91 protein-coding genes (2 of these 91 running past the window's edge) are annotated in these 115,343 nt (G+C 71.8%); 52 read left to right on the top strand and 39 right to left on the bottom strand.

All coding sequences use genetic code 11. The features are described from left to right. On the bottom strand, positions 1 to 1,205 hold the 5' portion of the coding sequence (locus ACFQVC_RS10660; RefSeq protein WP_381829295.1) for a lactate utilization protein B. 274 nt of this gene lie to the left of the window's left edge; only the first 1,205 of its 1,479 coding nucleotides appear in the window; the start codon lies at positions 1,203 to 1,205; the stop codon falls past the left edge of the window. 92 nt (positions 1,206 to 1,297) lie between these two features. Continuing rightward, positions 1,298 to 2,074 (bottom strand): (Fe-S)-binding protein, encoded by a 777-nt coding sequence (locus ACFQVC_RS10655; protein ID WP_381829293.1) that lies wholly within the window; start codon positions 2,072 to 2,074, stop codon positions 1,298 to 1,300. A 156-nt stretch (positions 2,075 to 2,230) separates the two neighbouring features. On the opposite strand from ACFQVC_RS10655, the gene ACFQVC_RS10650 reads away from it, so the two are divergent. The 4 genes from ACFQVC_RS10650 (at position 2,231) to ACFQVC_RS10635 (ending at position 6,481) form a co-directional block, all read left to right on the top strand. Further along, positions 2,231 to 3,316, top strand: coding sequence for an S-(hydroxymethyl)mycothiol dehydrogenase (locus ACFQVC_RS10650; RefSeq protein WP_381829291.1), 1,086 nt, complete (start codon positions 2,231 to 2,233; stop codon positions 3,314 to 3,316). A 124-nt stretch (positions 3,317 to 3,440) separates the two neighbouring features. Beyond that, entirely contained in the window at positions 3,441 to 4,742 is a 1,302-nt protein-coding gene (locus ACFQVC_RS10645; protein WP_381829289.1) for an alpha/beta fold hydrolase, read from the top strand. 46 nt (positions 4,743 to 4,788) lie between these two features. Continuing rightward, positions 4,789 to 5,523, top strand: a complete 735-nt coding sequence (locus ACFQVC_RS10640; RefSeq protein WP_381829287.1) for a PIG-L deacetylase family protein — start codon at positions 4,789 to 4,791, stop codon at positions 5,521 to 5,523. Positions 5,524 to 5,647: 124 nt separating this feature from the next. After that, on the top strand, positions 5,648 to 6,481 hold the full coding sequence (locus tag ACFQVC_RS10635; RefSeq protein WP_381829285.1) for an enoyl-CoA hydratase/isomerase family protein: 834 nt from the start codon (positions 5,648 to 5,650) through the stop codon (positions 6,479 to 6,481). A gap of 45 nt (positions 6,482 to 6,526) precedes the next feature. On the opposite strand, the gene ACFQVC_RS10630 is transcribed toward ACFQVC_RS10635, so the two are convergent. Then, the gene (locus tag ACFQVC_RS10630; protein WP_381829284.1) at positions 6,527 to 7,426 is read right to left on the bottom strand and encodes an SDR family oxidoreductase; all 900 of its coding nucleotides are present in this window, start codon (positions 7,424 to 7,426) and stop codon (positions 6,527 to 6,529) included. Positions 7,427 to 7,622: 196 nt separating this feature from the next. On the opposite strand from ACFQVC_RS10630, the gene ACFQVC_RS10625 reads away from it, so the two are divergent. The 8 genes from ACFQVC_RS10625 (at position 7,623) to ACFQVC_RS10590 (ending at position 20,157) form a co-directional block, all read left to right on the top strand. Further along, entirely contained in the window at positions 7,623 to 10,295 is a 2,673-nt protein-coding gene (locus tag ACFQVC_RS10625) for a beta-N-acetylglucosaminidase domain-containing protein (protein ID WP_381829282.1), read from the top strand. 115 nt (positions 10,296 to 10,410) lie between these two features. After that, positions 10,411 to 10,758, top strand: a complete 348-nt coding sequence (locus tag ACFQVC_RS10620; RefSeq protein ID WP_381829280.1) for a hypothetical protein — start codon at positions 10,411 to 10,413, stop codon at positions 10,756 to 10,758. A gap of 130 nt (positions 10,759 to 10,888) precedes the next feature. Further along, positions 10,889 to 11,491 carry a helix-turn-helix domain-containing protein gene (locus ACFQVC_RS10615; protein WP_381829558.1) on the top strand — a complete coding sequence of 201 codons (603 nt, stop codon included), beginning with the start codon at positions 10,889 to 10,891 and terminating at the stop codon, positions 11,489 to 11,491. Between the two features lie 171 nt (positions 11,492 to 11,662). Next, positions 11,663 to 12,631: an NADPH:quinone oxidoreductase family protein gene (locus tag ACFQVC_RS10610; RefSeq protein WP_381829278.1), complete on the top strand. Its 969-nt coding sequence runs from the start codon at positions 11,663 to 11,665 to the stop codon at positions 12,629 to 12,631. A gap of 20 nt (positions 12,632 to 12,651) precedes the next feature. Next, positions 12,652 to 13,833: an acyl-CoA dehydrogenase family protein gene (locus ACFQVC_RS10605; protein WP_381829556.1), complete on the top strand. Its 1,182-nt coding sequence runs from the start codon at positions 12,652 to 12,654 to the stop codon at positions 13,831 to 13,833. Then, positions 13,830 to 14,981 carry an acyl-CoA dehydrogenase family protein gene (locus ACFQVC_RS10600; protein WP_381829276.1) on the top strand — a complete coding sequence of 384 codons (1,152 nt, stop codon included), beginning with the start codon at positions 13,830 to 13,832 and terminating at the stop codon, positions 14,979 to 14,981. The genes ACFQVC_RS10605 and ACFQVC_RS10600 overlap by 4 nt, the downstream gene beginning before the upstream one ends. Positions 14,982 to 15,011: 30 nt before the next feature. Continuing rightward, positions 15,012 to 17,843: an AAA family ATPase gene (locus tag ACFQVC_RS10595; protein WP_381829274.1), complete on the top strand. Its 2,832-nt coding sequence runs from the start codon at positions 15,012 to 15,014 to the stop codon at positions 17,841 to 17,843. Positions 17,844 to 18,378: 535 nt separating this feature from the next. Then, complete coding sequence (locus ACFQVC_RS10590; RefSeq protein WP_381829272.1) at positions 18,379 to 20,157, top strand: putative Ig domain-containing protein; 1,779 nt, start codon at positions 18,379 to 18,381, stop codon at positions 20,155 to 20,157. 150 nt (positions 20,158 to 20,307) lie between these two features. Here the strand turns inward: ACFQVC_RS10590 and ACFQVC_RS10585 are convergent, their stop codons facing one another. After that, a complete protein-coding gene (locus tag ACFQVC_RS10585; RefSeq protein ID WP_381829270.1) occupies positions 20,308 to 20,886 on the bottom strand; it encodes a TetR/AcrR family transcriptional regulator in 579 nt (192 codons plus the stop codon). A 91-nt stretch (positions 20,887 to 20,977) separates the two neighbouring features. On the opposite strand from ACFQVC_RS10585, the gene ACFQVC_RS10580 reads away from it, so the two are divergent. Next, positions 20,978 to 21,424, top strand: a complete 447-nt coding sequence (locus ACFQVC_RS10580; RefSeq protein WP_381829268.1) for an anthrone oxygenase family protein — start codon at positions 20,978 to 20,980, stop codon at positions 21,422 to 21,424. Positions 21,425 to 21,522: 98 nt separating this feature from the next. Here ACFQVC_RS10580 and abc-f read toward each other — a convergent pair whose 3' ends face one another. Beyond that, positions 21,523 to 23,178 carry a ribosomal protection-like ABC-F family protein gene (gene abc-f, locus ACFQVC_RS10575; RefSeq protein WP_381829266.1) on the bottom strand — a complete coding sequence of 552 codons (1,656 nt, stop codon included), beginning with the start codon at positions 23,176 to 23,178 and terminating at the stop codon, positions 21,523 to 21,525. A gap of 282 nt (positions 23,179 to 23,460) precedes the next feature. Here abc-f and ACFQVC_RS10570 point away from each other — a divergent pair, with 282 nt between their 5' ends. The 6 genes from ACFQVC_RS10570 (at position 23,461) to asnB (ending at position 31,075) form a co-directional block, all read left to right on the top strand. Then, positions 23,461 to 25,062 (top strand): ABC transporter substrate-binding protein, encoded by a 1,602-nt coding sequence (locus ACFQVC_RS10570; protein WP_381829264.1) that lies wholly within the window; start codon positions 23,461 to 23,463, stop codon positions 25,060 to 25,062. Between the two features lie 32 nt (positions 25,063 to 25,094). Beyond that, positions 25,095 to 26,060, top strand: a complete 966-nt coding sequence (locus ACFQVC_RS10565; protein ID WP_381829262.1) for an ABC transporter permease — start codon at positions 25,095 to 25,097, stop codon at positions 26,058 to 26,060. Continuing rightward, the gene (locus ACFQVC_RS10560) at positions 26,053 to 26,919 is read left to right on the top strand and encodes an ABC transporter permease (RefSeq protein WP_381829260.1); all 867 of its coding nucleotides are present in this window, start codon (positions 26,053 to 26,055) and stop codon (positions 26,917 to 26,919) included. Before ACFQVC_RS10565 ends, ACFQVC_RS10560 begins: the two co-directional genes overlap by 8 nt. 164 nt (positions 26,920 to 27,083) lie before the next feature. Then, complete coding sequence (locus ACFQVC_RS10555; protein WP_381829554.1) at positions 27,084 to 28,007, top strand: ABC transporter ATP-binding protein; 924 nt, start codon at positions 27,084 to 27,086, stop codon at positions 28,005 to 28,007. Beyond that, entirely contained in the window at positions 28,000 to 28,677 is a 678-nt protein-coding gene (locus tag ACFQVC_RS10550; RefSeq protein ID WP_381829258.1) for an ABC transporter ATP-binding protein, read from the top strand. Before ACFQVC_RS10555 ends, ACFQVC_RS10550 begins: the two co-directional genes overlap by 8 nt. A gap of 556 nt (positions 28,678 to 29,233) precedes the next feature. After that, positions 29,234 to 31,075, top strand: a complete 1,842-nt coding sequence (gene asnB / locus ACFQVC_RS10545) for an asparagine synthase (glutamine-hydrolyzing) (RefSeq protein ID WP_381829256.1) — start codon at positions 29,234 to 29,236, stop codon at positions 31,073 to 31,075. Positions 31,076 to 31,099: 24 nt separating this feature from the next. Here the strand turns inward: asnB and ACFQVC_RS10540 are convergent, their stop codons facing one another. After that, positions 31,100 to 31,888 carry a DeoR/GlpR family DNA-binding transcription regulator gene (locus ACFQVC_RS10540; protein WP_381829254.1) on the bottom strand — a complete coding sequence of 263 codons (789 nt, stop codon included), beginning with the start codon at positions 31,886 to 31,888 and terminating at the stop codon, positions 31,100 to 31,102. A 270-nt stretch (positions 31,889 to 32,158) separates the two neighbouring features. On the opposite strand from ACFQVC_RS10540, the gene ACFQVC_RS10535 reads away from it, so the two are divergent. The 8 genes from ACFQVC_RS10535 to ACFQVC_RS10500 all read left to right on the top strand — a co-directional run bounded on the left by ACFQVC_RS10535 (position 32,159) and on the right by ACFQVC_RS10500 (position 41,258). Further along, on the top strand, positions 32,159 to 33,520 hold the full coding sequence (locus tag ACFQVC_RS10535) for an MFS transporter (RefSeq protein ID WP_381829252.1): 1,362 nt from the start codon (positions 32,159 to 32,161) through the stop codon (positions 33,518 to 33,520). Positions 33,521 to 33,525: 5 nt separating this feature from the next. Next, the gene (locus ACFQVC_RS10530) at positions 33,526 to 35,073 is read left to right on the top strand and encodes an FGGY family carbohydrate kinase (RefSeq protein ID WP_381829250.1); all 1,548 of its coding nucleotides are present in this window, start codon (positions 33,526 to 33,528) and stop codon (positions 35,071 to 35,073) included. Continuing rightward, positions 35,066 to 36,661 carry an FGGY-family carbohydrate kinase gene (locus tag ACFQVC_RS10525; protein ID WP_381829248.1) on the top strand — a complete coding sequence of 532 codons (1,596 nt, stop codon included), beginning with the start codon at positions 35,066 to 35,068 and terminating at the stop codon, positions 36,659 to 36,661. Before ACFQVC_RS10530 ends, ACFQVC_RS10525 begins: the two co-directional genes overlap by 8 nt. A gap of 28 nt (positions 36,662 to 36,689) precedes the next feature. After that, positions 36,690 to 37,316, top strand: a complete 627-nt coding sequence (locus ACFQVC_RS10520) for a histidine phosphatase family protein (protein WP_381829246.1) — start codon at positions 36,690 to 36,692, stop codon at positions 37,314 to 37,316. A gap of 62 nt (positions 37,317 to 37,378) precedes the next feature. After that, positions 37,379 to 38,437 (top strand): 2-hydroxyacid dehydrogenase, encoded by a 1,059-nt coding sequence (locus tag ACFQVC_RS10515; protein ID WP_381829244.1) that lies wholly within the window; start codon positions 37,379 to 37,381, stop codon positions 38,435 to 38,437. Positions 38,438 to 38,475: 38 nt separating this feature from the next. Continuing rightward, entirely contained in the window at positions 38,476 to 39,855 is a 1,380-nt protein-coding gene (locus tag ACFQVC_RS10510) for a ribulose-bisphosphate carboxylase (protein ID WP_381829242.1), read from the top strand. A gap of 217 nt (positions 39,856 to 40,072) precedes the next feature. Then, on the top strand, positions 40,073 to 40,927 hold the full coding sequence (locus ACFQVC_RS10505) for a phosphatidylinositol-specific phospholipase C/glycerophosphodiester phosphodiesterase family protein (protein ID WP_381829240.1): 855 nt from the start codon (positions 40,073 to 40,075) through the stop codon (positions 40,925 to 40,927). A 136-nt stretch (positions 40,928 to 41,063) separates the two neighbouring features. Beyond that, entirely contained in the window at positions 41,064 to 41,258 is a 195-nt protein-coding gene (locus ACFQVC_RS10500) for a hypothetical protein (protein ID WP_381829238.1), read from the top strand. Positions 41,259 to 41,292: 34 nt separating this feature from the next. Here ACFQVC_RS10500 and ACFQVC_RS10495 read toward each other — a convergent pair whose 3' ends face one another. Further along, complete coding sequence (locus tag ACFQVC_RS10495) at positions 41,293 to 42,480, bottom strand: phosphodiester glycosidase family protein (protein WP_381829552.1); 1,188 nt, start codon at positions 42,478 to 42,480, stop codon at positions 41,293 to 41,295. Between the two features lie 166 nt (positions 42,481 to 42,646). After that, the gene (locus ACFQVC_RS10490) at positions 42,647 to 43,009 is read right to left on the bottom strand and encodes a DUF779 domain-containing protein (RefSeq protein ID WP_381829236.1); all 363 of its coding nucleotides are present in this window, start codon (positions 43,007 to 43,009) and stop codon (positions 42,647 to 42,649) included. A 160-nt stretch (positions 43,010 to 43,169) separates the two neighbouring features. Between ACFQVC_RS10490 and ACFQVC_RS10485 the strand changes: the two genes are divergently transcribed. Both ACFQVC_RS10485 and ACFQVC_RS10480 read left to right on the top strand, forming a co-directional pair. Then, positions 43,170 to 43,970 carry an alpha/beta fold hydrolase gene (locus tag ACFQVC_RS10485; protein WP_381829234.1) on the top strand — a complete coding sequence of 267 codons (801 nt, stop codon included), beginning with the start codon at positions 43,170 to 43,172 and terminating at the stop codon, positions 43,968 to 43,970. Positions 43,971 to 44,051: 81 nt separating this feature from the next. Continuing rightward, positions 44,052 to 45,497, top strand: coding sequence for a glyceraldehyde-3-phosphate dehydrogenase (locus ACFQVC_RS10480; protein WP_381829232.1), 1,446 nt, complete (start codon positions 44,052 to 44,054; stop codon positions 45,495 to 45,497). A gap of 69 nt (positions 45,498 to 45,566) precedes the next feature. On the opposite strand, the gene ACFQVC_RS10475 is transcribed toward ACFQVC_RS10480, so the two are convergent. The 7 genes from ACFQVC_RS10475 to ACFQVC_RS10445 form a co-directional block, all read right to left on the bottom strand. Then, complete coding sequence (locus ACFQVC_RS10475) at positions 45,567 to 46,616, bottom strand: tetratricopeptide repeat protein (protein ID WP_381829231.1); 1,050 nt, start codon at positions 46,614 to 46,616, stop codon at positions 45,567 to 45,569. 125 nt (positions 46,617 to 46,741) lie between these two features. Next, positions 46,742 to 47,746, bottom strand: coding sequence for a fumarylacetoacetate hydrolase family protein (locus ACFQVC_RS10470; protein WP_381829229.1), 1,005 nt, complete (start codon positions 47,744 to 47,746; stop codon positions 46,742 to 46,744). Between the two features lie 34 nt (positions 47,747 to 47,780). Continuing rightward, complete coding sequence (locus ACFQVC_RS10465) at positions 47,781 to 48,719, bottom strand: VOC family protein (protein ID WP_381829227.1); 939 nt, start codon at positions 48,717 to 48,719, stop codon at positions 47,781 to 47,783. A 4-nt stretch (positions 48,720 to 48,723) separates the two neighbouring features. Beyond that, positions 48,724 to 49,734 carry an amidohydrolase family protein gene (locus ACFQVC_RS10460; RefSeq protein WP_381829225.1) on the bottom strand — a complete coding sequence of 337 codons (1,011 nt, stop codon included), beginning with the start codon at positions 49,732 to 49,734 and terminating at the stop codon, positions 48,724 to 48,726. Next, positions 49,731 to 50,861, bottom strand: a complete 1,131-nt coding sequence (locus ACFQVC_RS10455) for an FAD-dependent oxidoreductase (RefSeq protein WP_381829223.1) — start codon at positions 50,859 to 50,861, stop codon at positions 49,731 to 49,733. Before ACFQVC_RS10455 ends, ACFQVC_RS10460 begins: the two co-directional genes overlap by 4 nt. Positions 50,862 to 50,937: 76 nt before the next feature. Further along, positions 50,938 to 51,900 carry a cyclase family protein gene (locus tag ACFQVC_RS10450; RefSeq protein WP_381829221.1) on the bottom strand — a complete coding sequence of 321 codons (963 nt, stop codon included), beginning with the start codon at positions 51,898 to 51,900 and terminating at the stop codon, positions 50,938 to 50,940. Further along, positions 51,897 to 52,916 carry a fumarylacetoacetate hydrolase family protein gene (locus ACFQVC_RS10445; RefSeq protein ID WP_381829219.1) on the bottom strand — a complete coding sequence of 340 codons (1,020 nt, stop codon included), beginning with the start codon at positions 52,914 to 52,916 and terminating at the stop codon, positions 51,897 to 51,899. Before ACFQVC_RS10445 ends, ACFQVC_RS10450 begins: the two co-directional genes overlap by 4 nt. 158 nt (positions 52,917 to 53,074) lie before the next feature. Here ACFQVC_RS10445 and ACFQVC_RS10440 point away from each other — a divergent pair, with 158 nt between their 5' ends. From ACFQVC_RS10440 to xdhC, 5 genes are all read left to right on the top strand, one after another. After that, a complete protein-coding gene (locus tag ACFQVC_RS10440; protein WP_381829217.1) occupies positions 53,075 to 53,992 on the top strand; it encodes a LysR family transcriptional regulator in 918 nt (305 codons plus the stop codon). 104 nt (positions 53,993 to 54,096) lie between these two features. Further along, a complete protein-coding gene (locus tag ACFQVC_RS10435) occupies positions 54,097 to 55,533 on the top strand; it encodes a DEAD/DEAH box helicase (protein WP_381829215.1) in 1,437 nt (478 codons plus the stop codon). A gap of 442 nt (positions 55,534 to 55,975) precedes the next feature. Then, a complete protein-coding gene (locus ACFQVC_RS10430) occupies positions 55,976 to 57,457 on the top strand; it encodes a xanthine dehydrogenase small subunit (RefSeq protein WP_381829213.1) in 1,482 nt (493 codons plus the stop codon). Continuing rightward, positions 57,454 to 59,895 (top strand): xanthine dehydrogenase molybdopterin binding subunit, encoded by a 2,442-nt coding sequence (gene xdhB / locus ACFQVC_RS10425; RefSeq protein WP_381829211.1) that lies wholly within the window; start codon positions 57,454 to 57,456, stop codon positions 59,893 to 59,895. The genes ACFQVC_RS10430 and xdhB overlap by 4 nt, the downstream gene beginning before the upstream one ends. A 1-nt stretch (position 59,896) precedes the next feature. After that, a complete protein-coding gene (gene xdhC, locus ACFQVC_RS10420) occupies positions 59,897 to 60,706 on the top strand; it encodes a xanthine dehydrogenase accessory protein XdhC (RefSeq protein ID WP_381829209.1) in 810 nt (269 codons plus the stop codon). Between the two features lie 169 nt (positions 60,707 to 60,875). On the opposite strand, the gene ACFQVC_RS10415 is transcribed toward xdhC, so the two are convergent. The 10 genes from ACFQVC_RS10415 to xylB form a co-directional block, all read right to left on the bottom strand. Beyond that, positions 60,876 to 63,761 (bottom strand): NHLP bacteriocin export ABC transporter permease/ATPase subunit, encoded by a 2,886-nt coding sequence (locus tag ACFQVC_RS10415; RefSeq protein WP_381829207.1) that lies wholly within the window; start codon positions 63,759 to 63,761, stop codon positions 60,876 to 60,878. Between the two features lies 1 nt (position 63,762). Then, the gene (locus tag ACFQVC_RS10410) at positions 63,763 to 66,045 is read right to left on the bottom strand and encodes an NHLP family bacteriocin export ABC transporter peptidase/permease/ATPase subunit (protein WP_381829205.1); all 2,283 of its coding nucleotides are present in this window, start codon (positions 66,043 to 66,045) and stop codon (positions 63,763 to 63,765) included. Next, the gene (locus ACFQVC_RS10405; protein WP_381829203.1) at positions 66,042 to 66,848 is read right to left on the bottom strand and encodes an HlyD family efflux transporter periplasmic adaptor subunit; all 807 of its coding nucleotides are present in this window, start codon (positions 66,846 to 66,848) and stop codon (positions 66,042 to 66,044) included. Before ACFQVC_RS10405 ends, ACFQVC_RS10410 begins: the two co-directional genes overlap by 4 nt. A gap of 108 nt (positions 66,849 to 66,956) precedes the next feature. Next, positions 66,957 to 67,184, bottom strand: a complete 228-nt coding sequence (locus ACFQVC_RS10400; protein WP_381829201.1) for a type A2 lantipeptide — start codon at positions 67,182 to 67,184, stop codon at positions 66,957 to 66,959. A gap of 469 nt (positions 67,185 to 67,653) precedes the next feature. Further along, positions 67,654 to 69,177 (bottom strand): acetaldehyde dehydrogenase ExaC, encoded by a 1,524-nt coding sequence (gene exaC / locus ACFQVC_RS10395; RefSeq protein ID WP_381829199.1) that lies wholly within the window; start codon positions 69,175 to 69,177, stop codon positions 67,654 to 67,656. 137 nt (positions 69,178 to 69,314) lie between these two features. Beyond that, on the bottom strand, positions 69,315 to 70,589 hold the full coding sequence (locus ACFQVC_RS10390; protein ID WP_381829197.1) for a GAF domain-containing protein: 1,275 nt from the start codon (positions 70,587 to 70,589) through the stop codon (positions 69,315 to 69,317). Between the two features lie 200 nt (positions 70,590 to 70,789). Beyond that, entirely contained in the window at positions 70,790 to 71,401 is a 612-nt protein-coding gene (locus tag ACFQVC_RS10385) for an N-acetylmuramoyl-L-alanine amidase (protein ID WP_381829195.1), read from the bottom strand. A 126-nt stretch (positions 71,402 to 71,527) separates the two neighbouring features. Then, positions 71,528 to 72,559, bottom strand: a complete 1,032-nt coding sequence (locus ACFQVC_RS10380; protein ID WP_381829193.1) for an acetamidase/formamidase family protein — start codon at positions 72,557 to 72,559, stop codon at positions 71,528 to 71,530. A gap of 220 nt (positions 72,560 to 72,779) precedes the next feature. Beyond that, on the bottom strand, positions 72,780 to 74,060 hold the full coding sequence (locus ACFQVC_RS10375; protein ID WP_381829191.1) for an ROK family transcriptional regulator: 1,281 nt from the start codon (positions 74,058 to 74,060) through the stop codon (positions 72,780 to 72,782). 8 nt (positions 74,061 to 74,068) lie between these two features. Then, the gene (gene xylB, locus ACFQVC_RS10370) at positions 74,069 to 75,634 is read right to left on the bottom strand and encodes a xylulokinase (RefSeq protein ID WP_381829189.1); all 1,566 of its coding nucleotides are present in this window, start codon (positions 75,632 to 75,634) and stop codon (positions 74,069 to 74,071) included. Between the two features lie 221 nt (positions 75,635 to 75,855). Here xylB and xylA point away from each other — a divergent pair, with 221 nt between their 5' ends. The 4 genes from xylA to ACFQVC_RS10350 all read left to right on the top strand — a co-directional run bounded on the left by xylA (position 75,856) and on the right by ACFQVC_RS10350 (position 79,843). After that, positions 75,856 to 77,022 carry a xylose isomerase gene (xylA, locus tag ACFQVC_RS10365; protein ID WP_381829187.1) on the top strand — a complete coding sequence of 389 codons (1,167 nt, stop codon included), beginning with the start codon at positions 75,856 to 75,858 and terminating at the stop codon, positions 77,020 to 77,022. Between the two features lie 378 nt (positions 77,023 to 77,400). Next, positions 77,401 to 77,994 (top strand): hypothetical protein, encoded by a 594-nt coding sequence (locus ACFQVC_RS10360; protein ID WP_381829185.1) that lies wholly within the window; start codon positions 77,401 to 77,403, stop codon positions 77,992 to 77,994. Between the two features lie 137 nt (positions 77,995 to 78,131). After that, entirely contained in the window at positions 78,132 to 78,539 is a 408-nt protein-coding gene (locus ACFQVC_RS10355) for a YciI family protein (protein ID WP_381829550.1), read from the top strand. Positions 78,540 to 78,703: 164 nt separating this feature from the next. Beyond that, positions 78,704 to 79,843, top strand: a complete 1,140-nt coding sequence (locus ACFQVC_RS10350; RefSeq protein ID WP_381829548.1) for an RNA polymerase sigma factor — start codon at positions 78,704 to 78,706, stop codon at positions 79,841 to 79,843. A gap of 156 nt (positions 79,844 to 79,999) precedes the next feature. Here the strand turns inward: ACFQVC_RS10350 and ACFQVC_RS10345 are convergent, their stop codons facing one another. The 3 genes from ACFQVC_RS10345 to ACFQVC_RS10335 form a co-directional block, all read right to left on the bottom strand. Next, positions 80,000 to 81,388 carry an esterase-like activity of phytase family protein gene (locus ACFQVC_RS10345; protein WP_381829183.1) on the bottom strand — a complete coding sequence of 463 codons (1,389 nt, stop codon included), beginning with the start codon at positions 81,386 to 81,388 and terminating at the stop codon, positions 80,000 to 80,002. A 325-nt stretch (positions 81,389 to 81,713) separates the two neighbouring features. Next, positions 81,714 to 83,210, bottom strand: a complete 1,497-nt coding sequence (locus ACFQVC_RS10340) for an SWIM zinc finger family protein (protein WP_381829181.1) — start codon at positions 83,208 to 83,210, stop codon at positions 81,714 to 81,716. Further along, on the bottom strand, positions 83,207 to 86,170 hold the full coding sequence (locus ACFQVC_RS10335) for an SNF2-related protein (RefSeq protein WP_381829179.1): 2,964 nt from the start codon (positions 86,168 to 86,170) through the stop codon (positions 83,207 to 83,209). Before ACFQVC_RS10335 ends, ACFQVC_RS10340 begins: the two co-directional genes overlap by 4 nt. A 264-nt stretch (positions 86,171 to 86,434) precedes the next feature. On the opposite strand from ACFQVC_RS10335, the gene ACFQVC_RS10330 reads away from it, so the two are divergent. Both ACFQVC_RS10330 and ACFQVC_RS10325 read left to right on the top strand, forming a co-directional pair. Then, the gene (locus ACFQVC_RS10330; RefSeq protein WP_381829177.1) at positions 86,435 to 87,514 is read left to right on the top strand and encodes a fatty acid desaturase family protein; all 1,080 of its coding nucleotides are present in this window, start codon (positions 86,435 to 86,437) and stop codon (positions 87,512 to 87,514) included. A gap of 113 nt (positions 87,515 to 87,627) precedes the next feature. Beyond that, positions 87,628 to 87,810 carry a hypothetical protein gene (locus ACFQVC_RS10325; protein ID WP_381829175.1) on the top strand — a complete coding sequence of 61 codons (183 nt, stop codon included), beginning with the start codon at positions 87,628 to 87,630 and terminating at the stop codon, positions 87,808 to 87,810. A 159-nt stretch (positions 87,811 to 87,969) separates the two neighbouring features. On the opposite strand, the gene ACFQVC_RS10320 is transcribed toward ACFQVC_RS10325, so the two are convergent. The 3 genes from ACFQVC_RS10320 to ACFQVC_RS10310 form a co-directional block, all read right to left on the bottom strand. Then, positions 87,970 to 89,154 carry a hypothetical protein gene (locus tag ACFQVC_RS10320; RefSeq protein ID WP_381829173.1) on the bottom strand — a complete coding sequence of 395 codons (1,185 nt, stop codon included), beginning with the start codon at positions 89,152 to 89,154 and terminating at the stop codon, positions 87,970 to 87,972. A gap of 348 nt (positions 89,155 to 89,502) precedes the next feature. Beyond that, positions 89,503 to 89,865, bottom strand: a complete 363-nt coding sequence (locus tag ACFQVC_RS10315; protein WP_381829171.1) for a hypothetical protein — start codon at positions 89,863 to 89,865, stop codon at positions 89,503 to 89,505. A 152-nt stretch (positions 89,866 to 90,017) separates the two neighbouring features. Then, positions 90,018 to 90,659 (bottom strand): class I SAM-dependent methyltransferase, encoded by a 642-nt coding sequence (locus tag ACFQVC_RS10310; protein WP_381829169.1) that lies wholly within the window; start codon positions 90,657 to 90,659, stop codon positions 90,018 to 90,020. Positions 90,660 to 90,951: 292 nt separating this feature from the next. Between ACFQVC_RS10310 and ACFQVC_RS10305 the strand changes: the two genes are divergently transcribed. The 5 genes from ACFQVC_RS10305 (at position 90,952) to ACFQVC_RS10285 (ending at position 96,209) form a co-directional block, all read left to right on the top strand. Continuing rightward, positions 90,952 to 91,728 carry an MHYT domain-containing protein gene (locus ACFQVC_RS10305; RefSeq protein WP_381829167.1) on the top strand — a complete coding sequence of 259 codons (777 nt, stop codon included), beginning with the start codon at positions 90,952 to 90,954 and terminating at the stop codon, positions 91,726 to 91,728. Positions 91,729 to 91,796: 68 nt separating this feature from the next. Beyond that, the gene (locus ACFQVC_RS10300; protein WP_381829165.1) at positions 91,797 to 94,493 is read left to right on the top strand and encodes a sensor histidine kinase; all 2,697 of its coding nucleotides are present in this window, start codon (positions 91,797 to 91,799) and stop codon (positions 94,491 to 94,493) included. Beyond that, entirely contained in the window at positions 94,490 to 94,927 is a 438-nt protein-coding gene (locus ACFQVC_RS10295; RefSeq protein WP_381829163.1) for a roadblock/LC7 domain-containing protein, read from the top strand. Before ACFQVC_RS10300 ends, ACFQVC_RS10295 begins: the two co-directional genes overlap by 4 nt. A 22-nt stretch (positions 94,928 to 94,949) precedes the next feature. Beyond that, positions 94,950 to 95,372, top strand: a complete 423-nt coding sequence (locus tag ACFQVC_RS10290) for a DUF742 domain-containing protein (RefSeq protein ID WP_381829161.1) — start codon at positions 94,950 to 94,952, stop codon at positions 95,370 to 95,372. 231 nt (positions 95,373 to 95,603) lie between these two features. Next, the gene (locus tag ACFQVC_RS10285; RefSeq protein ID WP_381829159.1) at positions 95,604 to 96,209 is read left to right on the top strand and encodes a GTP-binding protein; all 606 of its coding nucleotides are present in this window, start codon (positions 95,604 to 95,606) and stop codon (positions 96,207 to 96,209) included. A 46-nt stretch (positions 96,210 to 96,255) separates the two neighbouring features. Here ACFQVC_RS10285 and ACFQVC_RS10280 read toward each other — a convergent pair whose 3' ends face one another. Next, entirely contained in the window at positions 96,256 to 96,687 is a 432-nt protein-coding gene (locus ACFQVC_RS10280) for a PPOX class F420-dependent oxidoreductase (RefSeq protein ID WP_381829157.1), read from the bottom strand. Between the two features lie 76 nt (positions 96,688 to 96,763). Here ACFQVC_RS10280 and ACFQVC_RS10275 point away from each other — a divergent pair, with 76 nt between their 5' ends. Then, positions 96,764 to 97,177 carry a roadblock/LC7 domain-containing protein gene (locus ACFQVC_RS10275; RefSeq protein WP_381829155.1) on the top strand — a complete coding sequence of 138 codons (414 nt, stop codon included), beginning with the start codon at positions 96,764 to 96,766 and terminating at the stop codon, positions 97,175 to 97,177. A 124-nt stretch (positions 97,178 to 97,301) separates the two neighbouring features. Beyond that, positions 97,302 to 98,321 carry a DUF6397 family protein gene (locus ACFQVC_RS10270; RefSeq protein ID WP_381829153.1) on the top strand — a complete coding sequence of 340 codons (1,020 nt, stop codon included), beginning with the start codon at positions 97,302 to 97,304 and terminating at the stop codon, positions 98,319 to 98,321. A gap of 134 nt (positions 98,322 to 98,455) precedes the next feature. On the opposite strand, the gene ACFQVC_RS10265 is transcribed toward ACFQVC_RS10270, so the two are convergent. Further along, entirely contained in the window at positions 98,456 to 98,962 is a 507-nt protein-coding gene (locus ACFQVC_RS10265) for a tetratricopeptide repeat protein (protein WP_381829151.1), read from the bottom strand. 303 nt (positions 98,963 to 99,265) lie between these two features. Here ACFQVC_RS10265 and ACFQVC_RS10260 point away from each other — a divergent pair, with 303 nt between their 5' ends. After that, positions 99,266 to 99,697 carry a hypothetical protein gene (locus ACFQVC_RS10260; RefSeq protein WP_381829149.1) on the top strand — a complete coding sequence of 144 codons (432 nt, stop codon included), beginning with the start codon at positions 99,266 to 99,268 and terminating at the stop codon, positions 99,695 to 99,697. Next, positions 99,694 to 103,500 (top strand): HEAT repeat domain-containing protein, encoded by a 3,807-nt coding sequence (locus ACFQVC_RS10255; protein ID WP_381829147.1) that lies wholly within the window; start codon positions 99,694 to 99,696, stop codon positions 103,498 to 103,500. The genes ACFQVC_RS10260 and ACFQVC_RS10255 overlap by 4 nt, the downstream gene beginning before the upstream one ends. A gap of 145 nt (positions 103,501 to 103,645) precedes the next feature. Here ACFQVC_RS10255 and ACFQVC_RS10250 read toward each other — a convergent pair whose 3' ends face one another. Together ACFQVC_RS10250 and ACFQVC_RS10245 are read right to left on the bottom strand one after the other, a co-directional pair. Then, the gene (locus ACFQVC_RS10250) at positions 103,646 to 104,512 is read right to left on the bottom strand and encodes an acyl-CoA thioesterase (protein ID WP_381829145.1); all 867 of its coding nucleotides are present in this window, start codon (positions 104,510 to 104,512) and stop codon (positions 103,646 to 103,648) included. A 51-nt stretch (positions 104,513 to 104,563) separates the two neighbouring features. Further along, complete coding sequence (locus ACFQVC_RS10245; RefSeq protein ID WP_381829143.1) at positions 104,564 to 107,077, bottom strand: DEAD/DEAH box helicase; 2,514 nt, start codon at positions 107,075 to 107,077, stop codon at positions 104,564 to 104,566. Between the two features lie 144 nt (positions 107,078 to 107,221). On the opposite strand from ACFQVC_RS10245, the gene ACFQVC_RS10240 reads away from it, so the two are divergent. Both ACFQVC_RS10240 and ACFQVC_RS10235 read left to right on the top strand, forming a co-directional pair. Then, a complete protein-coding gene (locus tag ACFQVC_RS10240) occupies positions 107,222 to 108,013 on the top strand; it encodes a metal-dependent hydrolase (protein WP_381829141.1) in 792 nt (263 codons plus the stop codon). 125 nt (positions 108,014 to 108,138) lie between these two features. Beyond that, on the top strand, positions 108,139 to 108,900 hold the full coding sequence (locus tag ACFQVC_RS10235; RefSeq protein ID WP_381829139.1) for a dienelactone hydrolase family protein: 762 nt from the start codon (positions 108,139 to 108,141) through the stop codon (positions 108,898 to 108,900). Between the two features lie 15 nt (positions 108,901 to 108,915). Here ACFQVC_RS10235 and ACFQVC_RS10230 read toward each other — a convergent pair whose 3' ends face one another. From ACFQVC_RS10230 to ACFQVC_RS10220, 3 genes are all read right to left on the bottom strand, one after another. After that, a complete protein-coding gene (locus ACFQVC_RS10230; protein ID WP_381829137.1) occupies positions 108,916 to 109,680 on the bottom strand; it encodes an NAD(P)-binding domain-containing protein in 765 nt (254 codons plus the stop codon). 89 nt (positions 109,681 to 109,769) lie between these two features. Further along, the gene (locus tag ACFQVC_RS10225) at positions 109,770 to 111,551 is read right to left on the bottom strand and encodes an ABC transporter ATP-binding protein (RefSeq protein WP_381829135.1); all 1,782 of its coding nucleotides are present in this window, start codon (positions 111,549 to 111,551) and stop codon (positions 109,770 to 109,772) included. After that, entirely contained in the window at positions 111,548 to 113,425 is a 1,878-nt protein-coding gene (locus ACFQVC_RS10220) for an ABC transporter transmembrane domain-containing protein (protein ID WP_381829133.1), read from the bottom strand. Before ACFQVC_RS10220 ends, ACFQVC_RS10225 begins: the two co-directional genes overlap by 4 nt. A 200-nt stretch (positions 113,426 to 113,625) precedes the next feature. Here ACFQVC_RS10220 and ACFQVC_RS10215 point away from each other — a divergent pair, with 200 nt between their 5' ends. Then, positions 113,626 to 114,372, top strand: coding sequence for a L,D-transpeptidase family protein (locus ACFQVC_RS10215; protein WP_381829546.1), 747 nt, complete (start codon positions 113,626 to 113,628; stop codon positions 114,370 to 114,372). A gap of 128 nt (positions 114,373 to 114,500) precedes the next feature. Here the strand turns inward: ACFQVC_RS10215 and ACFQVC_RS10210 are convergent, their stop codons facing one another. Continuing rightward, positions 114,501 to 115,343, bottom strand: the 3' portion of a protein-coding gene (locus tag ACFQVC_RS10210; protein WP_381829131.1) for a Gfo/Idh/MocA family protein. It continues 648 nt past the right edge of the window; only the last 843 of its 1,491 coding nucleotides appear in the window; the start codon falls outside the window, past its right edge; its stop codon occupies positions 114,501 to 114,503.

Raw genomic sequence — 115,343 nt, 5'->3', positions numbered from 1 at the left:
TCGCCGCCCTGCGCGACCCGCTCCCGCAGATGCACCAGGACCTCGGGGATGTCGATGGCGACCGGGCACACCTCGTAACAGGCCCCGCACAGGGACGAGGCATAGGGCAGCGAGGCGTCGATCTCGCTCTGTGTGCCCCGGAGTTGGGGGCTGAGGATGGCGCCGATCGGCCCCGGGTAGACCGAGCCGTAGGCGTGGCCGCCGGCCCGTTCGTACACCGGGCAGACGTTCAGGCAGGCGGAGCAGCGGATACAGCGCAGGGCCTGGCGGCCGACCTCGTCGGCGAGGGTGTCGGTGCGGCCGTTGTCCAGGAGCACCAGGTGGAAGGTCCGCGGGCCGTCGGAGTCCGTCGTCCCGGTCCACATCGAGGTGTACGGGTTCATGCGCTCGGCCGTGGAGGAGCGCGGCAGGGTCTGCAGGAAGACCTCCAGATCGCGCCAGGTGGGCAGCAGCTTCTCGATGCCGACGACGGAGATCAGGGTCTCGGGCAGCGTCAGGCACATCCGGCCGTTGCCCTCGGACTCGACGACGACGAGGGTGCCCGTCTCGGCGACCATGAAGTTGGCGCCCGAGATGCCGACCTTGGCGCGCAGGAACTTCTCCCGCAGATGCAGCCGGGCGGCCTCGGCGAGTTCGGCCGGGGTGTCGGTGAGGTCGTCGGGGGCGGGGCGGCCCCACTCGCTCATCGTGCGGGCGAAGATATCGCGGATCTCGCCGCGGTTGCGGTGGATCGCGGGGACCAGGATGTGCGAGGGCCGGTCGTCGCCCAACTGCACGATCAGCTCGGCGAGATCGGTCTCGTAGGCCCTGATGCCCTCGGCTTCGAGTGCTTCGTTGAGGCCGATCTCCTGGGTGGCCATCGACTTGACCTTGACGACCTCGCTCTCGCCTGTGGCCTTCACCAGCTCTGCGACGATCCGGTTGGCCTCGTCCGCGTCGGCGGCCCAGTGCACGGTGCCGCCGGCCGCGGTGACCGACTCCTCCAACTGGAGCAGATAGTGGTCGAGTCGGCGCAGCGTGTGGTCCTTGATCTGCTTTCCCGCCTCGCGCAGGCGGGCCCAGTCGTCGAGTTCGGCCACGGCCTTGGCGCGCTTGCCGCGGATGGTGTGCGTGGCGTGCCGCAGATTGCCGCGCAGCGTGTCGTCGCGTACGGCGTCGTGCGCGGCCTCGGGGAATGCGGGCATGCCCAGATATGTGCCGCTCATGGCAGGTGCTCCTCTTCGGTCACCGGGCTCATGCCGGGTGCTCCTCTTCGGTCACCGGGCTCATGCGGGACGCTCCCCTTCCGTCACCGGGCTCATGGCCGGCGCTCCAGGTCCGGCTCCAGCGGTTCCGCCTCCGTGCTCGCCAGGATCTCCGCGATGTGCACCGGGCGCAGCTGTGTGCGCAGGCGCGTCATCGTGCCGCCCAGGTGCATCAGGCAGGAGTTGTCCGCGGCGCACAGCATCTCGGCGCCGGTGGACTCGGCGTTGCGCACCTTGTCCAGGCCCATGGCGGCCGACACGTCGGCGTTCTTCACCGCGAAGGTGCCGCCGAAGCCGCAGCACTCGTCCGCGCCCGGCAGCTCCCGGAGTTCGAGTCCCCGCACGGCGGCGAGGAGCCGGCGCGGCCGCTCGCCCAGGCCGAGGGAGCGCAGACCGTGGCAGGTCGGGTGGTACGTCACCGTGTGCGGGTAGTACGCGCCGACGTCCGTCACACCGAGGACATCGACCAGGAACTCGGTGAGTTCATACGTCTTGGGCACCACCGGCGCGAGGACGGCGGCGAGTTCACCGCCGCGGCCCTCGGCGCGGGCCCGCTCGCCCATGCGCGGATACAGCTCGCGGACCATCGCCCCGCAGGAGCCCGAGGGCGTCACGATCGCGTCGTAGCCGCCGAAGACCTCGGCGAAATGCCGGGCGAGCGGCTCGGCGCGGTGCCGGTAGCCGGTGTTGTAGTGGGCCTGTCCGCAGCAGGTCTGCGCCATCGGGAAGTCGGCCTCGACGCCCAGCCTGGCCAGGAGTTTCACCACGGCTCTGCCGGTGTCCGGGTAGAGCGTGTCGTTGACACAGGTCAGGAAGAGGGCGACACGCATCGCGGGCTCCTTCCTCGGCGATCATCACAATGGCTGCAGACTACGCGTACGCATGCGGTCGCGGGAGTGCTCCGCGCGATCCTTGTTGATACGTTTCAAAATCCCGGCGTCACAGGTCAGGACGGGCCGGGCGGCAGGCGAACGAAGGGGTGGGCCATGGCGCACAACGTACGAGGCGTGATCTCCAGGGCGAAGGGTGAGCCGGTCGAGCTCACCACGGTCGTGGTGCCGGACCCGGGGCCCGGCGAGGCCCTGGTGGCGGTGCGCTCCTGCGGGGTGTGCCACACCGATCTGCACTACCGCGAGGGCGGCATCAACGACGAGTTCCCGTTCCTGCTCGGCCATGAGGCCGCGGGTGTCGTCGAGGCGGTCGGCGAGGATGTCACCGGGGTCGCGCCGGGTGACTTCGTGATCCTCAACTGGCGTGCGGTGTGCGGCGAGTGCAGGGCCTGCCGACGCGGGCGGCCCTGGTACTGCTTCGCCACGCACAACGCCACCCAGCCCATGACCCTGGAGGACGGCACGCCGCTCTCGCCCGCCCTCGGTATCGGTGCCTTCGCCGAGAAGACCCTGGTCGCGGCGGGCCAGTGCACCAAGGTCGACCCGGCGGCCTCGCCCGCGGCGGCCGGACTGCTCGGCTGCGGCGTGATGGCCGGCATCGGCGCCGCGATCAACACCGGCAATGTGGGCCGGGGCGACTCGGTCGCCGTCATCGGCTGCGGCGGCGTCGGCAGCGCGGCCGTCGCGGGCGCCCGGCTCGCCGGCGCGGCCAAGGTCATCGCTGTCGACATGGACGACCGCAAGCTCCAGTGGGCCCGAGGTCTCGGCGCCACGCACACCGTCAACGCCCGCACCGACGACGTGGTGAAGTCGGTGCAGGCCCTCACCGACGGCAACGGCGCCGATGTCGTCATCGAGGCGGTCGGCCGCCCCGAAACGTATGAACAGGCCTTCTACGCCCGTGACCTGGCGGGCACCGTCGTCCTCGTCGGGGTGCCGACCCCGGACATGCGGATCGATCTGCCGCTGCTCGACGTGTTCGGCCGCGGCGGCGCTCTCAAGTCCTCCTGGTACGGCGACTGTCTGCCCGAGCGGGACTTCCCGATGCTGATCGACCTGTACCGGCAGGGCCGCCTCGACCTCGACGCGTTCGTGTCCGAGACCATCGGACTCGGCGATGTGGAGGAGGCGTTCGCGAAGATGGGCCGCGGTGAGGTGCTGCGGTCCGTGGTGGAGTTCTGACCGGGCCGTACGTCCGCGGAGCCCGCCGCGCACAGTTCCCGTCGGGCCGTACGCCCGACGGGTTTTGCGGCGGCTCGGGCACAGGTGGTGAACTGGGGCGAACCAGCACACTTCAGGAGCGTCCTTGACCAGCTACCGCCAGCCCGGCGTCGTCCTCACCGACCGCACCTTCACCGTCCCGCTCGACCATGACCGCCCCGACGGCGAGAGCATCGAGCTGTACGCCCGCGAGGCCGTGGCGAGCGACAAGGCGGGCGAGTCACTGCCCTGGCTGCTGTATCTGGAGGGCGGGCCCGGCTTCGGGGCCCGCCGCTTCATCGGACGGCAGGCCTGGCTCGGCCGGGCCCTCAAGGAGTTCCGGGTACTGCTGCTCGACCAGCGCGGCACCGGCCGCTCCACCCCCGCCAACCGGCAGACCCTGCCCCTGCGCGGCGGCCCCCGCGAACAGGCCGACTATCTGGCGCACTTCCGCGCCGACGCCATCGTCCGCGACTGCGAGACGATCAGGCGCCGGCTCACCGGCGGCGCCCCCTGGACCGTGCTCGGCCAGAGCTTCGGCGGCTTCTGCGTCACGCACTATCTGTGCGCCGCGCCCGAAGGTCTGCGCACCGCCCTGATCACCGGCGGCCTGCCGTCCATCGACGCCCACGCCGACGAGGTGTACCGGGCCGCCTACCCCCGTATCCAGCGCAAGGTCGAGGCGCACTACGCGCGCTATCCGCAGGACGCCGACCGCGCCCGCAGAATCGCCGAACACCTCGTCGCCCGCGGCCCGTTCACGCTCGCCGACGGCTATCGCCTGACCGTCGAGGCGTTCCAGTCCCTGGGCATCCTGCTCGGCGTGGACGACGGCGGCCACCGCCTGCACTACCTCCTGGAGAACGCCTTCGTCCCCACCGCGCAGGGCCCCGAACTCTCCGACGCCTTCCTGGAGGAGGCTCGCGGAATGCTCTCGTACGCGGGCCATCCGCTGTACGCCGTCCTGCACGAGGCGATCTACGCGCAGGACGACAGGCCCACCGGATGGGCCGCCGAGCGGGTGCGCGCGGAGTTCCCGCAGTTCCAGGCCGAGCAGAGCCTCGCCGCGGCGGCGCCGTTCCTCTTCACCGGCGAATCCGTGCACCCCTGGCTCTTCGACGCCGACCCGTGCCTGAGCCCGCTGCGCGAGACCGCCGAACTGCTCGCCCAGCGCACCGACTGGCCCCGGCTCTACGACGCCGAGCGCCTCGCCCGCAACCAGGTCCCGGTGGCAGCGGCGGTCTACCACGACGACATGTACGTGGACACCGCCCACTCGCTCGCCACCGCCCGCCAGATCCGCGGACTGCGCACCTGGGTCACCGACGAGTTCGAACACGACGGCGTACGAGCAGGGGGCCCGCGCGTCCTGGACCGCCTGCTCGGGCTTGCGCGGGGCGAACTCTGAGAGGCGGGGCTTTGGGGCACGGCGGCGTGGACCATAGCCTTCGGGCATGACCGAGCAGCTCAAGCCCATGCCCGAAGACTGGCGGCGCGCCCTCGCCGTCGTCGCCCACCCCGACGACCTCGAATACGGCTGCGCCGCCGCCATCGCCCAATGGACGGACGGCGGCCGCGAGGTGGCGTACCTCCTGGCCAGCCGTGGCGAGGCGGGCATCGACACCATCGCGCCCGCCGAGTGCGCGCCCTTGCGTGAGCGGGAGCAGCGGGCCTCCGCCGCCGTCGTGGGCGTCGGCGCCGTCGACTTCCTCGACCACAAGGACGGAGTGATCGAGTACGGGCTCGGCCTGCGCCGCGACATCGCCGCGGCCATCCGCCGCCACCGGCCCGAGCTCGTCATCACCCTCAACCACCGCCAGACCTGGGGCCATGGCGAGGCCTGGAACACCCCCGACCACGTCGCGGTCGGGTGCGCGACCCTGGACGCCGTCGCCGACGCCGGCAACCGCTGGATCTTCCCCGAACTGACCGAACAGGGCCTCGAACCGTGGAACGGGGTGCGCTGGGTCGCCGTCGCCGGGTCCGACCGGCCCACGCACGCCGTGGACGCCGCCCCCGGATTCGAGCGCGCCGTGCGCTCGCTGCTCGAACACCGGGCGTATATCGAGGCGTTGACGGACGAGGAGCCCGAGACCTACGTGCGCGACTTCCTCACCACGACCACCTCGATGGCATCCGAACACTTCGGGGGCAGGCCCGCGGTGGCGTTCGAGGTCTTCAGCCGCTGAGCGGCACCCCTTACCCTGACGGTCCGTCAGGAAACGGCAGCACGACCGCACGGCAGCACGACTGCACGGCCGCACAGCCGAGTGGCCTAGTCGCGACGTGGCCGTACAAGGCAGGGGGCGCCGCATGATCGACACCATCGGCACGGACATCTCGGAGGGTGAGGAGCGGCTGCGGCTGCAGATCGAGGACGGAGTCGGCGTCCTCACCCTCTGCCGTCCCGGTCAACTCAACGGCTGGAGCTGGGAGTCCACCCGGCAGCTCGGCATCGTCGCCGACCGGATCCGCTTCGACGACACGATCCGCGTGGTGCTCCTGCGGGCAGAGGGCCGGGCCTTCTGCGCCGGCATCGACGTGACCGCGCCCGGCGGTGCGATCGACGGCCGCTCGCCCGCCGAGCGGACCCGCAACTACTACGAGGGCATCCGCTGGGTGCACGAGCGGTTCGCCGTCTTCGCCTCGCTGCCCCAGCCCGTCGTGGCCGCCGTGCAGGGCTACTGCCTGGGCTTCGGCTTCGAGCTGGCCCTGATGGCCGATGTCCGGGTCGCCGCCGACGACGCGGTGTTCGCGCTCCCCGAGGCGCAGCTGGGTGTCGCCGTCGACGCTGGCGGTGATCTGCGCATCGCGCGGGAGGCGGGAGCGGGCTGGGCCAAACTCCTCGCCCTGACCGGACGGCGGATCGACGCGGCCACGGCGGAGCGGCTGCATCTGGTGCAACTGGTCGTGCCGCAGGGGGAGTTGGAAGAGGCCGCCCGGGGCGTCGCCGCGGAGATCGCCGCCAATGCGCCGCTTGCCGTGCAGGGGATCAAGCGGGACATCGACGCGTACGCCGACGCGGGTCTCGCCGACGCGCTCGGGCGTACGGCCATGTCGGCGGCCCTGACGCTGACTTCGCGGGATGTACGGGAGGGGTACTCGGCGAAGGCGGCTCGGAGGCCGCCGAGGTTCGACGGTACGTAGGGTGGGCTTGCGTTACTGGGGCTGGGGCCGGGCTCGGCTCGTGGCTCACCCCGTGAACGGTCCCCGGCCCATCTGCTCCCGTACCGGTACCACCGGAGCCGAGACCAGGTCCCTGCGCTGCCAGTTCGCGCCGTCCACGACCAGGGTGTGGCCGCTGATGAAGCGGGCGTAGGGCGAGGCCAGGAAGGTGGCGGCCCAGCCCAGTTCGCGGGGTGCGCCCACGCGCAGTGCGGGCTGGCGGGTGTCACGGTCGTCGCGTGCCCGCTCCAGGCCCGCCCGGATGTCGGCCGTCATGTCGGCGTGCGGCATCAGTCCCGGCACCAGGCCGTTGATCCGCAGCCCGTACGGTCCCCACTCCACCGCGAGGGTCTCCACCAGGTTCTTCACGCCCGCCTTGGCCGCCGCGCTGTGGGCGAAGCCGGGGCCGCCCGTCCAGGCGTAGGAGGCGCCGACGGCGAGGACCGTGCCCGGGGTGCCCGCCGCCAGGTGGCGGCGGCCGAACTCGCGGGTCATGTAGAACGTGCCGTTGAGCGTGATGTCGACGACGGTGCGCCACGCGTTCGGCGACATGTCCTCCGCGGGCACGGGGAAGTTCGCGGCGGCGTTGTTGACCAGGACGTCCGGAAGGCCGTGTGCCGCCTCGGCCGTGTCGAAGGCGGCGGCGATCGCATCCGGGTCGCGGATATCGCACGGAAGGGCCGTCACCCGGCCTCCCAGCGGGGCGAGTTCGTCCTCGGCGGCCTTGAGGTGTTCGGGTTTCCGGCTGGCGATCACCAGGTCCGCGCCGAGCCGGGCGAACTCGGCCGCGATCGCCTTGCCGAGCCCGGTGCCGCCGCCCGTCACCAGGACCACGGCGCCGTCGTACGTGCCGGGCGGCAGGGCGCTGGCCCCCACCGGGGGAGGGGCGGGCAGGCCGGGGAGCGGGGACAGCGGGGTATCGGTCATGGGGCACAGCGATACCGCTCCGCCGCGCATAGGTCCAGGCCCACCGGCCGACACCCGCGGGCCCACCGGCCGACACCCCGGGCGGCAGTCGATACGCGGCGCACAAAGGTCCATGTCCCGGGCGTGAAAGTGACATTGACGTGACGTCAGATCGCTGATGGATTCGGCAGCGTCGGTCGGGTCCCCTGGAGGACATGTGACACCACGTCTGCCCCGCTCCCGCTCCCCGCTGTTCGGCGCGATACTCGCCGTCCTCGCCCTCTCGCTGGGTGCCCCCGCCCAGGCGGGCGCCGCCCCACCACCGCGCGAGGACCCGGGGACCGCGCCCATCACCCCGGCCCCGCAGTCCCTCACCCCGCGCGCCGACCGTGCCGTGATCACCGGCACCGTCACTCTCGTCACCGGCGCGAAGGCCGACACCGCCGCCCTGGAGGTCACCGAGCGGGCCCTGCGGGACGCGGGCGCGCGGCGGATCGTACGCGGCGCGGGCCCTGTGGAGAACCGGCTCACCGTGTATGTGGGCGGCCCGGCGGAGGACAGCCCGTCCTCGGCCCGAGCCCTCAAGTCCCTCGGCCTGAAAGGGCCGGAAGGGCTGAGGAAGGGCGGCCACGTCCTCGGCGTGGGCGCCGGACGGGTGGTGCTGTCGGGCGTCGACGCCATCGGCACGTACTACGCCGCCCAGTCCCTGCGCCAGCTCCTGCCGCACCGTGCACGACCCGGCGCCCAGGTCGGCGGTGTCGCCGTACGCGACTGGCCCGCCACCGCGCTGCGCGGCGTCATCGAGGGGTTCTACGGCACTCCCTGGTCGCACGGGGCACGCCTGGACCAGCTGGACTTCTACGGCGAGCACAAGATGAACCTCTACGTCTACTCGCCCAAGGACGACCCGTATCTGCGCGAGAAGTGGCGCGAGCCCTACCCGCCCGAACAGCTCGCGCAGATCAAGGAGCTGGTGGACCGGGCCAGGTCGAGGCATGTCGACTTCACCTACGCCCTCTCGCCGGGGCTGTCCGTCTGCTACAGCTCGGACGCCGAGGTGAAGGCGCTCGTCGACAAGTTCCGGACCATCGCGGACATCGGGGTACGCACCTTCGCCGTGCCGCTCGACGACATCAGCTACACCGACTGGAACTGTCCCGAGGACGAGGCGAAGTGGGGCACCGGCGGGGGCGCGGCCGGAGCGGCGCAGGCGCATCTCCTCAACCGCGTCAACCGTGAGTTCATCGCGCGGCACCCCGGCGCCGAGCCGCTGCAGATGGTGCCCACGGAGTACTACGACGTGAAGGCCACCCCGTACAAGAAGGCCCTCGCAGGGCAGCTCGACAAGGACGTCCTCGTCGAGTGGACCGGCAACGGGGTGATCGCGCCGACGATGACGGTCGCCGAGGCACGGCAGGCCCGTGAGGTCTTCGGGCACGCGATCCTCACCTGGGACAACTACCCGGTCAACGACTACGTCCCGAACCGGCTGCTGCTCGGCCCGTTCAACGGCCGGGAGGCGGGCCTCGCCGGGGAGCTGGCCGGTATCACGGCCAATCCGATGATCCAGCCGTACGCGTCGAAGATCGCCCTGTCCACGGTCGCCGACTACACCTGGAACGACCGTGCCTACGACGCCGGGACGTCATGGAACGCGGCGCTCAAGGAGATGGCGGGCGGTGACGCACGGGCCGAGCGGGCCCTGCGGGTCTTCTCCGACGCGAGCTACGGCTCGCTGCTCAACAAACAGCAGGCACCTGAACTGGCCGCGCAGTTCGATGAGTTCTGGAGCGGCGACGGTGACGCGGGGCGGCTCGGCCGGGCCCTGGAGGAGTTCGGTGCCGCCCCCGGAGTGCTGCGTGAACGTCTTCCCGAGCGCGGGTTCCTCGCCGACGCCGAGCCCTGGCTCGACTCCGCGCAGGCCTGGGGCGCGGCGACGCGCACGGCCCTGGACATGGTCGAGGCGGCCCGGGCCGGCCGGGGCGCCGAGGCCTGGGAGCTGCGCCGCAAGCTGCCCGAACTCACCGCCAAGGCAAGGTCGTTCACCACGAAGGCACCCGACGGACGCACGATGGCCGTCCTCGTCGGTGACGGCGTCCTGGACACCTTCATCGAGGACGCGATCGCCGAGCACAACCGTCTGACCGGAGTGCCGGGGCGGCCCGAGGCGAGCAGCAGCCTCGGCACCCACCAGGACAACACCCCCGCGCGCATGGCCGACGGCGACGACACGACGTACTACTGGAGCAGCGCCGCCCCCCAGGCCGGCGACCACGTGGGCCTCGATCTGCGCACGGTGCGCGAACTCGGCGGGATCCGGCTCGCCATGGGCAAGGCGGGCAGTGCTCAGGACTACGTGCACGAGGGTGTCCTGGAATGCTCCGCCGACGGCGAGCAGTGGCAGCGCCTCACCGCCTTCTCCGGGAAGCCCGAGGTGACCTTCACCCCGCCGGACGGCACCAAGGCCCGCTACGTACGCGCCCGTTCGACCGCGGCCCAGGACAACTGGCTCGTGGTCCGTGACTTCAGCGTCACCGGCGCGGGCGTCGACGTCACCGGCGGCCCGCCGCCGGCCGATGGCAGTGCCCTGCGCGCCGCCGCCGACGGCGATCCCGACACCGTGTACCGCGCGGCCCGCGCCCCGCAGAGCGGCGAGAGCCTGACCGTGGGGCTCGGCGGCACCCGCGCGGTGTCGTCGGTGACGGTGCTCGCGGCCACCGCCGGTGCGACGGCGGACGTCCAGGTCCGCAGTGCCGACGGGTGGCGCTCCATCGGCCGCCTTAGCGGCGCCTACACGAAGGTGCCCGGCTCCACTACGGCCGACGCGGTGCGGCTGGTGTGGGGAGCGGACTCCGGGGTCCCGGAGGTGGCCGAAGTGATCGTGCGCTGAACACCGCGCCATCGCCGCGAGATGGTTGACCGTCGTACAACTCCCGGCCCGGGGCGCGCTGTTAGCGTGGCGCTGCCCCGGACCGGGGCGTGTTCGAGGAATGAGGTGCACCCTCATGGACATGCGTGACATGCGCTTCCCCGGCCTTCGCGACATCAGGAGCGGCGCGGGCCGTCGTGCCGTCGCGGCCTGCGCCGTGGCGGGAGCCGCGCTCTCGTTGCTCGCCGTGGCCGTGCCGCAGGCCGCGGCCGATCCGCAGGCCAAGCTGTTCACCGGTGGCGGCCGTGGGCCGACCGCCGCCGTGGCGATCCAGAGCGCGGTCGAGGACGCCGAGACGTCGGCGAGCGCCGAACAGCTCTACACCTGCGTGCTCGTCGGGGAACCCCAGGTGTTCGAGACGCTCGACGACCCGAACTTCGGGCATGTGTTCCGCGCCGAGGCGACCGTCGGCTGTACCCCCTGACCGCACGGGCGCGGCCCGCGGGCCACTGGGCCACCTTGACAACCGCACTTGCCGAAACTGCAATGGCGGCATGACTCCCCAGGGCCCGCGGCGGCACATCCAGGACCGCTCTCCGGACAGCGCGCCGGACATGGGCGCCACCGACGGAATGGAGGGCGTCCTCTCCGAGGTCGGCCCGCGCCTTCGCCGTATCCGCAAGGAGCGCGGCGCCACCCTCGCCGGGCTCTCCGAGGTCACCGGGATCTCGGTGAGCACCCTCTCCCGCCTGGAGTCGGGCCATCGCAAGCCCAGTCTCGAACTGCTCCTGCCGATCGCCCGCGCCCACCAGGTTCCGCTGGACGAGCTGGTCGGCGCCCCGCCCGTGGGTGATCCGCGCGTACCGGCCAAGCCCATCGTCCGCAACGGCCGCACCATGGTGCCGCTCACCCGGCAGCCCGGCGGCCTGCAGGCGTACAAGATCATCATCCCGGAGCTGACGGAGCGGCCCGAGCAGCGCATCCACGAGGGCTATGAGTGGCTGTACGTCCTCGGCGGCCGGCTGCGGCTGCTGCTCGCTGACCACGACGTGGTGCTCGGCGCGGGGGAGGCGGCCGAGTTCGACACCCGCGTCCCGCACTGGTTCGGGCCGACAGGGGAAGGGCCCGTGGAGTTCCTCAGTCTGTTCGGGCCGCAGGGGGAGCGGATGCACGTACGCGCCAAGCCGTCGTCGTCGAGGGGCCGTGCCGACGGCTGAGACCGGGCGGGCCGGGCGAGGGGGGCGGGTGGTCGTGACGACGGGCCGGGCGCGGGAAACCAGATGAACCGGACGTCTGAAACCGGGGTGCCCCGACTGTTCCCCTGAAGGCAAGCGACCGCTTAGTATGCGATCGAGCCTGGTTCTACGACCCCTCCGTGGAGGCCCCGCATGCAGGTATGGCGAGTCCATCAGAACGGCGAGCCCGGTGAGGTGATGCGGCTCGAAGAGACGCCCGCACCCACGCCAGGCGACGGGCAGCTGCTGCTCAAGGTGCGGGCCGCCAACATCAACTTCCCGGACGCGCTGCTCTGCCGCGGCGAGTACCAGGTGCGTCCGCCGCTGCCGTTCACACCCGGCGTGGAGATCTGCGGCGAGACCGAGGACGGCCGCCGGGTCATCGCCAACCCCGCACTGCCGTACGGAGGTTTCGCCGAGTACGCCCTCGCCGACGAGGCCGCCGTACTGCCCGCGCCCGACGCCCTCGACGACGCCGAGGCCGCCGCCCTGCACATCGGCTACCAGACCGGCTGGTTCGGACTGCACCGGCGGGCGCAGCTGCAGGCGGGCGAGACGCTGCTCGTGCACGCCGCGGCCGGCGGTGTCGGCAGCGCCGCCGTCCAGCTCGGCAAGGCCGCGGGCGCCAAGGTGATCGGCGTCGTGGGCGGCGCCGACAAGGTGCGCGTCGCCGAGGAGCTCGGCTGCGACACCGTCATCGACCGGCGCCAGGACGACATCGTCAGTGTCGTGAAGGAAGTCACCGGGGGCCGCGGCGCCGACGTCGTCTACGACCCGGTGGGCGGCGACGCCTACGCCAAGTCCACCAAGTGCGTGGCCTTCGAAGGCCGCATCCTCGTCGTCGGCTTCGCGAGCGGCGCCATCCCCACGCCCGGCCTCAACCACGCCCTGGTGAAGAACTACTCGATCGTCGGCCTCCATTGGGGCCTGTACAACACCAAGGACCCCCGGGCGGTGCGCCACTGCCACGACACGCTCACCGAACTCGCCGCCAAGGGCGCCATCAAGCCGCTGATCAGTGAGCGTGTCGCCCTGAAGGACGCGGCCGCGGCCGTGCAGCGCGTCGCCGACGGCATCACCACCGGCCGGGTGGCCGTCGTACCGGAAGGAGCCACCGCATGACCGCCGCACCGGATGCCGCCGTGCCGGACGCCGACGAACTGCGCGCCCGTACGCAGGAGTTGCTCGCCGCACATCCGCCCGGGACGACCGAACGCGCCGCTTTCCTCGAAGCGCGCTTCGACGCCGGGCTCGCCTGGGTGCACTTCCCCGAAGGACTCGGCGGGCTCGGCCTGCCCCGCTCCCTGCAGTCCGTCGTCGACGCCGAACTCGAGGCCGCGGGCGCGCCGGACAACGATCCGCGGCGCATCGGCATCGGCCTCGGCATGGCCGCGCCCACCGTCCTCGCCTACGGCACCGAGGAGCAGAAGCGGCGCTGGCTCAGGCCGCTGTGGCTGGGCGAAGAAGTCTGGTGCCAGCTGTTCAGCGAGCCGGGCGCCGGCTCCGACCTCGCCGCGCTCGGCACCCGCGCGGTGCGCGACGGCGACGACTGGATCGTCAACGGGCAGAAGGTGTGGACGTCCAACGCCCACAACGCCCGCTGGGCCATCCTCATCACCCGCACCGACCCCGACGCCCCCAAGCACCGCGGCATCACGTACTTCGTGTGCGATATGACCGACCCCGGCGTCGAGGTGCGGCCGCTGCGCCAGATCACCGGCGAGGCCGAGTTCAACGAGGTGTTCCTGTCCGATGTGCGGATCCCCGACGCCCACCGGCTCGGCGGGCCCGGCGAGGGCTGGAAGGTCGCGCAGACGACCCTCATGAACGAGCGGGTCGCCATCGGCGGTATGCGCCTGCCCCGTGAAGGCGGCATGATCGCCCCGGTCGCCGAGGCCTGGCGCACCCGCCCGGAACTGCGCACCCCCGATCTGCACCAGCGCCTCGTGCAGCTGTGGGTGGAGGCCGAGGTGGCCCGGCTCACCGGCGAACGCCTCCGCCAGCAGCTCGTCGCCGGACACCCCGGGCCCGAGGGCTCGGGGATGAAGCTGGGCTTCGCCCGCCTCAACCAGAAGATCAGCGGCCTGGAGCTGGAACTCCTCGGCGAGGAGGGCCTGTTGTACGACGACTGGACCATGCGCCGCCCGGAGATCGTCGACTTCGTCGGGCGCGACGCGGGCTACCGCTATCTGCGCGCCAAGGGCAACAGCATCGAGGGCGGGACGAGCGAGGTCCTGCTGAACATCGTCGCCGAGCGGGTCCTCGGACTGCCGTCCGAGCCGCGTACCGACAAGGACGTCGCATGGAAGGACCTGGCCCGATGAGCCCGAACAGCCCGGCGAGTCCGGTGAGCCCGAAGGCGAAGCCGCAGCAGGCGCCCGACCTGCTGTACTCGGAGGCCGAGGAGGATCTGCGGTCCGCGCTGCGCTCCCTGCTCACCGACCGCTGCGACCCGGCGTCGGTCATCGCCGCCACCGAGTCCACCACCCCGCACGACGCGGAGCTGTGGAAGGCGCTCGCCACCGACATGGGCCTCGCGGGACTGCTCGTACCCGAGGACCTCGGCGGGCAGGGAGCCACACACCGCGAGGCGGCCGTCGTCGTGGAGGAGCTGGGCCGCGCCGTGGCGCCCGTGCCCTACCTCACCAGCGCGGTCGTCGCGACGGACGTCCTCCTCGGCTGTGACACCACGAACGCCCAAGTGGCCGAACTGATCGGGGCGTTGGCGTCCGGCCGCACCATCGGAGTGCTCGCGCTGCCCCTGTCGACCGCACCCGGTGCGTCCTACGACGGTATCCGCGCCGACGGCGACACGGTCAGCGGACGGATCACCGCGGTCGCCGACGCCGCGGTGGCCGATGTGCTCCTGGTCGTCGCGGACGGCCGCCTCCACGCGGTCGACACCGCACAGGACGGCGTCACCGTCACCCCCCAGAGCGCCCTCGACCTGACCCGGCCGCTCGCCACCGTCACCCTCGCAGCGGCCCACGCGCGCGTGCTCGCGGACTCCGCCGACGCACCCGTACGCCGCGGGCTGCTCTCCGGCGCCGCGCTGCTCGCCGCCGAACAACTCGGCGTCGCCGACTGGTGCTTGACCGAGACCGTCCGCTACGTCCGCGACCGCAAGCAGTTCAACCGGCCCGTCGGCTCCTTCCAGGCCCTCAAGCACCGGCTTGCCGAGCTGTGGCTCGAGGTCGTGAACGCCCGCGCCGCCGCCCGCAACGCGGCCGACGCCCTGGCCACCGCGAACCCGGAGGCGCCGCTCGCCGCCGCACTCGCCCAGGCCTACTGCGCCCCCATGGCGGTGCACGCCGCCGAGGAGGCGCTGCAGCTGCACGCCGGTATCGGTATGACCTGGGAGCACCCCGTCCACCTCTACCTCAAGCGTGCCAAGGCCGACTCGATCGCCCTGGGCACGGCGGGCCGCCACCGCGATGCGGTCGCGGAACTGGTGGATCTGCGGGCGCCGTAACACCCCGCGCCGTAACCTCCCCGTACGTCAGTGCGGGGAGGTGGCACGGTGACAGGTCGGACGGGGCGTGCTGGGCAGAGCCCGACGGCGGGGACGGGGCAGGCGGGGGCGACCGGTCAGTCAGGGTCGGCGGGGCAGCCAGGGCCGGCGGGACGGGCAGGGGGTATCGGGCCCGGCCCGGCACGGGTTCGCCAGGTCGAGGCCGAACTCGCCAGCGAAGGCCTGCTGCTGGTGTGCGGGCCGCCCGGCATCGGCAAGACGGCCCTCCTGGACGCCGTGACCGAGCGGGCCCTCGCGCGCGGCGACACCGTCGTACGCCTGTGTCCTCAACCCCCCGACCGTGCGGTGCCGTTCGCGGTCGCCGCCGATCTGCTGCTCGCCCTGCCGCGCCACCACGTCGAGCGGCTGCCCGCGCCACAGCGGCGGGCCGCCGAGGCCGTCCTGCGCCACGAGACGCCGTCGGACGGCGGCCCCGACCCGCTCGCCGTGCGCCTCGCCCTCACCGCCGTGCTGCGCGCGACGGCCCCCGCGCTCGTCGTCATCGACCAGGCCCACTGCGCCGACCCGGCCGGCGCCGCCGCCCTGACCTGTCTGCGCGGAACGGGCACGGCGGTACTCGGCGCGGTGCCCACCGGTGACGACGCGCCCGAATTCCTCGACGGCGCGCCCCGGTTCACCGTAGCGCCGCTCACCGTCGACGAAGTGGCCGCCCTGCTCGAAGGCGAGCGGCTGCCGTCCCGGCTCGCGGGCCGTATCCACCGGGCCGGCGGCGGCAACCCACGGATCGCCCTGGACATCGGCCGCGCCGTGGCCGCGCTGACCAGACCGCCGCACCCGCTCGACGACCTGCCGGTGCCCGACCGCGTCGCGGCCATGGCGCGCCGCGCGCTCGCCGCCGTCCCCGCGTCCGCACGCCGCACCCTGCTCACCGCGGCCCTGGCCGACCGGCCCACCTCCGCGCTGCTGCGGCGAGCCGAGGGGCGCGATGTGGAGGAGGAGCTGCGCGCCGCACGACACGCCGGGATCGTGGCCCTCGAAGGCGATGAACTCCGCTTCAGCGCGGATGTGTTGGCGTACACCCTGGTGCACGACAGCGGCTGGTCCGAGCGCTCCGCCGCCCACCACGCGCTCGCGGACGCCACCGCCGACGCCGTGGCGGCCGCCCGCCACCGCGCTCTGGCCCGCGACGACCTCGACGCCACGCTCGCGGCCGACTTGGAGACGGCGGCCGCGACGGCACGGACCCGCGGCGACCGCGGCACGGCGGCCGGCCTCGGCCTGCTCGCGGCACGCCGTACACCCGTCTCCCAACACGCGGACGCGGTACGCCGGTTCGCCGCCGCGGCCGACGACGCGGGGCGGGCCGGGCGCGCCGATCTCGCGCGGCGCGCGGCCGCCGAGGTCCTTGAGCACTCGGAGCGGCGCGCGGAACGCGTGGCCGCCCTGCTCTCCGTGATCGACGCCGCCGGACAAGCCCTCGACGACCTCGACGAGGTCTTCGCCCGGGCCGCCGCCGAAGCGGGCGACGACCACGGGCTGCTCGCTGCCGTCTCCCTGCGGCACGCCTGGAAGGCCAATCTGTGCGACGGCGATCCCGTACGCGCACGGGGAGCGGCGGCCCGCGCGGCAGCGCTCGCCGAACGCGCGGGGCAGCCGGGGGTCGCCGTCATGGCGCTCACCATGCGGGCCCGCCTCGAACGGGTCCTCGGCGACCCGGCCGCCGAGACCTCTCTGCGGCGGGCCCTCGCCGCCGCCGTACCGGCCGAACCCGTCGGCGTACGCAACCAGCCGCGCTACCTGAAAGTGCGGCACGACCTCTTCGACGACCGCCTCGACAGGGCCCGTGCGGGACTGCTCGATCTGCTGCCGCTCGCCGAACGCTCCGGCGACACCGAGGACTTGGTGGAGATCCTGCGGAGCCTCGCCGAGACGGAGACCCGCGCCGGGCGCTGTGCCACGGCCCTGCGGCACGCCGATCGCGCCGTGCGCGTCACCACGGCCGCCGGGCAGTCACCCGGGCCCTCCTGGTACACCGCCGCCTTCGCCGAGGCCGCCGGCGGCACCTTCGAGCGGGCCCGCGCCTTCGCGCTGCGCGGGGTGCGGGCCTCGCAGGAGGAGCACGACCAGGTGTTCCTCTCCCGCAGCCTGCATGTGCTCGGCACCGTCCAGCTGGTCACCGGCAGTGCCGCCGAAGCGGTGGAGCAGCTGTCGCGGGTACGCGACCACGAGCGCGCACAGCAGGTCGCCGACCCCTCCCTGCTGCGCTGGCACGCGGACCTGGCCGAGGCGCTCGGCACGGCGGGCCGGGTGGCGGAGGCCGAGTCCGTCATCGAGCAGTACGCGCGCGTGGCAAGGGAGTTGGAGCGGCACAGCACCCTCGCCGCCCTGGACCGCGCCGGTGCCGTCACCCTCACCGCCCGGGGCGAGCCGGAGCCGGCGGCGGCACTCCTGGAGTCCGCGGCCGAGCGGTTCGCGGCGCTCGGCCTGCCCCTGGAGTGCGGCCGCTGTCTGTGGCTCCTTTCCCGCACCCGGCTGCGCCTGCGCCGCAGGGCCGCCGCGCGCCGTGCGCTCACCGAGGCGCGCGGACTCTTCGCCGCCGCGGCCGCCCACGCCTGGCACGGCCTGGTCGACGAGGCCCTGACCCGCCTCGACGCCGGGGGAGCGAAGGGCGGTGCCGGTGAACTCACCACCTCGGAAGGGCAGTTGGCGGCACTGGTGGCGGCCGGTGCCAGCAACCGGGAGGCGGCCGCCCAGCTCCACCTGAGCGTCAAGACGGTGGAGACGATGCTCACCAGGATCTACCGCAAGACCGGAGTCCACTCCCGAGCCCAGCTGGCGGCGGCGCGGGCGGGGCGGGCCTGAGGGGGAGGGCGGGGCGCGTCTGAACAGGGCTGCACGAGGAGTTCGGCTCCCGGCCGCAGATCACCGACAGCAGATCACCTGACGGTAGATCGCCTGACTGCAGGCCGCCTGACGGTAGATCACCTGATGGTGGCCGCCTGGCGGCGGATCGCCTGATGGCAGCCACCTGTCGGCGGATCGCCTGGCGGTGGGCCGTCTGACGGTAGATCGCCTGATGGCAGCCGCCTGTCGGCGGATCGTCTGGCGGTGGGCCGTCTGACGGTAGATCGCCTGATGGTGGCCGCCTGTCGGCGGATCGTCTGGCGGTGGGCCGTCTGACGGTAGATCGCCTGATGGTGGCCGCCTGGCGGCGGATCGCCTGGCAGCGGGCCGCCTGACCGCAGATCACCGAACTCCCGCCCCCGACAAGGGATTCCTCTCATGCTCCGGGCCCGCGCGAAGAGCACGCTGCACCTGCGCTCTTGCCCGTTCCCCGCGCCCCCCACGGCTCCTCGCCTCCCCGAGGGCCGCGCGCAGTACGAGAGGAAGCCCCCCGATGACCGACCGACCACAGGCGACGCGCAGGCGCCGCATACGCACCCGCCGCCGCGTCCGCAGAGCCCTCACCTGGGGCGCGGCCGCCACCGCCGCACTGCTCACCCTCGGTGCCCTGCAACAGGCCGCGCAGGCCGGGCCCGCACCGGACCCGGATCCCGACCCCGCCCTGCTGCGGGCCGTGCAGCGCGACCTCGGCCTGAGCGCCGCGCAGGCCCGTGCCCGTCTCGCCGACGAGGCGGCCGCCACCGAGACCGCCACGGAACTGCGCGGCGCGCTCGGCGACCGGCTCGCCGGGCTCTGGTTCGACGCGGACGACGGCCGGCTCGCCGCCGCCGTGACCGACGCCGCCGGCGCCCGGCGGGCACGCGCCGCGGGTGCGACGCCGCACCGGGTCGCGCACAGTGCCTCGGACCTCGACGCCACCGCCCGCGCGGTCACCCGCCTGGCCGGCAAAGGCATGCCGGGGGTGGCCAGTTGGGGCGTCGATGTCCGCCGTAACCGGGTCGAGGTGAGTGTGGATCCCGCGGCCCGCACCGCGCGCACCGCCGCCTTCCTGAAGGACCTGCGGGTCTTCGGGGACCGCGTGCACATCGCCGAGCGTGCGGACCCGCCCCGGCAGCAGCAGGGCGACGTCGTGGGCGGCGACAAGTGGGTGCCGGGCAGTGAGAGCCCCTGCTCCATCGGCTTCTCGGTGACCCGTTCCGGCGGCGGCAAGGCGTTCGTCACCGCAGGGCACTGCACCAACGACGCGAACCAGGTGGCGTACGGCAAGGACGGCACCCGTCTCGGGACGTCGAACAAGGGCGGCACCGGCAGCTACAACAACCGCGAGGGCGACTTCGGCATCGTCGAGGTGGACCAGGCGGGCTGGAACCTCAGCGGCACGGTCGAGGGCTACGAGAGCGCCGACGTGACGGTCACCGGTTCGGCGGACGGCACGGTCGGCATGTCCGTCTGCCGCTCCGGACAGACCAGCCACTACCGCTGCGGCACGATCACCAAGGTCGACCAGACCGTCGACTACGGCAACGTCGTCATCGATGGCCTCTCCTACACCGACGCCTGCTCGGCCGGAGGCGACTCGGGCGGCTCCTACGTGACGGCCTCCGGCGGCAAGGCGGTGGGCGTCCACTCCGGCGGCGGCTCGGCGACCTGCGGCAGCTCGGGCGATACGTTCACGATCTTCCAGCCGGTTAACGAGGCGCTCGGCAAGTTCTCCGCGACCCTCACCACCGGGGCGCCGCAGCCCGGCGCGGTGACCGTGACCGCGGTCTCCGACCAGCACACGGCGATCGGCCAGCGGGCGGAGCTGAAGAACTCCGCCGAGGGCGGCACGGCGCCGTACACCTGGAGTGCCACCGGGCTGCCTGCAGGTCTCTCCATCGACAAGTCGACCGGCACGGTGGTGGGCTCGACGAGCACCGCCGGCACCTCGAAGGTGACGCTCACGGCGACCGACAGCGCGGGCAAGTCGGGCTCGACGACCTTCACTTGGACCGTGGGGGACACCGGCGGCGGTGCGCTGTCCCTGCAGAACCCGGGCAGTCAGACCGTCTACATCGGCAAGCCCGTCGCCCTCTCCCTGACCGCTTCGGGCGGCACCGGCAGCCGCACCTTCTCGGCCACCGGACTGCCCGCGGGCCTGTCCCTCGACAAGGCCACCGGCAGGATCTCCGGAACGCCCACCACCTGGGGCACCAAGAACAGCCGGATCACCGTCACCGACGGCACCGGCAAGAGCGCCTCCACTGACGTCACCTGGTTCGTCTTCAGCTGACAGCGGGGGGTGGAGGCCCCGGCCCGCGGCGGTCCCCGACTGCCGCGGGCCTCTTGGTGTCTGACGGCGCCTCGCCCGCACGGGCGGCGCCTCGCCCGCACGGGCGGCGCCTCGCCCGCACGGGCGGCGCTTCGCCCGCACGGCAGCGCGTCAGAGCAAGGCGAGCCGGTCCACCAGCAGCTCCACCCGCTGCTCGGCGTCCCCCGGTGGCAGCCGTCCCGCCCGGGTCAGGGTCGCGAGGCCGTGCAGGGACGCCCAGAACACCTCGGTGAACAGCGCCGGGTGGACGCCGTCACCGGCGACGTCGCCAAGGTTTTCGAGGAGGGCGGCGAAGCCGTCCTTCAACGGCGCCGGGGTGTCCTCCTGCGCGAACGCCAGGCCGCCGTCGAGCTGGAACATGGCGTCATAGACCGCCGGGTTGTGTTCGGCGAATTCGAGGTAGGCCCGGGCGAGGGCGGTGACCCGGGCGCGCGGGCCGTCCGCGGCCGAGGTCGCGGCCCGCAACGCCGCGGCCAGTGCGGTGGCGCCATCGAGTGCGACGGCACCGATGATCTCGCGCTTGCCGCGGAAGTGGCTGTAGAGGACGGGCTGGCTGTACTCGATGCGCTCGGCGAGGCGACGGGTGGTGACCGCGTCCCAGCCCTGCTGCTCGGCGAGTTCGCGGGCCGTCGCCACGATGAGGCGCTCGCGTGCCGCCCGTTCGCGCTCCTTGCGTTCTTGTACCGACATACAGCGATCCTAGCACTGCTAGACATTCGAGCGGCAGCAGTGCTAGCGTCGCCTCATCGGCTAGCAACGCTAGATTCCAGGAGGCGTCACCATGCTCAACGCACTTGAGGTCTTCACCACGGTGGTCGTCGGCGTGATGGTGGGAGTGGAGTTCGCCGTCCCCTTCTTCCTCAACCCGATCCTCAACGGCCTCCCTGGCGACAACGGCCTGCGCGGCCGCGTCCACGGGGCCCGCCTCGGCGGCGCCATGATGCCGCCCTGGTACATCTCCTCGCTCGTCCTCGTCGTGGTCTGGGTCATAGCCGGATGGGGTCACCCCGGCACCGGCCCAGTCATCGCCGCCGGTGCGCTGCTGATCGTCAGCGTGCTGATGTCGGTCCTGGTGCTCGTCCCGATCAACAACCGGGTCAAGACGTGGACTGCCGACAACCGGCCGGCGGACTGGAAGGAGCAGATGAACCGCTGGGACCGGTGGCACTACCTCCGCGTCACCGTCATCATCGGCGCCTTCGCCCTGCTGGCCGCCGCCCTCGCCTGAGCCCGGTGGAGGGCGGCATGCAGCCGGACCGGACCCGGACCCGCACGCGGGTCTGGGTCCGGTCCGGGTCCGGCTGCGGATCCCGGCCCGGCGGGGGTTCAGTGCCTCCGGCCGCCCCGCAGCTCGAGCCGCTCGCCCGTGAACCGTTCGCGGAAGCCGCTGTCGTGCGAGACCGTGACGACCGCTCCCGGGTACTCCGCGAGTGCCGCCTCCAGGTCCTCGACCAGGTCGAGCGCGATGTGGTTCGTCGGCTCGTCCAGTACGAGAAGGTCCGCGGGCCGGGTCACCAGGCTCGCGATCTGCAGCCGCCGCTGCTGGCCCGCGGACAGCTCCGCGACCGGGACGTGCAGATCCTCCTCGCGGAACAGGCCGAGCGCGAGCAGCTGGGCGGCGTACTCGTCCGGCGGTCCGGGCCGCCCGGCCGCGAAGGCGGCGAGCAGCGGCAGTCGAGTGGAGCGCGCGGGCAGCTCCTGCGCCAGGTACCCGATCCGGGCCGGGCGGCGTACCGTGCCCGCGTCCGGCTCCAGGTCACCGGCCAGGACGCGCAGCAGCGTCGTCTTGCCCGCCCCGTTCTCGCCCGTGACCAGGAGCCGCTGTCCCGGCGCGATCGTGAACAGCCCGTCCAGGCACAGCCGTTCGCCGACGCGGACGCCGTCGAGCTGCGCGAGGGGGCGGTCGCAGGGGCGCCCGCCTTCCTCGCTGTCCGTGGCCGGCAGGGCGGCCGTGAACCGCAGCGGCTCCGGCGGCGCCGCCACCGGGTTGCGCCGCAGCTGGGCCAGGCGCTCGCGGACCGCGCGCACCTGACCGCCGAGCTTGGCCTCGTGCGAGCGGCGGTGCTTGCCGAAGCCCTGCCGCGGATCCTTGCCCGTGGTGGCGAGCCGCCTCCCGGCGGCTTCGAGCAACTCCTCGGCATGGGCCACGTCCTCGACCCAGTCCGCGTACTCCTGCTCCGCGCGGCGCCGGGCCGAGGCCTTGGCGGTGCGGTAACCGGCCCACCCGTCGCCGTACCGGTGCACCGTGTGCGTATCCCGGTCGACTTCGAGGATCGTGGTGGCGATGCGTTCCAGGAAGCCGCGGTCGTGGGTGACCGCGACGACGGTGCCGCGGTGCGCGCGCAGCTGGTCACCGAGCCAGCGCACCGCCGCCGCGTCGAGGTGGTTCGTCGGCTCGTCGAGGAGCAGCAGCTCGGGCGCGGCGGCAAGGACGCAGGCGAGCGCGAGGCGCGACTGCTCGCCGCCGGAGAGCGAGCCGAGCGCGCGGTCACGGGTGATCCCGGCGAGCCCGAGTCCGTGCATGGCGGCGTCGACGCGGGCGTCCGCCTCGTAGCCGCCGCGTTCCTCGTACGCGATCAACAGCTCGCCGTATGCGGCGAGTTCGTCATCCGATGCCTCGCCGAGGTGTTCCTCCGCCGTGCGCAGGCGGTGCTCCATGGCGCGCAGTTCGGTGAGTGCGAGGTCGACGGCGTCCTGCACGGTGCAGTCCGCGTCGAGATCGAGGGTCTGGGCGAGATGGCCGGTGCCACCGGGGAAGGTGACGGTGATCTCGCCGGTGTCCGGCGCCTCGGCCCCGGCGACGAGACGAAGGAGCGTGGACTTGCCGGAGCCGTTCTCGCCGATGACGGCCGCCTTCTCGCCCGGGCGGACGGTGAGGGAGACCTGGTCGAGGACGGTTCGGATGCCGTAGGACTTGGTGACGTCCTTGACGGAGAGCTGCGCCACGGCAGCGGGCGTGGCGGTATGGGCGCGTTCGCGCATGGGCTTTCCCTGGAGGTGCGAAGGGTCGACGGGCAGCGGTGACGGCGGCGTGGGCCGTGCCCGGACTCAGACGAAGAAAAGGAAAGCCATGCGCCTACCGTAACAAGACGAGGCGTCTCGTTCCAGTTATTTTTCCGGCGCCCGTCCCGGCGCCCGTCCCGGCGCCTGCAGGCGCCTTCAAGGGCCGCGTCGCGTACGGACCCCGGAGCTGACACACCCATTACATGCGGCATAATTGCGAGCCGTTCGCAATAACAGCTGATCTTGAATAGGGGTGTGGGCATGACGGCCCGATCCATACGCGGAGCCGGCGCGCTGGCGGCCATCGCCGCACTGGCGGTCGCCGCCTCGGCCTGCTCGGCGCCGGGCAAGGGCGACGGAGCGCAGGGCGGCGGTGCCAAGGACAGCGCCGTCGTCGGCATCGCGTACGAGCCCGACAGCCTCAGCCCGCTCCTCGGCTACGGCAAGGACGGCAACTCCAAGATCTTCGACGGACTGCTCACGCACGACGCCGACATGAAGCTCAAGCCCGCGCTCGCGGCCGAGCTGCCGAAGATCAGCGGCGATGGCCTCACGTACACGTACAAGCTCCGCAAGGGCGTGAAGTTCTCCGACGGCAAGCCCTTCACCGCCAAGGACGTCGTCTTCACCTACGAGACCATCCTCGACAAGAAGACCAACAACGCCTCCAAGACGGAGCTGGACGCCCTCAAGAGCGTCGAGGCCAAGGGGGACGACGAGGTGGTCTTCCACCTCAAGTACCCCTACGCGCCGTTCGCCCAGCGCACCATCCTGCCCATCGCCCCCGAGCACATCGCGGGCAAGCAGGACGTGAACAACGGCTCCTTCACCACCAAGCCGGTCGGCACCGGGCCGTACGAGCTCGTCAACTGGTCCAAGGGCGAGAAGCTCACCTTCAAGGCCAACCCCGACTACTGGGGCGGGGCGCCGAAGGTGAAGAACTTCACCATGGCGATCATCAAGGACGACGACATCCGCGCCACCCGGCTCCGCTCGGGCGACCTGGACGGCGCGATCCTGCCGCCCAACCTCGCCAAGACCTTCAAGGGCGAGTCCGACAAGAAGACGTACACCGCGAAGAGCTTCGACTACCGGGTCGTGACCCTGCCGACCCACAACAAGGTCACCGGCGACACCGACGTACGCCGCGCCCTGGACGTGGCCGTCGACCGCAAGGCCATGGTCGACTCCATCCTCGACGGCGAGGGCAAGGAGGCCTACGGGCCCGTGCCCACCGACAGCGAGTGGTTCACCAAGGGCACCGAGCGCAGCCACGACCTGAAGAAGGCCGAGAAGATCCTCGACGACGCCGGCTGGAAGAAGGGCAAGGACGGCATCCGCGAGAAGGACGGACAGCGCGCCTCCTTCCCGCTCTGGTACCTCTCCGGCGACAAGCTCCGCCAGGACCACGCCCTGGCCTACGCCTCCGACGCCAAGAAGGCCGGCATCGAGGTCAAGGTGCAGGCCGGCACCTGGGAGGTCATCGAGCCGAAGATGAAGACCGACGCGGTGCTCGCCGGCGGCGGCTCCCCGGCCGACCCGGACTTCGACCAGTACACACTGCTCGAGTCCAAGCTCGCCGGTGACGGCTTCAACAACATGGCCTGGTACGACAACCCGGCCGTCGACAAGGCCCTCGAAGACGGCCGCAAGACCGACGACAAGGCCGAGCGGAAGGCCGCCTACGACACGGTCCAGCGCGAACTGGTCAAGGACCCGGGCTACACCTTCCTCACCCACATCGACCACCTCTACGTGGTGAACAAGCGCTTCGGCGACCTCACGACCCAGGTGGAGCCGCACGACCACGGTCTGGCCTCCGGCCCCTGGTGGAACGTCGAGGACTGGCAGCCCACCAAGTGACACAGAGCACCAAACGGCTCCCCTGGGGGCCGATGGCACGCATGGCGGGGCGGCGGGCGCTGTTCGCCGTCCCCGTCCTGCTCGCCGTGACCTTCGGTGTCTTCGCCATCGCCGCGGCCTCGCCCTTCGACCCGGTCAAGGCGTACGCGGGCACGGCCGGGCTCACCGCGTCCCAGGAGAACCTCGACCAGCTGCGCGCCAACCTCGGCGTCGACCAGCCGCTCGTCACCCGCTGGTGGGAGTGGCTGACCCACGCCCTCAGCGGTGACCTCGGCGACTCCAGCGTGATGCGCCAGCCCGTCGCGCAGGTCATCGGGGAGCGCCTCGGCTGGTCCGTGCTGCTCGCCACCGTCGCGTTCGTCGTGGCGATCCTGCTCGGCACGGCGCTCGGCGTGCTCGCCGCGCGCCGCCAGGGCGGCTGGCTCGACCGGGCCGTGACCTCCCTCGCGTACACCCTGGAAGCGGCCCCGCCGTTCTGGCTCGGTCTGCTCGCCGTGTGGTTCTTCGCGCTCAAGCTCGGGGTGCTGCCCGCGGGCGGGCTCACCGACACCGGCTCGTCGGCGGTCACCGCGGGCCAGGTGCTCAGCCATCTGGCCCTTCCTGCGGCGGTGTTGGCGGTCTCGCAGCTGCCGTGGTTCGTCCTCTACGTACGCCAGGGTGTCGCCGACGCCCTGGAGGAGGACCCGGTCCGAGGCGCACGCGCGCGTGGACTGGCCGCACGCACCGTGCTCCTGGGCCACGCCCTGCGCTCCGGCATGCTCCCGGTGCTCACCCTGATCGGCTCGCGCGTGCCCGAACTGATCACCGGTGCGCTCCTCGTGGAGACCGTCTTCAGCTGGCCCGGCATCGCCGCCGCGACCGTCGAGGCCGCGACCTCCGTGGACTTCCCGCTGCTCGCCGCGCTCACCGTGCTCGCCACGATCGCGGTGCTGCTCGGAAACCTCGTGGCCGATCTGCTGTACGGCCTCGCCGACCCGAGGGTGGGATTCGATGGCTGAGCTCGCCTGGAAGCCCGTCGGCGTCATTCGCCGCTCCACGCGCGCGTGGCGGGTACGCAGCTCCGCGGTGATCGTCGCCGCGGTCGTCCTCGCCGTCCTGGTCGTACCGCCGCTCGTCCACCTCGACGAGCAGGCCGTCGATCTCGCCGCGAAGCTTCAACCGCCGTCCCTCGCCCACCCCTTCGGCACCGACGACGTCGGGCGCGACCTGCTGGTCCGCTGTGTCTACGGCCTTCGAGTGTCCCTGCTCGTCGGTGTCGTCGCCGCCGTCGTGGCGACCGTCATCGGCACCGCCGTCGGCGCGGCGGCAGCGGCCGCGGGCGGCTGGTTCGACCGGGTCGTGATGCGTCTGGTCGATCTGTTCTCCTCCGTGCCGCATCTGCTGCTCGGCATCTTCATCGTCGCGATGTTCCGCCCCGGGGTGTGGCCCGTCGTCATCTCGGTCGCCCTCACGCACTGGCTGTCCACGGCCCGCATCGTGCGTTCCGAAGTGCTCTCGCTGCGCTCCCGGCCCTACGTCGACGCCGCGATCTCCGGCGGCGCGTCGCGCAGGCGCGTGGGCATCCGGCATCTGCTGCCGGGTGTGCTCCCGCAGGCAGGCCTCGCCGCGGTCCTCATGGTCCCGCACGCCATCTGGCACGAGTCGGCCCTGTCCTTCCTCGGCCTCGGCCTGCCCACGCACCAGGCCAGCCTCGGCACGCTCGTGCAGAGCGCCCGCGGCTCGCTGCTCGCGGGCGACTGGTGGCCGACGCTCTTCCCCGGCCTGTTCATCATCATCCCGACCCTGGCGATCGCGGGCCTCGCGGGCGCCTGGCGGGAGCGGCTCAACCCGCGGCGGCGATCGGAGCTGATGCTGTGACCACCCCGGCAACCACCCCGGAAGGCACGCCGACGACCACCCCGGAAGGCACCTCGGCGACCGCCCCGGATGGCACCTCGGTGACTGTCCCGGTGAAGCCTTCGACGACCGCAGGGCCGGACCTACCGGTCCTTTCCGTACGCGGGCTCTCGGTCCGCTTCCGGATGCGCGGCGACACCCGTATCCGGGCCGTCAGCGACGCCCACTTCGACCTCGCGGCGGGGGAGTGCCTGGCGCTGGTCGGTGAGAGCGGCTGCGGCAAGTCGGTGCTCGCCTCGGCGCTGCTCGGGCTGCTCCCCGGCAACGCCGAGACGGCGGGCAGTGCGCTCCTCGGCGCCGGACAGGGCGGGAGCGACGGTGCCATCGACCTGCTGGCAGCCGGTGAACGCACCCTGGCCGGTGCGGTACGCGGACGGCGCATCGGTCTCGTGCCGCAGTCGCCCGCCGCCCATCTGACTCCCGTCCGTACCGTGCGCTCCCAACTGGAGGAGACCGTGCGGGAGCTGACGGGGGTGCGGAAGGCGCAGGCGCGCTCGGCGGCGGAGGGGGCCGCCGAGCGCGCCGCGTTCCCCGCCGATCACCTCGACCGCTACCCGCACGAGCTGTCCGGCGGCCTCGCCCAGCGCGCCGCCACGGCACTCGCGCTGATCGGTGATGCCCCGCTGCTGCTCGCGGACGAGCCGACCACGGGCCTCGACCGCGACCTGGTGGACCGTACGGTCGACGAACTCAAGCGGCACACGGGAGACTCCCGCGCCCTGCTGATGATCACCCACGATCTGGCGGCGGCCGAGCGTATCGCCGACCGGATCGCGGTGATGTACGCCGGCCGGATCGTCGAACTCGCCGACGCGGCCGCCTTCTTCGGCAGCCCAGGGCCCCGCCACCCCTACGCCCGCGGCCTCCTGAACGCCCTGCCGGAGCGGGAGTTCACCCCGATCCCCGGTATGCCGCCGGAGCTGGGCGCACTGCCCGAGGGGTGTGCCTTCGCCCCGCGCTGCACCCTGCGCACCGAGGCCTGCGAGGCGCTGCCCGCGCTCGACGAAGGCGTGGCCTGTCACCACGCGCTGGAGGCACAGCGTGCTTGAACTGCACTCCCTGACCGCCGGATACGACCGCCGGAGCCCCGTCTTCCGTGAGGTCTCCCTGTCGATCGCGCCCGGCGAGGCGGTCGGTCTGCTCGGGCCCAGCGGCTGCGGCAAGTCGACGCTCGCACGGGTCGCGGCGCTGCTGCACGAGCCGGACGCCGGGCGGGTCGTCATCGACGGCACGGCGGCGGGCGGCTGGCGGCATCGCGCCCCGCGCGAGCAGCGCACCGCGTTCGGCGTGGTCTTCCAGCAGCCACGCCTGTCCGCCGACCCGCGCCTGCGCCTCTCCGACCTGATCGCGGAGCCGCTGCGCGCGAACGGGCGAGGGGCCGAAGTGCCCGGCCGGGTGGCCGAGTTGACGGCCCTGGTCGGCCTGGGCGAGGAACTCCTGGGCCGCCGACCGCACGAGGTCAGCGACGGCCAGCTGCAGCGCGCCTGCCTGGCCCGCGCCCTGGTGCTGCGCCCGCGCTGGCTGGTGTGCGACGAGATGACGGCCATGCTGGACGCCTCGACCACGGCGGCCCTGGTGGCGGTGGTCGAGCAGTACCGCCGCGACACCGGCGCAGGCCTCCTCGCCGTGGGGCACGACCGGGTGCTCCTGAAGCGGTGGTGCGAGCGGACTGTGGAGTGGCGGGACCTGGCCGAACGCGCGGCGGCCGGGCTGGGGTAAAGGTGGCGGCACGCTCCGTCGGCAGGGGAACGGAGTTGCTGGTCGGCCATGCGTGAAGCCGGGGTCGCCTCCCTCTGGGCGGAGTTCTCGGTGGGCCTTGCGCGGAGCCGTGGTCGCCCCTGGGTGAGCTCTCGGTGGACCTTGCGTGATGCCCGGCGGTCGCCCGCCTCGGGGCGGAGCCCTCGATCGGCCTTGCGTGATGCCCGGCGGTCGCCCGCCCCCGGGCGGAGCCCTCGGTCAGCCTTGGGTGAAGGCGGCGGTCGCCCCCGGGCCCAGCTTTCCGTGGGCTTGGGTGAAGTTTTACCCCTGGCCGGAAGCTGACGTTCCGTCGACCTCCCCGGCCCTGCACCCCGGGCTCGTCCAGGACCGTAAAGGTCAAGCGCTCCTTACGTCCGGCCGAAACCCCCCGGTCCGGGATGTCCCGCGTGTTACGGCCGCGTTGACCGTACACACCCTCCTGACGCACGCTCGAAATGTAGCTGCAAGGTACACGCAGTTTGCCGGGGTGCGGGCGGCGTCCGTGCACCGGCCGGGCGACACAGGCAGGAGGCACCACATGTGCGGCATCACCGGCTGGATCTCCTTCGACCGCGATCTGCGGGGCGAGCGGGCCACGTTGGACGCGATGACGGAGACGATGGCCTGCCGCGGTCCCGACGACCGCGGCATCTGGACGGAAGGGCCCGCCGCACTCGGTCATCGCCGACTGGCCATCATCGACCTGCCGGGCGGGCGTCAGCCCATGACGGCCGTCACCGAGCAGGGCACGGTGGCCCTGGTCTACTCCGGCGAGACCTACAACTTCACCGAGCTGCGCCGTGAACTCGCCGCGCGCGGACACCACTTCACCACCGCCTCCGACACCGAGGTCGTGCTGCGCGGCTACCTGGAGTGGGGCGAGGGCGTCGCCGAGCGGCTCAACGGCATGTACGCCTTCGCCCTCTGGGACGGGCGCCGCGACAAGCTCGTCATGGTCCGCGACCGTATGGGCATCAAGCCGTTCTACTACTACCCGACCCCCGACGGCGTCCTGTTCGGTTCCGAGCCCAAGGCGGTCCTCGCCAACCCGCTCGCCCGCCGCCGAGTGTCGCTCGACGGACTGCGCGAGGTCTTCGCCCTGGTCAAGACGCCAGGTCACGCAGTATGGGACGGCATGCACGAGGTCGAGCCCGGCACCGTCGTGACCGTCGACCGGAGCGGCCTGCGCCGGCATGTCTACTGGGCCCTGGAGACCCGGGAGCACACCGACGACCGCGCCACCACGATCGCCCGGGTGCGCGAACTCCTCGACGACATCGTGCGCCGCCAGCTCGTCTCCGACGTGCCCCGCTGCACCCTGCTCTCCGGCGGCCTCGACTCCTCCGCCATGACAGCGCTCGCCGCCCGGCAGCTGGCCGAGAGCGATGAGACGGTACGCAGCTTCGCCGTCGACTTCGTCGGGCAGGCCGATCACTTCGTCGCCGACGAACTGCGCGGCACCCCCGACACCCCCTACGTGCACGACGTCGCCCGCGCGGCCCGCACCGACCACCGCGACATCGTCCTCGACTCGCACACCCTCGCCGACCCCGAAGTGCGGGCCCACATGATCCGCGCCCGCGATCTCCCGCTCGGCTTCGGCGATATGGACAGCTCGCTGTACCTGCTGTTCAGGGCCATCCGCGAACACTCCACCGTGGCGCTCTCCGGTGAGTCCGCCGACGAGGTCTTCGGCGGCTATCTGCAGTTCTTCGACGAGCGCGCCCGGCGCGGCGAGACCTTCCCCTGGCTGGTGCGCTACGCCGAGCACTTCGGGGACGACGCCGGTGTGCTGCGGCCCGAGCTCGACACGGCCCTCGACCTGCCCGCGTACGTCCGCGACAGCCACGCCGACGCCGTCGCGGCCGTCCAACGCCTCGACGGCGAGAGCGACTTCGAGTACCGCATGCGGCAGATCTGCCACCAGCACCTGACCCGGTTCGTACGCGTCCTGCTCGACCGCAAGGACCGCGCGAGCATGGCCGTCGGCCTCGAAGTGCGGGTGCCGTTCTGCGACCACCGGCTCGTCGAGTACGTCTACAACACGCCCTGGGCGCTGAAGAGCTTCGACGGCCGGGAGAAGTCCCTGCTGCGCGAGGCCTCCGCCGATCTGCTGCCGCAGTCCGTGTACGACCGCGTCAAGAGCCCCTACCCGTCCACCCAGGACCCCAAGTACGCGGCCACGCTGCAGGAACACGTGAAGGACATCCTCGCCGCCCCCGGTCACCCGGTCTTCGAACTCCTCGACCGCGACCGGGTGCACGCCCTGGCCCACCGCGAGACCCCGCAGACGACCCAGGCCGCCCGGCGCGGCCTCGAGCGCACCCTGGACCTCGCGCTCTGGATGGATCTCTACACGCCCGAACTCGCCCTCGACTGAGCCCAGGTCGGTGCCCCGGCCGGGCTACGGCCGGGGCACCACCATCACATCCGTGCCCCGGCCCCGGATCGTCCGGATCTCCTCCGCGCTCACCCCGTCGTCCACGACGAGCAGATCGAACTCGGTCAGCGGAGCCAGGGCGTAGAGGCCGTCGCGGGTGAACTTCGTATGGTCCGCGAGCAGCACGCTCCGTGTCGCCGCACCCATCATCGCCCGCTTCACCTGCACCGTCTCCGGCGACGTGTGATAGCAGCGGCCCCGCGTCACGGCCGTCGTCGACATGAAGAAGACATCCGCGCGAAAGGCCTCCACGCTGTCCGCCGTATGCAGGCCCAGGAACGCGTCGTACGCCGGGAAGTAGCTGCCGCCGAGGGCGATGAGGGAGACACCGGGCTCCTTGGCCAGGGCCGAGATCGCCGGCAGCGAGTTGGTGATCACCGTCAGCGGGGTGTGCTCGGCGAGCTGCCGGGTCAGATGCAGACACGTCGTGGAGTCGTCCAGGATCACCGTCTGGCCCGGCACGAGCAGGGTCGCCGCGGCCTTCGCGAGCTGCTGCTTCGTCTGCGCCATCGTCGACATCCGCTCGGCCACCGAGCCGTGGAACTGCGCCGATGGCAGCCCCGTCGCCCCGCCGCGCACCTTGCGCAGCCAGCCCTGCGACTGCAGGAAGTCCAGATCCCGGTGGATCGTCATCAGGCTGACGCCGTACTCGGCGGCCAGGTCCGCGGCGCGCACGAAGCCATGCGCGACGACCTGCTCCCTGATGCGCCGCCGGCGCTCCTCCCTGATGTCCGCACGATCCGCGACCGCCATCCCGGAGCCTTTCTGCGAGGCAAAGCCATGTGAAAACTCCGAGTGATGATCTCATGGATTTCACTCGGGCCAGGACCGGTGGGAAAGCATGCTCCCTGCTCAGCGGCATAGGTCCAAAGCCCTTCTCACACGGCTTGAACCGGCGCCTGCGGGAGATGCCCGAAGGCGTTTGACGTGGGAATTAACCCCCGAGTTAGCTCGATTCCGCACCCGCTGCTCGCCGGGTGCGCAGCATCCGCTGCTCTCTCTCGCCGCTGATCGGGGAGCTCAATGACGAACACCCCCGCGCCGCCCGCTACGGGCCGCGCCGGCCGACCGCAATCGCTCATCACACGGCTCGGCATCCCTCAGTCACTTTCGTGGGGCTATCTCGGCCTGCTGATCTTCATGACCGGAGTCGGCATCGAAGCCGGCTACCTCTCGCCGTACCTGGAGAGCCTCGGCATCCCCGCCGCCGACGTCGCGATGGTCTTCACCGTCTACGGCGTCACCGGCGCCGTCGCCGCCTGGTTCGCGGGCGCGCTCTCCGACCTGTTCGGGCCCCGCAAGGTGATGTGGCTCGGGCTCGGGGCCTTCGCCCTGACGCATATCTTCTTCCTCACCGTCGCCATCCCCAGCAAGGCCTATCCGCTGCTGCTGCTCGGCTACGCGCTGCGCGGCATCGCCTTCCCTCTCTTCGCGTACGCCTTCCTCGTCTGGATCGCCGCCGTCGCGCCGCAGCGCCAGATGGGCAGCGCCATGGGCTGGTTCTGGTCCGCGTTCTCCGCCGGTCTGCCCACCCTCGGCTCGCTCACCGCGGGCCTGCTCATCCCGCACATCGGCGAGTACGCCACTCTCTGGGTCGCCCTCGGCGTGGTCGTCGCGGGCGGACTCGTACCGCTGCTGCTGATCCGCGAGCGCACCGGCTCCCGGCGGCTCGCGCCCGTGGGGGAGTCCCCGATGGCCGGGCTCGTCGGCAGCCTCACGATCCTCTACCGCAACCCGCGCGTCGGCGCCGGTGCCATGGTGCGGATGTTCAACACCGCCTCGCAGTTCGGCTTCCTGGTGATGCTCCCGGCCTGGTTCATCAACGAGGTGGGCCTGAGCAAGGAGCAGTGGCTGATGCTCCTGAGCATCATGTTCGCCACCAACATCGGCACCAACCTGCTCTTCGGGATCGTCGGCGACAAGGTCGGCTGGCGCACCACCGTCGCCTGGTTCGGCGGCGTCGGCTGCACCATCTCCACCCTCGTGCTCTACTACGTGCCCTCAGCGGTCGGCGACCAGTACGCCATCGCCCTGATCGTCGCCGTCTTCTACGGCGCGAGCCTCTCCGGCTACGTTCCGCTCTCCGCCCTGATGACCGCCATCGCCCCCGAGCACAAGGGCCAGGCCATGGCCGCCCTCAACCTGGGCGCCGGCGCCTCCACCTTCCTCGGGCCGCTGGTCGTCAGCCTCTTCCTCGGGCCGCTCGGGGTAGGAGGAGTGGTGTGGATCTTCGCCGCCTTCCATGCGGTCAGCGCCCTGCTGACGCTGCTCCTGAAGACCACCGGCCCCGCCGCCGAGGCGACGGAGCCGATCGACCTGCCACAGCCCGCCGCCGGAGACGAGCCCCCGCTCGCCGCCGCCGGCCATGCCCCGAAGGGACTGTGACCGCCATGTCGGTACTCGCCATCGACGTCGGAACCACGATGATCAAGTCGGTCGTCTTCGACGACCAGGGCCAGGAGCTCGCCGTCGCCCGGCTCGGCACCGAGGTCCACCGCCGCCACCCCGGCTGGGCCGAGCAGGACATGGACACCGTGTGGAACGCCGTCGTCTACACCGTCCGTACCGCCCTCGCCGAGATCGACGACCCGGTCTGGCTGGTGACGTTCACCGCGCAGGGCGACGGCGCCTGGCTGGTGGACGCCGCGGGCCGCCCCACGGGCCCCGCCATCCTGTGGTCGGACGGCCGCGCCGGTGATGTCCTCTCCCGCTGGGAGCGCGAGGGCGTCCTGGAGGAGGCCTTCCGCCGCAACGGCTCGCTCACCTGCAGCGGAATGCCGAACGCGATCTTCAGCTGGCTCGGCTCGCACGACCCGCAGCGCCTCGCCCGCTCGGCCGCCTCGCTGACCGCCGCCGGCTGGCTGTTCCTCAACCTGACCGGCGAGGTCGCCATGGACGAGTCCGACGCCTCGGCGCCGTTCCTCGACCACGAGAGCGGCGACTACGACCCGCGGATCATCGACCTGTTCGGCCTGACCGCCTATGCCCGGCTCCTGCCCAAGGTCCTCGGCGAGGAGCAGCGCATCGCCGAGATCACCAACGAGGCGGCCGGCCAACTGGGCCTGCCCGCCGGGCTGCCCGTGGTCATGGCCCCGTACGACATCGCCTCCACCGCCCGCGGTGTCGGCGTGGTCAACCCGGGCCAGGCCTGCTCCATCCTCGGCACCACCCTGTGCACGGAGATCGTCCGCAAGGACGTCGACACCAGCGGCGAGCCCTCCGGCATCAACATCGCCTACCGCGGCCGCGAGCGCGTCCTGCGCGCCTTCCCCACCCTCAACGGCGCCGAAGTCCTCGGCTGGGCCGCGCGGATGCTGCGCCTCGAAGGGCCGCCCGAGCTCTCGGAGCTGGCGTTCACCGTCGATCCCCGCTCCAACGGGCTGATGTTCCTGCCCTATCTGTCGCCGGCGGGGGAGCGGGCGCCGTTCCTCGACCCGCGCGCCCGCGGTGCCTTCTGGGGGCTCTCCCTCGAACACTCGCGCGCCGATATCGCCCGCTCCGTCTTCGACGGGCTCTCCCTGGTCCTGCGCGACTCCCTGGAGGCCTCCCGTACGACGGTCACGGAGCTGCGCCTGTGCGGCGGCGGCGCCAACAGCGACGACTGGTGCCAGCTCATCGCCGACGCCACCGGCGTGCCCACCGCCCGCTCGGGCGACACCGAACTCGGCGCCAAGGGCGCGTTCCTGACCGGCCTGGTGCTCAGCGGCGCCGAGTCCAGCATGCACAGCGCGGCCGCCAAGTACGTGCGGATGCGCTCCACTTGGGAGCCCGATCCGGTCCGCTCCGCGTTCTACGCCGAGCAGTACACGGCGTTCCTGAAGTGGCGCACCCTCGCCCGTGACGCCGGCTGGTCCGCCCCCACCGGCACGGCCACCATCCCCGGCCCCCGTACCGCCCGTGACGCCGACGTTCCGCAACTCGGAGACTTCCATGACTGACCGACTGCCCGCCGATGCCACCCAACGTGCCGATGCCGCAGGCGAGTTGCCCGCCGACGCCGTCTGGCTCGGCCTCGACCTCGGCACCCAGAGCGCCCGCTGTGTCGCCGTGGACGCCGCCGGCACGGTCCTCGCCGCCGCGTCCCGGCCGCTGACCAGCCACCGCGAGGGCAAGCGCCACGAACAGGACCCCGAGCAGTGGTGGAGCGCGCTCGCCGAGGCCTGCCGCGAGGCGCTCGCCGGGATCGCCCCCGAGCGGATCCGGGGCCTGGCCATCGACGGCACCTCCGGCACCATCCTGCTCGCCGACGCCTCGGGCCGCCCCCTCACCCCCGGCCTGATGTACGACGACGGGCGCGCCGCCACCCAGGCCGAACGCGCCAACGCCGTGGGGGAGTCGGTGTGGCTGGAGCTCGGCTACCGCTCGATGCAGCCCTCCTGGGCCCTGCCCAAGCTGCTGTGGCTGCTCGAGAACGAGCCGGCGGCGAGCGGTGGCGGAGCCGGTGAAGCCGCGGCGGCCGGCACCGGGGGACACGAAGCCGCAGCAGCCGGTACCGGGGTCCGGCTGCTGCACCAGACCGACCTGGTCACCTGGCGGCTCGCCGGGCACCAGGTCGCGGCCGACGCCAGCCACGCCCTGAAGACCGGCTACCACCTGACCGAGGAGCGCTGGCCGGCCGCGGAGTTCGCCGAACTCGGCGTCCCCGAAAGCCTGTTGCCCGAGGTCGTACGGCCCGGCACCGTCATCGGCGCCGTGTGCGCACAGGCCGCCGCCGCCACCGGCATCCCCGAGGGCACCGCCATCGTCGCCGGAATGACGGACGGCTGCGCCGCGCAGATCGGCGCGGGCGCCCTCACCCCGGGCGCCTGGAACTCCGTACTCGGCACCACCCTGGTGTTCAAGGGCATGAGCCCGCACCTCGTACGCGACCCCGCAGGCGTCGTCTACTGCCACCGCGGCCCCGGCGACAGCTGGCTGCCGGGCGGCGCCTCCAGCAGCGGCGCGGGTGTGATCTCCCGTGAGTTCGCGGGCGCCGATCTGGCCGAACTCACACTCCGGGCAAGCGAGTCGGAGTCCACCGCGGTCGCCTACCCGCTGGTGTCCACCGGCGGTGAACGCTTCCCGTTCCGCGCCCCCGGCGCCGAGCCGTTCATGCTCGGCGAGGCCCCGGACGAGGCCGCGCGCTTCCACGCGTACCTCCTCGGCGTCGCCTGCGTCGAACGGCTCTGCTTCGACTATCTCGACCTGCTCGGCGCGCCCGTCGACGGGCCGCTCACCCTCACCGGCGGCGGCGCCGCGAACCGCTACTGGAGCCGCCTGCGCGCCGATGTCATGGGCCGCCCGGTGCTCCTGCCGGAACAGGCCGAGGGCGCCATCGGCATGGCCGTACTCGCCGCCACCTCCAGCGGAGTGTCCGTGCAGGACGCCGCGGCCGCCATGGTCCGGATCCGCGAGGAGATCGCACCGGACCCCGGGCGCACCGCCCACTGGACCCCCGTCTACCTGACCTTCCTCGACGAACTCGTCCGCCGCGGCTGGCTCGACAGCGCCGTTGCCGACCACGCCAAGCAGAGGGCCGCACAGTGACCGACCACGCCAAGCAGAGGGCAGCACAGTGACCGACTTCATCCTGGTACGCCACGGCGAGACCGTCTGGCACGCGGAGAACCGCTACGCGGGGCGCGCCGACGTCGCTCTCACCGAGCGCGGCCTGCGCCAGGCCGACGACCTCGGGGCCTGGGCGCGGGGACAGCGGATCGACGCGGTGATCAGCTCCACGCTGTCCCGCGCCCGCCTCACCGCCGCCCCCGCCGCCCGCGCACTCGGCCTCGAACCGCGCGCGGACGAACGGCTCTGCGAGATCGACTTCGGTGACGGCGAAGGCCTGACCCTGGCCGAGATGGCGCAGCGCTTCCCCAAGCAGCACGCCGCGTTCCTGCGCGACCCGGTCGGTGATCATCTGCCGGGGGGAGAGGACCCGCGGGAGGCCGTCGCACGGGCCCGCGCCTGCCTGGAGGAGACCGCCGCCGAGTTCCCCGGCGGCCGGATCCTGGTCGTCGCGCACAACGCCCTGTTCCGCGTCATGCTCTGCGGCCTCCTCGGTATCGAACTGAGCGAATACCGCCGGGTGTTCCCGGTCCTGGACAACGGCACTCTCACCGAGGTCCGCCTCAGCGCCGGCCAGGCCTCGCTCCTGCGCTTCAACGCACCGCCGTACGCGCCCGTGCCCGCCGCCCACTGACCCATGTACGACCACGCACGTTCCCGTACGCCACGTACCGCACACCCCGAAGGAACCCCCTCATGAGCACCAAGGTTCTGGCCGCAGGCGACCACTTCGTCCTTCCCCGCCTCCTCACCGAAGAGGTGCGGAAGGCCACCGGCGACGCCTGTGACGTCTCCGAGGTCAAGCTGCCCTGGCCGCACACCCCCTTCGGCCCGGTCGCCGAGGTCATCGAGGCCTCCGGCACCGAGGACGAGATCATCGAGGCGCTGCGCGGCGTCGAGGTCTGCGTCACGCAGATGGCCCCGCTCACCGAGCGCGTCCTCGCCAACTGCCCGGACCTGAAGCTGATGTGCATCAGCCGCGGCGGCCCCGTCAACGCCAACCTGGAGGCGGCGACGCGGCACGGCGTCGCCGTCTGCTACGCCCCGGGGCGCAACGCGGTGGCCACCGCCGAGCACACCCTGACCCTGCTGCTCGCCGCCGCGCGCGGCGTCGGCGACACCCACACCGACCTGCGCAAGGGCGTCTGGCGCGGCGACTACTACGACTACGACAACTGCGGCATCGAGATCGACGGCGCCACCGTCGGCCTGATCGGCTACGGCGCCATCGGCTCCCGTGTCGCCAAGGTCCTCAAGGCCATGGGTGCCACCGTCCTGGTCCACGACCCCTACGTGAAGCCCGAGCTGGTCGAGGGCATCGCCGAACTGGTCTCCCTGGACGAGCTGTTGACCCGCTCCCGGATCGTCTCGCTGCACGCGCGCGTGACCGAGGAGACCAAGGGCATGATCGGCGCCGCGCAGCTCGCGAAGATGCCGCGCGGCTCCGTCCTCGTCAACTGCGCCCGTGGCGCCCTGCTCGACTACGACGCCGTGTGCGACGCCCTCGGCTCGGGGCAGCTGTCCGGCGCCGGGTTCGATGTGTTCGACGAGGAGCCCGTCCCGGCGGGGTCCCGTCTCCTGACGACCCCCGGCATCGTGATGACCCCGCACATCGCGGGCGGCAGCCAGGAGGTCGCCCACAAGGCGGCCCGCATCGTCGCCGGCGAGGTCGGCCGCTACCTGCGCGGCGAGCCCCTCGCACACTGTGCCAACCCCGAGGTCTTCCAGGCCGCGGAAGCCGCCACCCAGGCCTGAGCGCCGTACCCCCCACGCAAGAATTCAGGAGCAAGACCATGGACCAGTCGACCCGCTACGCACGCCTCGACCTCAACGAAGACGACCTCATCAAGGGCGGCCGCCACGTGCTGTGCGCCTACACGATGAAGCCCAAGGCGGGCTACGGCGACTACCTCTCCACCGCCGCCCACTTCGCCGCCGAGTCCTCGACCGGCACCAACGTCGAGGTGTGCACCACCGACGACTTCACCAAGGGGGTCGACGCCCTGGTCTACGAGGTCGACGAGGCCCGCGAGCTCATGAAGATCGCGTACCCGATCGAGCTCTTCGACCGCAACATCATCGACGGCCGCGCGATGCTCGCCTCGTTCCTCACCCTGACCATCGGCAACAACCAGGGCATGGGCGACGTCGAGTACGCCAAGATGCACGACTTCTACGTGCCGCCGGCCTACCTGCGGCTGTTCGACGGCCCGGCCATGAACATCCAGGACATGTGGCGCGTCCTCGGCCGCCCGGTCGTCGACGGCGGCATGGTGGTCGGCACCATCATCAAGCCGAAGCTCGGCCTGCGCCCGCAGCCGTTCGCGGACGCCTGCCACCAGTTCTGGCTCGGCGGCGACTTCATCAAGAACGACGAGCCCCAGGGCAACCAGGTCTTCGCCCCGCTCAAGGACACGATGAAGGCCGTGGCCGACGCCATGCGCCGCGCCCAGGACGAGACCGGCGAGGCCAAGCTGTTCTCCGCCAACATCACCGCGGACGACCCGGCCGAGATGATCGCCCGCGCCGAGTTCATCCTGGAGACCTTCGCCGAGAACGCCTCCCACGTGGCCTTCCTGGTCGACGGGTACGTGGCGGGCCCGACCTCCGTCACCACCGCACGGCGCAACTTCCCCAACCAGTTCCTGCACTTCCACCGCGCGGGCCACGGCGCCGTCACCAGCCCCCAGTCGCAGCGCGGCTACACGTCCTTCGTGCACTGCAAGATGACCCGCCTCCAGGGCGCGTCCGGCATGCACACCGGCACCATGGGCTACGGCAAGATGGAGGGCGACGCCGCGGACAAGAACATCGCCTTCATGCTGGAGCAGGACACGGCCGAAGGCCCCTTCTACCGCCAGGAGTGGCTGGGCATGAAGTCCACCACGCCGATCATCTCCGGCGGTATGAACGCCCTGCGCCTGCCCGGCTTCTTCGACAACCTCGGCCACTCCAACGTCATCCAGACGTCCGGCGGCGGCGCCTTCGGCCACAAGGACGGCGGCACCGCGGGCGCCAAGTCCCTGCGCCAGGCCCAGGACGCCTGGCAGCAGGGCATCAAGCTGGTGGAGTACGCCAAGGACCACCCGGAGCTGAAGGGCGCCTTCGAGTCCTTCACCGCCGACGCGGACAAGCTCTACCCGGGCTGGCGCGACGAGCTCGGCGTGGCGTAGGCGCTCCGCGGTACGTCCGGTATGCACCTGCGGGTGCGTCGTTGCTGGTCGCGCAGTTCCCCGCGCCCCTCAGGGGCGTACCGAACCGCACCGGACTTCCCTCCGAGCCGCTCGGTCGACCGCGCCAACTCCCGGCAGGACACTGCCGCTTGGGCCGGGCGTGGCCTCATACTCCATGAGGTCACGCCCGGCCCTTCGCTCAAGGGAGGCACGCACCATGGCCCTCATCACCCGCCGCAGAGCCGTCACGACCCTCGCCGCCGCGGCCGCGGGCACCGTCGCGGTCCCGGCGTACGCCCAGGCCGCCGGGCGCCACCCACGCCCCCTGCGCCGTGCCCACGCGCACAACGACTATCTGCACTCCAGGCCCCTCCTCGACGCGCTCGACCACCGCTTCACCAGCGTCGAGGCGGATGTCTTCCTGGTCGACGGCGAGCTCCTCGTCGCGCACGAGCCCGGCCAGCTCGACCCCACCCGCACCCTGGAGTCGCTCTACCTCGACCCGCTGCTCGCCCGTATCCGCGCCAACCACGGTTCGGTGTACCGGGGTTACCGCAGACCGCTCCAGCTCCTCATCGACCTCAAGACCGAGGGCGCGGCCACCTATCTCGAACTCCACCGCAGGCTGCGCCGCTACCGCCGTATCCTCACGGCGTACGAGCACGGCAAGGTGCGCCGCGGACCGGTCACCGCGGTGATCTCCGGGGACCGCGCGGCCCGCGCCCCGATGGAGGCACAGCGCCTCCGGTACGCCTTCTACGACGGTCGTCTCGCCGATCTCGGCGGCCCCGCCCCGGCCTCCTTCATGCCGCTGATCAGCGACAACTGGGGCGTCCACTTCAGCTGGCAGGGCGTCGGCCCGATGCCCGATGCCGAGCGGGCCAAGCTGCACACCATCGTCGGAACGGCACACGCGCGCGGGCAGCGGGTCCGGTTCTGGGCCACTCCCGATCTGCCGGGACAGGCGCGCGGCGCGGTGTGGGCCGAACTGATCGCCGCCGACGCCGATCACCTCAACACCGACGACCTGCGGGCCCTCGAAGCGTTTCTGGAGGCGTACGACCGGCCCTGAGCGGCGGCCGCGCGCGGCATCGTGACGGGCAGTCAACACACGTTCGGGGGAATGTCACTCACCTGGTCGGCCCCTCCGCTCCGCCACACTGGCCGCCGTGAGCCACGGTGTTGACGTGGCGGAGGAGGTTGCCACGATGGCCGTTTCGATTTCCGTTGTCCTGCTGCTGCTCATCCTCGCGGTGGTCTTCCTGCGCAACGGTGCCCTGAAGATCTCGCACGCCGTGGTCTGCGTCCTGCTCGGCTTCTACCTGGCGAGCACGAGCATGGCGCCGACCATCCAGAACGGACTGTCGGCGACGGCCAACATCGTCAGCAACCTGAATCCGTAAGCCGCGTCAAGCCGCGTCTCGCACCGGCGCGAAGTCAGCCGAGCGAGAACACCCCGATCCCGTTCGGCACCGGCCGCTCGATGCCGCCGCTCGGATGGTTGCGTACCGTCACGGCCTCCGCCCCCGGATCCCGTGACACCAGCGTCGACGACCCGCCGCCGTCCAGGCTGAACGCGTCCACCGCGCCCAAGTCCCGCATGGTGGCGGCGACTTCGGCGATGGTCAGGCCGGTGCGGAACTCGGGGGAGCCGTCCAGGGCGAGCAGATACAGGCGGTGCCCGGCGTCGGAGAGGCCGGCCGCCGTGCGGACCGCCGAGGTGAGCGGGTCGAGGCCGTCGAGGGGGCGGCCGTCGCGCAGCACCGGGTAGCCGCCCACCGCGAAGCCGTACGGAATCAGCGAGCCGGCCGCGACGAGACGGTGCCGGACCAGGACCCGCTCGCCGGCCGACAGCTTCCGCAGCTCCTGCGCCCCCGCCTCCCGGCCGACCAGGACCGTCTCGTCCGGTCCGATGGGCCCGGCGCCCGGGACGTCGGCCGCCGCTGTGACCCGTCCGCCGCGCACCCGCACCTCATAGGTGTCCGTGCTGCAGGGCGCCGCGCGGTCGGTGTCCGTGCCGCACGTGGCGCGCAGCCGGGAGACGGTGCCCCAGTCCGAGGTGAAGGCGCCGACCGAATTCACCGGCAGGGCGTACTGGTTGAGGCCGCCGAGCGGCAGCCGGCCCTGCTCGGTGCGCACCGAACCGTGCAGCGCGAGACGGTCGAGACGGGCGCGCCGGTCGACGCCCACACCGAAGACGTCCCGGGTGTTGGTGCCGGGCGGCAGCGCCGGACCGAAGCGCTGCCCGTCCGGCACGGCGGCCTTGAGGTGACGGCCACCGGCGACGGCCGGGCCGACGGGGGCGCCGGTCGCCTCGACACCCGGGTGCTGCAGTTCGTTGATGTTGAAGAAGTCGCCGTTCACGGCGGCCACCGCGCCGCGCGCGTCCGCGAGCCCCGACACGGTGTGGCGGGCGCCGACCGCCCCCGGATACAGCAGATCGAGCCGGACCCGTGGATCGCGCAGATCCACCGTCACCAGATGTGCCCGCGCCGGCCCGTGCGAGGCCGCCAGATCGATCACCCGGTACTCGACACCGGCCGCGACCCGCACCGCGGACGACGACGCCCCGGCCGGTGCGGCCCCGACGAGGCCCGCGCCGGCCAGGGCGCTCCAGGCGATCAGTACGGTGAGGGCGGCTCTGCACCGCCGGAAGGTGCGGGATCTCCTGGTGTATCCGTCATGTCCGTTACGCAGGTGTTCTGTACGCAGCGTCACAGGCCCCCCTGATGTCTCCCCAACTGTCCCAGGACGCAGGGGAGTTCACCAGAGTCCGGAACCGGACGGGCGACTAGCCGCCGACGATCCGCGAACGGATGAGGAAACGCACTCCTTCCGGTGCCTCAAGAGAGAAGCCGCCGCCTCGGCCCGCCACCACGTCGACGATGAGGCGGGTGTGGCTCCACACCTCGTACTGGCTCTTCGACATCCAGAACCCGACGGGTTCCGCGACGCCCTCGACCGTCAGCGACTCGAGCAGCACATCGGAGCCCCCGGTACGGAACTCGCCCTCCGGGTAGCACATCGGCGAGCTGCCGTCACAGCAGCCGCCGGACTGGTGGAACATCAGCGGGCCGTGCGCCTCGCGCAGCCGCCGCAGCAGGTCGGCGGCCGCGGGGGTCAGTTCCACGCGCGCCTCGTCGGCCGGTTTCATGGGTCGCCCCTCTCTGCACGTGCGCCCAGTCAAGCGCCCGCCACGTTGCAACGCGGTTGCACTGCCCACCGCCGTCGGGGCACTTGAAGGACGGGGCCCGTGCTGCCAGCGTGCTGAGCAGAGGGCCCCGGCCCGGGGCCGAAGCTCAGGGAGGCCTCGCATGAGCCATGTCGAGTCCCGTGACGGCACCACGATCGCTTACGAACGCACAGGCGATGGGCCCGCCGTCGTCCTGGTCGGCGGCGGCCTCGACGACGGCGCCGAGAACGCACCGCTCGCCGCGGAACTTTCGGGCCGCTTCACCGTGTACAACTACGCGCGCCGCGGCCGCGCGGGCAGCGGGGACACCCCGCCCTATGCCCTGGAGCGTGAGACGGAGGACCTCGCGGCGCTGATCGGTGCGGCCGGCGGTACGGCGCATGTGTACGGGGTGTCGACCGGCGGTGCGCTCGTCCTCGAAGCCGCCGCCGCGGGGGTCACGGGAATGGACCGGATCGGCGTGTACGAAGTGCCCTACAGCCTGGCCGAGCAGTGGCCGCGCCAGTGGCGGGAGTATGTCGCCGCGGTGCGCGGTCTGCTCGCCGACGGGCGTCGCGACGACGCGCTCGTCTGCTTCATGCGCCTGGCCGGTTCGCCCGAGGAGGAGATCGAGGCGGCCCGGAACTCTCCGTACTGGCCGGGCATGGTGGCCCTCGCCCACACCCTCGCCTACGACGCGGCCTGCCTCGGTGACGGCCGGCCGCCCCGGGACCGGCTCGCGGTGATCACCAGGCCGGCCCTGGTGATCACCGGCGGCGTCCACCCGCCGGGGTCCCCGGACTGGATGCTCGCCCTCGCCGGTGCCGCCGACGCGATCGCGGAATGTGTGCCGCACGCGCGCCGCGTGCGCCTGGAGGGCCAGACCCACGTGGCCGACCCGAAGGTGATCGCCCCGCTCCTCACGGAGTTCTTCACGGCTTGAAGGAGCACACGGGCACCGATGGAAGGAGCTGAACAGCGGGCGGTTAGCATATGAGCACCGCCTAGCTCGAAAGATAAATCTGTGACTGTCAACGAAGACTCGTTCACCAACTGGAAGAACCGCGAAGAGATCGCGGAGTCGATGATCCCGCTCATCGGGAAGCTGCACAGGGAGCGGGACGTCACGGTCCTGCTGCACAGCCGTTCCTTGGTGAACAAGTCTGTGGTGAGCATTCTCAAGACCCACCGGTTCGCGCGGCAGATAGCCGGTGCGGAGCTCTCGGTCACCGAGACGCTGCCGTTCCTGCAGGCGCTGACCGACCTCGACCTCGGCCCCTCGCAGATCGACATCGGCATGCTCGCCGCGACGTACAAGAGCGACGACCGCGGCCTGTCGGTGGCGGAGTTCACCGCCGAGGCCGTGGCCGGCGCCACGGGCGCCAACAAGATCGAGTGCCGTGAGGGCCGCGACGTCGTCCTCTACGGCTTCGGCCGCATCGGCCGCCTCGTCGCCCGGCTGCTCATCGAGAAGGCCGGCTCCGGCAACGGCCTTCGCCTGCGTGCCGTCGTCGTCCGCCGCGGCGGCGAGCAGGACATCGTCAAGCGCGCCTCGCTGCTGCGCCGTGACTCCATCCACGGCCAGTTCCAGGGCACGATCACCGTCGACGAGGCGAACAGCACGATCACCGCCAATGGCAACGAGATCAAGGTGATCTACGCGGGCGACCCCTCCGAGGTCGACTACACGGCGTACGGCATCAAGGACGCCATCCTCATCGACAACACCGGCAAGTGGCGCGACCGCGAGGGCCTCTCCAAGCACCTGCGCCCCGGGATCGACAAGGTCGTCCTGACCGCCCCGGGCAAGGGCGACGTCCCGAACATCGTGCACGGCGTCAACCACGACATGATCAAGCCGGACGAGCGGATCCTGTCCTGCGCGTCCTGCACCACCAACGCGATCGTGCCGCCGCTGAAGGCGATGGCGGACGAGTACGGCGTCGAGCGCGGTCATGTGGAGACCGTTCACTCGTTCACGAATGACCAGAACCTTCTGGACAATTACCACAAGGCGGACCGGCGCGGCCGTTCGGCGCCGCTCAACATGGTCATCACGGAGACCGGGGCCGCCTCCGCCGTCGCCAAGGCGCTGCCCGACCTCAAGGCGCCGATCACCGGCAGTTCGATCCGTGTCCCCGTGCCGGATGTCTCCATCGCGATCCTCAGCCTGCGGCTCGGCCGCGAGACCACCCGCGACGAGGTCCTCGACTACCTCCGCGATGTGTCGCTGACCTCGCCGCTCAAGCGCCAGATCGACTTCACGAGCGCCCCCGACGCGGTCTCGAACGACTTCATCGGCTCGCGCCACGCCTCGATCATCGACGCCGGCGCCACCAAGGTCGACGGCGACAACGCGATCCTCTACCTCTGGTACGACAACGAGTTCGGCTACTCGTGCCAGGTCATCCGTGTCGTCCAGCACGTGTCCGGTGTCGAGTACCCGACATACCCGGCCCCGGTGGCCTGAGCGGGAATCTGAACCGGTGGGCCAAAGGGTCCGGCCGAGCGGGAATGCCCCTCGGCCGGACCCTCTCGGCTACGCGGCCGACCGGGAAGCGTGCGCCGTCGGCACGGAGTCCCGCAGTTCGGCGCGGAAAGCCACGACCGCCGCCTGGGCGCCTTTGAGGCCGAGCCGGCCGAAGTCCCCCTCGAGCTCGGCGAGTTCGGCCAGCGTCTCCCGGTGGCCGCGGCCAAGCTGGGCCCGTGACTTCGTGAGGCCGAGCCGCGCGAGCGCCGCGCCCCGCGCCTCGCTCATCTCGCGGAACTCCTCCAGCGCGATGCCGTACGTGACGCGGGCGGCCTCGTACCACCCGACCCGGTAGAGGATGTTGCCGCGCATCTTGTGGTTGTAGGCGAGCGCGCCGGCCAGGTCCATGCCGCGGCAGATGACCTCGGCCTCGGTGAGCAGGGCGAGCGCCCGGTCGGGTTCGCCGCGCATCGACACGACATCGGCCACCCCGCGCAGGGACCAGGCGCGGCCGCGGGCGTCATCCGCTGCGGTGGCGATGCGGACGGACTCCTCGAAGAGGTCGAGGGCCTTGGCGTAGTCACCGGTGTTGCGGTGCATCTGCGCGATGCCGGACATCGCCCACACCATGTGCCGGGCCTCGCCGTGCGCCCTACCCCGCTCCAGGAGTTCCTCGTGCAGCTCGGCGACCGCGGCGTAGTCGCCCTGAATGCGGCCGGTCTCGGCGAGCCCCGCGAGGGAGTAGCCGTGGGCGAGCCGGTCACCGCTGTCCGCGGCGAGCGTCACGGCCCAGGACAACAGGCGCCGGGCCAGGGCGATTTCACCGCACTGCCGGGCCAGGGTGCCGCCGCTCCACAGCGCCCAGGCCATGGCGCCCGCGTCCCCCGCGGAGCGTGCGCTGCGATAGCTCTCGTGCCAGGCGGCCCGCGCCTGCTCGACCCGGCCGAGCCGCCGGCCTGCCTCGGCCACCGCCAGGGCGGCGCGGGCTCTGTCCGTGTCGGTGGCCGCGTCGGCCAAGGCGCGGCCCGCCGTCGAAAGGACGTCCTCGTACGAGGAGTTCACACCGAGCGCCGCGCTCAGCTCGCCTTGGTACTCGGGCGCGAATGCCTTGCCGTACATCAGCCCATGGCCTCTCGCTCAACTTCGTGGTCCCGGCCGTCCCGGCCGTTCCGATCAAGAAGTTACGAGGTGAGAGGGGTGCGCCGAATCCGTCCGCGTATGGGTTGTGCCGTACGACTGGAGTGCTACGCAGGGGAGGCGGGGTCATCACCGGGGCGTACGGGACGCTCCCGGCCGCGGCGCCGTCCCGCGGGCAGGGGGACCGGCTCCGGGCCGGGGACGACGGTGTTGGTGAGCGTGCCGATGCCTTCGACGGTGAGGGTGACGGTGTCACCGGGCTTCAGCGGCGGCGGGGTCCGTTCGCCGCGCCGCCCCCACAGTTCGGCGAGGCAGCCGCCGTTGCCGCAGGTGCCGGAGCCGAGGACGTCGCCCGGCAGGACACGGGTGCCCCGGGAGGCGTAGGCGGTCATCTCCTCGAAGGTCCAGCTCATGTTGGAGAGCAGGTCCTCGCCGACTCTCTGTCCGTTGACCTCGGCGGTCAGCGCGAGGCGCAGCAAGCCCTCGGTGTCGCGGTACGGCTCCAGCTCGTCGGCGGTGACGAGGTACGGGCCGAGGGTGGTGGCGGTGTCCTTGCCCTTGCAGGGGCCGAGGCCGACCTGCATCTCCGCTGACTGCAGATCACGGGCCGACCAGTCGTTGAACACGGTGTAGCCGACGATGTGGTCGCGGGCCTGCTCGGGCGTGAGGTCACGGCCCTCGCGGCCGATGACGGCGCCGACTTCGAGCTCGAAGTCCAGGGCTGCCGAACCGGGCGGCACGGGGACGGGGTCCTGGTGGCCGCTGATCGCGTGCGGGTTGGTGAAGTAGAAGGTCGGCGCCGCGTACCACTGCTCGGGCACCCCGGCGGCGCCGCTCACGGAGCGCCGTACGCCCTCGACGTGCTCCTCGAACGTGACGAAGTCCCTTACGGAGGAGGGCTGGAGGGGCGGCAGCAGCCGCACCTGGGAGACATGGGGACCGGGCGGCGCGTCGAGTGCCGTGGCGCCGGCGTCGAGCAGGTCCCGCAGGCCGCCGCCCGCACGGATCAGCGCGGTGAGCGAGGAGGCACCGGGCACGGGGCGCAGGGTGCCGTCCTGCTCGACGACGGCGACGTGGGTGCGGTCCTGGTGTGCGTAGGAGGCGAAACGCATGAGGGCTGGCTCTCCGGGGATCGAGGACTGCGGCTCAGACCGGCGGGGCGATGAACACGCCGCGGTCGGGATCGTTGAAGGACTCCTTGGCGACCAGTTCGTTCATCGCGTTGGCCGTGCCCCACTGGTCGGAGACCTCCGGCTGCGAGAAGTCGTAGACGTGCGGGTGCCAGGTGTCCTCGTCGAGGAGCTCCAACTCCGTTGTGTACTCGACGGTGTTGCCGTGCGGATCGAGGAAGTAGGTGAATGTGTTGTCGCCCGCCAGGTGCCGTCCGGGCCCCCAGATCTTACGGAACCCGGCCCGCATCACCCGCCCGGATCCGCGCATGTACTCGTCGATACCGCGCATCTCGAACGAGACGTGGTGCAGCGCGGTGTGCGGGCCCTGGGCGATGGCCATGGAGTGATGCCGGCTGCTGATCCGCATGAAGTGCATGACCTCGCCCATGTGGGGCGAGCTGAGCGTGTCGGAGAGGGCGAAGCCGAGGTGGCGTTCGTACCACGCGCGAGTGCGGTTCAGATCGGGGGAGTTGAGGACGACGTGGGAGAGCTTGACCGGGATGGCCTCCTTCTCCTCGATCTTGCGGTGCCGCCTGACCCCGACGTCGGCGGACACCTCGATGGTGCGGCCGTCGACGTCGAAGAAGCGGAAGCCGTAGCCGCCTCCGGGGGTGTCGACCTTGCCGGGCCTGGATATCAACTCGACGCCGCCCGCGAGGAGTTGTTCGGCGAGCGTGTCCACGCCGGCGGCGGAAGCGGCGCCGTAGGAGACGAGGTCGAGACGCTTCTCGGCGGCCTCGCGCAGCCGGATCACATACTGCTCGGGCGAGCCTTCGGCGGCGAGGAAGGAGATACCGGAATCCTCGGCGACCTTGGTCAGGCCCCATACGCCGGCGTAGAAGTCGAGCTGCTTGTCGTAGTCGGGCACGGCGAGGTCGACATGCCGCAGGTGGGTGAGCAGACGGTGGCTCATGGTGTCAGTCCTTCCGGAGACGGAGGAGGGCGGTCGCGTTGCCGCCGCGTACGGCGTCGAAGTCCGCCTCGGGCAGCCGGGCGGCACGTAGGGCGCCGAGCGGGTCCTCGGTGCCCATGTCGAAGGGGAAGTCGGAGCCGAGCAGGACGCGGTCGGCGCCCGCGACCCGGATCAACTCCCGGAGCACGTACGGGTCGTGGACGAGGGAGTCGAAGTGCAGGCGCTTGAGGTAGCTGCTCGGTGCGTGCGCGCAGTCCTGTGCGTCGGGCCGCACACGCCACGCGTGATCGGCGCGGCCGATGTGCGTGGGCAGATAGCCGCCGCCGTGTGCCGCGAGCAGCTTGAGGCCGGGGTGGCGGTCGAGGACGCCGGAGAAGATGAGATGGGAGAGGGCGACGGCGTTCTCGGCGGGCTGGCCGACGGTGTTGGACAGATACCAGTGGTCGAGCCGGTCGCCGAGCGTGCAGCCGAAGGGGTGCAGGAACAGAATCGCCCCGGACTCCTCGGCCCTGGCCCAGAAGGGCTCGTACGCCGGGTCCGACAGCTCACGGCGCCCCGGGGCGTGACTGGAAATCTCCACGCCCAACAGGCCTTGGTCCAGGGCGTGTTCAAGTGCGCGCACGGCCATCTCCGGATGCTGCATCGGCACGAGTCCGAGGCCGTGCAGCCGGGCCGGGGCGGCCGAACAGTGCGCGGCCGTCGCCTCGTTGGCGAGCCGGTGGAACTTCTCGGCCGTCTCCTCGTCCGCCCAGTAGTGGTAGTGCGAGGGGGAGGGGCTGACGAGCTGGATGTCCACGCCCTGCGCGTCCATCGCGGCGAGGCGCACGGCGGGATCGGTGAGGCGCGGGATGCGCTCACCGACCATCGGGCCGTTGACGGCGAGGGCGGCGGGGCCGTTGCGGCGGGCGTCGAGCTGCCCGGCCTCGGCATGGCCGGGCAGCCCGGCCACGAGCGCGTCCACCTCGGGCAGCAGGACGTGCGCGTGCACGTCGACGGTGGGCGAGTACTGGTTCACGGAAGCTCCCTGAGCATGGTCATGGTGCGGCCCATGAGGCCCGGCACGTCGGCGTCGCGGACACCGTCGAGCTGCCACTGGCCGAGCCGCACGGATGCCTCCACGACCGGTCGCACCCGGGTGATGCGGCGCTCGTAGTACGCCCGGAACAGGTCCTCGCCCCAGGTGCCGGCGCCGGTCAGCAGCTCGGCCAGGACCAGGGCGTCCTCCAGGGACAGGGCGGCGCCCTGGGCGAGGGTGGGCGGGCAGCAGTGCGCGGCGTCGCCGACGAGGACCACGCGGCCGCGGTGCCAGGAGCCCTCGACCAACAGCCGGTCGAACCAGGTGTAGTTGACCCGCGCCGGGTCGGTGATGTGCGCGCTGATCTCCGGCCAGAAGCCGCCGTAGTGCCGGGCGAGACGCCTCATCTCGTCCGCGTACGACGCCGGCGGGACGGCCGCCCGGTCCCGGCGGGCCTTGACGACATAGGCGTAGAGGGTGCTCTCACCGGTGGGGCAGTAACCGGCGATGTACGCGGGGCCGCCGTAGGCGAGGTCCGTGCGCACCACGCCTTCCGGGCGCGGGGCGGCGACGCGCCAGATGGCCATGCCGGTCGGCTCGGGCCGGTCCTCGATGCCGATCGCGGCACGGGTCGCGGAGCCGAGGCCGTCGGCGCCGATCACGAGGTCGTAGCGGCTCTCGGTGCCGTCACTGAACCGGACGGTCACGCCTTCGCCGTCCTGCCGGAGGGACTCGGGCCTGACACCCAGGCGTATCGAGGCGCCACTGGCACGGACCGCGTCGATGAGGATCTGCTGAAGCCGGGGGCGCTGCATGCCGACGGTGGCGGGCAGGCCGTCGCCGTCGGCGCGGATGTCCTCGGCGACATGGAGCACGGTGCCGTCGGGGGCGGTGATGCCGACCGACCCGAAGCCGAACCCGGACTCCCGCACCCGGTCCCATACGCCCAGTTCGCGCAGGACGCGCAGGGCGTTGCCCTGGAGGGTGATGCCGGATCCCGCGGTGGCGTTCCAGTCGTCCTTGGCCTCGACGAGGTCCACGGCGATACCGGCCCTGCGCAGCAGGATCGTCACGGCGTTGCCGCTCGCGCCGCCGCCGATCACCAGCACGGTACGGGTGTCTGCCATGGCTCTTGCGTGGGGCATGAGGGTGAACTCCCTTGTCCCGTGCGGGGTGTGCGTTCCGTGTACGGGGATCGATCGGCTACTTGACGGCGACCGGATTCACCGGCGAGCCGACGGCGCCGGTGATGGGCAGGGGCGCGGCGGTCAGCCAGAAGTCGTAGGCGCCGTCGTCCGCGCAGTCCGCGGCGAGCGCGTCCAGGTCCCACATCTCGCCGATGAGCAGGCCCATGTTGGGGATGGCGACCTGGTGCAGCGGCTGGAAGGCATGGTCGAACTCGTTCGGGCGGACCTCGAAGCCCCAGGTGTCGGTGGCGATCGCGGCGATCTCGGTACGGTGCAGCCAGCCCGCCGTGCCGAACGACAGACCGGGCGCGGGCCCGCCCGCGTACTCGCCCCAGCCCTCGCGCCGGGCCCGGGCGAGCCGGCCGGTGCGCACAAGAACGATGTCCCCGCGCCCCACGCTCACGCCGTGCGCCGCGGCGGTGGCGGTCAGATGTTCTTCGGTGATGGCGAATCCGTCGGCCAACTCGCCGTCTTTTCCGACCACGTGAGCGACGTCGAGGAGGACACCGCGCCCTGCGACATACGGGGCCATGTGCTCGATACCGGTGACCAGGTCGCCCTCGGACGTCACGGTCCGTGCGGCGTCCCTGCCGTTCCACGCCTTGCCGTGGTCGAAGATATGGCCGAGCCCGTCCCACTGTGTGGAGCACTGCAGCGGCATGGCGATCACATCGTCGGCGCCGCCCAGGCCGTGCGGGAAACCCTGGTGACCGGCGGCCGCGTCGGTGCCGGTGTCGAGCATGGTGTGCACCGGGTTGGTGCGCCGCCGCCAGCCCTTCTGCGGCCCTTCCATGTCGAAACGCTGCGAGAGGGAGAAGCTGCTGCCGCGCCGGACGAGGGCGGCGCCTTCCCGGCGTTTGGCCTCGTCGAGGAAGTTGAGCGTGCCGAGTACGTCGTCCTCGCCCCAACGACCCCAGTTCGAATACGACTTGGCGGCCTCGGCGATCGCGCCCTCGGGATCCGTACGGTCCAGGCTCATGACGCCACCGCCTCGGCCACGCAGCGGGTGCGCTGGGCGCCGAGCCCGGTGATGGAGCCGTCCATGACGTCGCCGTCGCGCAGCAGACGGCCCCAGTGCATACCGTTTCCGGCCGGGGAGCCGGTCAACAACAGGTCACCGGGAAGGAGTTGGGCGCTCTGGGAGGCGTACGACACCATCCGCGCCACGTTGAAGATCATGTCCTTGGTGGACTCGTCCTGCATGGTCTCGCCGTTGAGCTTCAGCAGCAGGCGCAGGTCGCCGGGGCCGGTAAGTGACTCGGCGGGGTCGGCGATCGACTCCGCGGGCACGATCCACGGGCCGAGCGGGGTGAAACCGGGCGCGTTCTTGCTGCGCAGCCAGTCGGTGCCGATCTGCGGCAGGTCGCGGCGGAAGACCGTGGCGCGGTCGGTGAGGTCATTGGCGATCGTGTAGCCGGCGACGTACTCCAGGGCCTCCTCGACGGACACCCGATGGGCGGGCCGTCCGATCACGGCCGCCAACTCCAGCTCCCAGTCCGGCTTTTCGGCCCACGCGGGCAGCACGACGTCGTCGTAGGGGCCGGTGATCGCGCTCGGCAGGCCGATGAACACATACGGCAGGTCATCGGCGGCCCGGCGATCCATGATCTCCGCCGCCTCCGCCCGCCGCTCCTCCTCGGGCCGCTCGTCGCCGGGTGCGCGGTGCGCCAGATGCAGATCGATCACGTGCTGCCGGTAGTTGGCTCCGGACTGGAACACCTGCCGCGGCTCCACGGGGGCGTGCACCGTGAAAGCGGTCAGCGGCCGCCGCTCGACGCTCGCGTCGGCAGCAAGGCCGCGCAGCCGGGGAAGGGTGTCCGCCCAGCGGCCCAGGAGATCACGCATCGTCAACCCGGTTGAGTCCAGGGCGACTTGGAGATCGATCACCTGCTCGTCGGAGGTGACCAGGGCGGGAAAGGGAGACCCGTCCGGGGCGGAGAGCGTGCCGAGCGCGAAGGGGCCGGCGAACAGCGCGGATACGGGTTCAGGTGTCACGGACTTGTCCTCCTGATTGCGGTGCGTCCACCCTGGACCCGCCCCTACTGATCAGGGAAATCGATTCCATGGATGCCTGCCATCTGTCGGACTTATAGTCGATGGTCAGCTGCGTATAGACAGAGAACTGCGTCTGCACAGGGAACAAGGGAATCTCCGTGAACCTGGCCCGCCTCGACCTCAACCTCGTCGTCGCCCTGCGGGCCCTCCTGGAGGAGCGCAACGTCACCCGCGCCGGGCAGCGCGTGGGGCTCAGCCAGCCCGCCATGAGCGCGGCACTCGCCCGGCTCCGCCGCCACTTCGACGACGACCTGCTCGCCCGCGTCGGCGGCCACTACGAACTGACCGCGCTCGGGCAGGTACTCCTCGACCGCACCGCCACCACCTGCGACCTCCTTGAGCGACTCTTCGCCAGCCAGGCCGACTTCGACCCGGCCACCGAGAGCCGTGAGTTCACCCTGCTGGCGTCGGACTACGCCGTCGCCGTCTTCGGCACCGAACTCGCCCGCGTGGTCCACGAAGAGGCTCCCGGCATCAGGCTGCGCTTCACCCAGACCCCGACCTCCGTGGCCGACGACACGGCCACCCTGCTCAGCACGACCGACGGCCTGTTCATGCCGCACGGCGTCATCAGCGACTTCCCCGCCACCGATCTCTACGACGACCGCTGGGTCTATCTCGTCGCGGACGACCACCCCGAGGTGCACGACCGCATCACGCACGAGGACCTGGCCCGGCTCCCGTGGGTGACCTATCAGCGCACCTACGACGCCCCGGCGGTACGGCAGTTGGGCATGCTCGGCATCGAGCCGCGCGTGGAGGTGTCCGTCGACAGCTTCCAGCTTCTGCCGCCCATGGTCGCCGGCACCCGCCGCGTGGCCCTCCTCCAGGAACGGCTCGCCCGGCGCTTCGTGGGCCAGGCCGCCATCCGCATCCTGGAGCCCCCGTACGAGGCTGTGCCCCTGCGGGAGGCCCTGTGGTGGCATCCCGTGCACACCCACGACGCGGCCCACATCTGGCTGCGTGAGACGGCGGTCCGGGTCGGCGGGGCGTTCAGGGGCCCGGCGGGCGCCTGAACGGGCGGTCGGTGATTGGCGCCGTGTTAGCGTGGTGCGTTTGCAGCACCGCCCTTACGGGACTCCGCTTCCCCGGCACGGTCCCCTCATAAAGAAGGCTCTCCTTGAGCGATTCAGCACACGCCGATGCCCCGCACAGCGACCCGGATGCCCCGCAGAGCGACTCGGCCGTGACGTCGTCCCCGGCTCCGGCCCTGCCCCCGGCGGAGACCTTCGCGGAGCTGGGGCTGCCGGCCGAGGTGCTGCGCACGCTCGCCGAGGCCGGTGTGACCGTGCCCTTCCCGATCCAGGCGGCCACGCTGCCCCACGCCCTCGCGGGCCGTGACGTGCTCGGCCGTGGCCGCACCGGATCGGGCAAGACGCTCGCCTTCGGCCTGGGGCTTCTCACCAGGACAGCCGGGCGGCGAGCCGAGCCCAAGCAGCCGCTTGCGCTGATCCTGGTGCCCACCAGGGAGTTGGCACAGCAGGTCGCGGAGGCGCTCTCACCGTATGCGCGAGCGCTGCGCCTGCGCCTGACGACCGTGGTCGGCGGGGTGTCCATCGGCCGGCAGGCCGCCGCGCTGCGCGACGGAGCCGAGATCCTGGTCGCCACCCCGGGCCGCCTGCACGACCTCATCGGCCGCAAGGACTGCCGCCTGGGACGGGTGCGGATCACCGTCCTGGACGAGGCCGACCAGATGTGCGACATGGGGTTCCTGCCGCAGGTCACCGAGCTCATGGACCAGGTGCGTCCCGACGGGCAGCGGATGCTGTTCTCGGCGACTCTCGACCGGGACGTCGACCAGCTGGTCAAGCGCTATCTGCACGACCCCGTCGTGCACTCGGTCGACCCGGCCGCCGGGGCGGTCACCGGGATGGAGCACCACCTCCTGGTCGTCCACGGCCCCGACCGGTACGCCGTCACCACGGAGATCGCCGCCCGTGACGGCCGCGTCCTGTTGTTCCTGGACACCAAGCACGCGGTCGACCAGCTCACCCGCCATCTGCGGGCCAGCGGGGTCCCCGCCGCCGCCCTGCACAGCGGGAAGGCGCAGCCGCAGCGCACCCGGACCCTGGCCCAGTTCAAGAACGGCCAGGTCACCGCGCTGGTGGCGACGAAGGTCGCGGCCCGCGGCCTGCACGTCGACGATCTCGACCTCGTGGTGAACGTCGACCCGGCCACGGACCCGAAGGACTATCTGCACCGCGCCGGGCGCACGGCCAGGGCCGGCAGGTCCGGCACGGTCGTGACCCTGGTGGTGTCGGGACAGCGCCGCGAGACGAGCCAGGTCCTGGCGGACGCCGGTATCGCGTACACGACCACCAAGGTGCGCTCGGGCGAGGAGCAGCTGAGCCGGATCACGGGAGCCAAGGCCCCGTCCGGAGTCCCCCTCGACGGCGGCCCGGCGGCCGCGAAGCCCAAGAACCACAACGCTTCGTTCCGGGGCCTCGGCACCAGCAAGGACCCGGCCCGCGGCTCGGGCGGCAAGTCCCGCAAGGGCAGCGAGGCCCGCAAGCTCGCGGAGGCCCGCAAGGCGGCCCGGGTGCGGCGCGGGGGCTGAACGCGCGGTTTGTGTGCGCCGGGTGCGTGGATACCCGGGTGCCCGTGAGGCCGGAGCCGGGCCTCTTGATCTCCCGACCCCTGGATCCCTTGACCTGGGTGGTCCCAGCTACTAGCTTTCGGTAGACATCGACCCATAGCTACGAAAGGAGGCGACCAGCAGATGTACATCAGCTCTGACCTCGGTCGCCTCGCCCAGTGCACGGTCTGGGTTCCGGGTCGTATCGCGCACGGCTGCTGAACGCCGTTCTGAGGTGCCCTTCCGTGGCACTTTGAAGTGCCTCGCTTAGGCACATTCCGGGCTTCCCGTCAATACCTTGGCACGTTGTTATTGCGTGCCGTTTTGCGCCCGCTTCTCTCACGTGGCGCGTTTGAACACAGAAAGCTGCCTGAAATTGGCGAACAATGAATCGACCGATCTCGCACCAGAGCGGGGGCCTGTCATGACTGAGGCCCGGATCACGGTCAACGGGAAAGAAACACCGATCGCGCCGTCGGCGCCCCACACCACGGTGCTCGACCTGCTGCGCGAGCGTGGTCTCACCGGTACCAAGGAGGGCTGCGCCGAGGGTGAGTGCGGCGCCTGCTCGGTCCTGGTGGCCCGGCCCGGCGTGAACAAGCCCACCGACTGGGTGGCGGTCAACGCCTGCCTGGTCCCGGCTGCGGCGCTCGACGGCCAGGAGGTCATCACCTCCGAGGGCCTCGCCACCCCCGGCGAGCCCGGCACGGCGCCCACCCTGCACCCCGTGCAGGAGGAGATGGCGGTCCGCGGCGGCTCCCAGTGCGGATACTGCACGCCGGGCTTCATCTGCAGCATGGCCTCCGAGTACTACCGGCCCGACCGCTGCGAGCACGGCAACCCGCTGGACGGCGCGGACGCGGCCGAAGGCGCCGACGCCGAGCACGGCCCCAACGGCTTCGACCTGCACGCGCTGAGCGGAAACCTGTGCCGCTGCACCGGCTACCGCCCGATCCGCGACGCCGCGTTCGCCGTCGGTCAGCCCACCGACGAGGACCCCCTCGCCCAGCGCCGCGAGCAGGAGCCGCCGGCCGCGGTCGCCACCGAGTACTCCCAGGACGACAGCACGTTCCTGCGCAGGAACACCCTGGCCGAGACGGTGCAGCTGCTGCGCGAGCGGCCCGACGCGGTGGTCGTGGCCGGCTCCACCGACTACGGCGTCGAGGTCAACATCCGCTCCCGCCGGGCCGGTTGCGTGGTCGCCATCGACCGGCTTCCCGAACTGCGGGAGCTGCGCGTCGAGTCCGACCACATCGAGATCGGCGCGGCCCTGACGCTCACCGAGATCGAGCGCAAGCTCGACGGTGACGTCCCGCTCCTCGCCGAACTGTTCCCGCAGTTCGCCTCCCGGCTCATCCGCAACGGCGCGACCCTCGGCGGCAACCTGGGCACCGGCTCGCCCATCGGTGACAGCCCGCCGGTGCTGCTCGCCCTCGAGGCGTCACTCGTGCTCGCCGACGCCGACGGTGAGCGCGTGGTACCGCTCGCCGACTACTTCACCGGTTACCGGCAGAGCGTGCGCCGTCCCGATGAGCTGATCCGCGCGGTCCGTATCCCGCTGCCCCTGTCGCCGGTCACGGCCTTCCACAAGATCGCGAAGCGGCGCTTCGACGACATCTCCAGCGTCGCCGTCGGCTTCGCGCTCGACATCGAGGACGGCATCGTCCGCAAGGCCCGTATCGGCCTCGGCGGCGTGGCCGCCACCCCGATCAGGGCCCTCGCCACCGAGGCTGCCCTGGAGGGCAAGCCGTGGTCGGAGGAGAATGTAAAGGCCGCGGCCCGGGTGCTGCGGGGTGAGGGCACGCCGATGGACGACCATCGCGCCAGCTCCCTCTACCGTTCCGCGATGCTCGGCCAGAGCCTGCTCAAGCTGCACGCACAGACCACCGAGGCGGTGTCGTCATGAGTCATCTTTCCGAGCGCCCGGAGAAGCCCGTAGTCGGTGTTTCGATGCCGCATGAGAGTGCCTTCCAGCACGTCACCGGCACCGCGCTCTACACCGACGACCTGGTCTACCGCACCAAGGACGTGCTGCACGCCTACCCGGTCCAGGTCATGAAGGCCCACGGCCGGATCACCGCCCTGCGCACCGAGGCCGCGCTCGCCGTGCCCGGTGTGGTCCGGGTCCTCACCGGTGCCGATGTGCCCGGCGTCAACGACGCCGGCATGAAGCACGACGAGCCGCTGTTCCCCGACGAGGTCATGTTCTACGGCCACGCGGTGGCCTGGGTGCTAGGCGAGACCCTGGAGGCGGCCCGGCTCGGTGCCGCGGCCGTCGAGGTGGAACTCGACGAGCTCCCCTCCCTGGTCACGCTGCAGGACGCCATCGAGGCCGGCAGTTTCCACGGCGCTCAGCCCGTGATGCTGTCCGGCGACGTCGACGCCGGCTTCGCCGACTCCGCGCATGTGTTCACCGGCGAGTTCCAGTTCTCCGACCAGGAGCACTTCTACCTCGAGACGCATGTGGCCCTCGCCCATGTCGACGAGGCCGAGCAGGTGTTCATCCAGAGCAGCAGCCAGCACCCTTCGGAGACGCAGGAGATCGTCGCGCACGTTCTCGGCCTGCACAGCCACGAGGTCACCGTGCAGTGTCTGCGGATGGGCGGCGGCTTCGGCGGCAAGGAGATGCAGCCGCACGGCTTCGCGGCCGTCGCCGCGCTCGGCGCCAAGCTGACCGGGCGGCCGGTCCGGCTGCGGCTCAACCGCACGCAGGACCTGACCATGTCCGGCAAGCGGCACGGGTTCAACGCCACGTGGAAGATCGGCTTCGACGCCGAGGGCCGCATCCAGGCCCTGGACGCCACGCTGACCGCGGACGGCGGCTGGAGCCTCGACCTGTCCGAGCCGGTGCTCGCCCGCGCGCTGTGCCACATCGACAACACCTACTGGATTCCCAACGCCCGGATCGCCGGCCGGATCGCCAAGACCAACAAGGTCTCCAACACCGCCTTCCGCGGCTTCGGCGGACCGCAGGGCATGCTGGTCATCGAGGACATCCTGGGCCGGTGCGCACCGCAGCTCGGCCTGGACCCGATGGAGCTGCGCGAGCGCAACTTCTACCAGCAGGGCCAGTACACGCCGTACGGCCAGCCGGTCACCCAGCCCGAGCGGATCGCCGCCGTCTGGCAGCAGGTGCAGGAGAACGGCGGTATCGCCGACCGCAAGCGTGAGATCGCCGCCTTCAACGCCGCGCACCCGCACACCAAGCGGGCGCTCGCCGTCACCGGCATCAAGTTCGGCATCTCGTTCAACCTCACCGCCTTCAACCAGGGCGGCGCGCTCGTCCTGATCTACAAGGACGGCTCGGTCCTGATCAACCACGGCGGCACCGAGATGGGCCAGGGCCTGCACACCAAGATGCTGCAGGTGGCCGCGACCACCCTCGGCATCCCGCTGCACAAGGTCCGCCTCGCCCCGACGCGTACCGACAAGGTGCCCAACACCTCGGCCACCGCGGCCAGTTCAGGGGCGGACCTGAACGGCGGTGCGATCAAGAACGCCTGCGAGCAGCTGCGCGAGCGGCTCCTCCAGGTGGCCGCCACCCAGCTCGGTTCGAATGCCTCGGACGTACGCATCGTCGAGGGCGTCGCACGCAGCCTCGGCAGCGACAAGGAGCTGGCCTGGGACGACCTGGTGCGCACCGCGTACTTCCAGCGGGTCCAGCTGTCGGCGGCCGGTTACTACCGGACCGAGGGCCTGCACTGGGACGCGAAGACGTTCCGGGGCTCGCCGTTCAAGTACTTCGCCAAGGGCGCCGCGGCGGCCGAGGTGGAGGTCGACGGGTTCACCGGCGCGTACCGCATCCGGCGCGTCGACATCGTGCACGACGTCGGCGACAGCCTGTCCCCGATGATCGACATCGGTCAGGTCGAGGGCGGTTTCGTGCAGGGCGCGGGCTGGCTGACCCTTGAGGATCTGCGCTGGGACGCCGGTGACGGCCCGAACCGCGGCCGGCTCCTGACCCAGGCGGCGAGCACCTACAAGCTGCCGAGCTTCTCGGAGATGCCCGAGGAGTTCAACGTCGCGCTCCTGGAGAACGCCACCGAGGAAGGCGCCGTCTACGGCTCCAAGGCCGTGGGTGAGCCGCCGCTGATGCTGGCGTTCTGCGTGCGCGAGGCGCTGCGGCAGGCCGCCGCCGAGTTCGGGCCGAGCGGCATCGGCCTCGAGCTGGCCTCGCCCGCGACGCCGGAAGCGGTGTACTGGGCGATCCAGGCGGCTCGCGAGGCCGACGCATCGCAGGGCGGTCAGGGCCTCAACGGGTCCGCCGTCAACGGGCAGTCCGTCAACGACAAGGCCGCCGACGCCAAGGTCCGTTCCGACGCAGAAGCGCTGAGCGGTGCCTGACATGACGTGGGTCGCCGCGGTCGCGCGGTTGCGGGAACGCCGGGAGTCCGGCGTTCTCGTGACCGTTGCGACCGTGCGCGGCCACGCCCCGCGCAAGGCCGGTGCGAAGCTCGTCGTGGGGCAGAGCGAGGCATGGGGCTCGATCGGTGGCGGCAACTGCGAGGCCGTCGCGATCGACCGGGCCCGGGAGATGATCGCCGCGGGCAAGGCGGAGCCGGAACTGATGGATTTCGCCCTGAACGACAAGGTGACCAACCAGCACGGCGTGCAGTGCTGCGGCGGCACGATCTCGGTGTTGCTCGAACCGCTGCCGGTGGTACGGGCGGTGGCCGTCTTCGGCGTCGGGCACGTCGGGCTTGAACTGGCGCGCATCCTGGCACGTCAGGAGCTCGATCTCCATCTGATCGACAGCCGCGCCGACATGCTCACCAAGGAGCGGCTCGACGTCCTGGGGGACGCGATGGCGCAGGTGCATGTGCACCACACGCCGCTGCTGCCCGAGGAGGTGCTCGAGGACCTGCCGCGCGGCACCCACGTCCTGATCATGACCCATGATCACGCCGAGGACGCCGCGCTGTGCGACGCTGCCCTGCGCACCGGCCATCTCGGTTCCATCGGCCTGATCGGGTCGGCCGCCAAGTGGGTCCGGTTCCGCAAGCGTCTGTCCACCGAGGGCGGTCACGACGACGCCACCATCGAGCGGATCAAGACGCCGATCGGCCTTGCCGACATCACCGGCAAGGAACCCGCGACCATCGCCGTGAGCGTGGCCGCCGATCTGCTGCGTACCTTCGAAGCCGAGGGGGACTGACGCACCCCCCGGCCGTGGCCGTGTGCCGTCCGCGTCACCACGTCCGACGGTGTCCTCCGCGTCACCACGTCCGACGGTGTCCTCCGCGTCACCACGTCCGACGGTGTCCTCCGCGTCACCACGTCCGACGGTGTCCTCCGCGTCACCACGTCCGACAGTGTCCTCAGCGTCACTGCATCTGACGCCGCACCAGTTCGTGCAGCCGCCCGCCCGTGTCAGCCAACAGCTGCGCGGGCGGGCCCTGTTGTACGACGCGGCCCTCCGACATCACGACGACCCGGTCGGCGCCCATGACGGTGGAGAGCCGGTGGGCGATCACGACGCGGGTGGCGTTCAGGGTGCGGGTGCTGTCCATGACCGTGCGCTGCGTCTCGTTGTCCAGGGCGCTCGTCGCCTCGTCGAAGAAGAGGACGCGGGGGCGCCGGATCAGGGCCTGGGCGATCATCAGCCGCTGCCGCTGGCCGCCGGAGACCGCGCCGCCGCCGGAGATCATCGTGTGCAGACCCATCGGCATGCGCTTGATGTCCTCGGCGAGACCCGCCATCGCGGCGGCCTCCCAGGCCTCCTCCTGTGTGAACGACTCGGCGCCGCAGATGCAGTCCAGGATCGAGCCCGTGAGCGGCTGGGCGTTCTGCAGCACCACACCGCACTGCCGGCGCACCGCCGCCTGGTCGAGGGCCGCCAGGTCCTGGCCGTCGTAGAGCACGCTGCCCGAGACCGGTTCGTCGAAGCCGATCAGGAGGCGCAGCAGCGTCGACTTGCCGCAGCCGCTCGGGCCGACGACGGCCACGAACTCGCCGGGCCGGATCGCGAGCGACACATCGTCCAGGACCAGCGGGCCGTCGTCGCTGTAGCGGAAGGACAGACCGCGCGCCTCGATCCCGCCCTGCAGCTCGCCCGGCTGTGTGCTCCCGGCGCGGACCTCGGGTGCCTCGGCGAGCACCGGCTTGATCTGCTCGAACATCGGGAGCACCGCGGCCGCCGAGATCAGCGCGCCGGTCAGCTGTGTCACGGAGGTCAGGAGCATCGTCACGGCGGTGCTGAAGGTGAGGAACTCACCGGCACTCAGGCTGCCCCGGGCCGGGCCCGCGAGCAGGAAGAACATGATCAGCGTGCACAGCGGCAGATAGACGGCGTTCAGGACCGTGGTGAGGTTCTTGATCCGGCCGGCCCGCTGCTGCAGCTCCCGACTGCGCGCGAACTCGCCCGCCCAGGCCGCGTAGGCGAAGCTCTCCGCCCCGGCGACGCGGAGCTTGGGCAGACCGCGCAGGGTCTGGAACGCCTGGTTGTTCAGCTTGTTGCCGAGCTCCACCAGGCGCCGCTGCCAGCGAAGTTCCCACAGGCCGAGCGCGAGGAACACCGCCGCGATGACGGCGAGCATCGCCAGGGCGACCAGGGCGAGAGGGACGCTGTAGAGAAGAAGCAGTACGACGTTCATCGCGCCGATCGAACCGGCCTGCACGGCGACCGGGCCGATGCCCGACAGGACCCGGCGGATCGCGCTGACACCCATCGCGGCACTCGCCAGTTCGCCTGTGGAGCGGGCGGCGAAGAAGCGGGTGGGCAGCCTCAACAGCCGGTCCCAGACGGCCGGTTGGAGCGCGCTCTCCATGCGGCCCTCCATCCGCAGGACGGTGAGGTTCTGGAGCAGCATGAACGCCGCGGAGACAATGCTGGTGATCATGACGGCCAGGGACACCTGGACGATGAGGCTCGTCTCGGCGTTGGGCACGAAGACGCCGAGCACCTGCCCCGTCGCGATCGGCACCAGGGCCCCGATCACCACCGTCACCAGGGAGGCGAGCGCGAGGTTGCGTACGTCGCCGCCGGTGCCGCGCAGGCTGAAGCGGGCCAGGCGCCACGGCGTCAGCGCCCGCTCCGGAAGCGGGCGGTAGAACATGACCGCCCTCGGCTCGAACTCTTCGGCGTTGGACTTGTCGACGCGGGTGCGCCGCCCGGACGTGGGGTGCACCGACTCGTAGCCGCCGCGCCGCCACAGCAGCGCGACCGGCGTGCCGCTCGCGGCCCGGTGCCCCACCAGAGGGCCCGCGTTCTCGCGCCACCAGCGGCCGTCGAGCCGGACGGCGCGGGTACGGATCCGTGCGGCCACCGCGATCTGTTCCACCGGGTCGATCCGGTCGCTCACGGCGCCGCCCGCGCCGCCCTGCGTGGGGTCGGCGAGGGTGATGCCCGCGGCTTCGGCGACGAGCCGGCAGGCGGCGTACGTCGCGTCGTGACCGGCACGGGATTCCGTCCGCGCGGCGGAACCGCGTCGGCCCGAGCGGCCGATGGAGGCGATCAGTGTCCGGTCGGCCTGCTCGCGGACGCTCTCGCCCGCCTTGATACCGGCCGCCGTACGGTCCTCGTGGGCCTGTTCAAGGCGCTCGATCCAGCGGTCGAGCGCGGACAGCAGCCGCCACTGCTGGTTGACCATCCGCTGCCACATCGCCGGGTCGACGAGCAGATCGCCCGTGGCCTGTTCGCTGTAGGCGGCCCCGTACTGCACGCTGCCCGGCGCGACCGGCATCCAGAGGATGTCGTCGTCGGCCTCGGCCATGTCGGGGGCGGCGCCGGTGCTGCGGCCGTCGAGCGGAGCCTCGAACAGCACCCGGTGGCCGCGCCCGATGCCGAGCGCGAAGGCGTGCTCCAGGAGGCTGAGGGCCGCGTCCTGGGTGTCGTACTGGCTGGGGTACTGCTGCTCGTACGACCAGGTGTCGCCGTAGTCGGGCCGGTACAGCTCGCGCAGCGGAATCCGGCGCAGTCCACAGCCTTGGACGGGGCGGCCGACGAGCGTGTGCTGGGCGCCCTCGACGGGGCCGAGCAGCAACGTGCCCGGTTCGAGGCGCCCGAGGTAGTGCCAGTGGCCCTGCTGCACGGCGTCGACGGCGAACAGGTCGAGGGCGCCGGACACCACGAGCCACAGCACCTGCGGGCCCTCCAGGTGCACATTGCGCAGCCCGGTGCAGTCGGCGGGTGTGCCGAGGGTCCCGAAGGCGGCGGCGACCGTGTCACCGGGGTCGCCCGCGTACGTCTGCTGGTGCGGTACGGAGGTCACGTCAGTGCTCCCTGACCAGGTCGGCATAGGCGCCGCCCGCGGCGACGAGGTGTTCGTGACGGCCGCGCTCCACGACCTGGCCATGGTCGAGTACGACGATCTCGTCGCTGTCGCGCACGGTGCTCAGACGGTGGGCGATGACCACACACGCACAGCCGCGGCGGCGCAGATTGTCGATGACGGTCTGCTCGGTCTCGGCGTCCAGGGCGCTGGTCACCTCGTCGAGGACGAGGATGCTCGGGCGGCGGACCAGGGCCCGCGCGATCTCCAGGCGCTGCCGCTGCCCGCCGGAGAAGTTCCGGCCGTCCTGCTCGACCCGGCCGTGGATGCCGCCGGGCCTGCGGGCCACGAGGTCGTACAGGCAGGCGTCTTCCAGGGCGGCCACGACGGCGTCGTCGGGAATCGACGGATCCCACAGCGCGACGTTGTCGCGGACCGTGCCCTCGAAGAGGAAGACGTCCTGGTCGACGAAGGAGACGGAGGCGGAGAGCGCGCCGCGCGGAATGTCCTCAAGGCGCTGTCCGTCGATCCGGATCGTGCCTTCCCAGGGGGTGTAGAGGCCCGAAATCAGCCGCGAGACGGTCGACTTGCCGCTGCCGGAGCCGCCGACGAGCGCGACCTGACGGCCGGGCCCGACCGTCAGCGAGAAGCCGGTGAGCAGGGGCTTGTCGAGGGGGCTGTAGCCGAAGGTGATGTCTTCGAGGCTGACATGGCCCTTGAGGCGCCGGGTGCTCGCGGCGGGTTCGGGGCGCGAGTAGAGCGTGTCGACGGGGAAGTTCTCCACGTCCTTCAGGCGGGCGACGTCGGCGGCGAAGTCCTGGATGCGGCCCGCGACGCCGTTGAGGCGGGTGATCGGCGCGGTGAAGCGGGTGACGAGGGCCTGGAAGGCGACGAGCAGGCCGATCGACAGATGCCCCTCGACCGCGCGCAGGCCGCCGATCCACAGGATCAGCGCGCTGTTGAGGGTGGCGAGGGTCGGAGCGACGATGCCCAGCCAGGCGCTGGGCACACCGAGGCGCTGCTGCTCCTCCAGCGTGGTGGCGTGCTGGCCCGCCCAGCGCCGGAAGTAGCCGTTCTCGCCTCCGGTGGCCTTCATGGTCTCGATCAACTGCAGGCCGGTGTACGAGGTGTTGGTGAGCTTGGCGCTGTCGGCACGCAGCTTCTGGGTGCCGGTGGCGCGCAGCCGGATGACGATCCGCATCGCCACGATGTTCAGCAGGGCGATACCGACGCCGACGAGGGTGAGCTGCGGATCGTACGTCCACAGCAGGGCCGCGTAGAGCAGCACGACGATGCCGTCGACCCCGGCTGCCGTCAGATCGCGGGCCAGGGTCTCGGCGACCCCCTCGTTGGAGGCGAGGCGCTGCACCAGGTCGGCCGGGCTGCGCTGGGCGTAGAACGTGACGGGCAGCCGCAGCAGATGGCGCAGGAAACGGGCGCTGCCGAGGGTGGAGGAGATGATCCGGCCGCGCAGCAGATTCGCCTGCTGCAGCCAGGTCAGCATCACGGTGAGCGCCACCATCGCGCCCATCGACGCGAACAGCGCTCCCAGCAGGGATGTCTGATGACCTATCAGGAACAGATCGATGTACGTCCGGCTGAGCGCGGGCAGCGCGGCGCCGACCGCCACGAGCAGCAGGCTGGCGAGGAGCGCGGCGAGCATCGTGCCCGTGGTGCCGCGAAGGCGCGTCGGGAGGGCCTTCATGATGCCGGGCCTGCGGCCTCCCGGACGGAAGTCGTCACCGGGTTCGAGGACCAGGACGACCCCGGTGAAGCTGGTGTCGAAGTCCTCCGCGGGCACGAAACGGCGGCCCTTGTCCGGGTCGTTGATGTATACGCCCCGGCGGCCGAAGCGGCGGCCCGTGCCGTCGTAGACGACGTAGTGGTTGAACTCCCAGAAGAGGATCGCGGGCGCCTTGACGTCGGCGAGCGCGGCGGGCTCCATCTGCATGCCCTTGGCCGTCAGGCCGTAACTGCGGGCCGCCTTCAGGACGTTGCTGGCCCGGGAGCCGTCGCGGGAGACGCCGCAGGCGATGCGCAGCTCCTCAAGCGGGACGTGCCGCCCGTGGTGGGCGAGGACCATGGCGAGCGCGGCGGCCCCGCACTCCACGGCTTCCATCTGCAGCACGGTGGGGGTGCGGACGGTCCCCGGCCGCTTGCCCTTCGAAACGGGGCGCGGCGCGGCACGGCGGCCGCGCCGCGCGGGTTCGGGGCGGTGCCTGCGCCGGCCGCCGGGAGGCGGAAGCTGCTCCTGGGGCGCCGGGGAGTGGTGCGGTGCGGTCACGGAAGCAGCCAATCGATCGGGCGCTGCTCGGCGAGGTGGAGGGCGCCGGTGGCCGGGGTCATGGAGTCGAGCGCGAAGGGCGGCCCGCCGGAAGTCGACCACGCGTAGCCGGACTTGGAGCCAGGGGCCTTCTGCAGCGACACGAGCACGGCCACGGGCGGCCCGTTCTTCGTGAACTGCCCGGCCAGTTCCTTGTCGCCGAGGAAGGCGGTGATCTTCTGCCGGCTCTGCGCGCCACGGCCGACGGCCTTCACCCGGCCGCGCAGCGTCCCGTACTCCTGGGCGGGCGCGGTCTGGACGGTGAGGTCCACCGCGGTGCCGACGGAGACGGTGGCCGCGGTGTCGGCGGGTACGTAGACCATCGCGAGCAGCGGGTCGTCGGTGCCCGCCATGCGCTCCAGGGTGGCGACGTCGGAGCCGGGGGTGACGACGCTGCCGATCCTGGCGACGAGCGTGCTCACCCGCCCCGCGGAGATCGCGCGCACCACCCTGTCGCCTTGCTCCGTACGGACTTTGAGTACGGGAGCGCCTGCCGCGAGGAGCTTGCCCTCTTCGGCGAGCACGCGGGTCACCTGGCCGTTCACGGGGCTCTGCAGGACGTAACTGCCCTGGCCGTGCGTGAGGATGCCGGGTGCCCGCAGCGTCGAGGCGACCGATCCGGTCACGGCCCATACGCTCGCGGCGGCCATGAAGACGAGGGTGACGGCGAGGACGAGCAGTCCCTGAGGGCGGGCGTAGCGCACAGGTACGTCGAGTTCCTCGGGCGACTGCAGCTTGGACAGGGCCTGTTGGCGGAACTGCACGGAACGCTTCCCTTACTGTGCCTGTGGCGTCTGTGCCTGTGGCGTCCGCGAGCCCCGGAACACGAGGTTCCGGGGCTCACGAATCTTGGCGTCTCTGTGAGCGAAGGCTCAGAGACCGGCGGTCAGGCCGGTGGCCAGGTTCGTGACGGCGCCGGTGTTCACGCCGGTCGTGCCCTCGACCGTGCCGACGACGCCGCCGAGGGTGGCGGAGACCGGGGCGACGGAGTCGAGGGTGTTGGTGACGTTGCCCGCGAGACCGGAGACGAGGCCGCCGGCGACGTTGTCGAGGTCGGCGTCGGAAATCTCGAGGGTCTCGACCTGGGGGGTGTTGTTCATGATGTGAACGCCCTTCTCATGAATGTCGTAAAGGTGTTTCAAACTCCGCGGAACCCACGGTGCGAATTCCGCGTAGTGCTGGATCCAAGCACGATCGCAGCTCGTACATCCAATCGACGAAGTGACGTTCAGCTGTGACTGTGGCATCGAATCACCGCTGAGTGCAGGCAGGTTCACCGGGTGGCGGCAGCTCCTTCACAACATCCACAGAGGGAAATGGAGGGCGTCATGCGACGCCCTCCAGCAAATCGGACACCCTCCTGTCAAAAGGCACTTCCTGTGGTCCATGCATGGAAATTCGGCGGGAGCGCGGACCGAATGGCGTGACCAGGGTGCACATTCGATGTGCAGGTTCATTGAAGGCGTGCGCATTCGGGACCGAAGAGGACACGGGGGCCGATTCGGGGTGTCCGGACGCGGCCGAGGCCTCCGGACACCCGAGGTGCGGCTCCGTACCGGAGCCGAGGCTCTAGAAGAACCCGAGCTTGGCCGTCGAGTAACTCACCAGGAGGTTCTTCGTCTGCTGGTAGTGATCCAGCATCATCCGGTGGTTCTCACGGCCGATGCCCGACTGCTTGTAGCCGCCGAACGCCGCGTGGGCCGGGTAGGCGTGGTAGTTGTTCACCCACACCCGGCCCGCCTGGATCGAACGGCCTGCGCGGTAGGCGGTGTTCATGTCGCGCGTCCAGACGCCGGCGCCGAGGCCGTAGAGCGTGTCGTTGGCGATCTTCAGGGCGTCGTCGTAGTCGGTGAACGAGGTCACCGAGACCACGGGGCCGAAGATCTCCTCCTGGAAGATCCGCATCCTGTTGTCGCCCTCGAAGATCGTCGGCTGGACGTAGTAGCCGCCCGCCAACTCACCGTCGTACTCGATGCGCTGACCGCCCGTCAGCACCTTCGCGCCCTCCTGCTGGCCGATGTCGAGATACGAGAGGATCTTCTCCAGCTGGTCGTTGGAGGCCTGGGCGCCGATCATCGTCCCGGTGTCCAGGGGGTGGCCGGGGATGATCTGCTCGGTGCGGGCGATGGCCGCTTCGAGGAACTCGCTGTAGTGGCCGCGCTGGATGAGCGCCCGTGACGGGCAGGTGCACACCTCGCCCTGGTTGAGAGCGAACATGGTGAAGCCCTCCAGGGCCTTGTCACGGAACTCGTCGTTCGCCGCCCACACGTCGTCGAAGAAGATGTTCGGTGACTTGCCGCCGAGTTCGAGCGTGACCGGCTTGATGTTCTCCGAGGCGTACTGCATGATCAGCCGCCCCGTCGTGGTCTCCCCGGTGAACGCGACCTTCGCCACCCGCGGGCTGGACGCCAGGGGCTTGCCGGCCTCCGCGCCGAAACCGTTGACGATGTTCAGGACGCCGGGCGGCAGCAGGTCGGAGACCAGGCTCAGCCAGTAGTGCACCGACGCCGGGGTCTGCTCGGCCGGCTTGAGGACGACCGCGTTGCCCGCGGCGAGCGCCGGGGCCAGCTTCCAGGTCGCCATCAGGATCGGGAAGTTCCACGGGATGATCTGCGCGACCACACCGAGCGGCTCGTGGAAGTGGTACGCCACCGTGTCGTCGTCGATCTGGCTGAGCGAGCCCTCCTGGGCGCGCACCACGCCCGCGAAGTAGCGGAAGTGGTCGATGGCGAGCGGGATGTCGGCGGCCAGGGTCTCGCGGACCGGCTTGCCGTTCTCCCAGGACTCGGCGACCGCCAGCTGTTCGAGGTTCGCCTCCATCCGGTCGGCGATCTTGTTGAGGATCACCGCGCGTTCCGTCGTGGAGGTGCGGCCCCACGCGGGTGCCGCGGCGTGCGCGGCGTCCAGGGCCCGCTCCACGTCCTCGGAGGTGCCGCGGGCGATCTCCGTGAACGTCTGGCCGTTGACCGGGCTGGGGTTCTCGAAGTACTGGCCCCGGGCCGGGGGCACGTACTCGCCGCCGATGTAGTGGTCGTAGCGCGACTGATAGGACACGAGGGCGCCCTCGGTGCCGGGCGCGGCGTAACGGGTCATTTCTTCGGGCCTCCCGGGGCTTGCCGCCCGTCGTCGGGCAGCGTTCTCCGGGGAGGCTAGGAGCGCTGAGGTTGCAACCACGTTGCCCGTGGCGGACGTTCCGGCGGCCCGGGCCAGGCGGGTGTCCGCGGCGGGCTCTACGACGGTGCCGACTGTTCCTCGTCCAGGTCACGGCGCCGCGCCTCCGCCGCCGCCCGCTCCGGCGCGCCCCGCGGCGTCGCCGCCACAAGCGCCTGCCATACGTCGAGGTCGTCGCCGCCCCACGGGCTGTACGCCCAGTCCGCGAGCAGCTGCGGATCGCCCCGCTGGACCAGGGCGCCGCGCAGGGCGTGACCGAGACGGTCACGGATGCGGGCCACCTCGGGCGACTGGGACAGGGGGAGCAGCGGTCCGGCATACGCCGCCATCGCCCCGGACACCGCGCCCGCGGCAAGACGGCGTTCGACCAGCAGGAAGTCCGCGTCCACCGGAGCGGTGAACCGGTAGGGCCGGGACGCGAGCAGATCGGCGCCCAACAGGCTCCGCAGCCGGGAGAGTTCGGCGCGCAGCGTCACCGGGGACATCGACTCGTTCTCGTACAGGAAGAGGAGCAGCTGATCGCCGGTCAGGCCCTCGGGGTGGCGGGCGAGCAGGACCGCCAGCTCGCTGTGGCGGCGGCTGAGCCGCATCCTGCGGCCGTGCGCCACGAGCAGGGCCTCGTCCCGGCCCAGCGTGTTGAGCTGGACCCTCTCCACCGGTGACGGCCGCCGGTCGATGGCGAGTTGGGCCTCCGCCGCCCGCGCCACCGCCTGCACGAACGCCAGACTCATCGGCCCCGCGAGCCGGTCGCCCCCGGTGATGTCCACGGCGCCGAGGAGCCTGCCGGTGTGCGGATCGTGCACCGGTGCCGCCGCGCAGGTCCAGGGCTGCACCGGGCGGCTGAAGTGCTCGGCGGCGAAGACCTGCACGGGGCGGTCGACGGCGACCGCCGTGCCCGGTGCGTTGGTGCCCATCACGGACTCCGCCCAGCGGGCGCCGGGCACGAAGTTCATGTCCCCGGCACGGCTGCGGGTGCCCGTATGCCCCTCGACCCACATCAGCCGTCCGTGCGCGTCGCACACCGCGAGGAGATGTTCACCGTCCATGGCGAAGGTGCTCATCAGCTCGCGGAACAGCGGCATCACCCGGGCCAGCGGATGCTGTGCGCGGTAGGCGCCGAGGTCGCCGTCGGCGAGCTCGACCCGGGCGGTGCCCTCGGGGCTGACCCGGGCCCGGACCGAACGCCGCCACGAGTCGGCCACCACCGGCCGCACCGGCCGCGCCACCGTGCCGGCGGTGCCGGCCGCGGTGAACGTGGCGTGGGCGCGGCGCAGCATCCGTACCCGCTCGGCGGGGTCGGCGCCGGGCTCCAGTGCCACCCACGGATCCGTCAACTCTGCCTCCCGGTGCGGGCCCTGCGGTCGGGGACATCGTCGCCCCGGCAGTGCGGACCGACAACCGCTGCGGCGGCAGATTGGCGGGATCGGCCGGTGACGATCAGCTCAGTCGGCCGGGGATGATCGCTTCGGTCGACCGGTGACGATCAGTTCGGTGGGCCGGGAACGCCCAGTTCAGTCGGCCGGGGACGATCGGCTCACAGGGAGTTCACGAGAGAGAGATAGCGGTCCCAGTCCCAGTGCGGCCCCGGATCCGTGTGGGTCGCGCCGGGGACTTCGTTGTGGCCGATGATGTGGTCGCGGTTCTTCGGGATGCCGTACGTGGCGCACAGATAGGCGGTGAGCTCGGCGGACGAGACGTACATCGCTTCCGTGAACCAGGCGGGGTCATCGACCCAGCCCTCGTGCTCGATGCCGATGCTGCGCGTGTTGTAGTCCCAGTTGCCCGCGTGCCAGCCGATGTTGCGGTCCCGGACGCACTGGGCGACCTGCCCGTCCGACGAGCGCACCACATAGTGCGCCGAGACCTTCTTCTGCGGGTTCTGGAAGATCGCGATGGTGTCGGCGTAGGTCTCCTGGGCGACGTGGATGACGACGAAGTCGATGGGGTACGAGCCGGGCCTGCTGGACGCGGTGTAGTTGGAGGTGCTCGCGGGGGCCCATTCGGCGTCGGGATAGTCGAAGAGCCGCGCCGGGCGGGCGGTGGCGCGGGTCGCGGGGAGCAGCGCCGCGGGTACCACGGCGAGTGCGGCGCCCTGCAGGAGACGGCGGCGGCTCGGCATGCCGGGAGTTCTGCGCGCGTAGTCCATGGGGTGAACTGCCTTTCCGGTGGGGGGATGTGCTCCTTCGGGTCGCTCTGTACGAGGGATCGGCGGGTGCTCGTGCTCGCGCTCGTGCTCGGTGATGAGTCCGGGGGGGGCAGGTGGGCTGGCGGGCTAGGGGCTGGTGGGCCGGTGGGGGAGAAGCGCGGCCGCACTCTCGCGCAGCCGGGCGTGCGCGCCACGGTGGGTCTCGCGGGCCGGCAGCCACTCCTTGCGGAGCTTCGCCACGCACGTGTAGTTGGTGTCGCAGACATTGGCGAGCGGCGATTCCACCGCCTGGGTGGCGAACTGGTAGGCGTCGAGGTCGGTGAAGCCGTAATCGCGTACGAGCCAGTGCACGAGATCGAGTTGGGAGATCCGGAAGGCGTCCTCCAGGGGCCGGGCCGAGCCGGTGGAGACGAGGTGGGTGTCGGATTCGATCCGTGGCCACGGTGTCGCCAGGTCCTTGAGCAGGTCGACGATCACGACGGTGTTCATGGCGCACTCGACGGCCACTCCGCAGGTCTCGCCCTCGCCCTGGCGTGCGTGCCCGTCGCCCAGGCTGAGCAGCGCGCCCTCGACGTTCACGCCCAGGTAGCAGGTGACGCCCGCGCGCATCTCGGGGGTGTCCATGTTGCCGCCGTGCGCGTCCGGTACGAGGGCCGAGCGCACCTCGAGACCTGCGGGCGCCACACCGACCGTGCCGTGCATCGGATCCATGGGCAGCTCGATGGTGAAGTCGCTGTCGTGGGCGGCGAATCGAGCGGTGCGCCGGGTGCGGTCGAGCTGCCAGATCCAGACCCGCTCGGGCAGCGGCGGCTGCAGGGTCGCCGTGGTGTGCGTGGAGGTGAGCGCCCCGAAGAGCGGAACTGTCGTGGACGCCGCCCAGTCGCGGGCCGGTTCGATGGACACGAAGTGCACCGCCACCGTGTCGCCCGGCTCGGCGCCCTCGACGTAGAAGGGACCGGTCTGCGGGTTGAGGTAGGGGAATTCGCAGACCTCCGACACCAGGTCCTTCTCCGAGCGCACCCGGCCCGCGAAGCAGTCCTCGGTGTAGAGGTCGAGGACGGTGCCGGGAGTGATCCGCGCCACCGGGGGCGCGCCGCCGAACGTCCAGGCGTACTCGGCCGGTTGGGGCCGCACGGTCCGGATCCTGAGCTCGCTCATCTAGGGACGGCTCCGCTCTGTCGTGGGACGTCGCCGGGGCGCGGTGGACTCACTCGTGAGGCTCACTCACGGGACCCGCCGGGGGAGGGGGCCACCGCGATCGACGGTAAGGGTCCAGACCACAGGGGCGGAAGAGGGCAGCGCGGGTGTTATCGGTCCAGACCACTGACGCGCGGGGGCCCGGCCGGGCCCCGGGCCCCCAGGAATTCCCGTGGAGCGCTCAGCGGTTCCAGGGTGCCGCCGATGGATCGTCGAGCACTGCCTGCACCACCGAATGTGCCGCACCGAGCAGCGGTCCCTGCGAGCCGAGCCGTGACACCGACACAGTGCCGCCGCCCGGCCGTTCGGGATCGGCCGTGCGTCGCCCCAACTCCCGTTCCAGGGAGGGCAGCAGCCACGGCGCCAGTTTGGACAGGGCACCGCCCAGGACCACGGTCTGCGGGTCGAGCAGGTTCACCGCGCCCGCGAGGGCGATACCGAGTGCGGACCCGGCGCCGCGCAGCGCCTTGCGCACCCGCTGGTCGCCGTCCGCCGCGAGTGCCGACAGGAGCCCGATCCGGCCCTCGCCCGGTGTGAGGCCCGCGGCCCGCAGCACCGCCTCCTCGCCCGCGTACTGCTCAAGGCAGCCACGCCCGCCGCACCGGCAGGGCGGGCCCTCGGGACGTACCGGAACATGCCCCAACTCGCCCGCGAAACCATGGGTTCCGCGCAGCAGACGGCCGCCCACGACCACGGCGGCGCCGATCCCGATCTCGGCGGAGACATGCACGAAGTCCTGCGGCGCGGGGTCGCCGCCGATCCAGAGTTCGGCGAGCGCGCCCAGATTGGCTTCGTTGTCGACGCTGAGCGGCAGCCCGTCGAGCGCGTCGAGGAGATGCGGGCCGAGATCGATGTCGCTCCAGCCGAGGTTGGGAGCGCGCACCACGGTGTGCGAGTCACGGGCGACAAGTCCGGGTACGGCGACGGCGAGCCCCGCCGGCTTGAGCCCCGCGCCCCGCACGGTGGCCGTCACCTGGCGTACCAGGCGGGTGAGTTCCTTGAGGACCGGGTCCGGAGCGCTGTCCCGGTGGTCGCTCTCCAGGACCGCCCCGGCCCGCACCTTGCCGTGCAGGTCCACGGCACAGACCGCGAGCCGGTCGACGCCGATCTCCGCGCCGAGCCCGACGGGGCCGCGCTCCCCGATGGTGAGGGCGTTGCCGGGACGGCCCACGGTGCGGGCGCTGCCGTGAGGTTGGGAGCTGCCCGTGGCCTGCGCTGTGCCGGGCCGTGGTTGGGCGCTGCCTGTGGCCTGTGCCGTGCCGGGCCGTTCCGGGCCCAGCTCCACCAGGAGCTCCGCGCGGATCAGCTCGTCCACGAGCGTCGACACGGCCGCCCTGGTCAGCCCGATCCGGCCGGCCACGGCGGCCCGTGAGAGGGGTCCCTGCGCGGCCACGGTGTGCATGACGAGGGAGAGGTTGCGGCGTCTGATGCCCTGCTGGGTGTGCGGCAGTTCGGTGCTCATGTGCGGCGTCAGCTCCTTCCCGTGGCGCCCGGGAGCGGGCCGGAACCCGGGGACGGGCCGGAACCCGGGGACGGGCCCGACCCCAGGGACGGGCCGGAACCCAGGAGCGGGCCCGCGTCCGCGAGGACGGCGGCGATCCGTTCGACGGTCTGCTCGTCGCGTTCCACCGGATCGAGCAGCGGCCCACGCGCGGTACCCCAACGGCGTGCGACCGCGGCCGGGTCCTCGCCGGTGAGCAGGCCCGCGGCCTGTGCGGCGGCGCCGAGCGCGACCAGTTCGCGGGCCTCGGGAACCTGCACGGGGCGCCCGGAAAGCCGGCGCACGGTCTGCTGCCATGCGGCGCCCCGTGCGCCGCCGCCGATGAGCAGGAGGGGGGCCGCGTCCGCCGGGTCGCCCGCTCCACCCGGCCTGCCCGTTCCGCTCGCCCCGCCGGGCCCGTCGCCGTCGTCGAGTACGAGATCCAGTGCCCGCAGCAGCGCGAACGCCGCCCCGTCGTACGCCGCCTGGAGCAGCTGTCCGCCGCTCGTGTCGTGCCGCAGCCCGTGCAGCAGGCCCGAGGCGCCCGGGAGGTTGGGGGTGCGCTCACCGTCGAGGAAGGGCAACAGGGTGGCCCCGCCGCCGGGTTCGACGGCCTCGCGGTCAAGGCCGAGCAGCGCGGCGACCCGGTCGACGGCGAGCGTGCAGTTCAGGGTGCAGGCCAGCGGCAGCCAGTCGCCGCGCGCGTCGGCGAAGCCCGCGACGGTGCCGGTGGGGTCGGCCGGGCGCCGCCGGGAAACGGCGTACACGGTGCCGGAGGTGCCCAGGCTCAGGACCGGGCTGCCGGGGCGCAGGCCGAGGCCGAGCGCGGCCGCTGCGTTGTCACCGGTGCCTGCGGCCACCAACACGCCCTTGGGGAAGGGAAGTTCGGGCAGTGTGCCCACCGTCCCCGCGACCTCGCCGGGGCGCACCACTCGCGGCAGCAGCGCGGGGTCGAGCCCGGCATGGGCCAGGACGCCGTCGTCGTACGCCTCCGTCGGCGCCGCCCACCAGCCGGTGCCAGAGGCGTCGCCGCGGTCGGTGGTGCCCTCTCCGGTGAGGCGCTCGGTGAGGTAGTCGTGCGGTAGCCGGATCGCGGCGGTGCGGGCCACGGCGTCCGGCTCGTGCTCGCGCAGCCAGGCCCACTTGGCGACGGTGAACGCCGGTGCAGGGACGCTGCCGATCCGCTCGGCCCACGCCTTCGGCCCGCCCAACTCCTCGACCAGGCGCTCGCATTGGGGCGCCGAGCGGACGTCGTTCCACAGCAGCGCGGGACGTACCGGGCGGCCCTCCGCGTCCAGGGTGACCAGGCCGTGCTGCTGGCCGCCGACGGCGACGGCCGCGGCTTCGTGGGCGGCGGCGCCGCACTGGCGCAGCGCCTCCGTCAGCGCGCTCCACCACTGCTCGGGGTCGCTCTCGCGGGCCGCGCCCGACGAGACGGTGTGCGGGGCCTGGCCACTGGCCACGACCCGGCCGGTGGCCGCGTCGACGACCAGTGCCTTCGTGGACTGCGTGGAACTGTCCACGCCGACGACGAGAGGTCCATCGGCTGCTGACATGTCGGCTCCGTTCGGGGATGTGCGGGGGACGGGATGGGGCGGGACGGGATGAGACGGGGCTGGACGGGGCGGTTCGGTTCGGTCCAGGTCTTCCCAGGGATGCTCCCGGATATTAATTTGTTAAGGGCCATGACGAAATAGGTGGCGCACGAGCCGCCTGGAGATTTCGGAACCGGGGCTCGGCCCCTCGAACCCGGTGAACCGTCGAAGGAGCAGTCGCGATGCGCTATCAGCCCACCCCCGACGACAAGTTCAGCTTCGGTCTGTGGACCGTCGGCTGGCAGGGCAGGGACCCGTTCGGCGAGGCGACCCGCGCCCCGCTCGACCCCGCCGAGAGCGTCCGGCACCTCGCGGACCTCGGCGCCTACGGCGTCACTTTCCACGACGACGACCTGATTCCCTTCGGCGCTTCGGAGACCGAGAGGGAGTCCCACGTCAAGCGGTTCCGCCAGGCCCTCGACGCGACCGGCCTGACCGTGCCGATGGCGACCACCAACCTCTTCACGCATCCCGTCTTCAAGGACGGCGCCTTCACCGCAAACGACCGCGACGTACGCCGCTACGCCCTGCGCAAGACCATCCGCAATATCGACCTCGCCGCCGAGCTCGGCGCCAGGACCTATGTCGCGTGGGGCGGCCGCGAAGGCGCGGAGTCGGGCGCGGCCAAGGATGTGCGCGCCGCCCTCGACCGTATGAAGGAGGCGTTCGACCTCCTCGGCGAGTACGTCACCACACAGGGCTACGACCTTCGCTTCGCCATCGAGCCCAAGCCGAACGAGCCGCGCGGCGACATCCTCCTTCCGACCGTCGGACACGCCCTGGCCTTCATCGAGCGCCTGGAGCGGCCCGAGTTGTACGGCGTCAACCCCGAGGTCGGCCACGAGCAGATGGCGGGCCTGAACTTCCCGCACTCCATCGCCCAGGCACTGTGGGCGGGCAAGCTCTTCCACATCGACCTCAACGGGCAGTCCGGCATCAAGTACGACCAGGATCTGCGCTTCGGCGCGGGCGATCTGCGGTCCGCCTTCTGGCTCGTCGACCTCCTGGAGCGCGGCGGTTACGAGGGCCCGCGCCACTTCGACTTCAAGCCACCGAGGACCGAGGACTACGCGGGCGTGTGGGAGTCCGCCGCGGGCTGTATGCGCAACTACCTGATCCTGCGCGAGCGTGCGGCCGCCTTCCGCGCCGACCCGGAGGTGCAGGAGGCGCTGCGCGCGTCACGCCTCGACGAACTGGCCCTGCCCACGGCCGCGGAGGGACTGCCGCAACTCCTGTCCGACCGCGCCGCCTTCGAGGACTTCGACGTGGACTCGGCGGCGGCCCGCGGGATGGCCTTCGAACGCCTCGACCAGCTGGCGATGGACCATCTCCTGGGGGTGCGCGGGTAGGCAGGTTCCCGGAGTGCGCGGGTAGGCAGGTCCCCTCGGTCCGGCCCGGTCCGCCCCGTACCAACTTCCGCACAAGGGTCGCCACTTGACCGATTACGGGCGACTCTTGATGGTATGGCTACGCCGCCGATGCCTCCGCAGCAGCCCCCGCCCCCACCGCCCCCGCCACCGCCACCGCCGGGAGGCTTCGGCCCTTACGACGGTGCTTACGGCCCTCCGGGTGGTGGCGCTGGTGGTGGGGGCGGTGGCGGTTACGGCCCTCCGGGCGGTGGCGGTTACGGCCCTCCGGGCCGTGGCGGATTCGGACCGCCGGGCGGCGGACCTCAGTGGCAGCCCCCTCCGCCGCCGCCCGGCCGGGGCCGCAAGGGCGCCCTGCTGGTGGTCCTTGTGGTGGCCGTCGTCATGGGCGCCATCGCCGCGGTCGTCCTCGTGGCGACGGGCGGCGGGGGCGGGGGCGACGACAGCGGTGAGCCGGACAGCCGCAGGCCGCCCGCCCGGACCAGCGACGAGCCGACGCCGACCCCGTCCTTGAGCCTGCCGTCCGACGGGCCCACCAGGAACCTGCCGTCCGAGAGGCCCACCGGCCGCCCCAGCGGTCTCGAATCCCCCGCGCCCGGCGAGGTGCCCTACTTCACGCTCAAGGCAGGCGACTGCTTCGACATCGGCGACAGCCGGCAGGGGCACGCCACCAAGCGTTCGTGCACCCGCCCGCACGACGCCGAAGTCGTCAAGATGGCGGAGCTGAACGGCTCGTTCGCCGACGACGCCGCCCTCAAGAAGGCGGCGGCCGACCTCTGCCGCGCCCCACTCGACCGCAAGGCCACCGCGCAGCCGCCCGGCTCCGTGCGCGGCACCCTCGTGCAGTACCCGGACAAGTCGGGCTACGACGTCGGCATCGACAGCGTGGCCTGCAGCCTGGCCGCGAACAGCGCAGCGGACGGGAGCCGCAAACTCACCAAGCCGCTGGTGTAGCCCCTTTGGATCCCTCGTAGACCCGTCCTGAAAAAGAGTTCGGGCGGCTCGGCCGGCGGTGTCGAGAACGCGTGACCGGCTCCGTCCCAGGGGTGAAGGCGGCCAAGATGGGTCGCACCGGGACCGAGGAGAACACCATGGCCAAGTACCTGCTGCTCAAGCACTACCGCGGCGCTCCGGCTGCCGTGAACGACGTACCCATGGACCAGTGGACGCCGGAGGAGATCTCGGCGCACATGCAGTACATGCACGACTTCGCGGACCGCCTCGAGGGCACCGGCGAGTTCGTCGACGGCCAGGCACTCGCCCCGGAGGGGACGTTCGTCCGGTACGACGGCGAGGGGCGCCCGCCGGTCACCGACGGCCCGTTCGCCGAGACGAAGGACCTCATCGCCGGCTGGATGGTGATCGACGTCGACAGCTACGAGCGCGCCGTCGAACTGGCCGGCGAGCTGTCGGCCGCCCCCGGGGCGGGCGGGAAGCCGATCCACGAGTGGCTCGAGCTGCGCCCGCTCCTGACCGCGCCGCCCACCATCACGGAGTGACGTCTCAAGAGACCTCTCAACAGACCTCTCAAGCGATGTCGCAAGCGACCGCAGAAGCGGTGTCGCAAGTGACCGCAGAAGCGGTGTCGCAAGCGACCGCTGAAGCGACCTCTGGTGTGACCTCCCGAGCACGCTCTCAAGGAACCTCAGCCGTGACCTCACCGATGAACGAGGCCCTGATCCGGAGCCTCACGCCGAGCGTGCTCGGAATCCTCGTCCGCCGCGGAGCCGACTTCGCGGCGGCCGAGGACGCCGTGCAGGACGCGCTCATCGAGGCGGTCCGCTCCTGGCCGCGCGAATCGCCCAGGGATCCACAGGGCTGGCTGGTCACCGTGGCCTGGCGCCGGTTCCTCGACGCGGCCCGGGCGGACACCGCCCGGCGGCGGCGCGAGGACCTCGTCGACGAGGAGCCGGCGCCAGGTCCCGCGCGTGCGGTGGACGACACGCTCCAGCTCTACTTCCTGTGCGCCCACCCGGCGTTGACACCGTCGTCCGCGGTCGCGCTCACACTGCGCGCGGTCGGGGGCCTGACCACCCGCCAGATCGCCCAGGCCTACCTGGTGCCCGAGGCGACCATGGCGCAGCGCATCAGCCGGGCCAAGCGCACGGTCTCCGGCGTGCGGTTCGACCAGCCCGGCGATGTCGCCACCGTGCTGCGCGTGCTCTACCTGGTCTTCAACGAGGGCTACTCCGGCGACGTCGATCTGGCCGCCGAGGCCATCAGGCTCACCCGGCAGCTCGCAGCCGCGATCGATCACCCCGAGGTGGCGGGCCTGCTCGCCCTGATGCTGCTCCACCACGCCCGGCGAGCCGCCCGTACCGCAGCCGACGGCAGCCTGGTGCCGCTCGCCGAGCAGGACCGCGGCCGGTGGGACACGGAGTCGATCGCGGAGGGTGTCACCGTCCTGCAGGCGGCCCTGGCCCGCGACCGCCTCGGCGAGTTCCAGGCCCAGGCCGCCATCGCGGCGCTCCACGCCGACGCGCCCACCGCCGAGGAGACGGACTGGGTGCAGATCGTCGAGTGGTACGACGAACTCACCCGCCTGACCGACAGCCCGGTCGTCCGCCTGAACCGCGCGGTTGCGGTCGGCGAGGCCGACGGACCGCGCGCGGGGCTTGCGGCGCTCGCGGCTCTTGAGGACTCCCTGCCCCGGCACACCGCGGTGGCGGCGTACCTCCACGAGCGCGACGGCGACCTGGCGACGGCGGCACGGCTGTACGCCGAGGCGGCCCGAAGGGCACCCAACCTCGCCGAGCGGGACCACCTGACGCGCCAGGCCGCCCGGCTCAACTCCCGCCGGTAAGACCGCTAAGGCCGGTAAGCGGCGCTGCAGGGGCCCTGCGAGAGCGCTGGCGGGAGCGCTTGCGGGAGCCTTGCAAATGCCCTCGCAAGCGCCCTCGCAAGCGCCCTCGCGAGAGCCCTTGCGAGATCTCTGCGCGCGGTGGGCCCGTAAGGAGCCCTACAGGTCGCCCGGCAGACGCTTTCCGAGATCCACGGAGGTGACCTGCGTTTCCAGGCCGCTGTCCACGAGCCGTCCGTCCGCGTCGAACGCCTCGGGCCCGTCCGACATCCCGAAGTCGTTGTCGTTGATCAGAGCGAGCGTCGAGCGGCCCGTGACCGCCACGCCTTCGATCTTCCCGGGTACGCCCTCGACCTTGCCCAGGTCGACGACGAGGTCCTTCTTCAGGACCGGAACGCCGTTGTCCGCCGGCTCGTCCAGCTCTTCCAGCGACGGCGAGGTGGACGGGTTGTCCCAGGCGCCGCCCAGGATGTCGGAGCCCCGGTCCAGACGTACGCGCTGCAGCCGGGCCGTCCTGTCGGTGCGTTCCTGGACGAGCAGGGTGTCGCGGCCGGTCGCCACCACCGAGGAGATCTTCAGCTCGGAGGTGTCGTCCTCGCCCGGGTCGACCACGCCCACCGGGTCGAAGCGGTACGCGTACTCCGCGGTGACCTGCTGCTGCCGTGGCGAGAAGCGCAGCAGCCGCGTCGTGCGCGACGCCTCGCCCGCGTCCTCGTCGGGCAGTGACAACGGGCTCTGTACCGCCATCACCAGGTCGCCGCCCGGCAGTTGGGCCAGTCCTTCGAAGCCGCGGTTGAGCTTGCGGTGCAGCAGCACGCCGGGCAGCGCCTCGGCCACCGGGTAGTCGGCGCCCGCGAGCTTCAGGCCCTCGGGCACGTACCGCTTGAGCACCCGGCCCTGCGCGGAGACGTGCACGAGGGAGGGGCCGTACTCGTCGACGAGCCAGAAGGAGCCGTCCGCGGCGCGCACGATGCCCTCGGTGTCCAGACCGTTCGGGTCGTACGGGAGCGGGGTCTTGGCGTCGTACGAGTACGGCGCCTCGTCCCGCGACCGCTGGTTGGGCAGGCCGGTGACGGGCTTGCCCCGGGTGGTGGTGAGGGGCAGCGCGTCGAGCACACGCACCTTGCCGCCGGAGACCCGGATCTTCACGATCGCCGGGTCGAAACCGGGCACAGGGAAGGTGCGCCGCTTGCCGCCGTCCACCTTGATCTGCCCGTTGGGACCGCGGTCGGTCACCGTCCAGAACTCGCCCTTGCGGCCCGCCGGATACAGGTCGCTGCCGATGCCGCCGAGGTCGACGCCGCGGTCGTCGGCGACCGTGCCGGGCAGCAGGCCGTTGCTGAACTCGCCGAGCGGCAGATCGGGCAGCGTCGCACTGCCCGTCACCTTCGCGGCCACGCCGGCGTCCCGTGCACCGGCCGCCGCCTCGTCCTGGGTCTGGACGCCGGTCGCGGTCCCGGCCACGACCACCGCGGCCGCGACGGCGAGCGGCACGCCGACGGCGACGGTACGGCGGACACGGCGCCTCTGCGGGGCGTGCGCGGACATCAAGGCCTCCTGGGTGCTGGCTGCTGAACGGTGCGCGGCCGACGGCCCACGCGAAGATCACATTCAAAGGCGCAGCCCAACGCGGGGCATCCGCAAGGTGAACAAGGGGCGGCACGCACGCAAAACCGTCACCCCTAAGTGGCCGACACGGACTGAGGGGCCGCCCCCGCGCTGGGCGACCGCCGTCGGCCTGCCCTTGGAGCGGCGGTGCCCCGCTGGCCGGTGTTTGTACTGGCGGTGCCCCGCCGACCGCCCCCGGAGCGGCGGGGCCCCGCCGACCGCCCTTGGAGCGACGGGCCCACGGCACCCCCGGCCCTCCGGCCCTTCACTCGCCGCCCAGCACCCCCGCGAGTGCGGTCGCCGGGTCGTGGGCCGGTGGGCCGGCGGGGGCCCACCGGGTGCGCTCCTTGCGGTAGGGCCACCAGCGGCCGTCGCGGCCCAGGCGCAGTTGGGCGTCGGTGCCCGTGACGGTCCAGCGGTTGCGGGCGGCGCGCAGACGCGGGCGCTCGTCCTCGTCCCACGCCGCATCCAGGGCCGCACGCGCGCGTGCGGCCGATTCCGCCTGCGGAGTCCACTCCTCCTCCAGAACGGCAAGGCCCGCCGCCCCGCCGAGCTGCCAGGCGCGTACGGCCAGGGCGAAGCCCTCGCGGTCCCGGCCCGTGCCGGCAGCGAGCCGCGCCACGATCTGCGCGTCGCGGCCGACAGCGCCCGAAGTCCCGGACGACGTCGCGGCGTCCGAAGTCCCGGACACGGTCGCGGCGTCAGGTGCCCCGGAGCGCGCCGCGGCATCCGCAGCGAGGCGCACCGCGTCCTGGCCGACGGTCAACTCCGGCTCGGGCACGGTCTCGTGGTGGCCCGGCGCCAGTGCCTCGGCGAGCAGGCGGTGTGCGTCGGCCGCGGCCGACGCGGCCAGGAACTCCAGGGCGCCGACGTCGAGGCCGGGTGCGGGCGCCGTCGACGTGTCGAGGGAGGGCGGCGTGCCGGGCGTCTCCGCGGGCGCGGCGAGCGTGGGCAGCGGAGGCAGGATCTCCCCGGTCGCGTACGCCTCCTCGGCGGCCACGCCTTCCTGTGCGGCACTCTCCGGTGCCGCCGCGCGCTCCGGGTCCTCAGGCGCGGCCCGCGCCACGCTGCGTACCTGCAGCTCGTCCAGGAGCTCGCGCTCGCCGCGGCCGCGCATCAGGAGCAGGACGAAAGGATCCTGGTCGAGCAGACGCGCCACCTGGTAGCAGAGCGCCGCGGTGTGCCCGCAGTGGTCCCACGCGTCACAGCCGCACTCCGGCTCCAGATCGCCGATGCCCGGCAGGAGTTCGAGCCCCGCGGCCGCCGCGTCCTCGACCAGGTGCGGCGGCATCTCACGGTCGAGGAGCGCCGCGATGTGCCCGGCCCGCTCGACGGCCATGTCCAGGAAGCGGTCCCACTCGTCCTCGGTGAGCCGCTGCAGCAGCACGTCGGAGCGACGCGAGGTGCGGTCGCGGTCCTGCACGACGGCGGTGATCCGGCCGGGGCGCACCGATACCGCGCCGACCGCGCCCGCACGAGCCAGCCTGCGCCCCGCTTTGAGCTGCGCGTTGTCGAGCGCGGTGTCCTCAAGGGCCTTGAGCCAGGCCTGCCCCCACCAGGTCGTCGCGAAGCCGCGCCCGTGCGCGGGCGGCAGCGCGGCGAACGTACGCTCCTCGCCGCGCGCCCGCTCGCCCCCGGCCTCGCGGCCGGCGGGCGCCTCCTCGCCGAACTCGTCCTGGTAGTCGCCGAGATCGTCCGGGTCGCCCTGGCGGTCCTCGTGGTCCTCGTGGTCCTCGTACGTCTCGTCGTATCCGTCGTTCATCGCGCGCCTCCTCGAAGCTCCACCAGATCGGCCAGCTCGGCGTCGGTCAGTTCGGTCAGGGCCGCCTCACCGGCGCCCAGGACGGCGTCCGCGAGCGCGCGCTTGCGCTCCAGCATCGCGGCGATACGATCCTCGATCGTGCCCTCGGCGATCAGCCGGTGCACCTGCACGGGCTGGGTCTGTCCGATGCGGTACGCCCGGTCGGTGGCCTGCGCCTCGACCGCCGGGTTCCACCAGCGGTCGTAGTGCACGACGTGTTCCGCGCGGGTCAGGTTCAGTCCGGTGCCCGCGGCCTTCAACGACAGCAGGAACACCGGGACTTCACCGTCCTGGAAGCGCCGCACCATCGTCTCGCGCGCCGGCACCGGCGTACCGCCGTGCAGGAACTGGCTCGGCACGCCGCGGGCCGCCAGATGCCCCTCGATGAGCCGCGCCATCCGGACGTACTGCGTGAAGACGAGCACGCTCGCGTCCTCGGCGAGAATCGTGTCGAGCAGTTCGTCGAGCAGCTCCAGCTTGCCGGAGCGCCCCGCCACTTGAGGCCGCTCCTCCTTGAGGTACTGCGCGGGGTGGTTGCAGATCTGCTTGAGCCCGGTCAGGAGCTTCACGATCATGCCGCGCCGTTCCATGCCGTCGGCGGCCGAGATCGCCGCCATCGTCTCGCGGACCACCGCCTCATAGAGGCCGGTCTGTTCCTTGGTGAGCGAGACGGCGCGGTCGGTCTCGGTCTTGGGCGGCAGTTCGGGCGCGATGCCCGGGTCGGACTTGCGGCGGCGCAGCAGGAAGGGGCCCACCAGCTTGGCGAGACGCTCGGCCGCGGCCGGGTCGTTGCCGCCCTCGACCGCCTGGGCGTAGCGCGAGCGGAAGGTGCCGAGCCGGCCGAGCAGCCCCGGGGTGGTCCAGTCGAGGATGGCCCACAGCTCGGACAGGTTGTTCTCCACCGGGGTGCCGGTCAACGCCACGCGCGCGTGGGCGTTGATGGTGCGCAGCTCCTTTGCGGTCGACGAGTACGGGTTCTTCACGTGCTGTGCCTCGTCGGCGACGACCATGCCCCAGGTGGTGCCCGCCAGTTGAGCGGCGTCCAGGCGCATGGTGCCGTAGGTGGTGAGCACGAACTCACCGGCGCCCAGGTCGTCCAGACTGCGTGTGGAGCCATGGAAGCGGCGCACCGGTGTCCCGGGCGCGAACTTGCGGATCTCGCGCTCCCAGTTGCCCATCAGGGACGTGGGGCAGACGACGAGCGTGGGGCCCGCGGCGGACTCGTCCTGCTGCCGGTGCAGATGCAGCGCGATCAAGGTGATCGTCTTGCCGAGACCCATGTCGTCCGCGAGGCAGCCGCCGAGGCCGAGCGAGGTCATCTGGGCCAGCCAGCCCAGGCCGCGCAACTGGTAGTCGCGCAGCGTGGCGTCGAGGGCGGCGGGCTGAACCACGGCTTCCGCGGCCTCGGGCCGGGCGAGACGCTCGCGCAGATTCGCCAGCCAGCCGGTCGGCTGTACGTCGACACGGCGCCCCTCGATCTCGGTCGAGCCGGTGAGCACTGCGCCGAGCGCGTCGATCGGGGTGACCTTGTGGTCCTGGCGGGCACGCGCGCGTTGTGCCTCTTCGGGATCGATGAGCACCCATTGGTCGCGCAGGCGCACGATCGGGCGGTTGGCCTCCGCGAGCTGGTCGAGCTCCGCGCGGCTCAGTTCCTGATCGCCAAGCGCGAACCACCAGTTGAAGGCGAGCAGGGCGTCGGCGGACAGGAACGACGGGGTGTCCGACGTGGCCTTCGCCGGCCCGTCGGTCTCCTCGGCGGGGGTGTCGGGCGGGCCGATGACGGCACGTGCGGTGAGCTTGCGGGCCAGCTCCTTGGGCCAGTGCACCTCGACGCCTGCTCCGGCGAGGGTGCGTGCCGCCTCGCCCAGGAGCTCGGTGACGTCCTCGTCGGCCAGGTCGACGGCGTCCGGTACGGCGGCGGAGAGCAGGGGGGCCAGCGGCGCCCAGGCGCGGGCTGCGCGGCGCAGCGCAAGGAGCGCGTCGAGGCGGCTGCGCGGCCCGAACGAGCGGGCGGCGGGCCCCGATTCGGCCCAGACGTCCGCGGCGTCGGCGACGAGCCCGGGGTCGCTGACGCTGTGCATCTGCAGGACGGCGCGGAAAGCGCCGGGCGCGGTCCGGGTGTCGTCGCCGAGGCCGGTCAGCTGCACACGCAGCGAGAGGCGTACGCCCGCGTCGTGGCCCGCGGCCACATCGGCGGCCCACTCCCGCTGTTCGGGGATGTGCTCGGGCTCGGCGGCTGCGAACGCCCGGTGTCCGGTGGCGAGATGAGCGGCGGGGGAGCGGGGCAGACAGTCGGCGACGGCGTCGAGGAAGGCGCGAAGCAGCAGCTCGGGGTCGGGCAGGCGCGGCTCCCCGGCGTCGTCAAGGGGCACGGCGTGGGCGGCGGGCGGCATCGCGGCGGCCAGCTCGCGCAGCCGCTGCCGGTCATCCGGGGCCAGCGGGCCCGCGCGCCAGGCGTCGTGGGCCGACGCCGAGAGGCCCGGCAACAGCAGCCCGCGCGCGGCCAGTTGGAGGGCGAAGACCGCCGCCGTCCCCCAGAAGGCGGCCGCCGGGTGTGCTTGCCCGGCTCCACGCGCGCGTGTGAGGACCGCGAGCGCCTCGCGTACGGACAGGAACCGGGCGGGCACCCGGACACGCTCGACGCCCGAGGTGCCGGGCCACGTGACGGTCAAGTCCTCCACGCTGCCCGTCTCGCCCGGCGGCGGTTGCTCGCCGTCGGTGCGCCAGAACGCGAACCGGGCGACACGCGCGGGGTCGCCGGGCAGGAAAACCGCACTACAGAGGGTGAGTTGATGCGTCTCGGAAGGCGCGGCCTCGGATTGCCTGTGCACAGGGATGGTGGATTCCTCAAACTTGACTACTGGGACCGGAGCGGCCGAGGGTACCTCACCCGGTCGCTTCCGCGTGAGCGGAACTTGCATGGTGTGCGTCACGTTCCGGCGGGGGTGTAGCCAGCGCCACCCACCGCGCGGGGGGCTTCCCCCCGGAGGCATGCGGGTGGTGGCGTCATGGCTGCACGGCGTCACGTCTCCGTAGGTTCAAGGCGTCGGCCGCCACAGACCGGTCCGACGGCGCCGGCCGCTACAGAACCGCTCGTGCGGCCGTCCTGACTCCACCTGCACACCAGTGCGGCGAAGCCGGCGCAGCACAGCCTGGCGCTTTGACCTACAGACCGGAGACTCACGATGGCGTACAGCACGTTGGCGGAGCCGAGTTCCGCCCACGCACCGGCCGACCGGTCGCCCGACCGTGCCCCGACGGACGAGGCGTCCGGCAGCGAGTTCGCGCCCCTGCTGCGCACCGTGAGGGGGCAAGGGCTCCTGGAGCGGCGGATCGGCTGGTACGTCCGCGGGATCACTGTCAACGCGCTGATCCTCGCCGCCCTCGTCGCCGCCGTCCTGGCCGTCGGCGACACCTGGTGGACGCTGCTCCTGGCGGTGCCGCTCGCCGTGTTCTTCGCCCGCACCGCCTTCATCGGGCACGACGCCGGGCACTCCCAGATATCCGGCAGCCGCACGACCGCCCGCGTCATCGGCCTGGTCCACGGCAACCTCCTGCTCGGCATGAGCGCCGCCTGGTGGAACGACAAGCACAACCGGCACCACGCCAACCCCAACCACCTGGAGAAGGACCCGGACGTGAAACCGGACGTCCTGGTCTTCGCACGTGACCACGCGGAGGGCCGCGCGGGCGTCAAGGGCTGGCTCACCCGCAACCAGGCCTGGCTGTTCTTCCCCCTGTGCCTCCTGGAAGGCCTCAACCTCAAGGTCAGCGGCTTCAGGGACCTGCGCCGCCAGGCACCGCGCGAGCGCCTCGTGGAGGGCACGCTCCTGGTCACCCACCTCGCCGCCTACGCGACGCTGCTCCTGACCGCGATGTCCCCGGGCAAGGCGATCGCCTTCGCGCTGCTCCACCAGGCGCTGTTCGGCCTCCACCTGGGCATGGCCTTCGCGCCCAACCACAAGGGCATGGAGATGCCCGACGGCACCGGCGAACGCTGGGGTCATCTGCGCCGGCAGGTCCTCACCTCGCGCAACATCCGCGGCAGCGCCCTCACCGACTGGTTCCTCGGCGGCCTCAACTACCAGATCGAGCACCACCTGTTCCCCAGCATGCCCCGCCCCCATCTGCGCCTGGCCCAGCCCATGGTCCGCGACCACTGCCGCACCGTGGGCATCCCGTACACCGAGACCGGGGTCATCGACTCCTACCGGCAGGCGCTGCGCCACCTGCGGGAGGTCGGGGAGCCTCTCAGGGTCGAGTAAGGGTTGGCGCGGCCGGACATCAGGGTCACCTCAGGGTCCAGACTGGAACCACGGCGGACGTGGCCCCGTTCTCACAGCAGAGAGCGGCATCGGCCGCAAAGGAGGCGACTCTGATGTCGAACAACGCGAAGATCGCTGTGGGCGGTGTGGCGATCGGCCTGTTCCTGTGGATCTGGCTGCCCCTGTGGGCCGTTTTGCTGATCGTGGTCGGCGTGCCCGCGGGCGCCTATCTGGCCCTCGACCCCTCCCAGCGCCGCAGGCTGCGCCGGGTCTCCCGCAAGGAGCTGGGCCGCTGAGACCCGGGCTCTGCGATCCTCGCCGGCCGCGCAGAGCGGCACCCCGGAGCCGGCCGCGGAGAGCGGCACCCCGGAGCCGGCCGGCCCGCCCGAGCGGCCCCTTCGGACCGAACTGAACCAACCGCCGGACCCGCGCACCGCGCGGGTCCGACCGGCGCTTCAGGCGGGACGGACGGCCATCTTGTCCAGGGCCTCCAGGAGCCCGGGCAGCTCGGGCCCCCGGCCGACCGGCAGCACCTCGCCCGGCTCCTCGTCGAGCAGCACGAACGCGATGTCATCGGTCCTGGCGACCAGGGACCAGCCGGGGCCGTCGGCGCGCAGAGTGCGGGCATCCTGAGTGGCGAAGGCGGAACGGACACGGCCCAGGGGTGGTGGCGTATCCACGTAGGCCCGCGCCTCTTCGAGCACACGCCGAACCCCGCTGAGGGGCGGGCTTCCGTCCGGGCCGGCATCGGAGTCACGGGGGGACACCACGTCGGCCGCGGCGTCCGAGGCGCTGGGGGAGTCCTCGGCAGCAGCACCCCCGGGTCCCTCGGCAGCAGCACCCCCGGGCTCCTGGGCAGCGGCGTCTCCGGGCCCTGCGGAGGCCGCCGCCAGGGGCGCCTTCGAACGCGCTGCGGTTGAGGCATCAGTATCGGCTGACCCGGATGCGGGGGAATCCGTCGGCGTCGCCTCGGTGCCGCGCGAAGCGCCCTCAGCGTCCCCGCTGCCGGCCCCTGCCTGGTCGGCCGGAGCTGAGCCCGCCGAAGCAGCTGCCGCCTCCGCTACCTCCTCCGCTTCCGCGTTCTCCTCCGCTTCCGCTGTCGCCTGGGCCGGCGAACCGTCCGGGTTCACGAAGTCCGCGTCATCGATCTGCGCCCGCCACGTCGCCCACTGCAGGGCGATCTCGTCGGCGCCGAGGCGGCGTTGGGCCGGACCCCAAGTGCTGGTGTCCGGCGGTGACAGGATGCGCCCGTCGGTGTCGTCCGGGTCGGGTTCCGGGTCGTGCGGTGCGGGCACGCCGGGTGCCGCGACCGCCACCGGGAGCGGCCAGCCGGGCAGCGCGGCCACCACGGTGCGTTCGTCGGGCGACAGGTCGTACTCCATGCCGCAGTCCCACGAGGCGATCGCCACCGCCACCAGGGACACATCGTCCACGACTACCGTCCACCGCGCGCCGTCGCCGTCCTGCCCCAGGACCAGTCCGTACCCCTCGGCCGGCGGCGCGAGTCCGAGGGCCGAGCAGGCCTCCGGATAGTCGTCGCCGAGCACGCTCGGGAACTTCGCGGGCGTCAGAAGAACCGCCGTGAGCACATAAAGTGCGTCGTCGTCCTCGGCGGCGACGGCCTCGCCCGTCCCGGCCATGGCACCCTCCCCATCGCTACGTCCGTCGGCGCACCTTAACGAGTCAGTAACTCGCGCGTCGAGGCCCGGCGAAGGGAAGAATCGCTAGTCGGAGCCCTCAAGTGCCGGGCGCCCTGCGTGGGTCGGGCGCGGCGCCTGTGTGTCAGGACCGGCGTGGGGACGGCGCCATGATCGGGAGCCGGGAGCCGGGAGCCGGGAGCCGGGAGCCGGGAGCCGGGAGCCGGGAGCCGGGAGCCGGGAGCCGGGAGCCGGGAGCCGGGAGCCGGGAGCCGGGAGCCGGGAGTTCGGGAGACCGAGAGACCGGAGACGTGGGACCGAAGCCCGGAGTCCGGTGTCGGATGCCCGGGGTCAGATGCCCGGCGTCGAACGCCCGCTGTCAGTGGCCGGCAGTCCGAGGAGCGACCGGGCGACATCGTCGGGCGATTCGTTGCGCTCTCTGGCCAGGGCTATCACCGCGCGGCAGGCCAGTTCGCTGACACCGAAGGAGAGCGCCTCGGGCGAGACCCACCCGGCCGCCTCGTCCATCTGTTCCTGGTCGTCCTCGGCGCTCGCGGAGACATAAGTGGCCGCCGCCTCGAAGAGGTTGTGCGTGCGTTTGCCCGCCGAGTGCTCGGCTGTCCGAGTGCCCTTGGTGCGGCGGGCGCCATCCGGCCCCGCGGCGCCCGGATCGCGTCCGTCCGGCCGGACCAGTCTGCGAAGTCTGTCGAACATGGGCGGAGCACCTTCCCCCTGTTGTGGCTTCCGGGCCAGGCCGGCCCGGATTTCAAGCTGATCGCTTTCAAGCTGGTCGGACTCTCAAGCCGACCGAACTTCCAAGTGTGCCCGATCGGAGGCCAGTTCGAGCACCCACGCAGGGGCCGGACTCAGTCCTCTCGTACGGCCAGGGTCAGAAAACGGGCGTCCTCATCGGTGTACGAGATCATGCGCCAGCCCGAACCGGCCAGGAGGGGGCGGAGATTGTCCTCGGCCCGCAGGTCGTCGGGTGTGATCTGCCGTCCCTGGCGGGCGGCGAGGGCGGCGCGTCCGATGGGGTGGAAGAGCGCGAGCCGCCCGCCGGGGCGCACGACACGCGCCAACTCCCCCAGGTTTTGCGCCGGTTGCGGAAGGTGCGCGATGAGGCCCGCGCCGAACACGGCATCCAGGGAAGCGGTACGCAGCGGAAGGCGTGACACATCGGCCAGCAGCAGCCGGCCGAAACGGTCGCGGCCGGCCTGCACCGCGGCGGCGAGCATCTCGGGGGTCAGATCGGCGCCGAGCACGACGCCACCGGGACCCACCTGGGCCCGGAGGGCGGGCAGGGCGCGTGCCGTGCCGCAGCCCGCGTCGAGCACGGAGGCGCCCGGCCGCAGGCCGAGCTCGGCGACCCCTGCCTCATAGGCGGGGCCGTCGTCGGGGAACCGGGAATCCCAGTCCGCCGCGCGGGCCGCGAAGAACTCCTGCACCCGGGCGGGGTCGTACTCCTGGGCCGGGCTGCGGTCCCGGGACCGCGTCTGGTCGTCGCTCATGCACCCAATGATCCCGCAGCCCACTGACACCCGACCCTGCCCGTCACCGCCCGCCCGTCCCCCGAGCTGTCCTGCCGTGCGTGAATCCGGCCCTCGCGCAGTGACCGTCCCGGTCGATGCCGGGCTTCTTGTGCCGCTTCCGGCCAAAGTACGCGGAGCGGCTCGGAGGGCTGGCGCAGTGCGCATGTTCGAGCCTGGCGCGATCGTTCAGGAACATCTCCCTGTCATATTCCGCCAGCTTTCGAAATGCGCCCCCTTCGTGCGCCCCTCGCGGGGCTAGCGTCCGGGAGCCATGGGACACCTGGACCACGCGACCTTCGGCTGGCTCACACCCGTGCTGTCGTACGTCATGGCGTGCATCGGCGCGGCACTCGGCCTGCGCTGCACCGTGCGTGCCCTCGGCGCCACGGGCAAGGCGCGGCGCAACTGGCTGCTCACCGCGGCCTCCGCGATCGGCACCGGAATCTGGACGATGCACTTCGTGGCGATGCTCGGCTTCACCGTCAGCGGCACCGAGATCCGCTACAACGTGCCGCTGACCGTGCTCAGCCTCGTCGTGGCCATGCTCGTCGTCGGCGCCGGAGTCTTCGCCGTCGGCTACGGCCGCGACCGTGGTCGCGCCCTCGCCATCGGCGGCCTCACCACCGGACTCGGCGTCGCGAGCATGCACTACCTCGGCATGGCCGCAGTGCGTCTGCACGGTGATGTCACATACGACCCGCTGCTCATCGGACTCTCCGTGGTGATCGCCGTAGTGGCCGCCACCGCGGCCCTGTGGGCGGCGCTCAACATCACCTCGCCGCTCGCGGTCGCCCTCGCCTCGTTGGTGATGGGGGGCGCGGTGAGCAGCATGCACTACACCGGCATGATCGCGGTGAGTGTGCGGGTCGGCCCCTCAAGCGCGGCACTGCCCGGGGCGACGGCGATGCAGTTCATCTTCCCGCTCGCCGTCGGCCTCGGGTCATATCTCTTCCTGACCTCCGCCTTCGTCGCGCTCTCCCCGACAGCGGTGGAGCGCGAGGCCTCCGCTTCAGCGCAGCGCCCGGTCGAGAACGCCGCCGCCCACTAGAAGCGCCGCCCGTCAGGCCCCTGCCGGCCGGCGGGCCGCGCACCCCCTTCGGCCCGAGCGAGGAGGCCATGCGTATACCCGGCCCCAATTCCACGTCCGAGCAGGCCACTTCGACACCCGGTCACGACGGGGGGTCACCACCGGTACGGGGCCGGCGCGCCCACGCGGGCCCGCCAGCCGAAGAGGACGCACACGCGGCCGCGGCCGCTCCCGCGCCCCCACCGCGCACGCGTGCAGCCCGTTTCCGGCTGCGCCCGCGCACTGTGCGCGCCAAAGTCGTCTGCCTGCTCATGGTGCCCGTCGTCTCCCTGCTCGCCCTGTGGGCGTACGCCACCGTCAGCACCGCCCAGGACGTGGCACGGCTGCGGCAGTTGCAGCGCGTCGACACCGAGGTGCGTACTCCCGTCGCCACCGCCATCGCCGAACTCCAGGCCGAGCGCGGTGCCGCCGTGCGCTATGCCGCGGAACCCGGCACCGCGCGCGGCAGCACCCTGGAGAAGCAGGCAGCGGCCACCGACCGTGCCCTGGACCGACTGCGGCTCGACAAGGGCCACACCGTCGGCGAGGGCGGCGACCTGCCCGAAGCCGTGGCAGAGCGGCTCGCCGCCTTCGTGAAAGAGGCCGGTGAGCTCAAGGAACTGCGCTCCACGGTCCTCGACCGGCGCACAGGCTGGGACGAGGCGTACGGCCGCTACACCAAGGCCATCTCCACCGCCTTCGGCGTCAACGGCGCACTCACCGGCATCCAGGACGCCCAACTCGGCTCCGACGCGCGCGTGCTGCTCGAACTCTCCCGGGCGGGAGAGATGTTCGCCCGGCAGGACGCACTGCTCGCCACCGCCCGACTGGCCGGTTCACTCGACGGGGAGCGGCTGCACCGCTTCATCGGCGCCGTCGACACCAGGCGGACGCTGACCGACGCGGCGGCCCGCGATCTGCGCGGCCCCGACCGCGCCGCCTGGCAGGACCTGGAGGAGGGGAGTGCCTACGGCGATGTGCGCGCCGTCGAGGACAAGGTCCTGGCCGCACCCACCGCCGCCAAGGCCTACGACGCGATCGAGAGCGGCGCCCCGGAACAGGCGTACTCCGCCGTGCGGAAGGAGCTGCGGGCGCTTGAAACCGATGCCCTCCGCAGCGCCGCGGACCGCGCCGACCCGTTCACGCGAGGTGTGCTCACCGCGGCGGGCGCGGCAGTCCTGTTCGGGCTCGTCGCCGTCGTCGCCTCCCTCGTCATCTCCGTACGCATCGGCCGCGCGCTCGTCGTCGAACTGGTCGCCCTGCGCAACAGCGCCCTGGAGATCGCCCGGCGCAAACTCCCGCACGCCATGCGCCGGTTGAGGGCGGGAGAAGAGCTCGACATCCAGGCCGAGGCCCCCGCCGGACCGGCCGCGGAGGACGAGACGGGGCAGGTTGCGGAAGCCCTCGGCACCGTGCACCGGGCGGCCCTCAGCGCCGCAGTCGAGCGCGCCGAACTGGCCAGCGGGATCTCCGGGGTCTTCGTCAACCTCGCCCGCCGCTCCCAGGTCCTCGTGCACCGTCAGCTCAATCTGCTCGACTCCATGGAGCGCCGCTCGGAGGACCCCAACGAACTGAGCGACCTCTTCCGGCTCGACCACCTGACGACCCGGATGCGCCGACACGCGGAGAGCCTGATCATCCTGTCCGGCTCGCCGCCGGGCCGCGCCTGGCGCACCCCGGTCTCGCTCACCAACGTCGTACGGGCAGCGGTCTCCGAAGTCGAGGACTACGCGCGCGTGGAGGTACGCCAGCTGCCCGAGGCCGCCGTCGTCGGCGCCGCGGTCGCCGATGTCACCCACCTGCTCGCCGAACTCGTCGAGAACGCCGCCCAGTTCTCCCCGCCGCACACCAAAGTCCGCGTCAGCGGCGAACCCGTCGGCAACGGCTACGCCCTGGAGATCGAGGACCGCGGACTCGGCATGGGCAAGGAGCGCCTCGCCGCCGCCAATCGCCGTATCGAGCAGTCCGAGGCCCTGGACCTGTTCGACAGCGACCGGCTCGGCCTGTTCGTGGTCAGCCGCCTCGCCACCCGCCACGGCATCAAGGTGCATCTGCGTACCTCTCCGTACGGCGGCACCACCGCCGTCGTGCTGCTGCCCACCGACCTCCTCCAACAGGCTGTCGGCGAGCGGCACACGACGGCACGTGAAGCAGTCGAGCAAGGCGAACTCAACGGGCACGCGCGCGTGGCGGGTTCCGGCATGGCCCGTATCAACGGTGGCGCGGAACCCCCCGGCGGTGCCATGACCGCCGCCACGGTCCGCCCCGAGCTGGCACCTTCAGCACCTTCAGCACCTTCAGCTCCCTCCGAGCCGGCGAGCCGCCCCGGAGTCACCACGCTGCGACTGCACACCTCGGGCGGCACACGCGAGAAGGCCAAGGACGGCAGCACGCGTGAGAAATCCAAGAACGGCAGCACACGCGAGAAGACCGGGGAGGGCGGCACACGCGAGTACCCCCAAGCCGACAGCACGCGCGCGACGGTCCCGCAGGACGACTCGGCCTCCGAGGGCCTGCCGCGCCGGGTGCGGCAGGCCAGCCTCGCCCCCCAACTGCGCGAGCAGCAGGTGCCCGATCAACCGTCGGACACCCCGGCCGCCGACCCGAACGAACGCGACCCCGAGCAGGTACGGGCCCGAATGTCCGCCTACCGCGACGGCTGGGCACGCGGCGGCGGCTGCCCGCCCGGAGCGCCAGGCACGGTTCCCGCCCCCGGCAGCGACAGCACCGAAGGAGACCCCACATGATCGAGAACCCGGCTCCCGGCACCTCGCACCGCTCCGGCGAACTCGACTGGCTCCTGGACGACTTGGTCACGCGCGTCGGCGACGTACGCCACTGTGTGGTGCTGTCCAACGACGGCCTCGCGGTCGGCTCCTCAAGCGCGCTGCGCCGCGAGGACGCCGAGCACCTCGCGGCCGTCGCCTCCGGCTTCCACAGCCTCGCCAAGGGCGCGGGACGCCACTTCGGGGCCGGGGGAGTGCGCCAGACGATGGTCGAGATGGACGACGGCTTCCTCTTCGTCGCGGCCGCGGGCGACGGGTCCTGCCTCGCCGTTCTGAGCTCGGCCGCGGCCGATATCGGCCTGGTCGCCTACGAGATGGCCCGCCTGGTCAAGCGGGTCGGCGAGCACCTGTACACGCCGCCGCGGTACGCCGAGCATCCCCCCGCCGCCCGATGAGCCGGAAAGGCGGCCGCCACAGATGAACACCCACGACAACGCAGGAGACGCCGACCGGCCGCAGCCGGGCAGCCAGTGGTACGACGCAGAAGCCGGCCCGCTCGTGCGCCCGTACGCGATGACGGGCGGACGTACATCGCCGGGCCCGAACGGAGCGCACTTCGATCTGATCGCACTCGTGGCCCTGGACGCGGGCGCACCCGAGGCCGGGCACGACACGGCGCTCGGCCCCGAACACCGGGCCCTGATCGAACTGTGCCGGGTGGACACCCAGTCCGTGGCGGAACTCGCAGCGGGCGCCGACCTGCCCGTGGGCGTGGTCCGCGTACTCCTCGGTGACCTGCTGGAACGAGGCTGCGTCAAGGTGCGCAAGCCCGTACCCCCGGCCCAGCTGCCCGACGAGAGGATCCTGCGCGAGGTGATCGAGGGGCTGCGCGCCCTGTGACCTCCGGCCGCCGCACGCGAAGGAGAACGACGATGCGTGAAGCCCGCCACCGCCGAGGTGTGCACGCAAACGGACACCTCTGTGGCTCACAGCGGCCATATCGCTCCAACAACGGAATCAGCCCCCGCGCCAGAGCCCCTGGTTGCCATACTCCACACCTCACAAATCCAGACCGTGGCACCTGTGTACCGACACCGACTTGCTGGCGCGCCCTCCTGAGAGAAGTGACCGATGGCCTCCGAGCGCTCCGACGTCCAGGGCGGCGACTCCAACGCCCTGGCCCTCAAGATTCTGATCGCGGGCGGCTTCGGGGTGGGCAAGACCACCCTGGTCGGCGCGGTCAGCGAGATCCGGCCGCTGCGCACCGAAGAACAGCTCAGCGAGGTGGGCGAGTCGGTGGACGACACCGAAGGGGTGGCGCGCAAGACCACCACGACGGTCGCCATGGACTTCGGCAGGATCACCATCCGAAACGGTCTGTCCCTGTACCTCTTCGGCACTCCCGGCCAGGACCGCTTCTGGTTCCTGTGGGACGAACTGTCGCAGGGCGCGCTCGGTGCCGTGGTGCTCGCCGACACCCGGCGGTTGGAGGACTGCTTCCCCGCGGTTGACTTCTTCGAGCACCGGCGGATCCCCTTCGTGGTGGCAGTCAACTGCTTCCCAGGGGCCCGTACTTACGGCGCTCAGGATGTCTCCCGCGCCCTCGACCTCGACCGGGGCACCCCCGTGGTGCTGTGCGACGCACGCGACCGGGACTCGGGAAAGGAGGTGCTGATCCGGCTGGTCGAGCACGCCGGGCGCATGTACACGGCCCGGCTGCTCGACACGGTGGGCTGAACGGAAGCCGTCGGTCTGTCCCGGCCCACCGGCCCACCCGGGGCATTCAGTCCGCTACGGCGGCCATGGCGAGGACCTTCGTGATCCGTACCCGGACCAGCAGTTCACCGGGAACGCCATTGCGCGCGCCGAACTCCTCGGCGCGCTCCTCGCCCATGTACCGGGCGGCGATCCGCGTCGCCGCGTCACCCACCTGCACCAGGTCCTCGATCAACTCCGCCTGCCCCTGGATCACGACGAAGGAGAACGGCGGCCGGTCGTCGTCCACGCACAGCGCCACCCGTCCGTCGCGGGCGAGATTGCGCCCCTTCACCGAATCCTTACCGGTGTTGAAGACAAGGTGGTCATCGCCGTCGAGCAGGAACCAGACCGGAGCGACATGCGGTGCTCCGTCGGCCCGCACGGTCGAGAGCTTGCCGGTGCGGGTGCCCTTCGAGACGAAGGCCCGCCATTCGTCATCAGTCATCTTCTGTGCCATGTGTCCATCCTGTCTTGCTCGCACGGCGGCAGTGGGGAAGGCTGGCGGGCAACGGTGGAACGGGGAGGTCCGAATCATGGCGGAGAACACGGGACTCGGCTGGTTGCTCGACGACTTGACCAAGCGGGTCGAACACGTACGACATGCCTTGGTGCTGTCCAACGACGGTCTGGTGACCGGGGCGAGTTCGGGGCTGCAGCGCGAGGACGCCGAGCACCTGGCCGCGGTCTCCTCCGGTCTGCACAGCCTAGCCAAGGGCTCGGGACGGCACTTCGGCGCTGGCCGGGTACGGCAGACGATGATCGAGTTCGACGATGCGGTCCTGTTCGTCACGGCGGCCGGCGACGGCAGCTGCCTGTGCGTGCTGAGCTCGGCGGACGCGGACATCGGGCAGGTCGCCTACGAGATGACGCTCCTCGTGAACCGGGTCGGCGAACACCTCGGAGTCGGCGCCCGGCAACCCGACCGCACACCCGTCGTCGACTTCTGACCTGCCGGAACACACCGGCCGGGCGGAGTTATCCACAGGTCGGGCGGGCTTCGGCGCTTGCGGGCTAACGTCTTCACCGAGAGTAATCGGATCGCACGGATCAGATCTCACGGGGGAGACCGACATGGCTGGAAGTGCAGCAATCCGCAGGCCTGCCGATTCGGCCGACGCATCGTACGCGCCGGGGCGTGCAGCCACGGAACTCGGCCTGAAGCGCACCGAGTTGACACTGGCCGTGCAGCTCGGCTTCGTCTGCGCGGCGGCCGGTGAGGAGCCAGGGCGCTGGCGCGTGCCCCGCTCCGAGATCGAGCGGCTGCGAGCCGCCCCGGGTTTTCCCGAAGCGTTGCGCGAGCGGGTCAAACTCGTCGGTGTCACCGAGGGCGCCGAGCTCATGGCCATCAGCCGGGAGCGGTTCACCAAGCTCGCCCGCCTCGGCTTCCTGATCCCGGCGAAGTTCTACCTCAACCGCTACCGGACCCTGGTCTGGCTCTATCTCGCCGACGACGTACGCCAGTTCGCCGAGGCCAATGCCGAACTGCTCACGGGAAAGGCGCCCGTAACCCTGCGCAGCCGCCTCGGTGCGGGCGAGGACCGGCGCGCCCGCACCTGGCGCGAGCGGCGCGGCGGGCATCTGCTGCGCCTGGCCGAAGGGCCCTGGCAGGGAGCGGCCGTCACGGCCTCGATGCTCGACCCCGTGCAGGTCGCGGAGGTCGTCCCCGATCCATACGAGCGGGCTTATCTGAACCGGCTCCGGCCCGAATCGCCGTATGCCCCCGGAGGCCCCGACTCGCCCTCCGCGCAGGTCCTGGCGAAGGTGCTCCTCGCGGACGACCCGGACGAGATTCAGTGGCTGCGCACCACCCTCAAGCTCGGCGTCGAGGAGGCCCGGGAGTCCCACCCGGCGCCACGGCCCCAGGGCGCGGCACCCCCCGAGGTCCAACCCGAGATGACCCGACCGCAGACCTCGACCTCGACCCGGGCCCTGGCCCCGACCCCGCCATCGACCTCGGCCCCGCCACCTCACCCGATCCCGGCCCCGGATCACCTTGTGCCGCCACACGTCGACGCGACATCGATTCCCGAAGCGAGCCAACCCCCGCCCAGGCGCGGCCTGTTGAGGCGCCTCACCCGCAAACGACGTTGACCGGCACCGGCACCGGCACCGGCACCGGCAGCGGCGGAAGGCGAGGCAGGGGAAGCGATGTGCTCGGCCTACGGGCCTACGGGCCTACGGGCTCACGGACCTTCGGGACTGCCCTCGGCGGGCCCGGATCCCGCCTACGGAGCAGCGCTCACCGTCTCGTGGAGATCGCGCGCATAGTGTTCGATCGCCGGCCGGTACCTGGCGATCGCGGGGTCGGTGCTCGTCGCCGCGAGCACGGTCAGCAGGAGCTCCATCGCGTCATGGTGGCGGCCGGTGTTGAAGAGGGCCATGGCCAGGAAGGCCTTGATGGCCCCGTCATCCGGGAACTCCTTCATCGCGCCCGTCAGAGTCTCGACGGCCTCCGGATAGCGGCCGAGCACCCGGTAGGTGGACCCGAGGCCGAGAAGCGCACCGGCACGGTCACCGGCGGACAGGCCGGGGAGCTCGATGGCCCGGCGGTAGTACGGCACCGCCTCCTCCTCCAGGCCGAGGGTGTCGTGCACCCACGCGGTCTGGTAGGCCACTTCCGCGTCGGCGGGGAACTCGGCGGCGAGTGCGACAAGTTGATCCCGGGCGGCGTCCCGCTTCCCCCTCTCGCGCAGCTGTACTGCCTGCGCGAGCCGTTGGTCCCGATCCGTCATGACGCTCCCGTTCGACTCCGCCGATGCCGGCCCCGGAGAGAGGCGGCCTCCGGATTCATCCTGCCAGCTCCCGAAACAGGAGGTGCCCACCACTCACCGGCCACCAATAACGGCCCTTTCCGGCCAAGTCGTTGGCGGCCGTCATCGCCCGTCGCACTATGAGGGAGGCCGCCGGAGTCGGCGTGCCACTATCGATTCGCCGAAGTGGCCCTGGTGGACAGGGCCGGGGAACAGCAGGACGTTCGTTCAACAGAACTGCCGGTCAGCAGGTCGGCCGGGCGCGGACTGGAGGGGACGCGGAGCATGACGGGGAACACGGGGACGGCCCGGGTCGTGGTGTGGTCGGTGGCGGTGCTGTGCGGCATCGTCTCGGTGGGCTTGGTCGTGCTGGTCGCGGTACGCGATCTGGATACCGGAGACCGGGCCGCGAGCATCGTCGGGGCGGTCGCCGGTCTCGCCGGCCTCGCGGTGTCCGTGTACTTCGGGCTGCGGCCCGACGCCGGTGGAGGAGCGGCGGTTCGAGCCTCGGGGCGCGGGGCGACCGCGGTGCGAGGGAACGTCGTCGGCAACGCCTTCGGGGCACGCAGCAAGGTCAGCGGCCGGCCGAGCGGCGGCACACCCGCGGCGGCGCCGGGGGAAGGACCGGTCTCCGCCCGTGGCAGGGGAGCGTTCGCGGCCGATGGCGAGGTGGCCGGTAACGCCTTCGGTGAGGACAGCGAGGTCGACGGCCGATGACTCCACTGCCCTGGCGCAAGCGGCGCACCCCGCAGGACATCCCCGCGTCCGCCGCACCGGCCAGCACTGCGCCCGCCGCCGCGACCACACCGGAGAACTCACCCGCGCCTCCTCCTGGCAACGCGCCTGGCGACGCGCCGGTGCCCGCACCGCTGCCCGACCCCACACCCACGCCCGCCCCCACGCCCGCCCCCGCACCCGCTCTGCACGTGCGTGGGACCTCGGCTCTCGGGGTGGCGGGTGACATGAGTGGTAACGCGTGGGGCGCCGGCAGCCGGGTCACCAATATCCATCAGCTGATCCAGCAGTTCGGCCCGCAGGGGCCGGACCAGGAACCCGTGACTCTGGCCGAGGTGGAGGAGGCCGTCGGCCGGTACAGCACCCGGCTGCGGCAGGCGTACGGCCGCCTCGACCTGGAAGTCCTGCTGCCCACCACGGAACCCGAGCACCCGCACGTAGGCCTGCGGGAAGTGTTCGTGCCGCCGCTGCTGCGCGCGGACCCGCCGCGCGTCGAACTGCCGCCCGCGCTGGCGAAGAGGATGACGGATCACGGCGAGCAGCAGCTCGAAGACGAGTCCGGCTGGCCGGAAGGGCAGAAGGAGACGGCCGCGCGGCGCCGCCCGGGCGGTGAAGAGCAGCCGCCGGTCGAGCTGTTGCGGACCATCGCGGAGCCGCAGGCGAAGCGCCTGGTACTGCTCGGCAATCCGGGCGCGGGCAAGTCGACGCTCACCCGGTTCCTGGCCCTCGCCCTCACCGGCCCCACCCCGCCCGAGCCCCTCGCGCCGCTGGCCGACCTGCTCCCCGTCATCGTCGAACTGCGGCGCTACGCCGAGGCCGAGTGGCGCGAGCGGACCTTCGAGGACTTTCTCGAGCACCTCAGCACGATGGAGCAGATGTCCGTGCCGCGCCGCGTGCTGGACGCATGTCTGCGATCGGGTCGGGCAGTTGTGGTCTTCGACGGTCTGGACGAGCTGTTCGACCCCGGCGTCCGGGCCGAGGTGAGCCGTCGTATCGCCGCCTTCGCGGCCCGGTACGACCAGGCGCGGATCATCGTGACCTCGCGTGTCATCGGCTATCAGCGAGCGGTCCTGGACGGCGTCGGCTTCCGGCACTTCATGATCCAGGATCTGACCGAGGACCAGATCGGTACTTTCGTGCGGCTCTGGTACGACACCGTCTGCCCGCATGACCCGGCGCTCTCGGAACGGCTGCGCCGGCGGATAACAGCCTCCGTGGCCCACTCGCGTCCCGTACGCGAACTCGCCGGGAATCCGCTGCTGTTGACCATCCTCGCCATCATCGGGCGGCGCCAGGAGCTGCCACGCGACCGGCAGGGCGTCTACGAGCACGCGGTGAACGTACTGATCGCGCACTGGGACCTGGACGCCAAGCATCTCCCGCCGCTGCCGGACGCCGAAGGAGCCGCCGATCTGGACGTACGCCACCGGCGCGAACTCCTGCGCCTGCTGGCCCGGCAGATGCAGGACGCCGGGGATGAGGGCGGCGGGAACCTCATCCACGGCAGCGACCTGGAGGCCACCTTCAGGAAGTACCTGACGGATATGTGGGAGTTCCCGCCGCTGAAGGCGGACGCCGCGGCCCGGGCGATGCTGCGTCAGTTCCAGGAGCGCAACTTCATCCTGAGCCACTTCGGCGGCGAGGTGTACGGCTTCGTGCACCGCACCTTCCTCGAGTACCTGGCCGCGGCCGATCTGGCGCAGCGCTACAGCGACCGGGAGTTCTCCGAGGACCAGCTGATCGAGGATGTCTTCGCCCGCCGCGCAGGCGACTCGACCTGGCACGAGGTGCTGCTGCTCCTGGTGGGCCAGATCCATGAGAGGGTCGCCGCGCGCGCCATCGACAAGCTCCTCGAACTGCACGGGCAAGAGACCTCGGGCACCGAAATAATCGAACTCGCCGTGCGCTCCCTGGCCGAGGTGCGCAACATCGGCCGCCTCGCGGCGCAGAGCGAGGCCGTGGTGAACGCGGTGGTCGACGCGTTGATGGACAACGGCTCCGCCACCATGGAATCGGCCCTGCCCGCGCTCGCCGGGTTCGGCCCGCACTGGAGCGGCCGGCGGATCTATCTGCACTGGTTCCACATGCTGGGCCAGCTGGATCTGAACGACGGCACGGCCGCCGCCCGGATCGCCTGCACCCTGTACCAGGACCGGGAGCTGCTCGAAGCGCTCGCGGTGCACGCCCACACGGCCACCGTCCGCAGCGCGGCGTTGCGCAGCCTGACCGAGCGCTGGCCGGACCACGCCGGCCTCGACCCGCTCCTGCGCGACCGAGCGGCCCTGGATTCCGATCTGCAGGTACGGTCCACGGCCTTGAAGCTCCTCGGGGCGCAGCGCGACCCCGGTGCCGAGCTGCGCGCGTTCCTTACGGCCAGGGTCGGGAGCGAGGAGGACGATCAGCCGAGGGAGTCGGCCCTCCTGGCCCTCGCGGAGCACTGGCCGGACGACCCGGAGACCCTGCGGCTCTTCCTGTCCGTCGGCCTCGCGGCCGGCCACTGGCGGCCCCAGGAGCGTCTGGCGGCGCACATGGCCGCGCGCTGGAGCGGCGAACCCACGGTCCTCGCCTTCCTGATGCGGCGCGCCAGGACCGACAGCGCCTGGACCGCGCGCGACGCCGCCCTGGAAGCCCTGGCAAGGAACTGGCCGGACGACCCCGCCGTGACCGACCTGCTCCTCGCCGTGGCCGACGACGACGCGGACGAGTTCGTACGCTCCACGGCCATCAGGCTGCTCGCCGATGTGCGGGTGGGCGACCCCGCGATGCGTGACCGACTGATGACCTTCGCCCGCTCGGGGGCCCACCAGGACCTGCGGGAATCGGGAATCGAGGGCCTGACGGCGCATTGGTACGCGGATCCGGAGGTGCGTGCGCTGCTCCTCGGCCGGGCCACCGCCGACTCCCACGCCACACCCCGCACGGCCGCGCTGCGTGCGCTGGCGCATCATTGGCCCGAGGATCCGGACGTGCGTGCGCTGCTCCTCGACCGGGCCGTCACCGACCCCGACGAAGCGCCGCGCGCCCTGGCCCTTCAGCGTCTGGCCGAGGAGGACGACGCCCCGGAGGTACGGGACTTCGTCCTCGGGCGGGCGGCCGCCGACCCCGACTCCACGGTCCGTGACGTGGCCCTCGGCCTCGCCGTACAGCTCTGGCGGGAGCATCCGCCCGTACGAGAGCTGCTGATGGCGCGGGCCGTCGCCGATCTGCACGAGGAGCCCCGCAAGACGGCGGTGACCGCGCTGGCCGAGCACTGGTGCGCGGAACCGGATGTGTGCGAGCTGCTCCTGGAGCGGGCCGTCGCGGACCTCCACGAAGGCCCGCGGCAGGCCGCACTCGACGGGCTCGCACGCCGCCGGAAGGACGACGCCGTACGGGACTTGCTGTTCGTACGTGGCACCAGCGACCTGGACAGCGATACGCGCGCGACCGCGCTCGAGGGCCTGCTGACCCACTGGCCGGACGATCCCGCGGTGCGTGAGCTGGCCCGGAAACTCGTCACGACCGACCCGTCAGCGGAGTACCGCCAGTCCGAACTCTGCTGGCTGGCCTGGCAGTGCGCAGGACCCGGGATGGCGGAGGTGCTGCGCGACCGGGCGACATCGGACCCCGCGCCCAGTGTGCGCAGGGCCGCGGTCACCGTCCTGGCCTTCGCCCGGCCCGCCGACCCCGAGACCCTGGCCGTGCTGCGCGACCGGGCGGTGCACGACGGGAGCGAGGTGCGTCAAGCAGCCGCCGACGCCCTGGTGATGGCCGAACTCCTCGCGGCGAAGAGCGAGGCGGGGTGATGCGGGGTGACGCGGGCGCCCCGGGGGAGAGAGCGTCCGTGCCCTCTGGGCCCCGGGGCCAGAGCGTCCGTGCCCGATGCCCCCAGGGTCACTTCCCCGGGCCGTAGCGCCGGAACAACCCCTCTTGGGACGGTCGGACACTTCCCTACAGTGACCGAAAGAGCCCCTCTTGCACCACTGACACCAGCAGACGCCCCTCGACGTCATAGATCCGGCCCCGGGCGAGGCCGCGGCCGCCGGTGGCGATGGGGGACTCCTGGTCGTAGAGGAACCACTCGTCGGCGCGGAAGGGCCGGTGGAACCACATCGCGTGGTCGAGCGATGCCATGTCGAAGCCGCGAGGGCCCCACAGGGGTTCGACGGGAATACGGACGGCGTCGAGGAGCGTCATGTCGCTCGCATAGGTCAACGCGCAGGTGTGCACCAGGGGATCGTCGCCGAGCGGCCCCACCGCTCGCATCCACACCGCGCTGCGCGGCTCCGCGTCCTTGACCTCTTCCTGGGTCCAGCGCAGCCGGTCCACGTAGCGGATGTCGAAGGGCTGGCGCCTGGCCATCCGCTCCAACTGCTCGGGCAGGGCGCCCAGATGCTCGCGGATCTCCTCGGTGACCGTCGGCAGCGTCTCCGGGGCCGGGGCCTCGATGCGGGGCGGCAGCTGATGCTCGAAGCTGCCCTCTTCCGGCCGGTGGAAGGAGGCCGTCAGATTGAAGATCGTGCGGCCCTGCTGCACCGCGGTGACCCGGCGCGTGGTGAAGGACCGGCCGTCGCGCACTCGCTCGACCTGGTACACGATCGGCACACCCGGGCGGCCGGGCCGCAGGAAGTAGGCGTGCAGCGAGTGCACCGGGCGGTCGCCCTCCGTGGTGCGGCCCGCGGCGACCAGGGCCTGTCCAGCGACCTGTCCGCCGAAGACCCGCTGCAGGGACTCCTCGGGGCTGCGGCCGCGGAAGATATTGACTTCGATCTGCTCCAGGTCGAGCAGATCGACGAGTCTTTCGGCGGGGTTCGTCATGGTGGGATCTCCGGTGTCGGCGTCAACAGGGAGGGCAGGGGCTGCCGGACGTCAGAGCTGGCCGACGTCCGTGACGCGGACGACCGCGCGGCCCTCCTCGTCGGACGCCGCGAGGTCCACTTCCGCGCTGATGCCCCAGTCATGGTCGCCGTTCGGGTCGGCGAAGGTCTGCCGGACGCGCCACAGTCCGTGCGCCGTGTCCTCCTCGATGGACAGGAGCTTCGGGCCACGGGCGTCGGGGCCGGTGCCGAGGTCCTCGTACTCGTCCCAGTAGGCGTCCATGGCCTCGCCCCAGGCGTCCGCGTCCCAGCCGGAGTCGGCGTCCATCTCGCCCAGCTCGTCGACGTTGTCGAGGGCGGCCAGCTCCACGCGCCGGAACATGGCGTTGCGCACCAGGACCCGGAAGGCGCGGGCGTTGGCGGTCACCGGCTTGACCTGGTCAGCCTTCTCCTGGGCCTCCTCGGCGGTCTCCACCTCGGGGTTGGCCAGCTGCTCCCACTCGTCGAGCAGCGAGGAGTCGACCTGGCGCACCATCTCGCCGAGCCAGGCGATCAGGTCCTCCAGGTCCTCGGACTTGAGGTCGTCGGGGACGGTGTGCTCAAGGGCCTTGTAGGCGCTGGCCAGATAGCGGAGCACGATGCCCTCGGTGCGGGCGAGTTCGTAGTGGGACGTGAACTCCGTGAAGGTCATGGCGCGTTCGTACATGTCGCGGATCACGGACTTCGGCGACACCGGGTGGTCGCCGACCCACGGATGGCTCGTGCGGTACAGGCCGTACGCGTGCCAGAGCAGCTCTTCGAGGGGCTTGGGGTACGAGATGTCCTGGAGCCGCTCCATGCGCTCCTCGTACTCGACGCCGTCGGCCTTCATCTGCCCGACGGCCTCACCGCGCGCCTTGTTCTGCTGCGCGGCGAGAATCTGGCGCGGGTCGTCGAGCGTGGACTCGACGACGGAGACCATGTCCAGGGCGTACGACGGGGACTCGGGCTCGAGCAGCTCGAACGCGGCGAGGGCGAACGTGGACAGGGGCTGGTTGAGCGCGAAGTCCTGCTGCAGATCGACGGTGAGGCGCACGATCCGGCCGGTGGCGTCCGGCTCGTCCAGCTTCTCGACGATGCCGCCGTCGAGCAGCGAACGGTAGATGGCGATCGCGCGGCGGATGTGCCGCAGCTGGTTCTTGCGCGGCTCGTGATTGTCCTCCAGGAGCCTGCGCATCGCCTCGAAGGCGTTGCCGGGCCGGGCGATCACGGACAGAAGCATGGTGTGCGTGACGCGGAACCGGGAGGTCAGCGGCTCGGGATCGGCGGCGATCAGCTTCTCGAAGGTGCTCTCGCTCCAGCCGACGAACCCCTCGGGCGCCTTCTTGCGCACTACCTTGCGGCGCTTCTTCGGGTCGTCGCCCGCCTTGGCGAGGGCCTTCTCGTTCTCGATGACGTGCTCGGGCGCCTGCGCGACGACGAAGCCCGCCGTGTCGAAGCCGGCCCGGCCCGCGCGCCCGGCGATCTGATGGAACTCACGGGCCCGCAGCACTCGCACCCGGTTGCCGTCGTACTTGGCGAGGGCCGTGAACAGCACCGTCCTGATGGGGACGTTGACGCCGACGCCGAGCGTGTCCGTACCGCAGATCACCTTCAGCAGACCGGCCTGTGCCAGCTTCTCCACCAGGCGGCGGTACTTGGGCAGCATGCCCGCGTGGTGCACACCGATCCCGTGCCGTACATAACGTGAGAGATTGCGGCCGAACTTGGTGGTGAAGCGGAAGTTGCCGATCAGGTCGGCGATCTGTTCCTTCTCCGCCTTCGTGCACATGTTGATGCTCATCAGCGACTGGGCCCGCTCCACGGCCTGCGCCTGCGTGAAGTGCACGATGTACACCGGCGCCTGCTTGGTCTCCAGGAGCTCGGTGAGGGTCTCGGTGATGGGCGTCAGACGGTACTCGTACGAGAGCGGCACCGGCCGGGTCGCCGAGCGCACCACGGAAGTGGGCCGTCCGGTACGCCGGGTGAGGTCCTTCTCGAACAGCGAGACATCGCCGAGCGTCGCCGACATCAGCACGAACTGCGCCTGCGGCAGTTCGAGCAGCGGGATCTGCCAGGCCCAGCCGCGGTCCGGCTCCGCGTAGAAGTGGAACTCGTCCATCACGACCTGGCCGATATCGGCGTCCTTGCCGTCGCGCAGCGCGATCGAGGCGAGCACCTCTGCGGTGCAGCAGATGACCGGCGCGTCCGCGTTCACGGAGGCGTCGCCGGTGAGCATGCCGACGTTCTCGGTGCCGAAGAGCTTGCAGAGGTCGAAGAACTTCTCGCTCACCAGGGCCTTGATCGGCGCGGTGTAGAAGGTGACCTTGTCCGCGGCCAGGGCCGCGAAGTGCGCACCGGCCGCGACCAGGCTCTTTCCCGATCCGGTCGGCGTCGACAGAATCACGTTCGCCCCGGAGACCACCTCGATCAGCGCCTCCTCCTGAGCCGGATAGAGGGTGATACCACGCTCCTCGGCCCACGACGAGAAGGCGTCGAAGAGGGCATCGGGGTCGGCATCCGGCGGCAGCTGATCGATAAGGGTCACACCCCCATCTTGCCTGTCCGCACCCCCGATCAGGGAACCGGAGGGTCACAGCAAGATCATGGCCGATACGCTGTGCCGTCGACGGCGCGTCGGACCAGGTGTCAACTGCGCGTAAGCACAACGGAAATGGGGCGGGAAGCGGCCATGATGGGTCCAGCACACTCACTGTCGGGAGCAGCGGCCTGGCTGGGGGTGGGAGCGGCGGCCGCCGCCGGAGGGCATCCGATGCCCTGGCCCGTGCTCGTGGTCGGCGCCCTGATCTGCGCGGGCGCGGCGCTGGCCCCGGACCTGGACCACAAGTCGGCCACGATCTCCCGCGCCTTCGGACCCATCTCCCGGGGGCTCTGCGAAGTCGTCGACAAACTCTCGTACGCCGTCTACAAGGCGACCAGGACCCGGCAGGACCCGCGCCGCTCCGGGGGTCACCGCACCCTCACCCACACCTGGCTGTGGGCGGTCCTCATCGGTACGGGCACCTCGGTCGCGGCGATCACCGGCGGCCGCTGGGCGGTCCTCGCGATCCTCTTCGTCCACCTGGTGCTCGCCGTGGAGGGCCTGCTCTGGCGGGCGGCCCGGGTTTCCAGCGACGTCCTGGTGTGGCTGCTCGGCGCCACCAGCGCATGGATCCTCGCCGGCGTCCTGGACAAGCCGGGCAACGGCGCGGACTGGCTGTTCACGGGGGCCGGCCAGGAGTATCTGTGGCTGGGCCTGCCCATCGTCCTCGGCGCCCTCGTGCACGACATCGGCGACGCCCTGACCGTCTCGGGCTGCCCGGTCCTGTGGCCCATCCCCATCGCGGGCAAGCGCTGGTACCCGGTCGGCCCGCCCAAGGCGATGCGCTTCCGCGCGGGCAGCTGGGTGGAGCTGAAGGTCCTGATGCCGGTGTTCATGCTGCTCGGCGGGGTGGGCGGAGCGGCGGCGCTCAACTTCATCTAGGGCGACCTCCAGGCCTCCAGGCCTCCAGGCCTCCAGGCCTCCAGGTCTTCTTCGTCCAGGGCGGCCCTGAGCTTCATCCCGGGAAACCTTGTGACGGCAGTCGGTCCGAGGAAAGATGATCAGCCATGGCCACCAAGACCGAGACCAAGACGCTGCAGATTCCCACCGAGGACGGCCAGGCCGACGCTTTCGCCGCCTTTCCCGCGGACGGCAAGCGGCACCCGGGGGTGCTGTTCTACCCGGACGCCTTCGGCGTACGGCCCGAGCTGGAGGAGAAGGCCCGCGAACTGGCCGGGCACGGGTACTACGTGCTCGTCCCCAACCTCTACTACCGGCACGGCCCGGCACCGGTGATCGAACTTCCCGGGCATATCGGGGAAGAGGTCAGGCCCGCGGTCTTCGCCCAGCTGATGCCCCTGGTCGAGGCGCACACCACCGAACGCGTACTGCGCGACGCCGACGCCTACCTCGAATTCCTCACCGCACAGCCCGAGGCCGCCGCCGGTCCGGTCGGCGTGATCGGCTACTGCCTGGGCGCCGCCCTGGCGATGCGCACCGCCACCGCCCGCCCCGACCTGGTGGCCGCCGTCGCCGGATTCCACCCCGGCTTCCTGGTCACCGACGCACCCGACAGCCCGCACCGCCTCGCCCACAAGCTCACCGCGGAAGTCCACCTCGGCCTCGCCGAAGGCGACCTCTCGCCCGAGGAGATCAGCGAGCTCAACCAGGCCATGGACGCCGCGGGCGTCGGCCACACCACCGAGATCTACCCCGGCACCATCCACGGCTTCACCATGTCCGACACCGACGCCTTCAACGCCGCCGCGCTCCAGCGTCACTGGGACCGTCTGCTCCCTCTGCTCGAGCGCACCCTGACCAGCGGCTGAGGGCCCGGCTGAGGGTTACTTCAGGTGGTCGAGCAGTCCGTCGAGGGCTTTGCCGAGGGCCTCGGAGTTGGCCGCGTCGAACCAGGTGGTGCGGATACGTTCGTTGTTTCCGTTCGGCGTCTCGTGGTCGGCGGCGAGCTGCTGCAGGGAGCGGGTCCCGTCGCTCAGGGCGCGGCCCACTCCCTGGAAGAGGCTGCGGATGTAGCGGTCGGCGTCGTCGGGGGCGATGCCCTGGGCGGCGGCCCATGACGTGAGCGTGGCGAGGTACGCGTAGTGGCTGGTCAGCGTCCCCGTCAGCGCGGAGAAGACATTGAAGGCCGCCTCGTCCGCGACGGGCTGCGCCCCACCGAGCCGCTCGAAGAACGCGTCCGCCACCGGGTGGGACGGAAAGGTCACCGTGACGGAGCGGCGTTCGCGTACGGAGGGCAGCGGGATGGCCCGCACCAGCGGGGCGTCGGTGCCGAGCGTGCGGCGCAGGTCGTCGTTGGCGACACCGGCCATCACGTTGACCACCGTCCTGTCGTCGTTCACCCGCAGACCGGCCAGTGCTTCGTGCCGGTCCTGGCGGCGGACAGCGATGATCACCAGCTCGGAGCGGTCGACGACCTCCTGATTGTCGGCGCAGACCTGTACGCCGTCGTAGCGCGCGGACAGCTCCGCGACGGTGCCGGCTCCCCGGGGTGAGAGGAACACCTCGGGCGACTTGTCGACTCCGTCGCACAGGCCCGTCACGATGGCCCGGCCGATCTCGCCCACTCCGATGATGCCGATGCGCTCCACTGCGGCTTTCCTCTCAGCTTGTCGTTGGTCGCGTTCTGTGTCCCGCACAGGAGGAGGGAGACCGGCCAGGAGCGGCCGGCCGCCTGGCCTCACCCGTGCCACGACCGCCACAGCGCAGCGTATGCCCCGTCCGCCGCCACCAGCTGTTCGTGGCTGCCCAGTTCGCTGATGCGGCCGCGCTCGACGACCGCGATGACGTCGGCGTCGTGGGCGGTGTGCAGACGGTGGGCGATGGCCACCACCGTGCGGCCGTCCAGGACGCGGGCCAGGGAACGCTCCAAGTGCCGGGCGGCGCGCGGGTCGAGCAGCGACGTCGCCTCGTCGAGTACCAGCGTGTGCGGGTCCGCGAGTACGAGACGGGCCAGAGCGATCTGCTGGGCCTGGGCCGGGGTCAGGGTGAAACCGCCGGAGCCGACCTCCGTGTCCAGACCCTCGGACAGCGAGCGCGCCCAGTCGTCCGCGTCGACCGCGCCGAGCGCCGCCCACAGTTCGGCGTCCCGCGCGCCCGCCCGCGCAAGGCGCAGGTTGTCGCGCAGGGAGCCCACGAAGACATGGTGCTCCTGGTTGACCAGGGCGACATGCTCGCGCACCCGTTCCGCGGGCATCCGGGACAGCTCCGCCTTGCCCAGGGTGACCGAGCCCGTGCGCGGGGCGTAGATCCCGGCGAGCAGCCGGCCGAGCGTGGACTTGCCCGCGCCGGAAGGACCGACGAGGGCGACCCGGCTGCCCGGCCGCACGTCGAGGGTCACCTGGCGCAGGACGTCGACCCCTGGCCGGTAGCCGAAGTGCACCCGGTCCGCCGTCACTTCGCGCCCCGCGGGCTCGACCTTCGTGTCGCCCGCCTCCGGCTCGATCTCGCGCACACCCACAAGGCGGGCCAGCGAGACATGGGCGACCTGCAGCTCGTCGTACCAGCGCAGGATCAGGTTCACCGGGTCGACCATCATCTGCGCGATGAGGGCGCCCGTGGTGAGCTGGCCGACGCCGATCCAGCCCTGCAGCACGAAGACACCGCCGATGAGGAGCACCGAGGTCAGGACCGTCACATGCGTGGCGTTGATGACGGGGAAGAGGACCGAGCGCAGATAGAGCGTGTAGCGCTCCCACGCCGTCCACTCCGCCACCCGCTGGTCGGACAGGGCCACGCGGCGCGCCCCGAGCCGGTGCGCCTCCACGGTGCGGCCCGCGTCCACGGTCTCGGTCAGGGCCGCGGCCACCGCCGCGTACCCGGCGGCCTCCGAGCGGTACGCTGACGGTGCCCGCCTGAAGTACCAGCGGCAGCCGAGCACAAGGATCGGCACCGCGAGCAGTACGGCGGGCGCGAGCGCGGGAGCGGTCACGACGAGGCCGCCGAGCAGCAGTCCGACCCAGACCACGCCGATGGTGACCTGCGGCACCGCCTCCCGCATCGCGTTGGCGAGCCGGTCGATGTCGGTGGTGATCCGGGACAGCAGATCGCCGGTGCCCGCACGCTCCAGGACGCCCGGCGGCAGGCCGACGGAGCGCACGAGGAAGTCCTCGCGCAGATCCGCGAGCATCCGCTCACCCAGCATCGCGCCGCGCAGTCTGACCAGCCGGATGAACACCGTCTGCACCACAAGGGCGATGGTGAACAGCGTGACGGCGCGCCCGAGTTGGAGGTCGCGGGCCCCGTCCGACGCCCGTTGCACGAGCGAGCCGAGCAGCGACGGGCCGATCATGGAGGCGGTCACCGCGACCGCGTTCACGGCGATCAGCAGGACGAAGGCCCGGCGGTGCCGCCCGAACAGCTCGCGCACATACGCCCGCACCGTGGCCCGACCGCCCACGGGCAGTGTCTCGGTGGTACGGGGAGCCGCCGGATCGTACTCCGGTGGCGCCAGGCCGATCATGCCGTCTCCTCGATCTCGATACGGGTCCGTCCACGGCCCGCTCCTTGGTGCGCGGCCCGCTCCGCCTCTGCCGCCTGCGCGGCCTGTGCTGCTTGTGCTGCCTGTTCCTCGTCCGTCTCGCGGGTCACGACGGCCCGGTAGCGCGCCTGGGTGTGCACCAGCTCACGGTGTACACCCACCGCCGCGACCTCGCCGTCGTGGACGAACACCACGCGCTCGGCCCGGTCGAGGAGCAGCGGCGACGACGTGAGCACCACGGTCGTACGGCCGCGGCGAAGCCCGCGCAGTCCGTCCGCGATCCGTGCCTCGGTGTGCGAGTCCACCGCCGACGTCGGCTCGTCGAGCACCAGGACCTCCGGGTCCGTCACCAACGACCGGGCCAGGGCGAGGCGTTGACGCTGGCCGCCGGAGAGCGACCGGCCGCGCTCGGTGATCGGCGCGGCCATCGGGTCGTCGTCGACCGAGGCCTGCGCGAGCGCGTCGAGCACGTCGTCGCACTCGGCCGCGGCCAGGGCGTCCTGCGCGGCGACAAGGCCCGAGGCCGGTACGTCGAGCAGTTCCCGCAGCGTGCCGGAGAGCAGCACCGGGTCCTTGTCCTGGACGAGGACGGTGGCGCGGGCCGCGGCGAGCGGCAGTTCGTCGAGCGCGGTGTCGCCGAGCCGTACGGACGCCACCGGTTCGTCGAGGGCGGGGTGCCCGCCGAGCCGCTCCGCGAGCCGGCCGGCCGCGTCCGGATCCCCGCACACCACGGCCGTGAGGCGCCCTTCGGGGGCGAGCAGCCCGGTGACCGGGTCGTACAGGTCGCCGCCCGCGGGGGTGCCCCCCTCGTCGGCGGCGGTCGTCTCCTCGGCAGCGGTCGTCTCCTCGGTGGCGGCCGTCGACCGCTCGAGGGACAGCACCCGGGCCGCCCGTTTCGCCGACGGCCGCGAGAAGGAATAGGCCATCGCGATCTCTTCGAAGTGGTGCAGCGGGTACGACAGGAGCATCACCGCGCTGTATACGGTGACGAGTTCGCCGACCGCGATCCGGCCGTCCCTGACTAGGCCGAGGCCGTGCCAGAGCACCACGATGAGCAGCAGTCCCGGCAGCAGCACCTGCACGGCGCTGATCAGCGACCACATACGGGCGCTGCGCACCGCCGCCCGGCGGACCTCCTGCGACGCCGTGCGGTAGCGGTCGAGGAAGAGCTCCTCGCCGCCGATGCCGCGCAGCACCCGCAGACCCGCCACGGTGTCGGACGCCAGCTCGGTGGCCCTGCCCGCCTTCTCGCGCTGTACGTCGGCGAGCCGGGTGGCGCGGGGCAGCAACGGCAGTACGCCGAGGGCGACCAGGGGCACGCCGATGAGCACGACGACCCCGAGCTGCGGCTGGTAGACGACGAGACCCACGCACACCACGACGACCGTGACGAACGCCGCCGTGAACCGGGAGACGGCCTCCACGAACCAGCCGATCTTCTCCACGTCACCGGTGGATACGGCGACCACTTCGCCCGCGGCCACCCGCCGGGTCAGGGCGGCGCCGAGGCCGGCGGTCTTACGGGCGAGCAGCTGCTGCACCCGGGCCGCCGCGGTGATCCAGTTGGTGACCGCGGTGCGGTGCAGCATGGTGTCGCCGAGCGCGATGGCGACCCCGGACAGGGCGAGCAGGGCACCCGCGAGGGCGAGCCGGGCGCCGGAGCGCTCCACCACGGCCTGCACGGCGAGGCCCACGCCGTAGGGCAGGGCCATCACGGAGGTGAAGTGCAGCAGACCCCACCCGAGCGACTTGAGCTGACCGGCCAGCTGGTTCCGCCCGAGCCACCACAGGAACCGGGGACCCGAGCGTGCGTCGGGCACACCCGGATCGGTATACGGAAGATCACTGATCTGCATGACGTCCCAGGGGTCGGTCGGCGCACGGCGTCGAGCTCGCTGCGGTAATCGGAAGAGGGATCGGATGGGGGGAAACCGTGCAAGGCTGACGTGATTTCGCGGTCCGGGGCAAACGATTTTCTGCCTGCGCGCAAAGAACAGGTCATTCCTGCCGGGGGTGGACGGGGCGGCGGGCGGTGACCGGTGTGCCGGGTGCGACCATGGGCTCCATGCGCATATCCGGCTCGGTGCGGTCCGCCCTCGCGGCGATGGTCTGTCTCGCGGCTCTCTCCTCCTGCGGGAGCGCGGCGCAAGGCAGTTCGGGCGGGGGAGCGGGTGGGGGAGCGCCGGACGCGAAGCCCGCCGAGCAGCGCACCACGAACCTGAAGCGACTTCCGGATGTCGGCGACAAGCTGTGGCAGCGGATTCCGGCCGGGTCACGGCAGGCCGTCGTGGTGACCGGGGAGAGCGCGTACTCCGCGACGTCGACCGTCGCCCTGTACGAGAAGCACGGCGCCACCTGGGACCGCGCCCGCGCCTGGCCCGGCCACAACGGCCGGAAGGGCTGGACCCCCGACCACCGCGAGGGCGACAAGCGCAGTCCTGTGGGCGTGTTCACGCTCAGCGACGCGGGCGGTGTACTCGCCGATCCGGGGGCGAAGCTGCCGTACACGCAGTCGCCCGCGTTCGCCGCGTCCCGCTCGTGGCCGAAGACGCACTGGCACGACTTCGACTACGTGATCGCCATCGACTACAACCGCGCCAAGGGCACCCCGCCCAACGACCCGACCCGCCCCCGGGGCCAGGCCAAGGGCGGCTACATCTGGCTGCACATGGACCACGGCAGCGGCACATCCGGTTGCGTGAGCGTCTCGAAGCCCGCGATGCAGTACCTGCTCAAGCGGCTCGACCCGAAGCAGCAGCCGGTGATCGTGATGGGCGACAAGAGGCAACTGGCGGCGGACTGAGCGTGCGCGGACCGCGGGCGTCGTGGATGGGCGCGGCGCCGGTGGCCCGGAGCCTCGCAGTGAGTTGAGCAGGCCCGCAGGGCCCGGCGCCCCCGCAGTCGAGGAGGCCGGGCCCTGTGGGCCGGGGCTCAGGTCTGGGGTTTCTGGGAGTCGACGCCCGAGCGGGGCTTCGTCCACAGGCCGCGGGTGAAGTCGGGGATCGCCTGGGGCGCGCCCTTCGCCCTGATCGACGCGTGGCTCAGCGGCACCGGCGCCGTCCATGTCACCGCGTCGTACACGTCGAAGTCGGGGACGAGGCCGAGCTGCATGCACTGCATCAGGCGGAACACCATCATGTAGTCCATGCCGCCGTGCCCGCCGGGCGGGTTGGCGTGCTCCTTCCACAGCCAGTGGTCCCACTTCTCGGCGTAGGCGCCGAAGTCGTGCCACTGGTCGTCGCTGTGGTCCGGCTCCAGATAGATCCGCGCCGGATAGTCCTCGAACACGCCCTTGGTACCGCCCAGTTGGTTGAGACGGCTGTAGGGGTGCGGGGTCGACACGTCGTGCTCCAGGCGGATGACCCGGCCCTTCGCGGTCTGGACGAGGCTGATCGTGCGGTCCGACTCGATGTACGTCTCCTTCCAGCTCGGGTCGCCGGGCGGCATGTGTGCCTTGCGGTACTCCGCGAGACCGAGCGCCGGGGTGCCGAAGCTGGAGATATGCGTGACGCGGTCGCCGCGGTTGGCGTCCATGTAGTTGGAGACGGGGCCGAAGCCGTGGTTCGGGTACAGATCGCCGCGCAGCCGCGTGTGCCAAAGGCGGCGCCAGGGCCCCTCGTAGTAGTCAGGGTCGAACATCAGCCCGCGCAGATCGTGGTTGTACGCGCCCGCGCCGTGCAGGAGTTCACCGAAGAGCCCCGCGTGCGCCATGCGCAGGACCCGCATCTCGTTCTTGCCGTAGCAGCAGTTCTCCAGCTGCATACAGTGCCTGCG

The sequence above is a fragment of the Streptomyces monticola genome (assembly GCF_042665355.1).
GTDB lineage: Bacteria > Actinomycetota > Actinomycetes > Streptomycetales > Streptomycetaceae > Streptomyces > Streptomyces monticola.
Note: the sequence above shows the minus strand (reverse complement) of the source record. Positions and strands in the feature narration are given on the sequence as shown.

Bases quoted from the DNA above. Each gene is read 5' to 3' on its own strand.
- ACFQVC_RS10655 (WP_381829293.1), bottom strand. From the start codon at position 2,074: ATGCGTGTCGCCCTCTTCCTGACCTGTGTCAACGACACGCTCTACCCG.
- ACFQVC_RS10650 (WP_381829291.1), top strand. From the start codon at position 2,231: ATGGCGCACAACGTACGAGGCGTGATCTCCAGGGCGAAGGGTGAGCCG.
- ACFQVC_RS10640 (WP_381829287.1), top strand. From the start codon at position 4,789: ATGACCGAGCAGCTCAAGCCCATGCCCGAAGACTGGCGGCGCGCCCTC.
- ACFQVC_RS10635 (WP_381829285.1), top strand. From the start codon at position 5,648: ATGATCGACACCATCGGCACGGACATCTCGGAGGGTGAGGAGCGGCTG.
- ACFQVC_RS10630 (WP_381829284.1), bottom strand. From the start codon at position 7,426: ATGACCGATACCCCGCTGTCCCCGCTCCCCGGCCTGCCCGCCCCTCCC.
- ACFQVC_RS10620 (WP_381829280.1), top strand. From the start codon at position 10,411: ATGGACATGCGTGACATGCGCTTCCCCGGCCTTCGCGACATCAGGAGC.
- ACFQVC_RS10615 (WP_381829558.1), top strand. From the start codon at position 10,889: ATGGGCGCCACCGACGGAATGGAGGGCGTCCTCTCCGAGGTCGGCCCG.
- ACFQVC_RS10610 (WP_381829278.1), top strand. From the start codon at position 11,663: ATGCAGGTATGGCGAGTCCATCAGAACGGCGAGCCCGGTGAGGTGATG.
- ACFQVC_RS10600 (WP_381829276.1), top strand. From the start codon at position 13,830: ATGAGCCCGAACAGCCCGGCGAGTCCGGTGAGCCCGAAGGCGAAGCCG.
- ACFQVC_RS10590 (WP_381829272.1), top strand. From the start codon at position 18,379: ATGACCGACCGACCACAGGCGACGCGCAGGCGCCGCATACGCACCCGC.
- ACFQVC_RS10585 (WP_381829270.1), bottom strand. From the start codon at position 20,886: ATGTCGGTACAAGAACGCAAGGAGCGCGAACGGGCGGCACGCGAGCGC.
- ACFQVC_RS10580 (WP_381829268.1), top strand. From the start codon at position 20,978: ATGCTCAACGCACTTGAGGTCTTCACCACGGTGGTCGTCGGCGTGATG.
- abc-f (WP_381829266.1), bottom strand. From the start codon at position 23,178: ATGCGCGAACGCGCCCATACCGCCACGCCCGCTGCCGTGGCGCAGCTC.
- ACFQVC_RS10570 (WP_381829264.1), top strand. From the start codon at position 23,461: ATGACGGCCCGATCCATACGCGGAGCCGGCGCGCTGGCGGCCATCGCC.
- ACFQVC_RS10565 (WP_381829262.1), top strand. From the start codon at position 25,095: ATGGCACGCATGGCGGGGCGGCGGGCGCTGTTCGCCGTCCCCGTCCTG.
- ACFQVC_RS10560 (WP_381829260.1), top strand. From the start codon at position 26,053: ATGGCTGAGCTCGCCTGGAAGCCCGTCGGCGTCATTCGCCGCTCCACG.
- ACFQVC_RS10555 (WP_381829554.1), top strand. From the start codon at position 27,084: ATGCGCGGCGACACCCGTATCCGGGCCGTCAGCGACGCCCACTTCGAC.
- asnB (WP_381829256.1), top strand. From the start codon at position 29,234: ATGTGCGGCATCACCGGCTGGATCTCCTTCGACCGCGATCTGCGGGGC.
- ACFQVC_RS10540 (WP_381829254.1), bottom strand. From the start codon at position 31,888: ATGGCGGTCGCGGATCGTGCGGACATCAGGGAGGAGCGCCGGCGGCGC.
- ACFQVC_RS10535 (WP_381829252.1), top strand. From the start codon at position 32,159: ATGACGAACACCCCCGCGCCGCCCGCTACGGGCCGCGCCGGCCGACCG.
- ACFQVC_RS10530 (WP_381829250.1), top strand. From the start codon at position 33,526: ATGTCGGTACTCGCCATCGACGTCGGAACCACGATGATCAAGTCGGTC.
- ACFQVC_RS10525 (WP_381829248.1), top strand. From the start codon at position 35,066: ATGACTGACCGACTGCCCGCCGATGCCACCCAACGTGCCGATGCCGCA.
- ACFQVC_RS10515 (WP_381829244.1), top strand. From the start codon at position 37,379: ATGAGCACCAAGGTTCTGGCCGCAGGCGACCACTTCGTCCTTCCCCGC.
- ACFQVC_RS10510 (WP_381829242.1), top strand. From the start codon at position 38,476: ATGGACCAGTCGACCCGCTACGCACGCCTCGACCTCAACGAAGACGAC.
- ACFQVC_RS10505 (WP_381829240.1), top strand. From the start codon at position 40,073: ATGGCCCTCATCACCCGCCGCAGAGCCGTCACGACCCTCGCCGCCGCG.
- ACFQVC_RS10500 (WP_381829238.1), top strand. From the start codon at position 41,064: ATGGCCGTTTCGATTTCCGTTGTCCTGCTGCTGCTCATCCTCGCGGTG.
- ACFQVC_RS10490 (WP_381829236.1), bottom strand. From the start codon at position 43,009: ATGAAACCGGCCGACGAGGCGCGCGTGGAACTGACCCCCGCGGCCGCC.
- ACFQVC_RS10485 (WP_381829234.1), top strand. From the start codon at position 43,170: ATGAGCCATGTCGAGTCCCGTGACGGCACCACGATCGCTTACGAACGC.
- ACFQVC_RS10475 (WP_381829231.1), bottom strand. From the start codon at position 46,616: ATGTACGGCAAGGCATTCGCGCCCGAGTACCAAGGCGAGCTGAGCGCG.
- ACFQVC_RS10470 (WP_381829229.1), bottom strand. From the start codon at position 47,746: ATGCGTTTCGCCTCCTACGCACACCAGGACCGCACCCACGTCGCCGTC.
- ACFQVC_RS10465 (WP_381829227.1), bottom strand. From the start codon at position 48,719: ATGAGCCACCGTCTGCTCACCCACCTGCGGCATGTCGACCTCGCCGTG.
- ACFQVC_RS10455 (WP_381829223.1), bottom strand. From the start codon at position 50,861: ATGGCAGACACCCGTACCGTGCTGGTGATCGGCGGCGGCGCGAGCGGC.
- ACFQVC_RS10450 (WP_381829221.1), bottom strand. From the start codon at position 51,900: ATGAGCCTGGACCGTACGGATCCCGAGGGCGCGATCGCCGAGGCCGCC.
- ACFQVC_RS10430 (WP_381829213.1), top strand. From the start codon at position 55,976: ATGACTGAGGCCCGGATCACGGTCAACGGGAAAGAAACACCGATCGCG.
- xdhB (WP_381829211.1), top strand. From the start codon at position 57,454: ATGAGTCATCTTTCCGAGCGCCCGGAGAAGCCCGTAGTCGGTGTTTCG.
- xdhC (WP_381829209.1), top strand. From the start codon at position 59,897: ATGACGTGGGTCGCCGCGGTCGCGCGGTTGCGGGAACGCCGGGAGTCC.
- ACFQVC_RS10400 (WP_381829201.1), bottom strand. From the start codon at position 67,184: ATGAACAACACCCCCCAGGTCGAGACCCTCGAGATTTCCGACGCCGAC.
- exaC (WP_381829199.1), bottom strand. From the start codon at position 69,177: ATGACCCGTTACGCCGCGCCCGGCACCGAGGGCGCCCTCGTGTCCTAT.
- ACFQVC_RS10385 (WP_381829195.1), bottom strand. From the start codon at position 71,401: ATGGACTACGCGCGCAGAACTCCCGGCATGCCGAGCCGCCGCCGTCTC.
- ACFQVC_RS10380 (WP_381829193.1), bottom strand. From the start codon at position 72,559: ATGAGCGAGCTCAGGATCCGGACCGTGCGGCCCCAACCGGCCGAGTAC.
- ACFQVC_RS10375 (WP_381829191.1), bottom strand. From the start codon at position 74,060: ATGAGCACCGAACTGCCGCACACCCAGCAGGGCATCAGACGCCGCAAC.
- xylB (WP_381829189.1), bottom strand. From the start codon at position 75,634: ATGTCAGCAGCCGATGGACCTCTCGTCGTCGGCGTGGACAGTTCCACG.
- xylA (WP_381829187.1), top strand. From the start codon at position 75,856: ATGCGCTATCAGCCCACCCCCGACGACAAGTTCAGCTTCGGTCTGTGG.
- ACFQVC_RS10355 (WP_381829550.1), top strand. From the start codon at position 78,132: ATGGCCAAGTACCTGCTGCTCAAGCACTACCGCGGCGCTCCGGCTGCC.
- ACFQVC_RS10350 (WP_381829548.1), top strand. From the start codon at position 78,704: ATGAACGAGGCCCTGATCCGGAGCCTCACGCCGAGCGTGCTCGGAATC.
- ACFQVC_RS10345 (WP_381829183.1), bottom strand. From the start codon at position 81,388: ATGTCCGCGCACGCCCCGCAGAGGCGCCGTGTCCGCCGTACCGTCGCC.
- ACFQVC_RS10340 (WP_381829181.1), bottom strand. From the start codon at position 83,210: ATGAACGACGGATACGACGAGACGTACGAGGACCACGAGGACCACGAG.
- ACFQVC_RS10335 (WP_381829179.1), bottom strand. From the start codon at position 86,170: ATGCAAGTTCCGCTCACGCGGAAGCGACCGGGTGAGGTACCCTCGGCC.
- ACFQVC_RS10330 (WP_381829177.1), top strand. From the start codon at position 86,435: ATGGCGTACAGCACGTTGGCGGAGCCGAGTTCCGCCCACGCACCGGCC.
- ACFQVC_RS10325 (WP_381829175.1), top strand. From the start codon at position 87,628: ATGTCGAACAACGCGAAGATCGCTGTGGGCGGTGTGGCGATCGGCCTG.
- ACFQVC_RS10320 (WP_381829173.1), bottom strand. From the start codon at position 89,154: ATGGCCGGGACGGGCGAGGCCGTCGCCGCCGAGGACGACGACGCACTT.
- ACFQVC_RS10315 (WP_381829171.1), bottom strand. From the start codon at position 89,865: ATGTTCGACAGACTTCGCAGACTGGTCCGGCCGGACGGACGCGATCCG.
- ACFQVC_RS10310 (WP_381829169.1), bottom strand. From the start codon at position 90,659: ATGAGCGACGACCAGACGCGGTCCCGGGACCGCAGCCCGGCCCAGGAG.
- ACFQVC_RS10305 (WP_381829167.1), top strand. From the start codon at position 90,952: ATGGGACACCTGGACCACGCGACCTTCGGCTGGCTCACACCCGTGCTG.
- ACFQVC_RS10300 (WP_381829165.1), top strand. From the start codon at position 91,797: ATGCGTATACCCGGCCCCAATTCCACGTCCGAGCAGGCCACTTCGACA.
- ACFQVC_RS10295 (WP_381829163.1), top strand. From the start codon at position 94,490: ATGATCGAGAACCCGGCTCCCGGCACCTCGCACCGCTCCGGCGAACTC.
- ACFQVC_RS10290 (WP_381829161.1), top strand. From the start codon at position 94,950: ATGAACACCCACGACAACGCAGGAGACGCCGACCGGCCGCAGCCGGGC.
- ACFQVC_RS10285 (WP_381829159.1), top strand. From the start codon at position 95,604: ATGGCCTCCGAGCGCTCCGACGTCCAGGGCGGCGACTCCAACGCCCTG.
- ACFQVC_RS10280 (WP_381829157.1), bottom strand. From the start codon at position 96,687: ATGGCACAGAAGATGACTGATGACGAATGGCGGGCCTTCGTCTCGAAG.
- ACFQVC_RS10275 (WP_381829155.1), top strand. From the start codon at position 96,764: ATGGCGGAGAACACGGGACTCGGCTGGTTGCTCGACGACTTGACCAAG.
- ACFQVC_RS10270 (WP_381829153.1), top strand. From the start codon at position 97,302: ATGGCTGGAAGTGCAGCAATCCGCAGGCCTGCCGATTCGGCCGACGCA.
- ACFQVC_RS10265 (WP_381829151.1), bottom strand. From the start codon at position 98,962: ATGACGGATCGGGACCAACGGCTCGCGCAGGCAGTACAGCTGCGCGAG.
- ACFQVC_RS10260 (WP_381829149.1), top strand. From the start codon at position 99,266: ATGACGGGGAACACGGGGACGGCCCGGGTCGTGGTGTGGTCGGTGGCG.
- ACFQVC_RS10255 (WP_381829147.1), top strand. From the start codon at position 99,694: ATGACTCCACTGCCCTGGCGCAAGCGGCGCACCCCGCAGGACATCCCC.
- ACFQVC_RS10250 (WP_381829145.1), bottom strand. From the start codon at position 104,512: ATGACGAACCCCGCCGAAAGACTCGTCGATCTGCTCGACCTGGAGCAG.
- ACFQVC_RS10240 (WP_381829141.1), top strand. From the start codon at position 107,222: ATGATGGGTCCAGCACACTCACTGTCGGGAGCAGCGGCCTGGCTGGGG.
- ACFQVC_RS10235 (WP_381829139.1), top strand. From the start codon at position 108,139: ATGGCCACCAAGACCGAGACCAAGACGCTGCAGATTCCCACCGAGGAC.
- ACFQVC_RS10225 (WP_381829135.1), bottom strand. From the start codon at position 111,551: ATGATCGGCCTGGCGCCACCGGAGTACGATCCGGCGGCTCCCCGTACC.
- ACFQVC_RS10220 (WP_381829133.1), bottom strand. From the start codon at position 113,425: ATGCAGATCAGTGATCTTCCGTATACCGATCCGGGTGTGCCCGACGCA.
- ACFQVC_RS10215 (WP_381829546.1), top strand. From the start codon at position 113,626: ATGGGCTCCATGCGCATATCCGGCTCGGTGCGGTCCGCCCTCGCGGCG.